Source organism: Alteromonas sp. 4NH20-0104, assembly GCF_057547795.1.
Genome location: NZ_BAAJLP010000026.1, coordinates 1 through 86,546 on the forward strand (window position 1 = coordinate 1; position 86,546 = coordinate 86,546).

The 86,546-nt window shown below is 50.0% G+C and carries 72 protein-coding genes, 1 other RNA gene and 1 pseudogene; 42 read left to right on the forward strand and 32 right to left on the reverse strand.

The window, feature by feature from the left end; all coding sequences use genetic code 11:
• Positions 1–120: 120 nt before the first annotated feature.
• From AC27IB_RS17050 to zapD, 5 genes and pseudogenes are all read right to left on the reverse strand, one after another.
• Entirely contained in the window at positions 121–564 is a 444-nt protein-coding gene (locus AC27IB_RS17050) for a methyl-accepting chemotaxis protein (protein WP_487122531.1), read from the reverse strand.
• 87 nt (positions 565–651) lie between these two features.
• Positions 652–1,425: pseudogene (locus AC27IB_RS17055) on the reverse strand (PAS domain-containing protein); the annotation flags it as partial.
• A 239-nt stretch (positions 1,426–1,664) separates the two neighbouring features.
• Entirely contained in the window at positions 1,665–2,528 is an 864-nt protein-coding gene (locus AC27IB_RS17060) for an aspartoacylase (RefSeq protein ID WP_296051874.1), read from the reverse strand.
• Positions 2,529–2,536: 8 nt separating this feature from the next.
• A complete protein-coding gene (gene yacG / locus AC27IB_RS17065) occupies positions 2,537–2,761 on the reverse strand; it encodes a DNA gyrase inhibitor YacG (protein WP_296051872.1) in 225 nt (74 codons plus the stop codon).
• Positions 2,762–2,763: 2 nt separating this feature from the next.
• A complete protein-coding gene (zapD, locus tag AC27IB_RS17070) occupies positions 2,764–3,519 on the reverse strand; it encodes a cell division protein ZapD (RefSeq protein ID WP_296051870.1) in 756 nt (251 codons plus the stop codon).
• Positions 3,520–3,780: 261 nt separating this feature from the next.
• On the opposite strand from zapD, the gene AC27IB_RS17075 reads away from it, so the two are divergent.
• The 3 genes from AC27IB_RS17075 to AC27IB_RS17085 are packed head-to-tail and all read left to right on the forward strand — an operon-like array spanning position 3,781 to position 4,874.
• Complete coding sequence (locus tag AC27IB_RS17075) at positions 3,781–4,086, forward strand: DUF883 domain-containing protein (RefSeq protein WP_487122425.1); 306 nt, start codon at positions 3,781–3,783, stop codon at positions 4,084–4,086.
• A gap of 13 nt (positions 4,087–4,099) precedes the next feature.
• Complete coding sequence (locus tag AC27IB_RS17080; protein WP_487122427.1) at positions 4,100–4,606, forward strand: hypothetical protein; 507 nt, start codon at positions 4,100–4,102, stop codon at positions 4,604–4,606.
• A gap of 1 nt (position 4,607) precedes the next feature.
• Complete coding sequence (locus AC27IB_RS17085) at positions 4,608–4,874, forward strand: hypothetical protein (protein WP_296051862.1); 267 nt, start codon at positions 4,608–4,610, stop codon at positions 4,872–4,874.
• Here AC27IB_RS17085 and coaE read toward each other — a convergent pair.
• The 6 genes from coaE to AC27IB_RS17115 all read right to left on the reverse strand — a co-directional run bounded on the left by coaE (position 4,871) and on the right by AC27IB_RS17115 (position 9,768).
• On the reverse strand, positions 4,871–5,491 hold the full coding sequence (gene coaE / locus AC27IB_RS17090) for a dephospho-CoA kinase (protein WP_487122429.1): 621 nt from the start codon (positions 5,489–5,491) through the stop codon (positions 4,871–4,873). The two genes, AC27IB_RS17085 and coaE, sit on opposite strands and share 4 nt — an antisense overlap.
• Before the next feature lies 1 nt (position 5,492).
• Positions 5,493–6,371: a prepilin peptidase gene (locus AC27IB_RS17095; protein WP_296051856.1), complete on the reverse strand. Its 879-nt coding sequence runs from the start codon at positions 6,369–6,371 to the stop codon at positions 5,493–5,495.
• Positions 6,372–6,426: 55 nt separating this feature from the next.
• Positions 6,427–7,644 (reverse strand): type II secretion system F family protein, encoded by a 1,218-nt coding sequence (locus AC27IB_RS17100; protein WP_296051855.1) that lies wholly within the window; start codon positions 7,642–7,644, stop codon positions 6,427–6,429.
• Positions 7,645–7,709: 65 nt separating this feature from the next.
• The gene (locus tag AC27IB_RS17105) at positions 7,710–8,144 is read right to left on the reverse strand and encodes a pilin (protein ID WP_296051853.1); all 435 of its coding nucleotides are present in this window, start codon (positions 8,142–8,144) and stop codon (positions 7,710–7,712) included.
• A gap of 230 nt (positions 8,145–8,374) precedes the next feature.
• Positions 8,375–9,235: a carboxylating nicotinate-nucleotide diphosphorylase gene (gene nadC / locus AC27IB_RS17110; protein ID WP_296051851.1), complete on the reverse strand. Its 861-nt coding sequence runs from the start codon at positions 9,233–9,235 to the stop codon at positions 8,375–8,377.
• A 14-nt stretch (positions 9,236–9,249) separates the two neighbouring features.
• Positions 9,250–9,768: a retropepsin-like aspartic protease family protein gene (locus tag AC27IB_RS17115; RefSeq protein ID WP_296051849.1), complete on the reverse strand. Its 519-nt coding sequence runs from the start codon at positions 9,766–9,768 to the stop codon at positions 9,250–9,252.
• Between the two features lie 75 nt (positions 9,769–9,843).
• Here AC27IB_RS17115 and ampD point away from each other — a divergent pair, with 75 nt between their 5' ends.
• The 7 genes from ampD to lpdA all read left to right on the forward strand — a co-directional run bounded on the left by ampD (position 9,844) and on the right by lpdA (position 20,889).
• Positions 9,844–10,398 carry a 1,6-anhydro-N-acetylmuramyl-L-alanine amidase AmpD gene (gene ampD, locus AC27IB_RS17120; RefSeq protein WP_487122433.1) on the forward strand — a complete coding sequence of 185 codons (555 nt, stop codon included), beginning with the start codon at positions 9,844–9,846 and terminating at the stop codon, positions 10,396–10,398.
• Positions 10,399–10,404: 6 nt separating this feature from the next.
• Complete coding sequence (gene ampE / locus AC27IB_RS17125) at positions 10,405–11,265, forward strand: beta-lactamase regulator AmpE (protein ID WP_487122435.1); 861 nt, start codon at positions 10,405–10,407, stop codon at positions 11,263–11,265.
• Between the two features lie 531 nt (positions 11,266–11,796).
• Positions 11,797–13,185, forward strand: a complete 1,389-nt coding sequence (ltrA, locus tag AC27IB_RS17130) for a group II intron reverse transcriptase/maturase (RefSeq protein WP_487122437.1) — start codon at positions 11,797–11,799, stop codon at positions 13,183–13,185.
• Between the two features lie 533 nt (positions 13,186–13,718).
• The gene (locus AC27IB_RS17135) at positions 13,719–14,471 is read left to right on the forward strand and encodes a GntR family transcriptional regulator (RefSeq protein ID WP_296052080.1); all 753 of its coding nucleotides are present in this window, start codon (positions 13,719–13,721) and stop codon (positions 14,469–14,471) included.
• A gap of 178 nt (positions 14,472–14,649) precedes the next feature.
• Positions 14,650–17,322, forward strand: a complete 2,673-nt coding sequence (aceE, locus tag AC27IB_RS17140) for a pyruvate dehydrogenase (acetyl-transferring), homodimeric type (RefSeq protein WP_296052078.1) — start codon at positions 14,650–14,652, stop codon at positions 17,320–17,322.
• 20 nt (positions 17,323–17,342) lie between these two features.
• Positions 17,343–19,337, forward strand: a complete 1,995-nt coding sequence (aceF, locus tag AC27IB_RS17145) for a pyruvate dehydrogenase complex dihydrolipoyllysine-residue acetyltransferase (protein ID WP_487122440.1) — start codon at positions 17,343–17,345, stop codon at positions 19,335–19,337.
• A 133-nt stretch (positions 19,338–19,470) separates the two neighbouring features.
• Positions 19,471–20,889, forward strand: coding sequence for a dihydrolipoyl dehydrogenase (lpdA, locus tag AC27IB_RS17150; RefSeq protein ID WP_487122442.1), 1,419 nt, complete (start codon positions 19,471–19,473; stop codon positions 20,887–20,889).
• 753 nt (positions 20,890–21,642) lie between these two features.
• Here lpdA and AC27IB_RS17155 read toward each other — a convergent pair.
• A complete protein-coding gene (locus tag AC27IB_RS17155) occupies positions 21,643–22,368 on the reverse strand; it encodes a hypothetical protein (protein WP_487122444.1) in 726 nt (241 codons plus the stop codon).
• Between the two features lie 198 nt (positions 22,369–22,566).
• Between AC27IB_RS17155 and AC27IB_RS17160 the strand changes: the two genes are divergently transcribed.
• The 5 genes from AC27IB_RS17160 to AC27IB_RS17180 all read left to right on the forward strand — a co-directional run bounded on the left by AC27IB_RS17160 (position 22,567) and on the right by AC27IB_RS17180 (position 26,223).
• The gene (locus AC27IB_RS17160; RefSeq protein ID WP_487122446.1) at positions 22,567–23,277 is read left to right on the forward strand and encodes an SIMPL domain-containing protein; all 711 of its coding nucleotides are present in this window, start codon (positions 22,567–22,569) and stop codon (positions 23,275–23,277) included.
• A 65-nt stretch (positions 23,278–23,342) separates the two neighbouring features.
• Positions 23,343–23,624 (forward strand): DUF1289 domain-containing protein, encoded by a 282-nt coding sequence (locus AC27IB_RS17165; RefSeq protein WP_296052063.1) that lies wholly within the window; start codon positions 23,343–23,345, stop codon positions 23,622–23,624.
• A 61-nt stretch (positions 23,625–23,685) separates the two neighbouring features.
• On the forward strand, positions 23,686–24,504 hold the full coding sequence (locus AC27IB_RS17170) for an HDOD domain-containing protein (RefSeq protein WP_296052061.1): 819 nt from the start codon (positions 23,686–23,688) through the stop codon (positions 24,502–24,504).
• Between the two features lie 42 nt (positions 24,505–24,546).
• Positions 24,547–25,359, forward strand: coding sequence for a DUF481 domain-containing protein (locus AC27IB_RS17175; RefSeq protein WP_487122449.1), 813 nt, complete (start codon positions 24,547–24,549; stop codon positions 25,357–25,359).
• 126 nt (positions 25,360–25,485) lie between these two features.
• Positions 25,486–26,223 carry a DUF481 domain-containing protein gene (locus AC27IB_RS17180; RefSeq protein WP_487122451.1) on the forward strand — a complete coding sequence of 246 codons (738 nt, stop codon included), beginning with the start codon at positions 25,486–25,488 and terminating at the stop codon, positions 26,221–26,223.
• Between the two features lie 2,040 nt (positions 26,224–28,263).
• Here the strand turns inward: AC27IB_RS17180 and serA are convergent.
• The 6 genes from serA to ssrS form a co-directional block, all read right to left on the reverse strand.
• The gene (gene serA / locus AC27IB_RS17185; protein ID WP_487122453.1) at positions 28,264–29,493 is read right to left on the reverse strand and encodes a phosphoglycerate dehydrogenase; all 1,230 of its coding nucleotides are present in this window, start codon (positions 29,491–29,493) and stop codon (positions 28,264–28,266) included.
• A gap of 191 nt (positions 29,494–29,684) precedes the next feature.
• A complete protein-coding gene (gene rpiA / locus AC27IB_RS17190; protein ID WP_296046494.1) occupies positions 29,685–30,338 on the reverse strand; it encodes a ribose-5-phosphate isomerase RpiA in 654 nt (217 codons plus the stop codon).
• Between the two features lie 130 nt (positions 30,339–30,468).
• Positions 30,469–31,062: a 5-formyltetrahydrofolate cyclo-ligase gene (locus AC27IB_RS17195; protein WP_487122454.1), complete on the reverse strand. Its 594-nt coding sequence runs from the start codon at positions 31,060–31,062 to the stop codon at positions 30,469–30,471.
• Positions 31,063–31,103: 41 nt separating this feature from the next.
• Positions 31,104–32,048, reverse strand: a complete 945-nt coding sequence (locus AC27IB_RS17200; protein ID WP_296046489.1) for a nucleoside hydrolase — start codon at positions 32,046–32,048, stop codon at positions 31,104–31,106.
• A gap of 33 nt (positions 32,049–32,081) precedes the next feature.
• Entirely contained in the window at positions 32,082–32,978 is an 897-nt protein-coding gene (locus AC27IB_RS17205) for a ribokinase (protein WP_487122456.1), read from the reverse strand.
• A gap of 21 nt (positions 32,979–32,999) precedes the next feature.
• Positions 33,000–33,181, reverse strand: a non-coding RNA gene (gene ssrS / locus AC27IB_RS17210) — 6S RNA.
• 256 nt (positions 33,182–33,437) lie between these two features.
• Between ssrS and AC27IB_RS17215 the strand changes: the two genes are divergently transcribed.
• From AC27IB_RS17215 to AC27IB_RS17240, 6 genes are all read left to right on the forward strand, one after another.
• Positions 33,438–33,998, forward strand: a complete 561-nt coding sequence (locus tag AC27IB_RS17215) for a UPF0149 family protein (RefSeq protein WP_296046486.1) — start codon at positions 33,438–33,440, stop codon at positions 33,996–33,998.
• Positions 33,998–35,311 (forward strand): Xaa-Pro aminopeptidase, encoded by a 1,314-nt coding sequence (pepP, locus tag AC27IB_RS17220; RefSeq protein ID WP_487122458.1) that lies wholly within the window; start codon positions 33,998–34,000, stop codon positions 35,309–35,311. The genes AC27IB_RS17215 and pepP overlap by 1 nt, the downstream gene beginning before the upstream one ends.
• 28 nt (positions 35,312–35,339) lie before the next feature.
• Positions 35,340–36,533 (forward strand): 2-octaprenyl-6-methoxyphenyl hydroxylase, encoded by a 1,194-nt coding sequence (ubiH, locus tag AC27IB_RS17225; RefSeq protein ID WP_487122460.1) that lies wholly within the window; start codon positions 35,340–35,342, stop codon positions 36,531–36,533.
• Positions 36,534–36,558: 25 nt separating this feature from the next.
• Positions 36,559–37,734 (forward strand): FAD-dependent monooxygenase, encoded by a 1,176-nt coding sequence (locus AC27IB_RS17230; protein WP_487122462.1) that lies wholly within the window; start codon positions 36,559–36,561, stop codon positions 37,732–37,734.
• Between the two features lie 123 nt (positions 37,735–37,857).
• Positions 37,858–39,213 carry a M24 family metallopeptidase gene (locus AC27IB_RS17235; RefSeq protein WP_487122464.1) on the forward strand — a complete coding sequence of 452 codons (1,356 nt, stop codon included), beginning with the start codon at positions 37,858–37,860 and terminating at the stop codon, positions 39,211–39,213.
• 23 nt (positions 39,214–39,236) lie between these two features.
• Entirely contained in the window at positions 39,237–40,514 is a 1,278-nt protein-coding gene (locus tag AC27IB_RS17240; RefSeq protein ID WP_487122466.1) for a M24 family metallopeptidase, read from the forward strand.
• Positions 40,515–40,559: 45 nt separating this feature from the next.
• Here AC27IB_RS17240 and AC27IB_RS17245 read toward each other — a convergent pair whose 3' ends face one another.
• The 3 genes from AC27IB_RS17245 to AC27IB_RS17255 form a co-directional block, all read right to left on the reverse strand.
• Positions 40,560–40,736 carry a hypothetical protein gene (locus tag AC27IB_RS17245; RefSeq protein ID WP_487122468.1) on the reverse strand — a complete coding sequence of 59 codons (177 nt, stop codon included), beginning with the start codon at positions 40,734–40,736 and terminating at the stop codon, positions 40,560–40,562.
• A gap of 97 nt (positions 40,737–40,833) precedes the next feature.
• Positions 40,834–43,629 (reverse strand): hybrid sensor histidine kinase/response regulator, encoded by a 2,796-nt coding sequence (locus AC27IB_RS17250; protein ID WP_487122470.1) that lies wholly within the window; start codon positions 43,627–43,629, stop codon positions 40,834–40,836.
• Positions 43,630–43,698: 69 nt separating this feature from the next.
• Positions 43,699–44,550, reverse strand: a complete 852-nt coding sequence (locus AC27IB_RS17255) for a LysR family transcriptional regulator (protein ID WP_296046501.1) — start codon at positions 44,548–44,550, stop codon at positions 43,699–43,701.
• A 139-nt stretch (positions 44,551–44,689) separates the two neighbouring features.
• Between AC27IB_RS17255 and gcvT the strand changes: the two genes are divergently transcribed.
• The 3 genes from gcvT (at position 44,690) to gcvP (ending at position 49,187) form a co-directional block, all read left to right on the forward strand.
• A complete protein-coding gene (gene gcvT / locus AC27IB_RS17260) occupies positions 44,690–45,784 on the forward strand; it encodes a glycine cleavage system aminomethyltransferase GcvT (RefSeq protein ID WP_296046471.1) in 1,095 nt (364 codons plus the stop codon).
• A 26-nt stretch (positions 45,785–45,810) separates the two neighbouring features.
• Positions 45,811–46,203: a glycine cleavage system protein GcvH gene (gene gcvH, locus AC27IB_RS17265; RefSeq protein ID WP_296046470.1), complete on the forward strand. Its 393-nt coding sequence runs from the start codon at positions 45,811–45,813 to the stop codon at positions 46,201–46,203.
• Between the two features lie 86 nt (positions 46,204–46,289).
• Positions 46,290–49,187 carry an aminomethyl-transferring glycine dehydrogenase gene (gene gcvP / locus AC27IB_RS17270; protein ID WP_487122473.1) on the forward strand — a complete coding sequence of 966 codons (2,898 nt, stop codon included), beginning with the start codon at positions 46,290–46,292 and terminating at the stop codon, positions 49,185–49,187.
• A 97-nt stretch (positions 49,188–49,284) separates the two neighbouring features.
• Here gcvP and AC27IB_RS17275 read toward each other — a convergent pair whose 3' ends face one another.
• Positions 49,285–49,959 carry a type 1 glutamine amidotransferase domain-containing protein gene (locus AC27IB_RS17275; RefSeq protein WP_487122475.1) on the reverse strand — a complete coding sequence of 225 codons (675 nt, stop codon included), beginning with the start codon at positions 49,957–49,959 and terminating at the stop codon, positions 49,285–49,287.
• Positions 49,960–50,080: 121 nt separating this feature from the next.
• Between AC27IB_RS17275 and AC27IB_RS17280 the strand changes: the two genes are divergently transcribed.
• The 3 genes from AC27IB_RS17280 to AC27IB_RS17290 all read left to right on the forward strand — a co-directional run bounded on the left by AC27IB_RS17280 (position 50,081) and on the right by AC27IB_RS17290 (position 54,654).
• Complete coding sequence (locus tag AC27IB_RS17280) at positions 50,081–50,974, forward strand: LysR family transcriptional regulator (protein WP_487122477.1); 894 nt, start codon at positions 50,081–50,083, stop codon at positions 50,972–50,974.
• A 162-nt stretch (positions 50,975–51,136) separates the two neighbouring features.
• A complete protein-coding gene (locus AC27IB_RS17285) occupies positions 51,137–52,312 on the forward strand; it encodes a PQQ-dependent sugar dehydrogenase (RefSeq protein WP_487122479.1) in 1,176 nt (391 codons plus the stop codon).
• Positions 52,313–52,935: 623 nt separating this feature from the next.
• Entirely contained in the window at positions 52,936–54,654 is a 1,719-nt protein-coding gene (locus AC27IB_RS17290) for a sensor domain-containing protein (RefSeq protein WP_487122481.1), read from the forward strand.
• A 13-nt stretch (positions 54,655–54,667) separates the two neighbouring features.
• On the opposite strand, the gene AC27IB_RS17295 is transcribed toward AC27IB_RS17290, so the two are convergent.
• Together AC27IB_RS17295 and AC27IB_RS17300 are read right to left on the reverse strand one after the other, a co-directional pair.
• Positions 54,668–55,639 (reverse strand): endonuclease/exonuclease/phosphatase family protein, encoded by a 972-nt coding sequence (locus tag AC27IB_RS17295; RefSeq protein ID WP_487122483.1) that lies wholly within the window; start codon positions 55,637–55,639, stop codon positions 54,668–54,670.
• 109 nt (positions 55,640–55,748) lie between these two features.
• Positions 55,749–56,750, reverse strand: a complete 1,002-nt coding sequence (locus AC27IB_RS17300; RefSeq protein ID WP_487122485.1) for a LacI family DNA-binding transcriptional regulator — start codon at positions 56,748–56,750, stop codon at positions 55,749–55,751.
• Positions 56,751–57,058: 308 nt separating this feature from the next.
• Here AC27IB_RS17300 and AC27IB_RS17305 point away from each other — a divergent pair, with 308 nt between their 5' ends.
• Positions 57,059–59,095: a glycoside hydrolase family 97 protein gene (locus AC27IB_RS17305; RefSeq protein WP_487122487.1), complete on the forward strand. Its 2,037-nt coding sequence runs from the start codon at positions 57,059–57,061 to the stop codon at positions 59,093–59,095.
• A 213-nt stretch (positions 59,096–59,308) separates the two neighbouring features.
• Here the strand turns inward: AC27IB_RS17305 and AC27IB_RS17310 are convergent, their stop codons facing one another.
• The 3 genes from AC27IB_RS17310 to AC27IB_RS17320 all read right to left on the reverse strand — a co-directional run bounded on the left by AC27IB_RS17310 (position 59,309) and on the right by AC27IB_RS17320 (position 64,841).
• Positions 59,309–60,811, reverse strand: coding sequence for a tryptophan halogenase family protein (locus tag AC27IB_RS17310; protein WP_487122489.1), 1,503 nt, complete (start codon positions 60,809–60,811; stop codon positions 59,309–59,311).
• Between the two features lie 13 nt (positions 60,812–60,824).
• A complete protein-coding gene (locus tag AC27IB_RS17315) occupies positions 60,825–62,300 on the reverse strand; it encodes a 2OG-Fe(II) oxygenase family protein (RefSeq protein ID WP_487122491.1) in 1,476 nt (491 codons plus the stop codon).
• A 75-nt stretch (positions 62,301–62,375) separates the two neighbouring features.
• Positions 62,376–64,841, reverse strand: coding sequence for a TonB-dependent receptor domain-containing protein (locus tag AC27IB_RS17320; protein WP_487122493.1), 2,466 nt, complete (start codon positions 64,839–64,841; stop codon positions 62,376–62,378).
• A gap of 436 nt (positions 64,842–65,277) precedes the next feature.
• Between AC27IB_RS17320 and AC27IB_RS17325 the strand changes: the two genes are divergently transcribed.
• The 5 genes from AC27IB_RS17325 to AC27IB_RS17345 all read left to right on the forward strand — a co-directional run bounded on the left by AC27IB_RS17325 (position 65,278) and on the right by AC27IB_RS17345 (position 74,396).
• Entirely contained in the window at positions 65,278–66,384 is a 1,107-nt protein-coding gene (locus tag AC27IB_RS17325) for an adenosylhomocysteinase (protein WP_487122495.1), read from the forward strand.
• 185 nt (positions 66,385–66,569) lie between these two features.
• On the forward strand, positions 66,570–67,571 hold the full coding sequence (locus AC27IB_RS17330; RefSeq protein ID WP_487122497.1) for a family 43 glycosylhydrolase: 1,002 nt from the start codon (positions 66,570–66,572) through the stop codon (positions 67,569–67,571).
• A gap of 240 nt (positions 67,572–67,811) precedes the next feature.
• Positions 67,812–70,136, forward strand: coding sequence for a hypothetical protein (locus AC27IB_RS17335; protein ID WP_487122499.1), 2,325 nt, complete (start codon positions 67,812–67,814; stop codon positions 70,134–70,136).
• A 30-nt stretch (positions 70,137–70,166) separates the two neighbouring features.
• On the forward strand, positions 70,167–72,149 hold the full coding sequence (locus AC27IB_RS17340) for a di-heme-cytochrome C peroxidase (protein ID WP_487122501.1): 1,983 nt from the start codon (positions 70,167–70,169) through the stop codon (positions 72,147–72,149).
• A 267-nt stretch (positions 72,150–72,416) separates the two neighbouring features.
• Complete coding sequence (locus AC27IB_RS17345; protein WP_487122503.1) at positions 72,417–74,396, forward strand: class I adenylate cyclase domain-containing protein; 1,980 nt, start codon at positions 72,417–72,419, stop codon at positions 74,394–74,396.
• Between the two features lie 77 nt (positions 74,397–74,473).
• Here AC27IB_RS17345 and AC27IB_RS17350 read toward each other — a convergent pair whose 3' ends face one another.
• Genes AC27IB_RS17350 through AC27IB_RS17365 form a run of 4 tightly spaced genes read right to left on the reverse strand, consistent with a single transcriptional unit; the run spans position 74,474 to position 78,107 of the window.
• A complete protein-coding gene (locus AC27IB_RS17350) occupies positions 74,474–75,262 on the reverse strand; it encodes an alpha/beta fold hydrolase (RefSeq protein ID WP_487122505.1) in 789 nt (262 codons plus the stop codon).
• Positions 75,263–75,271: 9 nt separating this feature from the next.
• Complete coding sequence (pcaF, locus tag AC27IB_RS17355) at positions 75,272–76,474, reverse strand: 3-oxoadipyl-CoA thiolase (RefSeq protein ID WP_487122507.1); 1,203 nt, start codon at positions 76,472–76,474, stop codon at positions 75,272–75,274.
• The gene (locus tag AC27IB_RS17360) at positions 76,474–77,295 is read right to left on the reverse strand and encodes a CoA-transferase subunit beta (protein ID WP_487122509.1); all 822 of its coding nucleotides are present in this window, start codon (positions 77,293–77,295) and stop codon (positions 76,474–76,476) included. Before AC27IB_RS17360 ends, pcaF begins: the two co-directional genes overlap by 1 nt.
• The gene (locus AC27IB_RS17365) at positions 77,292–78,107 is read right to left on the reverse strand and encodes a CoA transferase subunit A (protein WP_487122511.1); all 816 of its coding nucleotides are present in this window, start codon (positions 78,105–78,107) and stop codon (positions 77,292–77,294) included. The genes AC27IB_RS17360 and AC27IB_RS17365 overlap by 4 nt, the downstream gene beginning before the upstream one ends.
• A gap of 197 nt (positions 78,108–78,304) precedes the next feature.
• Between AC27IB_RS17365 and AC27IB_RS17370 the strand changes: the two genes are divergently transcribed.
• On the forward strand, positions 78,305–79,084 hold the full coding sequence (locus AC27IB_RS17370) for an IclR family transcriptional regulator domain-containing protein (RefSeq protein ID WP_487122513.1): 780 nt from the start codon (positions 78,305–78,307) through the stop codon (positions 79,082–79,084).
• Between the two features lie 65 nt (positions 79,085–79,149).
• Here AC27IB_RS17370 and AC27IB_RS17375 read toward each other — a convergent pair whose 3' ends face one another.
• The gene (locus AC27IB_RS17375; protein WP_487122515.1) at positions 79,150–80,058 is read right to left on the reverse strand and encodes a LysR family transcriptional regulator; all 909 of its coding nucleotides are present in this window, start codon (positions 80,056–80,058) and stop codon (positions 79,150–79,152) included.
• A gap of 105 nt (positions 80,059–80,163) precedes the next feature.
• Between AC27IB_RS17375 and AC27IB_RS17380 the strand changes: the two genes are divergently transcribed.
• The 8 genes from AC27IB_RS17380 to AC27IB_RS17415 all read left to right on the forward strand — a co-directional run.
• On the forward strand, positions 80,164–81,276 hold the full coding sequence (locus AC27IB_RS17380; protein WP_487122517.1) for a muconate/chloromuconate family cycloisomerase: 1,113 nt from the start codon (positions 80,164–80,166) through the stop codon (positions 81,274–81,276).
• 12 nt (positions 81,277–81,288) lie between these two features.
• Positions 81,289–81,567 (forward strand): muconolactone Delta-isomerase, encoded by a 279-nt coding sequence (gene catC, locus AC27IB_RS17385; protein ID WP_123326132.1) that lies wholly within the window; start codon positions 81,289–81,291, stop codon positions 81,565–81,567.
• A 49-nt stretch (positions 81,568–81,616) separates the two neighbouring features.
• Positions 81,617–82,555, forward strand: a complete 939-nt coding sequence (catA, locus tag AC27IB_RS17390) for a catechol 1,2-dioxygenase (RefSeq protein WP_487122519.1) — start codon at positions 81,617–81,619, stop codon at positions 82,553–82,555.
• Between the two features lie 26 nt (positions 82,556–82,581).
• The gene (locus tag AC27IB_RS17395) at positions 82,582–83,946 is read left to right on the forward strand and encodes an SRPBCC family protein (RefSeq protein WP_487122521.1); all 1,365 of its coding nucleotides are present in this window, start codon (positions 82,582–82,584) and stop codon (positions 83,944–83,946) included.
• A gap of 12 nt (positions 83,947–83,958) precedes the next feature.
• The gene (gene benB / locus AC27IB_RS17400; protein WP_487122523.1) at positions 83,959–84,441 is read left to right on the forward strand and encodes a benzoate 1,2-dioxygenase small subunit; all 483 of its coding nucleotides are present in this window, start codon (positions 83,959–83,961) and stop codon (positions 84,439–84,441) included.
• A gap of 16 nt (positions 84,442–84,457) precedes the next feature.
• Positions 84,458–85,480, forward strand: a complete 1,023-nt coding sequence (gene benC / locus AC27IB_RS17405; RefSeq protein ID WP_487122525.1) for a benzoate 1,2-dioxygenase electron transfer component BenC — start codon at positions 84,458–84,460, stop codon at positions 85,478–85,480.
• A complete protein-coding gene (locus tag AC27IB_RS17410) occupies positions 85,477–86,256 on the forward strand; it encodes a 1,6-dihydroxycyclohexa-2,4-diene-1-carboxylate dehydrogenase (protein ID WP_487122527.1) in 780 nt (259 codons plus the stop codon). Before benC ends, AC27IB_RS17410 begins: the two co-directional genes overlap by 4 nt.
• A 95-nt stretch (positions 86,257–86,351) precedes the next feature.
• Positions 86,352–86,546: benzoate/H(+) symporter BenE family transporter (locus AC27IB_RS17415; RefSeq protein ID WP_487122529.1), on the forward strand; the 195-nt coding region annotated here is incomplete at its 3' end.

Consider the following 86,546-nt stretch of genomic DNA (forward strand, 5'->3'; position numbering starts at 1 on the left):
TAAATGTTGGGCCGGGATGACGATAAATGTTGGGCCGGGATGGCGTTACATGTAGGGGCTGGATGACGGTAAAATTCAACCGGGATGACAGTAAATGTGGGCTGGGATTACTTACCCTCGTTATTTCAGCAGTGACGAGACGGATACCGACACGTTTACGGCCCCTTTGTGTATTTCGTCCATAACGTGCTGCACCTGGGTGATCTGTTCATTGGTTTCATCCACATTGAGGCGGACATTCTTCATTTGCTCAGACGCATTGCCCGACAGCTGTTTGTTCTCACTGACCACTGACTCGATTTCTACGGTAGACTCGCTGGTGCGACTGGCCAGTTGACGGACTTCATCGGCGACTACCGCGAACCCTCGCCCCTGATCGCCGGCCCGTGCTGCCTCAATGGCGGCATTGAGGGCAAGCAGATTGGTTTGCTCCGCAATAGAACGAATAGTTGAAACGATGGCCCCAATACTCGTTGACTGCTCAATAAGCTTTGCCATAAGTTCATTAGCGGTGTTTACCTGACTGCGGGCCGAGTCTGATGCCACCACCGATTTTTTCAGCATCTCATTGCCCTGTTCGGCTATCTGAGCAGTTTCTTCTGCCGTTGAAAATGCCAGTTCCGCTGCTTTGGTAATTAACTGTTTCTCTTCTACCTGTGCGGTTACATCGGCAGCAAATTTGATGACTTTGATCACCTTGCCGTCGGGGCCTAATATCGGGTTATAAGTTGCTTCCAGCCAGATGGGGGAGCCATTAGCGGTACGGCGCTCGAACAAGCCGGTCTGGTGTTCACCGTTGCCTAATCTTTTCCAGAAGTCTTTATGGCTATCCAGAAATTCCTGGGTACAAAACATAGAGTGGTGTTTACCCTTAACTTGCTCCAGTGAATACCCCATGGCGGCGAGGAAATTACGATTGGCTTTACGAACCTCTCCGCTTGGAGTGAATTCAATCACGGCGGTTGATTGGTCCAGGGAGTCGTTAACGGCCTTTAACGACATCATCTCATCCATTCTGGCGGTAACGTCGCAGGCAATCTTGAGTATCGAAGTTACCCGGTTGGTGGTATCGACAACCGGAATATAGGTGGCTTCCAGCCAGATGGATTCGCCATCGGCTTTGAGGCGCTCAAATGTACCTGTCTGGGGAATGCCGTCTCTAAGCTGTTGCCAAAATTTGTCGTAATCCTGGCCCTTTACGCTACTGGCAGTGCAGAACATACGGTGGTGCTGGCCCTGAATTTGCTGTAATGGATACCCCATTGCCTGACAAAATAACTCGTTGGCGTCGATAACTTCACCGTTTGGGGTGAATTGAATAGTTGCAACCGCGTTCCTTATTGATTGGATAAGGGAGTGGCCGGTATCGGCCTGCGCTTTTATCTTGCCAAGTTCAGCTTTATGCCGGGTAAGTGAAATAATCATCAATCAGCCTCATTACAAATTTATCAGGACGATGTATTTCTGCTTTAGCTTGCGGTTGAGATACATCTACAAAGCCTGTTATAACTGACCGGTGTTAGCGTTCAGCCATATTAGGGTGATACTGCAATAAGTATAGACGGAATCTCGAAATGTTTATTAAATGTTAATAAATAATAAATGTAGAAACCTGTCAGCAAAAGGGCGCCGACAGGTTTTGAATTAGTGGGTCAGGCTGATGACTAAAGCTGGGCTTTAGTGGCCGTAGCAAAGGCGACGTGTAATTTATGATAGGCCGCTTCGTTGATGAAGTGCGGGTAAATGGTTTCGCCTTGCCAGGCTTGTGGCTCGCCGTCGAAAGACAAAAATACGGGATCGCCTGTTGTAACCGGGGCAAAGTCATTGTCTTGCAGCGCCGGGTGGATCATGGCCTGCCGTTCACCGTCTTCATTTAACGGGAACGTGATGTTTTCAATAAAACGAAATACCTCACAAGGCGGTAATTCAGGCACAGATTGGCTGTTGTACACTTTAACAAAGTCAAGAATGGCCAGGGCCATTCGCTCGGTCAGGTCGTATACATCGGCGCGCAACACGCCCTGAGGCTGAGCGCCAACTTCAATCATGATGCCACGTTTTCCGATACTGCAAAGGTAAGCATGTTCTGCCGGCGGCTTCTCATCTTCCACCAGGATATTGGCTTCTGGCATTTGCTGCTTCACATAGCGTGCTAACTGCGTGTGAAACGCGTCGGCTTCAAGAATAATCAGGGTTGCCCCCATAGCGCTGGTGGTATTGTGAATATCAACCAGTAAGTCGATGTCAGATCCGCCTTTGGGCCCCCATTGCTGATTTAACGCATGGGCTAGCCGGGCTTCCTGACACTGTGGCTGGCTGGCCAATAGCGCTGGGGTGAACTGACGGTTAAGATCTTCCTCAAGAAAACGGACATTGGCATCAATGGCTGCCTGATTCGACAAATGGCAGTCAATGTTCAGGCTCTGGTAAGCAGCAGGCACACCGAATCGCTGCCAGTTTCTCACCAATTGAATGCCACTGGTTTCATTGCCGTGGGTACCGCCCACAAAAGTAATATTTGCTATCATCGAAGTCTCTAATGCTTAAAAAAGTCGCTGTGTTGTTCACTCAGCATGGCTTCAATATCTTCAGGATCCAGATTATGGATTTCTGCTTCCTGGGCCGGGCTGGAAATGACTTTTTCTTCGTCAGCCCATTCACCTAAATCAATCAACTGGCATTTTTTGCTACAAAACGGGCGGAATTCACTGTCTGATGACCATTCCACCGCTTGCTGACAGGTTGGACATTTTACTTTCACAATTAACACGCTGCTAAGTCAAATTGAACGGGTTTCTCGACCGCACCGGTGCGGCCTTCGGGTGGGGTATAGTACATAAAGCGGATAGCATAGCGATACTTATTTCCGCTCAGTGTTGGATAAAATTCTTCGTTAGTCTGGCATCGGATCCGGATAAGTTCGTTGCGATCATCGGCCACGCCCTGATAAAAACCATTGGCGGCTTCGATTACGCTGAACGCTGTTCGTTCACGCAGGAAAGACAGGGCAATGCTGATGGCTTCCTCAGTAAGCGCGAAGCACATGATCCACTGTTTTATGTCTTCCTGACGCTGCGCAATCGGGCGGTGGCACCAGTAATGTAAATTGGGTAAGTCGAAACTGCAGGTGCCGCCAGGAATCGCAAAGCGCTGGCGGATACTGGCCAGAAATTTATCATCACGCAGCACGGCACTGATCTTCTTACTAACCTTGAGCTTATCGCGTACATTAATAATGGTTTTAAGCGTTTGTTGCAGGGCTTCGTTATCAATATTCGGCAATTGCGACCAGTGCACCAGATTTTTCTCGTGAGCATCAAGGTCTTTAATGATGTCGGTACGAATGTCGATACGTTCAAACAAGTCCAATAGCGTAAATAGCTGTTCAAAGAAATACAGCGATAAACCATTATCAAGGCCTGAGGCACCCAGTTTTAGCTGCCCCATTAACTGTTCGATACGCAGATAGTTACGAACCTTTTCTTTCAGCGGGAATTCGTAGACTGTAGTGTTCGACATTCGTTTCCTCGTCAATTATTCGCATTAGCGTACCAGTCTGGCCTGTATTTTACCAATGCATTCGCCAGTGAAGGCGGTTATCTGGTCTCACCTACAGGAAGGAATTACATGACCGCTGCGCACATTTTACTTACAACTACCTATGCTCAGCAGATAGGAAATTAATAATACCTTAAAATCATAGGGTTAGCTTTATTTTCTAACCTGGAACAGCAGTTGCAACACTCTGGTGGCAGTACAATTAATTTTAAGGAGTGAATTATGGCTACATCAAAATCTACCGCAAATGGTGCAGATACTACAGGTCATCCTATGACTGATAAACTGCAAACATCACTGCATGAATCGCTGGATACGATTGCAGAAAAAGCGGCTTCTGCGGAACAAAGCTTGCGAGAGTCGGCTTCAGAATCTGCGGATAATCTGGCTGCTCGTCGTCGTTTAATGAAACAGAAGTGGTTGGGCTCATCAGTACGCAACTACGCTGTTGAAAATCCGGTAGCCGCAGCGGGTATTACATTCGCAGCCGGTATGCTGGTGGCCTCTTTGCTGAAAAAAAGCAAATAAACAGAGGTGATGGATGAGCACGTCATCTGTTAACGATACCGCAGCGCCCCGTCCGGACAGTGATTTGCCCGACGGGGCGTCGCCCCATCAGGAGCAAGCTGCTCAACCGCCCCCGCAGCCAGATATAACGCTGGACGAGGTAATCGGTGCGGTATCCGATCTCATTGAAGCTAAAAAATTACAATTTAGCGCCCAATGGGAAATGGTCGGAGCCGAGGCAAAATTGCTACGTCAATCTGTATTGGTTACGGCGCTCGCCACGTTGGCGACTTTCGCGTTTGGGTGTGTCTGCTGGTTGATCATTAATGCGGCCTCGGCGGTGTTGCTGGCAAAAGCCGGGTTACATGCTGCTTTGGTAGCCGGAATTCTGCTGTTGCTCAATGGGCTGTTAATGTTTATTGCCTGGCGAGTGGCCAAAGATGCCTTTAAACACATTTCTATTAACCCTTTGGTTGCTGCCGTGAAAGGTGAGCCCGAGGAACCCAACGCTAAAACACCGCAAGGCAAGCAGGGGAGTTAGCATGACCAATTTGTTTTTAAAACGCGCTATCGCGGAGCGCGACCAACGCGTTCATGAGTACCAGGAAATAAAACTGCTGGGTCAATATTGTCAGGAAGATGCCATCGCGGCCTCTAAACAGCTGCTGGCTACACCGCTGGGATTGCTAGGGAGCTTTTCTGCCGGTGCCTTCAAAGGCTGGCATAGTGACGACCCACACAAGGCACACCGACGCCGAAAAGCGTTGTGGCGTTTTGCCAGAATGTGGATGCAGCAGGCAATGCTCTAATCAGCGCCAGTCCGGGCCATTCGCAAATATTGTTGGTGCAACTGCTTTACCTGCGAAATAGTACTGGCCTTATCTTTACTGTTATCGATTACGTCATCCGCCTCGGCGAGCCGTGTTTCTCTGCTAACCTGCGCCGCCATAATGCCTTTTATTGCCGCCTCGCTGCTGCCATCCCGACTCAGTGCCCGGGTGAGCTGAACAGACTCAGGACAGTCTACCACCGCAATGCGGTCGACCATTTTTTGCATGCCGTTCTCAATCAACAGTGGCACCGCCAGCACGCCATATTCTGACTGAATGTTGCTGACAGCCTCGGCCATCGCCTGGCGGATCCGTGGGTGTAAGCACTGGTTAAGCCATTTTTTCTGTGCTTCGTTAGTGAATACTAACTCTCTTAAAGCGGCACGGTTCAGCTCGCCTTGCGGGGTAATGATCGTGTTTCCAAAATGAGCGGTGATGGCACTCAGCCCTTCGGAGCCCGGGGCTACTACTTCTCTGGCGACGATATCCGCGTCAACTATCTCAACGCCTAAACTGGCAAAGGTATCGGTTACCAGGGTTTTGCCTGAGCCTATGCCGCCGGTAATACCTACCAGATAACAACGATTATCCGACACGCTAGTAACCCAGTGCCCAGCTTAGATAGGCGGTTTTGATGGGTTCCTGATACAGCAGAGTTAGCCAGCCGGCTATGGCCAGGTAGGGTCCGAATGGAATGGCTAATTCTTTACCTTGTTTTTGCCGGATCATAATGATGATACCGAACACCGCGCCAACAAAGGAAGACAGCAAGATAATAATCAATAAGCCCTGCCAGCCGGTAAAGGCCCCCAGTGCTGCCAGTAATTTAAAGTCGCCATAGCCCATGCCTTCTTTACCGGTAAGCAGCTTAAATGCCCAGTAAATACTCCATAAACTCAGGTAACCGATAGTGGCACCTAAAATGGCGTCGGCAGGTGACACAAAAATTGAATTCAGGCTGGCTAACAGACCAATCCATAATAAGGGCAGGGTGAGTTGGTCGGGCAGGATCATTTTATCTATATCGATAAACGTCATGGCAACCAGTAACCAGGTTAATACAATGGCAATGAGAGCCTGAGAGGAGGGCCCGTAGTGCAGCGCTGCCCATAACGAGAGTAGTCCGGTCAGCAGTTCTACCGCCGGATAGCGAAATGAGATACCGGTTTTACAACCACTGCATTTACCCCCTAAAACCAAATAGCTGAGTACCGGAATGTTTTCCCAGGCACGAATACGGTGGCCACATTTGGGGCAGGTACTGTCGGGTTTAACTAAATCGAAGCGCTCAGTTTCAGTAGCAGGCTCATCGGGGTTGAAATAACTTTGATATTCCCGCTTCCAGTCACGCTCCATCATAATTGGCAGGCGATAGATAACCACATTTAAAAAGCTGCCCACCATCAGGCTGATAATGGCCGCCAGGGCATAAAAGAACCAGGGTGAGTGTAAACTGAGCTCAATGACAGATTGCATGCAGGGCGTAACCTATTATCAGAAAATGCAATTAAGAATAACAGCTTAGCTGACGTTAAACTACCATACCCATTTGGAAAATTGGCAGGTACATGGCAACAATCAGGCCGCCGATGACAACCCCGAGTACGGCCATAATCATGGGTTCCAGCAAGCTGGTTAAACCGTCGACCATGTCATCCACTTCGCCTTCGTAGATGGTGGCGATTTTGCTGAGCATTTCATCCACTGCGCCTGACTCCTCACCAATGGCGATCATTTGCGTCACCATATCCGGGAAAACGTTAGTACTGCGCATAGCCGCGTTCATCTGAATACCGCCTGCTACTTCCTTGCGGATAAATAAAATCGCGTCGCGATATACCGCGTTACCCGATGCCCCTGCGGCTGACTCTAAAGCGCCGATTAAGGGAACACCGGCAGCAAAGGTGGTGGCAAGCGTTCTTGTAAACCGAGCAATAGCGGCTTTACGCAAAATTTCGCCAATGACAGGGATTTTAAGGAGCTTAGCATCGAGGCTGTCACGGAAGTCTTTCGATTTGTGGTGATAAACCTTAAACAAATAGATAAAAACGCCCATTCCAGCCAGCAGAAAGACCCCGTAATCCTGCACGAATCGAGAGATCCCAAGTACAAACATGGTAAATGCCGGCAGCGCGGCCCCAAAACTGGAAAATATTTCTTCAAACTGCGGTACTACAAAGATCAACAATACTGCCGTTACAATAAAGGCCACTACCAATACCGCGATGGGATAAAACATGGCTTTTTTAATTTTGGATTTTAGTGCCTCGGCTTTTTCTTTGTAAACCGCTACACGGTCGAAGATAGTTTCCAGCGCTCCGGACTGTTCGCCGGTTTCAACTAAATCGCAATATAAATCGTCAAAGTGCTTTGGATGTTTACGCAAGGCATTAGAAAGAGGCGTACCGGCTTTTACATCGTCGCCAATCTGAATAAGTACTTTTCGCATAGAGGCTTTTGAGTGCCCGGCCCCCAACATGTCTATTGTTTGTATGAGGGTGACACCCGCTGCCAGCATGGTCGCTATTTGACGAGTAATAACCGAAATATCGGCAGGTGTGATTTTGTCGCCGCCGCGACCAAAAAGCGGTTTGGATAATTTTCTTACTTTTGTCGCCGATATCCCGCGGCGACGAAGCAGGTTTTTGGCTTCCTGAACAGACTTGGCACTGGTTTCACCTTTAATGGTTTGACCTTTAGCATTCTTGCCTTGCCAGGTATAGGTGGTTAACGCTTCTTGTTTGGCCATCGTTTTTCTCACTGTTCAGAAAGCAAAAAGCCCAGTGAAAACTGGGCTTTGAAGAAAATTCTTAATTAGCAGATTGACGCTGCGCCACAAGTACCTGATTCTGCCCAGGTGATTTGGCCGTTTGCAAAAGTACCTGTCAGAATGTAAGTCTCACCGGCTAAGCCACCACCAGTTACCGCAGTTGCAGTGATGGTACCAGCCGCTTCATCCCATACCAGAGAGTCAACGTTACCATATTGGTTGCTGTTTGTAGCGTTAATTGCTATTGGAACGCCGTTGCTGCCGTGTGCACAAGAGGCCAGAGCGCCTTCAGTTTGAGCACAGATTTCAATCGAAGTTTTCAGAGACTGAGTGGCACCTACCACTTCTGAGAATTTCGCTTTATTGGTGTAAGTCTGGTAAGCAGGTAATGCTACCGCTGCCAGAATACCGATGATGGCAACAACGATCATCAGTTCGATTAAGGTAAAGCCTTTGTTGTTCAGTTTGATATTTTTCATGGTCACATTCTCCGGGTCGCAAAACAATAAAATGTCAGCATTTAATAAAGTTAAGGTTGATACCTGAGGCGTCGTCACTTACGTCCCCGGTACTTGATTCTCAGTATAGAACCATCTAAGCATCTGACAAGTATTAGGAATTATACTCTAGTGTTGGAAACTGCTACCTATTTGTACAATCCGGCATACGTAAAGATGCGGAGCCAGGAAATTCAGGCAGTTAGCCGCTACTACAAGTTTATGCGTAGTGACAGATCAACCGCTTTGACATGCTTGGTAAGCGCTCCTGAAGAGATATAATCCACGCCTAATAAGGCCAGTGAAGATAATCTTTCAGCAGTAATATTACCCGACACCTCCAGTTTACACCGTTTTTGCGTGAGGCTAACTGCGCGTTGGATCTGTTCGTTAGTAAAATTGTCCAGCATCACTATATCGGCACCGGCATCAATTGCCTGTTGCAATTCCTCAAGACTTTCTACTTCCACTTCAACCGGTTTACCGGGCGCTTGTGCTTTCGCCGTGCTAATGGCCAGGGCAATCCCCCCACAGGCCATAATATGATTTTCCTTAATAAGGAATGCATCAAACAGCCCAATGCGGTGATTTTTACCGCCGCCACAGGCTACGGCATATTTTTGTGCCAGGCGCAGGCCTGGAATAGTTTTACGAGTGTCGAGAATGCGGGTGTCCGACTCGGCCAGCAGACTGGCATAAAAGGCGGTTTCGGTAGCGGTGCCCGAGAGTAACTGCAAAAAGTTAAGGGCGGTACGCTCAGCCGTTAACAGCGCTCTGGCCGACCCTTTGAGTGAAACCAAAACAGCGTCTGCCGCTATTTTATCACCGTCTTGTACCTGCCAGCTTTGTTCAATGCTGCTATCCACCAGGCTAAAGGCCAGTTGCGCCCAGGCAACTCCGCAAACCACACAGTCTTCACGGGTAATAATGGTAGCTGTTGCCTGATGAGCGGCAGGGATCAGATTGGCGGTGACGTCGGCACTGGCGTCTGGCGTGCCGCCGAGGTCTTCGGCTAGCGCCTGAATAACCTGGTCTTTAATGCTTTGTTGCGATGGCAATGATTGTTGACTCACGGTAATACTTCTTTTTATAGGGTACGGAGAATGAGGGTTTCCCCTCGTTGGGTGAATTCTAACTGTTTTAGGGCGCTCATACCCAGCAAAATCTGCTCGCTTTGCATGCCTGGGTTAATATTTGCCTCTACGTTTTGCAGTGCGATACCGCCTATGGTTAACGTGGCAATTTCGGTGAGCGTTATCTTAACTCTGCCATTTGCGGTAGAAGCCATGCCGCTTCGCCCCCTGGGCAGGTTAAATTCGTCGGCTAAATGCGCCGGAATGGAAACACTGGTGGCCCCGGTATCAATAAGAAAAACCGCCGGTTTACCATTAATAGTGCCACTCACTACGTAATGCCCCTGGCGATTTTGCTCCAGGCGTATCTCAACCTGCTCGCCGCGCATCACCGTAGCGGGCGCCTGATTGGGGTTGACCTGGTTGTCCAGTAAATCACCAAACACCAGAATCAACAGGCCGAATAAACAGGCCCATGCAAGTATAAGCATCCACTTGGCGGCCTTACTGGTGTCAGTCTGTTGTTGGGTCATAGCTTGCCTTTAGATTGTCAACCGGCGACTTCGCTGTCACACTATTCTAATGAATTACCTGAAAAATTCACTACTATGACTATTTCTTATCATTATAAAGACGCCGAAATAAAGGTATCCCCTTTTTTTGATGAGCGGCCGGACGAAAACAATGTGAGCGTGTTGGTGATCCACAATATCTCGTTGCCGCCAGGGCAATTCGGCACGCAAGGGATTGAACAATTGTTTACCGGTACGCTCGATCCAAAGGAACATCCTTTTTATGCCGAAATCGCTCACCTTCGCGTATCGGCCCATTGCGTTATTCGCCGCGATGGCAGGGTAGAGCAATATGTCCCTTTTAACAAAAGGGCCTGGCATGCGGGAGTTTCCAGTTTTCAGGGGCGCGAGAAGTGCAACGATTTTGCTATTGGTATTGAACTGGAGGGAACCGATGAGTTGCCATACACCACTGAACAGTATCAGGCACTGGAAGCGGTTAGTGAACAGATAATTTCGTTGTATCCGGGTATAACACTGGGCAGAATAGTGGGGCATAACGATATCGCACCTGGTCGAAAAACCGACCCGGGTGTAGCATTTAACTGGGCTGGCTATCGCCAGGCGCTTAGTAAATACATGAAAAGGTAAAACACCATGGTGTTAATCAGTTTGCTGTTGGTTTTGTCGCTGGAAAGGGCGCTGCGTAAACAGCCGGTGTGGCATATCGAAAATCATTTGGGCCAATACCTGCAATGGACGCAGGAACAAAACTGGATTGCTAAACAAAGCGTGCCTATTCAGTTGGTACTGCAAATTGCGTTACCGGTACTGATTACCTTTTTGATCAGTCAATGGCTGTTGGGCGGCTTTCTGAGTTTTGTGTTGCAGAGCATTATTTTGTTTCTATGCCTGGGCAGTGAGCCTCTGCGTAATACGTACCGGTCTTTTTTACAAGCGGCAGAGCGAGGCGATCTGGAAGCCTGCCACCTTTATACCCGGGAACTGGGTCACTGTACCTCGCTGGACGTGTCAGATGAGCCTACCGCTCAGGGGAAAAGTTTTGGCCAGCATTTATTGTGGCTCAACTATCAGCATTATGCTGCGGTGATTATTTTCTTTACCGTCTTTGGTGCTGCGGGCGCCATAGCCTATGTAACCAGTCGGGAATGCTTTCGTCTGTGGTGCGAAACGGATGATGAGCGCAAACAAGGGATGGCCACCTGGATGCACATTCTGGACTGGTTGCCAGTGCGTATAACGGCTTTTGGCTTGTTATTGGTGGGGCATTTTTCGCGGGCGCTGCCGGCTTGGCTCAGTTATCTGACTCACCCTTCGATTGCCGGCGAGAAGGTCTTAACAGAAGTGGCGGCGCAAGCCGAGGATGTAGACTTTACCGAATCTCAGCAGGCCGATCCCGCCTGTGAACCCAAAGCGTTAGTCACCCTGGCGAAACGTAATGTGATGCTGTTGTTATCACTTATAGCCGTGCTGACCTTACTTGGGCTGATTAACTGACATGACCCGCCGAGTCACCAAAGGGCTGCATTGACAGCCCTTTTTTATTATCGTGCGCCGGGCATGGCGCGTGGTGTTTCGACACCGTTTAACTCACTGTGGTGGTGAGTTGATGACTTGGAGGTGAAAGTCCTCTGCACACCCGGCAAGGGGAAGTGCTAGCCGAACGGCAAGGGTGTTCATCGTGAGGTGAAATCTGAAGGAAGCCGAAGGCAAAATGCTGGCCTGACGAACAGGAAGCGGTTTAGGCGTTGTTGCAGGGTAAGGTGGCGATTATCACTAAAGCCCAATACTTGCACGGAATGCAGCAACGTAAAGCCGACAGGTATAAGCAGGAAGGTCGCGCGCATTACCCCGGGAGGTCTGATGTTCTGCCTCTGATTTTTTTTTTTTTTTTTTTTACAGTGTGCTACTGACATCGAGAGGTGTTGGGATGGAATATCAGAAGTCAGCCGAGGCCGTAGTAGTGATATTAAACCGATAGCATGAAGGGCTGAACATAATTAACCGTGATTAGGACACTGTTACTCGATGTTGATTAATGATGCACAAGCGCAGAAGACTGCGGCCAGTGAGTGCGAAGACGGGCGGAACCTGTCGGGATACGCTACGGGTGCTGAAATTGACACGGCGGACAGTGGGCGAACGAAAGCGGAACTATCGGTGACGATGGAAGCCGTGACAGACCGAGCCAATATGATGCTGGCCTATCAGCGGGTGGTAGAGAATAAAGGCGCAGCGGGTGTTGATAACCTGAGCACGCTGGATTTAAAACCCTGGCTGAAACAGCATTGGCAAGGTGTGAAGGTCTCACTGGCAGCAGGCAGCTATCTGCCGCGGGCCATCCGTAAAGTGGATATCCCGAAACCGAACGGCGACGTCAGGACGTTAGGCGTACCAACGGTGGCAGACAGACTCATCCAGCAAGCGATAGCACAACGGCTGAGTCCGTTGGTGGAACCGCATTTCTCTCACTCCAGCTACGGATTCAGACCAAACCGCAATGCATGGCAAGCAGTGCAACAAGCACAGCAGCAAATACGTAGCGGAAAGCGATGGGTCGTAGACATGGATTTGGAGAAGTTCTTCGACCGGGTAGACCACGACATCTTAATGTCGAAACTGGCGAACCTGATAGAAGATAAACGGCTGTTGAAACTCATTCGCCGCTTCCTTGAAGCGGAAATGATGGACAATGGCCAGCGGGTCACACGAGACAAAGGCATGCCGCAAGGCGGTCCACTGTCACCACTGCTATCAAACATTCTGCTGGATAGCTTAGACAAGGAATTAGAGCGACGAGGCCATAGCTTCTGCCGCTATGCCGATGACTGCAATATTTACGTGAGCAGTCAGAAAGCAGGCGAGAGCCTACTGGCCGATATCACCGACTTCCTATCTAAAGAACTGAAGCTGCAAGTGAATGTCAACAAAAGCGCGGTAGCTCGGCCATGGGTACGCAAGTTCTTAGGCTATAGTTTTACCCGGCACAAAGAGAGCCGGGTGAAAATCGCTGCGCAAAGTGTGAATCGTTTCAAGGATAAAATCCGCGAAATGACCACAGGGCATTGCTCACGCTCAGTCAGTGACACGATAAACGCATTAGCACCAGTGCTTCGGGGTTGGATAAGCTACTTCCGACTGACAAAAGTTAAAGGCGTGCTGGAAGAACTGGATGGTTGGATGCGACGAAAACTCCGCTGCCTGTTATGGCGACAGTGGAAACGCGTATACACCCGGGTCAGAAACTTAATGAAGGCAGGACTTGACGAGAATCGGGCATGGTGGTCAGCGACCAACGAACGAGGAGCATGGTGGAATGCGGGGGCCAGCCACATGAATCAAGCCTTCAGGAAAGGGTGGTTCGACAAGATGGGATTGGTATCACTGCTGGATTGTCACCGACAGTTCCAGTGTTAATATGAACCGCCGTGGTACGGAACCGTATGCCCGGTGGTGTGAGAGGACGGGAGTTGTAAAACTCCCTCCTACTCGATTATTCCTTTAAAAATCTGATCGTTACCTACACCAGCGCGGTACAAATAAACATCAGTTGATGGTTATTTTAACAATCCGTGCGATTTTTCAGCGTTATTAGCCATTACCAAACAGGAATGGTGAGTTTTTATCACAGTTTTTAGGCGATTGGTAATAAAATGCTGCACTGCAAAACAACAGCTTACAAATTTGTAAATTATCCAATCTGTAATTAAATTACCGGAAAATACCGCGATTCGGGGCTGGTTGAACCAGTTTGGCCGGTCAAATTTTATGAATAATTTCAAAAGTTAAGTAGTTTGTTACAGAAACTTTATAAAACTTGGTCTATGTTTACTATTTACCTCCGTGATATTCTGCTCTACACTAATTAGATAGGTAAAATGGTAATACCAATTTTAATTGTTAACGCATCGCCGTTTACAAAGCAATGTTTCGGAGCCTGACTCATCACTATGCAAACCGGTCGCAAAAAGCTTGCTGACGTCATTACCGAGCAGCTCGAGTCTATGATTCTCGATGGCTCGTTACTGGCCGGGCAGCGCTTACCACCTGAGCGAGAGCTGGCAGAGCAGTTTCAGGTATCCCGCCCGTCTTTACGGGAGGCTATTGGTAATTTGCAGGCACGAGGTTTGGTGGAGCGTAAGCAGGGCGGTGGCACGTTTGTAAGTCGCCAGCTCAATTCCGCCATGACCGACCCATTAATGGCGCTAATCAGCGGCCGTCCCGAAACCCAATTTGATTTACTTGAATTCAGACATGCCCTGGAGGGGATGTCGGCCTATTACGCTGCATTGCGTGGCCAACCTGAAGATTACGCCGCGTTGCGCGAGGCGCTGGATCACATGCCAACGCCCAAACGCACTGAATGCAAACGTGACCAGGCTGAATGTCTGGGGCGGTTTTACGTCATTATGGCGCGTGCTTCGCACAACATGGTGTTACTCCACGTGATGAGCACCATGCAAACCATGCTGGTAGACAATATCGAACGCAACTTTGAGATGCTGGCACTGCATGCCAGTGACGAAGCGGTTGACAATATTGCCCAGCAACGCAAAGAGATTGTTGAAGCCATTGCAAGCCGGGATCCGGAAGCGGCCCGTCAGGCCTGTAATGCGCACCTTGCTTACATCGAAAAAACGTTGTTGGCAATTAATCAGCGAGACAGTCGAGTGCAGCGAGCGTTGCGCCGGTTGGAAATTTAAGAACACGTGTCGGCTTTGGCAGTTTAACGAGGTCGTCAGGTAAGTATTACAAAGCGATATGGCGCAGCAGTTTTGTTGCCATGTCAGACAATTTGTTAGGTATTTCATCCGCCATATGTGCCGACCAGCCATATAGAGTGTGGATGTATTTCTATATCAGTAACTATAGGATGGCACCATGAGTGATATGATGCACCAAGATGTTGACCCGCAGGAAACCCAGGAATGGCTGGAATCGTTAGAATCGGTTCTGGAGGAAGAAGGGGTAGAACGCGCGCACTTTTTGTTAGAGTCTCTTATTGAGAAAGCCCGCCGCAACGGTGCGCATTTGCCGTACGACGCTACCACTGCTTATATCAATACAATCCCGCCGGGGCAGGAACCGACCATGCCTGGCGACCAGACGGTTGAAGGTAGCATTCGTAATGCACTGCGCTGGAACGCGTTGATGATGGTATTACGGGCGTCTAAGAAAGACCTTGAATTAGGTGGTCATATCTCTAGCTTTGCGTCTTCTGCCATGCTGTACGATGTAGGCTTTAACCACTTCTTTAAAGCGCCAAACGACAAAGACGGTGGCGACTTTATTATGTATCAGGGCCACGTGGCGCCGGGTATCTACTCTCGTGCTTATATCGAAGGTCGTTTAACCGAAGAGCAATTAGACGGTTTCCGTCAGGAAGTAGACGGCAAAGGTCTGTCTTCTTATCCACACCCTAAATTAATGCCTGAATTCTGGCAGTTCCCAACGGTATCGATGGGTCTTGGCCCAATGCAGGCTATCTATCAGGCGCGCTTCTTAAAATACCTGACTAACCGTGGCTTAAAAGATTGTTCTGATCAACGCGTATGGTGTTTCTTAGGTGACGGTGAAATCGATGAGCCGGAAAGCTTGGGTGCCATTGGTCTGGCGTCTCGCGAAGGCCTGGACAACCTGACATTCGTGGTTAACTGTAACCTGCAGCGTCTGGATGGGCCGGTACGTGGTAACGGCAAAATCATTCAGGAACTGGAAGGTACCTTCCGCGGCGCAGGCTGGGAAGTAATCAAAGTTATCTGGGGTCGCTACTGGGATCCGCTGTTAGCCCGTGATACTACCGGCAAACTGCTACAGATCATGAACGAAACCGTAGACGGTGAATACCAGAACTTTAAAGCCAAAGGCGGCGCTTACACCCGTGAGCATTTCTTTGGTAAGTACCCTGAAGTAAAAGAAATGGTGTCAAACATGTCTGATGAAGACATCTGGCGCTTAAACCGTGGTGGTCACGATCCGGTTAAAGTTTACGCAGCGTATGATCGCGCCGTAAACACCAAAGGTCGCCCACAGGTTATCCTGGCCAAGACCGTTAAAGGTTATGGTATGGGTGCTGCTGGTGAAGGTAAAAACATTGCTCACCAGGTTAAGAAAATGGACATGGACGCGATTAAACACTATCGCGATCGTTTCAACATTCCGGTTTCAGACGAAGCTTTAGAAAAACTGCCGTACTACAAGTTTGACGAAGACAGCACAGAGATGAAATACCTGCGCGAACGTCGTGAAGCCCTGAAGGGTTACATGCCGCGTCGTCTGGCTAAGTCTACCGAAGAGTTACCAGCGCCTGCGCTTAAAGCGTTTGAAGCGGTAACCAAAGGCTCTGGTGATCGTGAAATCTCTACCACCATGGCATTTGTTCGTGTACTGACTGCACTGCTTAAAGACAAGCAGATTGGTAAGCGTATCGTACCAATTATCCCGGATGAGGCCCGTACCTTTGGTATGGAAGGTCTGTTCCGTCAGGTGGGTATTTACTCCTCACAAGGCCAGAAATACGAACCACAGGATTCTGATCAGGTCGCTTACTACCGTGAAGACCAGAAAGGTCAGGTACTGCAGGAAGGTATCAACGAGCTGGGCGCCATGGCGTCGTGGTTATCAGCGGGTACCTCTTACAGCACCAACGATCTGCCAATGGTACCGTTCTACATTTACTACTCCATGTTTGGTTTCCAGCGTGTGGGCGATTTAGCCTGGGCAGCCGGTGACAGCCAGACCCGTGGTTTCTTAGTTGGTGGTACAGCCGGTCGTACAACACTTAACGGTGAAGGTTTGCAGCACCAGGATGGCCACAGCCATACTCAGGCAGCGCTGATCCCTAACTGTGTAAGCTACGACCCAACTTACGGTTACGAAGTGGCAGTGATTGTTCAGGACGGTCTGCGCAGAATGCTCGAAGAGCAGGAAGACGTGTTCTATTACCTCACCGTAATGAACGAAAACTACAAGCAACCTGAAATGCCTAAAGGCGTTGAAGAAGGCATCATCAAAGGTATCTACAAGTTAGAAACCATTGGTCGCAGCAACAGCAAGAAGAAAGTAAAACTGCTGGGTTCAGGCACTATCCTGGAACAGGTGCGCGCCGCTGCTACCAAGCTGCATGATGACTACGGGGTAGCCGTTGAAGTGTACTCGGTACCTTCATTTAACGAGCTGGCTCGCGACGGTCAGGAGTGTGACCGTTTCAATATGTATCATCCGGATGCGGAGGCGAAAACGCCTTTCATCACTGAAGTACTGAGCGAAGGCTTTGATGGCCCGACTATCACTGCTACCGATTACATCAAGAACTACGGTGAACAGGTCCGTGCCTATGTGCCTGGTTCATACCGTGTACTGGGTACCGATGGCTTTGGTCGTTCAGACAGCCGCGCTAACCTGCGTCGTCACTTTGAAGTGGATGCAGAATACGTCACTTTTGCAGCCCTTTATGAGCTGTTTAAGCAAGGCGAGTTGGATGGCAAAACACTGAACAAAGCCATGCAGGATCTGGGTATCGACCCGGACAAAATTAACCCGCTGTTCGCATAAGCTCAGGGAGACTGCAAACGATGTCAGACATTAAAGACGTATTAGTACCGGATTTAGGCGAAGATGAAGTTGAAGTCATTGAACTGTGCGTATCGCCAGGCGATTCGGTTGAAGCCGAAGACGCCCTGGTAACAGTTGAAAGTGACAAAGCCAGCATGGACGTACCAGCCCCTTTTGCCGGCACGCTCAAAGAGCTGTGCGTAAAAGTAGGTGATAAAATCAGCCATAACGACTTGCTGGCCAAGCTGGAAGTAGCGGGTGAGGCTGCGGCCGAAGCGCCTGCTGAAGAAGCACCGGCACAGGAAGAAAAAGCTGAGGAAGCCCCTGCCGCCAAAGCGGAAGAGCCAGCGGCAGCGCCTGCTGAGCAAAGCAGCGGTGGTAGCGAAACTATTGAAGTGACCGTGCCAGACATTGGTGACGCTGCTGACGTAGACGTTATTGAAATTCTGGTAAGCGCTGGCGATAGCGTGGAAGCAGAAGACGGCTTAATTACCCTTGAAACCGACAAAGCTACCATGGACGTGCCGAGCCCTAAAGCTGGTAAAGTAGTGGAAGTGAAGGTAAAAGAAGGTGATAAAGTGAGCGAAGGCTCTCTGGTGCTGATCCTTGAAGTCGCCGGTTCTGGTGGTAGTGCTGCCCCTAAAGCCGATAGCACGCCTGCTCCGCAAGCCGCGGCAGAAGACTCTTCGGCGGAACCCGCCGGTGAAGAAGAGATTGAAGTCACTGTACCGGATATTGGTGATGCATCGGACGTTGATGTTATCGAAATCCTGGTTGCCGAAGGCGATACCGTGGCAGTGGAAGACGGCCTGATTACCCTTGAAACCGACAAAGCCACTATGGATGTCCCATCACCTAAAGCAGGTGTGGTCACCAAGTTACTGGTTAAGTCTGGCGACAAAGTGTCTAAAGGTGACAAGGTTTGTATGCTGAAAGTGGCAGGTAGCGCTAAACCTGCGCCTGCTAAGGCAGACAGTGCTGCTTCAGCGCCTAAAGCTGACAGCGCGCCGGCTGCTAGTAAGCCAGCAGAGCCTAAAAAAGCCCCTGTGCCGCATCATCCTTCAGCCGGTACCAAGCCTAAAACCGGTAAGGTTCATGCGTCACCATCGGTGCGTCGTTTAGCGCGCGAGTTTGGCGTAGATTTATCGGAAGTTCCTGGCAGTGGTCCTAAGAATCGTATTCTGAAAGAAGACGTTCAGGCTTATGTTAAGGAAGAGCTGTCTCGTCCACGCACCACAGCACCTGCTGCGGGAAGTGGTAACGGTGGTGGTCTGCAGGTACTGGCACAGCCGAAAGTCGATTTTGCCAAGTTTGGTGAGATTGAAGAGAAGCCGCTGACCCGTATTCAGAAGATTTCTGGCCCGAACCTGCACCGTAACTGGGTCACTATCCCGCATGTTACGCAGTTTGAAGAAGCCGACATTACCGATCTGGAAGCGTTCCGTAAGGAACAAAATGCGATTGCTGAAAAGCGCAAGCTGGGCGTAAAAATTACCCCGCTGGTGTTTATGATGAAAGCCGCAGCGGATGCGTTAAGAGCCTATCCAATCTTTAATACCTCTTTAGGTGAGTCAGGCGACACCCTGATCCAGAAGAAGTATATTCATATTGGTATTGCCGTAGACACTCCGGGAGGCCTGGTAGTACCGGTAGTGCGTGATGTTGATAAAAAAGGCATTTACGAGCTGTCAGAAGAGTTAATGCAAATCAGCATTAAAGCCCGCGACGGCAAGTTAAAAGCCGCTGATATGCAAGGTAGCTGTTTTACCATTTCAAGCCTGGGTGGCATTGGTGGTACCGCGTTTACGCCTATCGTAAATGCGCCGGATGTGGCTATCCTTGGCGTATCGAAATCTGACATGAAACCAAAGTGGAATGGTAAAGAGTTTATCCCTCGCCTGACGGTACCTTTATCGTTGTCATACGACCATCGTGTTATTGACGGCGCGGTCGCAGCAAGGTTTGCTGTACACTTGAAGTCAGTACTGGAAGATTTACGCCAGTTAATACTGTAAATCATTGTTCGCCCTGCCTAGTGCAGGGCGAATTGTAATCTGAATTAGAGAGTTTACCTTTACTGCTGTGATGCAGCTAGTTACAATTCAGACACTTACATTCGTATAGAAACAGGACAGATTTGAGGTCACGATGAGCGAAATTAAAACGCAGTTAGTGGTACTAGGCGCCGGCCCCGGCGGCTATTCAGCAGCCTTCCGCGCAGCTGATATGGGGATTGAAACAGTTCTGGTTGACGCCAGAGAAACCCTGGGTGGTGTGTGCTTGAACGTAGGATGTATTCCTTCTAAAGCGCTGCTGCACGTTGCTAAAGTGATGAAAGAAGCTAAGCACCTGGCCAGCCACGGCGTGTCGTTCGGCGAACCTGAAATCGATCTGGATAAAATCCGCGCTTACAAAGACGGCGTAGTAGGCCAGCTGACCAAAGGTCTGGCGGGCATGTCTAAAATGCGTAAAGTTAAGCACGTTCAGGGCTACGGTAAATTTACCGGTGCTAACACCCTGGAAGTGGAAGGCAAAGACGGTAAAACCACTATTTCTTTCGAAAACGCGATTATCGCCGCAGGTTCTGAGCCGGTATCACTGCCGTTCATCCCTGAAGATGACCGCGTAATTGACTCAACCGGCGCGCTGGAAATGAAAGACATTCCAGAGAAAATGCTGGTACTGGGCGGTGGTATCATCGGCCTGGAAATGGGTACAGTATACGAAGCGCTGGGTTCAAACATTGATGTGGTAGAGTTCCTCGACCAGTTAATCCCGGCTGCTGATAAAGACATCATGAAGGTCTTCATGAAGACCTACAAAGAAAAATTCAACATCATGCTGGAAACCAAAGTGACCGGCGTTGAAGCCAAAGACGATGGTCTGTATGTAAGCTTTGAAGGCAAGAACGCGCCTGCTGAGCCAGTCTGTTACGACAAAGTACTGGTAGCAGTTGGCCGTAAGCCAAACGGCGGTCTGGTTGCTGCAGATAAAGCCGGCGTTAAGGTTGACGAGCGTGGTTTCATTTCTGTTGATAAGCAGATGAAAACCAATGTTGGCCACATCTACGCCATTGGCGACCTGGTTGGTCAGCCTATGCTGGCGCACAAAGCGGTTCACGAAGGCCACGTGGCTGCCGAGAATATCGCTGGTAAGAAGCACTTCTTCGACCCACGTTGCATTCCTTCAGTAGCTTATACTGAGCCAGAAGTCGCTTGGGTTGGCTTAACCGAGAAAGAAGCCAAAGAACAGGGCGTAAGCTATGAAACCGCTACTTTCCCATGGGCAGCTTCTGGTCGTGCGATTGCTTCTGATGCAACCGACGGTATGACCAAGATGATTTTCGATAAAGACTCTGGCCGTGTTATCGGTGGTGCCATGATTGGTACTAACGCCGGTGAGATGCTGGGCGAAATTGGTCTGGCGATCGAAATGGGCGCAGATGCTGAAGACGTAGGTCTGACCATTCATGCTCACCCAACGCTGAACGAGTCTATCGGTCTGGCTTGTGAGATTTTCGAAGGTAGCATCACCGACCTGCCGAATCCTAAAGCTAAAAAACGCTAAAGCGTTTTTTTAGTCCCGGTTTCGCTCAGCGAAGACCGGGAAGACGGGAGGTTAAAAAAATCTCGTCATCCCGGCCTTCGAGCCGGGAGTTCCTAAAAAGGTTGTCTCACTGTAGACAACCTTTTTTGTTTGTCGACTAGACACCCCGATAACATGTTGGGAGGTCCCGGATATTTGCTGTGCAAATTCCGGGATGACGGGAGGTTAAAAAAATCTCGTCATCCCGGCCCCCGAGCCGGGAAGGTTAATAAAATCTCGTCATCCCGGCCTCCGAGCCGGGATCTCCTGAAAAGGTTGTCCCACTGTAGACAACCTTTTTTATTTGTCGAATAGACACCCCGATAACATGTTGGGACGTCCCGGATATTTGCTGGGCAAATTCCGGGAAGACGGGAGGTCAAAAAATCTCGTCATCCCGGCCTCCGAGCCGGGATCGCCTAAAAAGGTTGTCTCACTGTAGACAACCTTTTTTATTTGTCGACTAGACACCCCGATAACATGTTGGGAGGTCCCGGATATTTGCTGCGCACATTCCGGGAAGACGGGAGGTCAAAAAATCTCGTCATCCCAGCCCCCGAGCCGGGATAACGGGGAGGTTAAAACAATCTCGTCATCCCGGCCCCCGAGCCGGGATCCCCTAAAAAGGTTGTCTCACTGTAGACAACCTTTTTTATTTGTCGACTAGACACCCCGATAACACGTTGGGAGGTCCCGGATATTTGCTGTGCAAATTCCGGGATGAACAGGGGCTATCTAAATCCGTTGACTGCCTTTTGCCTGAGTGTATAACTCGTCTGCAATAGATTTGTAGTCTAAAAAGCCAACCAATTTGTCGTTGTTAACCAGGGGAATTGCCGAGTGGCCGGTGGCTAATAACCGTTGATATAGCTCTTCCAACGAAGGTTGGTTTGAAAAAACCTGGTCATCACTGATTAACTTTGGGAAATAGCGCCATTCGCCATTATTCAACCGGTCACCAAACCGGGCATAAACCGCTGAGCCGTTGGCCAACCCGGAAATGACGGCCTCGATGGCGATTGCTCCGACTAATTTGCCGTTGTTATAAAACGCTAAATATTTCACTTTTTCTGCGGCAATAGAAAGGTAATCGAGCATACCAGCGTCGTTATAATAACCGGCGTTTCCATCTACCACGAAGCTAATCACGGCTTGATCGCCCTGACGAATGTTATCGAGACTTCGGTTTAAATCTGAAATGGTGGATTTTCTGAATAGATCCAGCGGCGCGCCGCCTTTTACAATGTTTTGAAAGTTGTCTCCAACCTGTTCCAGAGGGTGCACTGCAGGTGTCGCAGTGAGGCTGATACCATCGGCGCCGGCTTCAAATTTTTCTACGCGGCTAAGAAAGTCAGCAACCTGTTGATTAAAAAACAGGGTCAGTACGGCCAGGATCAATATCGTGATTATGATACTGGTGAGATTAATCGGCTCGAATTTAATAAGCTTACTAAGTTGCATGTACCAATCGCCGTTAACCAGATAGTAGAGTGAATATCAGTATATGTGGTGGTTGAAAAATGTACAGTTGTTTAGCGTGGGATGTATCAGGCGGCTTGCATTGATATTGCCTTTATCAACCTGCGGATTGCCACGACTTCGCCACAAAGTTTGTCTATAGTGGCAATCATAGCGAGTGAATAAGTAAAGGATAATGAGATGGATAAGAGTGCGGCAGGTATACTAGCGTTTGGGATTTTCTTTGGGGCGGCGGCGCTCGGCGGCCTTGGCGGCAATGCGCTGATAACGGCAAAACAATGGGAACGCTCTGTTGTGGTGAAAGGGTTATCAGAGCGGGAGTATGTGGCTGATAAAGTGATCTGGCCACTGCAGTTTGTGGCAGCCGACAACGATCTCACATCCTTGTATAACACTATGTCGGCCAATAGCGAAAAAGTAAAAAACTACCTTATCTCACAAGGTATCGAGACCACCGAGATTACCGTTGGACTGCCTGAGGTAACCGATAAACTGGCCCAACGCTACGGCAGCAATGATGGTGTGAAGTTTCGATACAGCGGTACGCAAACCGTCACAGTTTATTCGGCGGATGTCATGAAAGTACGCAGCGTGCAGCAAAATCTGGCTGATTTGCTCGGTCAGGGCGTTGCCCTGAGCACCGAAAATTATAATGCCCGCACGGAGTTTATCTTCACACGCCTAAATGAAGTGAAGCCGGAAATGATTGAGGAAGCCACTATCAATGCCAGGGAGGTGGCCGAAAAATTTGCCAACGACTCCAACAGTCAGCTCGGTAAAATTAAACGCGCTAATCAGGGCCAGTTTTCTATCTTCGAGCGTGATAGTCAGCACCCGCACATCAAGCAAGTTCGGGTTGTCTCTACCATCGAATACACACTGACTGATTAAAAACTATACTTTACGCCGCGGAAGGCGTGCTAAGCTTATAATATTGATTATTAAATTCTGTAACCATGGCAGACGAACAGCAGCCGGCTCAGCTTGAGTTTTTTACGATTCCCAGTCCGTGTATTGGCGTTTGTCAAAGCGGACCAAAAGGGTATTGCCAGGGCTGCTTTCGCTCCCGCGAAGAGCGGCTATACTGGCTGCAGGTCGATGATGGTACGCGACGCGTAATACTGGATGCCTGTAACCGGCGCAAGCGTTATTATCAGCGTCGTAAGGCACAATCAAATAACCAATCCGATACACAGCCGCTGCAACAGGATTTGTTTGGCAATGAGCCAGACAAATAACGCAGCGGGGTTGTTACGCTCTGATATACTAAATTTATGATCGAGGAAAGGTCACAGGGTAATGAATCAATTTATTGAATATGCAACGCAATCCTTTACGTTACCGGACATTTGTTTGCGGTTACGTAACGTGCTGGACGATCCGCGTTCCGATATGGACGACATCGCGGCACTTATCAGCATCGATCCTTCTCTTACCGCCAAGTTACTTCGTCTGGCCAATAGCGCACTTTTTCGGTTTCCTGCGCAAATAGAGTCTATCAGCAAAGCGGTTAGCGTTATTGGTGGTGAGGCGCTGTATAATCTGGTGCTGGCGGAAACGGCGAATATTGCTTTTAAACATTTTGATAATCAGTGTCTGATTGTGGATAAGCACTGGGAGCAATCGGTGTTTACCGGCATGCTGGCAAAATACCTGGCAAAAGACATGAATGTGCGGGGAAGCGACCGCTTTTTCGTTATGGGGATTTTGCAAAACCTCAGTGAACTGGTTATCGCTAAGTGTGAACCTGTGAAATATCAACAATATGCAAAGGATGATTCGCCCGGGACTCCCTGGGATCGACAGGTTGCTCACTTCGGGTTTTTATTCAGTGAATGCAGTGGTTCAATTATGGAACAGTGGAAGCTGCCTATGCCGTTGTTTTATCCGGTTAAATTTGCCCACAATCGGGTTAAATTGGCTAGCGACTTAGACGTGTCTTTGTTAACCTGTGCCATACGGCTTTCAACGGCTCATTATCAGCGGGAACGGTATCCGGAGTTGGATATTATATCACCCGACATGGTCCGGTTGTTACCGCTAGACGATGAAGTGTTACAAAACGCCAAACTGTATGCCCAAAAAGAAACTAACAAGGTAGCAGTGTCCGTTTTGTAATTGCTCCTTAGGCAATAAAAACAAAACATAAAAACTGCTTCCATGTTACACCAAGCTTTAGCGAAGGCAGCGCCACTTGTTCTGGCGCTGTTTTGTATGTCGGTATCGGCCGCTGATAAAGATCTTATCAGTACGTTGTATCATGCCGACTTCGTCGAATACGACGAAGAACAAAAAAATAAGTTTACGCTTGACGGTGAGCTTGGGGTGATATTTGCCTCGGGAAATACCAACGCGACCTCAATAAAGAGCAGCCTGAAGTCTGAACACGAAACCAAACGGTTCTCTAATAACTATTGGGTGGAGTTTCTGTATAAGGAAACCGAAGTCAGCGTAGATGGCGGCGTGATTGATCAAACCACGGCGCAGCGACTCTATACCTATGCCCAGTCAGACTACAAACTCGGCCAGGAAAACCGCCGTTTATTTGTGTACGGCGACTACGAGGATGATCGCTTCAACGGCTATGATTACCGTTCATCCATAGCAGGTGGTTGGTCACAACTAATGTGGCAAAACGAAATCAGCGACTTCCGTTACAGTGTTGGGCCTGGTTACGCTTTTGCTAAATTCGACAACGGTGAACGGGCGGATCAGGTTGACGGGTTTATCGTCCGGGCGTCAGCTGAATATCACTACATTTGGCCCACCGGAGCGAAATTGCGTCAGTTTGTGTCGATGGAAGCGGGTGATGAAAACATCAAGTCGCGTACCGAAACATCCTTAAGCGCTAATTTATTTGAATCACTGGCCCTGAAGTTTTCGTTTATCATTCAGCACAACACGAGTCCGGTGAACGATGCGCAGTCATTAAACACCGAAACGGCGGTGACTATTGTCTATCGATTTTTCTAAATTTAGTCCTTGTGATGAATTGATTTTGCTCTGATATGCTTTAACATAGCGGTTTTTAGCCAATGGGCGACTCTTTTCCCCTCAGACTTGGCGAACAGGATTTAAATTTACTTAGGAACCCCCCGCATGAAAAAACTACTACTTGCCATCGCCGGTACCTGCGTTGCTGCCAGCGCTATTGCTCAGGATGAACCAAAGCCGTTTACAATGGATGGCGAGTTTGGTCTGATAATCACTACTGGTAACACCGAAACCTCTTCTGCCACTGCTGGCATTACCGCTCAGCAGGAGTTTGAAAACTGGAGTAACGATTATCAAATCGAAGGCCTCTATAAAGAGGAAACGGTTCTTCAGAATGGTGAAGAAGTAGAGCGCACGTCGGCACAGAAGTTTTTCGCCTCAGCGCAGGGAAACTACAAGTTAGAAAATCCTGATCACCGTTTGTTCGCATTCTCCTCGTATGAAGATGACCGCTTCAGTAACTTTGCGTATCAGGCAACAGTGGCCGGCGGTTGGTCACAAAAGATGTGGAAAACCGAGAAAACGGCATTAGAATACAGTATCGGTCCGGGTTATTCGTGGTCTGAAACTCAGGAAGGTGAAGACACCAGTAGCGTTATTGTTCGTGGTTCTGCGGCGTTTAAATGGTTTATCTCTGATACGGCTAAGTTTACCCAAACAGCGAGTACCGAGGTGGGTTCTGAGAACACCAAATCACGTGCTGAATCTGCACTGACTGCGACTATCAGCGGTTCTTTGTCGATGAAGTTTTCAGTACGTCTGGATCACAACAGCAACGTTGATGAAGGTGTTGAAAAGCTGGATACCGAAACAGCGGTTACCCTGGTTTATAACTTCTTTTAATCGTTGTTGTCATTCAGCGTTAACGCTGAGAAAAACTGCAAAGGCTGTCTTAAAGACAGCCTTTTTTGTTTGTGTTAAGCATTCTTTAGGTTGTTTTCGATTCTGAGATAATAGTAAAGAGATACCGGATAGCCGTGTTACGGCTTCCGGTATGACGGGGTTGGTAAGGGCCTTAGTACTGGCTTCAAACCTCCCGTCATAACTGGCTTCAAATTCACAGTCATCCTAGCCTCAAGCCTCCTGTAACCCGGCCCTCAAACTTATTGTCGTACCGCCTTCAAACTTCACGTCATCCGGCCTCCAACTTCCCGGCCTGCGAGCCGGGATCTCCCAAACAGGCTGGCTTACTCAAAACAACCGGCTTTTTTATTTGGTTCTTTGTATCGTGAAATACTGTCGCCGGTCAGAACCAGTAAAAGCGTAGAGGCATCATGGATGATGGCTCCGGTCAGGAGGGCAGGACGCCCTCTCTGACCGATAGGTTTTACCTGGCCGGCTACAGTATGTTTCTTCACGGTTAAAGAACTGGCAGGTTTCCAAAGGGGAGCCATCTCCCCTTTGGGTGCAGTCGGCACCCCGACAAGCAGCGGAGAAATGAAATTCAGTGCGGTACTACTGGTTCATAAAGGCTTCCGAGTACCTGTAAAGTCCACGATAACATGCAGGGAGATACCGGATAGCCGTGTTACGGCTTCCGGTATGACGGGTTGGTAAGGGCCTTAGTAATGGTTTCAACTCTCCTGTAACCCGGCACTCAAACTTACCGTCATAACGCCTTCAAACTTATCGTCATCCCGGCCTCCGAGCCGGGATCTCCCTAGCAGGCTGACTCAACTAATACCTCCTTTTTAATGCCAGGGTTATATCAGTACTTTGTCGGGTCGCCGACAGCGACCAGGGATGGCAGTGAGGCCACCCCTGGACCCCGCTCAGTTCTATGTTGCGAAACTGCATATTGTGAAACAAAAAGGGCAAACCTAACGAGCAGAGCGGGCGTCCTGCCCGCGCTGCCCTGGCTCGTCGTCCGTGACGAGCCTACGCTTTGCCGGAAACTTTTTGTCTCACAATAATTCGCAACAACAGAACCAGTAAAAAGCAGCAGTATCAACCTACAATACCGGCCTCAAGCCTCCTGTAATCCCCGGCCTCCAACTTACCGTCATCCGGCCCCCAACTTCCCGGCCTCCGAGCCGGGATCTCCCTAACAGGCTGATGTACTCAAAACAACCGGCTTTTTTATTTGGTTCTTTGTATCGTGAAATACTGTCGCCGGTCAGAACCAGTAAAAGCGAGAGCATCATGGATGATGGCTCCGGTCAGGAGGGCAGGACGCCCTCTCTGACCGATAGGTTTTACCTGGCCGGCTACAGTATGTTTCTTCACGGTTAAAGAACTGGAGGTTTCCAAAGGGGAGCCATCTCCCCTTTGGGTGCAGTCGGCACCCCGACAAGCAGCGGAGAAATGAAATTCAGTGCGGTACTACTGGTTCATAAAGGCTTCCGAGTACCTGTAAAGTCCACGATAACATGCAGGGAGATACCGGATAGCCGTGTTACGGCTTCCGGTATGACGGATTTGGTAAGGGCCTTAGTAATGGTTTCAAGCCCCCTGTAACCCCAGCTTCAAACTTACCGTCATCCCGGCCTGCGAGCCGGGTTCTCCTTAATAACCTGGCTACTTAAAAAGGTCTTATTGAGTGAGTAAAACTGTTGAGGAGATCCCGGATAGTTTCTTTGAAACTTCCGGGATGACGAGAGGAGGGAGCTTCCGGGATGACGAGAGGGGGGAACTTTCGGGATGACGAGAGGGGGGAACTTTCGGGATAACGAGAGGCGGGAGCTTCCGGGATGACGAGAGGGGGGAACTTCCGGGATGACGAGAGGGGAGCTTCCGGGATGATGAAAGGAGTGAACTTCCGGGATGACTTGGATAAGTGGAAACTCCAGCATATACAGGCTGTATTGATGACGTTGCAATACCTATAAAAAAGGCTGTCTTAATGAAGACAGCCTTTTGAGTATGCTAGTTGGTAAAGCCTGATTAGTGCAGTACGCGGGTCTTGATAGTTCCGCTAATTTGCATTAGCTCAGACAGAGCATCTTCGGCCTTATCTGCTTCCACGTCGATAACCACGTAACCAATGTCGGCGTTGGTTTGCAGGTACTGGGCTTCAATGTTGATGCTCTTGGCCGCAAATGCCTGGTTGATTTGGGTTAACACGCCCGGGCGGTTTTCGTGAATATGCAGTAAGCGAGAGCGTTTCACGTTTTCTGGCAGTGATACTTCAGGGAAGTTAACCGCAGACAGGGTAGAGCCATTGTCGCTGTACTTAGCTAGTTTACCGGCCACTTCTATGCCGATGTTTTGCTGTGCTTCCTGGGTGCTGCCGCCTACGTGTGGCGTGAGGATAACATTGTCGAACTGACGCAGTGGTGATTCAAACTCTTCGTTGTTCGACTTAGGCTCTACCGGGAATACGTCGATGGCTGCACCACCAATGTGACCCGAGGCCAGCGCTTCAGTTAACGCGTCGATATCGACTACGGTGCCGCGAGAGGCGTTAATTAAGATACCGCCTTTCTTCATTTTAGCCAGTTGCGCCTGACCAATCATATTCTTGGTTTCCGGAGTTTCCGGCACGTGCAGAGACACAACGTCTGACATGGCCAGCAAATCATCCATCGACTTCACCTGTTCGGAGTTACCCAGCACCAGTTTGTCTTCAATATCGAAAAACCGCACGCGCATGCCTAAGTGCTCAGCCAGAATAGACAGCTGGGTACCAATGTGGCCATAACCCACAATACCCAGTGTTTTACCCCGTGCTTCGTAAGAGCCTTCTGCGCTCTTGTCCCAGCCGCCGCGGTGGGCCTGTGCATTTTTTTGTGGTACCCGGCGCAATAATAGGATCAATTGACCAAGTACCAGTTCTGCTACAGAACGGGTGTTTGAGAAAGGCGCGTTGAATACCGGAATACCACGGGCCTGAGTAGCTTTCAGATCAACCTGATTGGTACCGATACAAAAACAACCCACGGCAACCAGTTTACTGGAGGCTTCAACGACGGCTTCGGAGATATGAGTACGAGAGCGAATGCCGACAAAGTGAACGTCTTTCATCTTTTCGATGAGTTCATCTTCGGGTAACGAGGTTTTCAAATACTCGATGTTGGTGTAACCATTAGACTGCAGGGTTTCCAGGGCGCTTTTATGCACACCTTCCAGCAGCAAGATCTTAATTTTATCTTTTGATAGTGAAAATTTGCTCATTACATCGCTCTCAGTCAGGGAATTTAAGAGACATCTGGACGTCTATACGGGTAAAGTACCATAAACTCCCTGGTAGAACAAAGCGCTTTGTTGCATCACTTTGGAATATCTAGGAACGTTTTTGTCGTTTTTAGTCATGTTGGGCCCCGGCACTTTTGCTAGGGCACATCCAGTATTGTCTGATGGGTTTATTACCGGGTTACTACACCGTCTTCAGTAGCAACCAATACAATGTCTGCACCACGTAAGGCAAAAATCCCGTTGGTAACCACTCCCGGAATATTATTAATGGCTTTTTCCATTTCTACCGGGTTGAGTATTTCCAGGTTATGCACGTCCAGGATCACGTTGCCATTATCGGTTACCACACCGTTGCGGTATACCGGATCGCCGCCCAGTTTTACCAGCTCGCGGGCCACATAAGAACGGGCCATGGGGATCACTTCGACCGGCAGCGGAAATGTGCCCAGTACGCCAACTTCCTTGCTGTTGTCCACAATGCATACAAAGGTTTTGGCTACAGCAGAAACAATCTTTTCCTGAGTCAGGGCCGCGCCACCGCCCTTGATCATGTGTTTGTGCTCGGTGACTTCGTCAGCGCCGTCTACGTAAATAGACAAGCTGTCGACCTCGTTAAGTTCAAACACGTCGATGCCCAGCGCTTTTAAGCGCTCGGTGGAAGCAACAGAGCTTGATACCGCGCCGGCGATTTGGTGCTTTATATCTGCCAGTGCGTCAATGAAATAGTTAACCGTTGAGCCCGTGCCCACGCCAATAATGGTGTCTGGCTCGACGTATTTTACTGCAGCGCGACCTACCGCCTGCTTTTTCGCGTTCTGATCCATGCTTATACCCGCTGAAAAAATGAGGCGGTATTTTAGCCGATATTCCCCCCCTTAGCATAGGGAATTATAGAAAGAGGCGGCCTGAAAACCTGAATATCACGCTAGGAAATGGGGTGGTGCAAGGGGCGGATTAATTGGTTTTGATAATTTGTGTGGGAGTAATAATCAGATCGAGAGGCACATCCCAGGGCTCAACGGGTAGCTCGTCAACCTGTTGGCAATCGTGGGCTACACCCACCAGTGTGGGGCGCTGTGCAAGGCGGTTGATATTGGCCAGCGTGCGGTCGTAAAAACCGCCGCCCATACCCAGGCGATTGCCCTGCGCATCAAATCCTACTAATGGCATCAGCAACAACTGGTGCTGATGAAGCAGGCGGATAGCGGTGCTGTTTAACGCGGGTTCGCTAATGCCGAAGCGATTGAATGTCATTTCAGTCAATGGCGTGAATGCCTGAAACAGCAGATGTTTGCCGGTAAAAGGGTGCAACACCGGCAGGGTGACAGACCCGGCTTGCTGACAGACGCTGATAGTGGGAGCTAAGTCGATTTCGCCATCATTGGCGAGGTAACCTGCTACCGTACTGTTTGGCAGCGTCAGGATCGATTGGATCTGCGTACTCAGTAAACTGGCCGCTTCCCGTTGCTGACGGTGACTCAAGACATTACGTCTGGCGCGCAGAGTTTGGCGTAATGCTTTGCGGGATAAGGGAAGAGTGTTGGTCATAAGCTCAATAAAAAGCCCTGTCAGCAGACAGGGCTTAATGTTTACAGTGCGTAAGTATCGATAAACAGTTGGAACAACTCATCGTGTTTTACGCTGGTGGCGGCCTGCACAAATTTTGCTTCGGTCCACAGCGGGCTGGCCGTGGTGCCAGGTACTGCTACTACCGTTTGGCCGCGGTTTAATTCGTCGGTCGAAATGCGAATGTTGCCCCGGGTAAATTCAAACAACTCCGGCTTCACCAAATGGGCGATGGGGAAGGCATCGTGAAAGAAACATACTTTTTCGTCGCGGTTTTGTGAGTAAAAGTCGATGTAGAATTGCGAGGCTTTTTGCATAAAGCCACCCATTACCGGATTCTTCTCAGCCAGAATGTCGACAAACTTCGGATCGGTTGGTGCAAACAGGGTAACGTCCAGACCAAACATTTTCACTTCCCAGTCAGCTGAGAAAACGACGTCTGCAGCATAAGCATCGTTCCAGATGTTGGCTTCGGCTACCGGGGTAACATTACCCGGAACAAAAGCGGCCCCACCCATGATGCTGATACCTTTAACCAGCTTGGGTAATTCCGGTTCCAGGCGCAGCGCCAGAGCGATATTGCCTAATGGGCCAATGGCAACCAGAGTGATTTCGCCGGGGTGCTTGCGGGCCATTTCAACAATGAATTCTGCTGAACTACGAGGGTCTAACTCGCGGGTTGAAGGCGGATAATCGATGTTTCCAAAGCCGTCATCACCATGCACAAAGTGCCCGTATCCTGACTCCGGGCCTACCCAGGGTAATGCAACACCTTTAGTTACCGGTATGTCTTGTCGACCTGCGATATCACACAGGGTCAGGGCGTTGCGGGCAGCCATGCTGACCGGAATGTTGCCATACACGGTGGTCAGCCCGACTACTTCAATTTCAGGGGACTGAAAGGCAAAAAATATCGCCATAGCATCGTCGATGCCCGGATCCGTATCGATAATAATTTTGTGCGTCATAATATTCTCTTTTAATGCTTTTTAATTTGCCGTTTACCCGGTGTGTTTCGCCAAAAAGCGATCGACTTCTTTGGCTTCGGGAATAGACTGCGCTGCGCCAGCACGGGTAACGGAAATGGCTGATGCCGCGCAGGCGCGTTTTAATGCCTGACGGGCATCCGCGTGCTGGCTGTAAGCCGCTAAAAAATAACCAATAAAGGTGTCGCCGGCGGCAGTGGTATCCACGGCATCCACCACAAAGGCGTCGACCTGAATGGTTTGTTGATTTTTGAGCATGATGACACCGGCTTTACCCAGTGTAATGATCACCTCAGCATGTGACCATTGGGTTTTATAGTGCTCAATGATAGCGTCGAGTTCCTGCTCGCCGGAAAGCTCAGCCGCTTCCACTTCGTTGACGATCAGCAGGTCAATGCATTCATGAGGCAGCGATTTAACCGACTCACTCATCGGGGCCGGGTTAAAGGCCACTTTAATGCCCTTTTCTTTAGCTTGCTGAAGGGTTTCTACCAGTCCACTGGTTTCATTCTGGGTTAATACCCAGTCTGACGGGCGGGTTTTGTCCAGCGCATGCATAATCTCTTTGTTGCCGATTTCCTGATTGGCGCCGCCAAACAGAACAATGGCATTTTCCCCTGACGGGGTGACCTGAATAATTGCGTGGCCCGAGGGCGCTTCGACACACTGTAAAAACTGGCAGTCGATGCCATGCTTTATCAGTGTTTGTTTAAATGAACTGTCTGACTGGTTTACCTTGCCGACATGGCGAACTTCTGCACCAGCTGCTGCCAGAGCGATAGACTGGTTGGCACCTTTGCCGCCTAGAAGTTGCTGGTAATGGGTTGATGCGATAGTTTCGCCGGGCTGCACGAAGTGGTCGACCTGGTAGACATGGTCAATATTTACCGATCCAAAGTTTATGATTGCCATTATTAATTCCGTCGATAAATGGCGTCTCCCAAAGTGCCGCTGTCTATTATTCGCCCTAGAACCGAAATGTTCAGGGCGGAAGCATCATTATTACCGTAGGCTTCTCGGTACGAGCCGAGCCTGCTCAATAGTAACAAGTCAACTTCCTTGGTAAATAGCATCGGCCAGGGACATGAATAGACTGGCAAACACCCCAGGAGACATTGTTGTTAGCGATTTCAAAGGAGTCAGTTTACGCCCTCTGCGTCGCTATGCAAGTCTGTGATGAATAACTTGCGAAAGGTGATCATAGTAGAATCGGCCGTGAACTGCCAGACACGATCCGTCATATGATATTCAAATGCTTACTTTGTACCCGCTTAGCTGTAATTTTAACCCGCTCCGGGTATTATAAACGGGAGTTTTGGATTTAAACCGGTGCATTTGTTAGCATTGGCCAAATTGTTTATGGAATGTCTTATGTCCACTGAGTTCGATTCTTTAACCCAATGCCTTGCCGATAACGAGATGGTTGTGGATGGCGCTGAAATCCATGGCATGATGTGCGGGATGTTATGTGGCGGTATGTCACTGAGTGAGCAGCAATGGCTGGTGATCCTGCAGGACACCATGAACCAGGGGCAGCCGCTGGCTGAACCGGTAGTCTCCCAGTTACAAAACCTGTTCAACGAAACCTGTCAGCAACTGGTTGATGGCCAGTTTGCTTTACGCCTGATGCTGCCCGACGATAGCCAGCCTATTAATGATCGCGGTCTTGCGTTGATCAACTGGGTTCAGGGATTTATGGCCGGTTTTGGTTTGTATCAGCAAAAGCTCAGTAATTGCTCGGATGACGTGCGCGAAGCGTTACAGGATTTCTCGGATATTGCCCGCATGGAAGAGCCCATGAACGATGACGAAGAGTCAGAACAGGCCCTGCATGAAGTGGTGGAGTATGTCCGCATTTCTGCGCTGCTGTGCTTTAACGAACTGGGTCAGTCTTTACTCGAAGACCAGCAAGATTCGCCTTCTGTCCATTAATGATTACCGTTAAACAGTTTCGCCAGCGCCAAACCCGCTTATTGCGTCAGCTGCCGCCAGCCAGTGTGCTGGTGCTGCCTTCGGCACAGCTGGTAACCCGTAGCCGTGATACCGAGTATGTGTTTCGCCAGAACAGTGATTTCTGGTATCTCACCGGCTTTAACGAGCCGGATGCCTGGTTATTACTGTCTAATCACGAACGCTATGCCGGCGAATATCGCGCCATAATATGCCAGCCTAAAGATCCACAGCTTGAGATCTGGCACGGCCGACGTTTGGGCCCGGAGCAGGCGGTTGAAACGTTTAAACTTGATGAAGCCTATTCAACAGAGGTGTTGCCTGAGGTACTAACCGAGTGGCTGGAAGGCCATCAACAGGTGTTCTTCCCACAAGGCGAGTTTGCCGCTGCCGATGAACGGGTGTTTGGCGCACTCGACACCCTGCGCAAAGCGCCAAAACAAAGCTTAGCCCCTATTGCACTGGTAGATTGTCGGCCGTTAATTCATGAAATGCGGCTGGTTAAATCCACCGACGAAATCACTGTGATGCGTGAGGCGGCAAAAATCTCCGCCCGTGCGCACTGCCGGGCTATGCAGTTTGCCTCGCCCGGCTGTTACGAATATCAGCTTGAAGCCGAATTGCATCATGAGTTTGCCATGGCCGGTGCCCGGCAACCTGCTTACGGCACGATAGTGGGCGGTGGTGAGAACGCCTGTATCCTGCATTACACCGAAAATAACCAGCAAATAGCTGATGGTTCCTTGATCCTGATCGATGCAGGGGCCGAATTTCACGGCTATGCTGCCGACATCACCCGTACGTTTCCGGTTAACGGCAAGTTTACTGCTGCGCAGGCCAGGGTGTATCAACTGGTGCTCGATGCGCAACTGGCCGCTTTGGCGCAGCTAAAAGCCGGGGTAACATTACCGGCCGTGACGGAAGTGGTGATTGAGGTTATTTGCCGCGGCTTGTGCGAATCAGGCTTATTAAAAGAAAGCCCGGAAGAGGCGTTGGCAAGCAAAAGCTGGCGACGCTTCTTTATGCATGGCCTGGGGCACTACCTGGGCCTCGACGTCCATGATGTTGGCGATTACCTGCAGGACGGCCAGCCCAGACCGCTGGCTGCTGGTATGGTGATTACCGTTGAGCCGGGCATATATATACCGGTAGAAGACGATATTCCCGAGCAATATCGCGGCATAGGGATCCGAATTGAGGATAATATCGTTATTACCGAGGATGGACACCAAATGTTAACCGGTGACGTCCCGAAAACTATTGCAGACATCGAAGCCTTAATGGCCGAGGGCTGATTGCCCGTAGAAGGATTAAACACAGTCAGTGGCAAAAAATAACCAGTCAGACATTGTTATTGTGGGTGGCGGAGCCGTGGGCTCTGCGTTGGCGCGTTTGCTGATCAGGCAAGGCCGCCACAGTGTTACCTTAATCGACGCCAATCAGTTTAGCCGGGATCCGCACAGCCATCAGGGGTTTGATGCCAGGGTAATTGCCCTGGCAAAACGCACCGAGCAGGCGCTCACGGAGCTGGGCATCGATCTGAACAAAGCCTTCGCGACGCCCATCGAACATATACTGGTTTCCGACCAGGGATTCATTGGCCAGACTCGCCTGCACGCCAGCGATTATCAGTCGCAAAGTTTTGGCCAGGTAGTGGGGATACAGGCACTTGGTCAGCAGCTTTTTCCCGCCGGGTTACCAGAACTCAGCGTGCTGGAAGGTGTAACGGTGGATGAAGTTAACCAGTCTGCCGATAGCATTGAGCTACAGCTCAGCAATGGCAGCACGTTAACCGCCGGTTTACTGGTGCTGGCCGATGGCGGGCGCTCTGAACTGGCGGATAAACTCAATTTCAAACGTAGCAGCGAAGACTACGGCCAGTCTGCGCTAATTGCCAACGTGCAATTAAGTGAGCCGCACAACGGCTGGGCTCACGAACGTTTTACGCCAAACGGGCCACTGGCCCTGCTGCCCTTTGCTGAAGATGACAGCAGTGACTACGCTAACTGTTACTCGTTAGTCTGGACCTTAAGCCACGACGAAGCAGAAGCCGCTCTGGCATGGCCTCAGGCACAATTTATCAGCCAGTTGCAGCAACAAATCGGCCACCGACATGGCGTGATTAACAAGGTGGGCAGCCGCCACAGTTACCCGTTGATGTTAAATCAGATCCGCGAATTTACCAGCCATCGTTGCGTGGTGGTTGGCAATGGCGCACAGGCGTTGCATCCCATTGCGGGGCAGGGCTTTAACCTGGGGCTCAGAGATGTACTGGAACTGGCCGGTATTCTTGCTAACGCTAACGACCCGGGTGCATTTTCGGTATTAAACCAATACCGGCAAAAACGAGTAAAGGATAAAGCCATTACTATCGGCTTAACCGATGGACTGGTGAGGCTGTTTTCTAACCGGCACGCACCGCTGGTGGTAGGCCGGAATGCCGGCTTACTGGCAATGGAATTCTGTGATGGGTTATCGCAGAAGTTTGTGCGCCAGACCATGGGTTTTGGGCAGTAATTCCGAACAATACAGGACACAAAATATGTATCAGGCGGACATCGCAATAGTCGGCGCAGGCATGGTGGGGCTGGCACTGGCCCGGTCTCTGAAAGAGGCCGATTTGTCGGTTATTCTGATCGATACCACTCCCATAGCCAAGCCTCTTTCAGAGCAGCCCGAACTGCGGGTGTCAGCGATTAACGCGGCGAATAAACAGGTGCTTGAGCAACTGGGTGTGTGGCAGCATCTCGACCAGCAACGCCTGAGTGCTTATACGCAGATGCAGGTTTGGGATCAGGATAGTTTTGGCCGGATCCAGTTCAGCAGTGAAGAAATGGGCACCTCTGAACTGGGGCATATCATTGAAAACCAGTCTCTGGTTAATGCATTACATCATCAGGTTAGTCAGCAGGCCAATGTGCAGATATTACCGTCGACCCACATTGCCAAAGTGTTAACCGGACAATCCGAAACCATGCTTATGCTCGACAGCGACGAAGTGGTGTCCTGCCGGTTGTTAGTGGGAGCCGATGGGGCTAATTCGGCTATTCGTAAATACGCCAACTTTCCGCTGACGTTTAAGGATTACGGTCATACCGCCATTGTGGCAACTATTAAAACCGCAGAGCCTCACGGTAAAGTGGCGCGCCAGGTGTTTACGCCAACCGGACCGCTGGCCTTATTACCCTTGAGCGATCCCAATTTATGCTCTATTGTCTGGTCGCAGAACAGTCAGCAAGCCGATGAGTTACTGGCGTTGTCTAACAGTGACTTCGCCAAAGCTCTGCAGGTTGCCATCGAAGGCGACGTGGGCGAAATCGCGGTTGAAAGTGCGCGCATGCACTTCCCGCTAACCATGCGCTATGCCCGCCAGTGGCTGAGCGATGGCTTAGTCATTATTGGTGATGCAGCACACACGATTCATCCGTTAGCCGGACAAGGCGCAAACCTTGGTTTACAGGATGCTTTTGCGTTGGCCGACAGCCTGCAAAAGCTGGCCGCCGAGCAGGCCGCTTTTCATCAGGCGCGTCAGTTAAGAGCCTTTGAACGGGCCCGCAAGAGTGAGGCGGTTAAGATGATTGCTGCTATGGAAAGCTTTAAACAACTGTTTGGTGGCAGCCATCCGCTCAAGAAGCTAATCCGCGGCGTGGGTATGTGCACGGCCGATGCTATCCCGTCGATAAAACAACGCTTTATTACTCAGGCAATGGGCTGGTAACACGCCAGTTGTAATACCGCCTTTAACGTCATCGCACGCCAGCTTATCGTGCTGGCGTTGCAACTCCGGCCAAGCGGGCATACAGTAGCTAAGTCTTTTTTCACTATCAGGAGCATACCCGGTATGCGAGTGTTGAATGTATTACTGCTACTGGGCGGTTTAGCCGTATTTAACAGTCAGGCGGCACCGGCCGACGAACTTCTCTCATTGCGCGAGCGCGCAAAAGTGCAGGATGCCTTGCTGGCAAAGCGGGTTAAGCAACTGTTACCACAGCTAATGACCCGCAGCGGTATTGATATGTGGCTGATGATTAGCCGCGAATATAACGAAGATCCGGTATTACGGACGTTTTTGCCGGCAGACTGGCTACAATCCGCCAGACGCACCACGGTATTAGTTATTGCTAAAGATAAACAGGGCAACGTACACACCCTGGCTGTTGCGCCGTATAAGGTGGGCAGTATGTTTGAGCGCGCGTGGGACAAAGCCGAACAGCCGGATCAGTGGCAGGCGTTAAATGCCATTATCAAGCGTTTTGACCCCCAGACTATTGGTGTGAACCAGTCTGAGATATGGGCCCATGCAGATGGCCTGACCGTAACCGACCGTACAAAATTAATGTCTGAACTGCCGTCAAAATATCAGTCGCGGGTGGTGTCTGCCGAAGCGCTGGCTGTGGGGTGGCTGGAAACCCGCATTGATGCCGAAATTGAGCAGTATAAAAAAATGGTGGCAGTGGCCCACCAGATTATAGCTGAAGGGTTCTCCGCTAAAACCATCACAGTGGGCAAAACAACCACTGACGATCTGGTGTGGTGGTTCAGAGAGCGGGTGGCAGAACTAAAACTGGCTACCTGGTTTCATCCTTCGGTATCGCTGCAGCGCAGCGATAATAAGCGTTTCGACCACGAAACCACATTTGACGATAACCACGCCGAGGTGATCCAGCCTGGCGATCTGTTGCATGTTGATTTTGGCATTACTTATCTTGGTTTAAATACCGATACACAACAACACGCCTATATTTTAATGCCGGGCGAGAATAGCGCCCCGGATTATCTGCACCAGGCGCTGCAAAAAGCCAATCAGTTGCAGGATATTTTTACCGGCGAATTCGCTGAGGGGCGGACCGGTAATGAGGTACTGGCCAGCAGTCTGGCAAAGGCAAAAGCGGCAGGTTTAAAGCCGACCATTTACACTCATCCGCTGGGCTATCATGGCCATGCGGCGGGCACTACACTGGGCATGTGGGACAAGCAGGGTGGTGTGCCGGGTGATGGTGATTATCCGCTGCACCTGAACACCGCCTACAGTATTGAGCTGAATAATGCGGTGATGGTGACCCCATGGGGTAAAGACATTCGCATCATGCTGGAAGAAGATGCATTTTTTGATGACACCGGCGTCTGGTATCTGGATGGACGGCAAACCCGTTTAATAGAGATCCCGTCGCGTTCGGTGTTTTCCCATCAGTTTTAACATCCAAACAAGAAGAACGAGATATGGATAAACGTACATTTTTAAAATTAACCGGTTTAAGCAGCGTGAGTTTGTTACTGGCCGGCAAGGCCAATGCCGCAGGACAGAATGACGAACTGGCATCACTGACTTCGCTGATAGGCGACTTGTCGCCCATATCGGTAGCTGAAAGAAAGAGCCGCATCGCCCGGGCACAATTACTAATGAGCGAGCTGAATATTGATGGCGTTGTGCTGGAGCCGGGGGCGGCGATGGTGTACTTCACCGGCATTCAATGGTGGCGCAGTGAAAGGCTGACAGGCGTGGTGATCCCCCGTGAGGGCGAAATTGGCGTGGTTTGCCCGTTTTTTGAGGAGCCCAGCATTCGTGAGTCGCTGGAAGTGGGTGACGATGTGCGGGTGTGGCAGGAGCATGAGAGCCCTTTTGCATTGGTTACCCAAATCCTTGCTGACCGGGGAATTAAAAAGGGCAGGATTGGATTTGAAAACAGCGTGCGGTTTTTTGTCTCTGATGGCATCCTGAGCGCCAATTCTCAACTGCAGGCGGTAAGTGCCGAACCGGTCACGCGCGGCTGCAGAATGATGAAATCTGCCCATGAACTGGCGCTAATGCACAAAGCCAACGAAATAACGCTAGCGGCCTATGGTTACGTGTATAAACGGCTGCGCAAGGGGATGTCTCAGACCGAAGTGAAAACCATGATGAATCAGACCATGGTGGCGCTCGGCGGCAGCCAGCCATGGAGCCTGGCATTGTTTAATGAAGCCAGCGCGTATCCTCATGGTACCCGTCAGCAACAAACTATCAACAATGGCTCTGTGGTGCTGATGGATTGTGGGTGTGCCGTGCATGGATATCAGTCGGACATCAGCCGTACTTTTATATTTGGTGAGCCTGCTAACAAGCAGGAGCAGGTGTGGCAAACCGTACGTAAAGGTCAGGACATTGCCTTTGCTGCAGCGCAATTAGGAAAGCCCGCCGGCAGTGTCGACGATGCCGTGCGTGAGTATTACACCTCAATAGGGTATGGACCTGACTATCGGTTACCAGGGCTCTCTCACCGCACCGGTCATGGGATTGGCATGGAAGGGCATGAAAGCGTGAATTTTGTAAAAGGTGAGAAGGCGGTGTTACAACCCGGGATGTGTTTTTCTAATGAACCGGGGATCTATATTCCCGGTGAATTTGGCGTACGACTGGAGGATTGCCTGTACATGACAGCAAAGGGACCAGCCTGGTTTACCTCACCACCCGTGTCGCCAGCAGAGCCGTTGGGTAAGCTCGAACCGTTACAAGCCTGATAGAAAGTGACTGGCGGCAAGGTGTCGCCAGTCACTGAGCCACGGTTAGATCATTGGTGTTACCTGTGGGTTAACTAACACGGGAATGTCTTTTTTATCAACCGGAATAAACACCGGGTCGGGCAGCGTGACTGGAGTTAGCACTGGTACCTGAATGATGCTGCCGCCGGTAACCTTGCTGAGTTGTTGTTGGCTAAGGGTAGTGATAGTTGATTTGCTCATGATTTTTCTCCGTAATTAAAAATAAACTGCCAGCTCATAGTAGTGCTTGTGCCGCACAATGAGAGCTGACAGGAAGGCCGGAAAAAAGCCAGTTTAGTCAGATCATGTAGTCGGGATTAAGTATCGAGGAAATAGTATCGATCAGCATTTTCTTGCGTAACGGCTTGGTGAGATAAGCGTCCATACCTGCCTGCAAGCATTCTTGTTTATCTTTTGATGAGGCGTTAGCCGTGCAGGCCACAATGGGGATGTTTTTGTATTGCTCGCCCGCTTCTCCGCATCGAATGGCATGGGTAGCGGCAAACCCGTCCATCACCGGCATACGGCAATCCATCAGCACCAGATCGATATCAGGGTGGGTTTTCAACAAGTCGATTGCCTGTTTACCATCTTCAGCAGAAAGCACCGAGAAGCCCGCATCCTGCAGCATGTAAAAAGCGACCTCGCGGTTTATAGGATTGTCCTCGGCTATCATGATTCGGCCCGTTTGCTGAGCCGGGATAGCAGACAAATCGACCCCTCTTTCAGGGCTGTCAGAGGAGCGCTCTAATAACGCAAGAAGCTCATTTCGTAATACCGGCTTGTGTAGCCTAAGGAAGTCATCTTCCTGCTCGGTAGAGTTTTGACTAATGTGGTGCCGTTCAACAAAAACAGCCTGATTAGCAGGGAGGAACTGGCCTGCACCGGCCTGTTTTTTATTCTTTTTCCACACGGTGTAATCTGCCTGCAGCGCCGCATCAACAATTAGCCAGTCCATATTCGGCGGCATCTTGTCAGTAAATTCGGCCAGCGAGTCGAGCGAGTCGACCAACACAAAGCGAACTTTCCAGGTGGCTAACTGTTTACACAACAACCGAGCCTGATTGTGCAATGCACTTAAAACAACCACCCCCCCTATGTTAGGTGAATGTTGCACCCGTACCGGCGCGAAGAGTGTTGCCGTTGCCGTAAATGTGCTGCCTTTATTTAGCTCACTGGTAACGCTCACTTTGCCTTTCATTAAATGTGTTAAACGCTGCACAATAGTCAGCCCGAGGCCAGTGCCTCCAAAGCGTCGGGTGGTCGATGAATCGGCCTGAGTGAAAGGTTGAAACAGCACTTCTTGCTGGGCGGGAGTCATGCCAAGCCCGGTATCTTCCACGACCATTTCCAGCAGGATCTGCTCGCTGTCCACAGGCAGGCCGCGCAGGCTCAGCCGCACTTCACCTTCGGCGGTAAATTTAATGGCATTTGAGAGTAAATTGGTTAGTACCTGCCCCAGTCGAACTTCATCCCCTGACATGCGGCTGAAGGGTAAATCGCTCAAATCGACCTCAAGCTGCACCGGTTTAGTGTTGAGGTGCGTTAATTGTTCCTCAACTATGCGCTGAATTAGCCGGTCCATTTCTATGGGCGCGCGCTCCAGCTCCATTTTTTGTGCCTCGATTTTAGAGAAGTCGAGAATATCATTGATAATGGTAAGCAATGCGCTTGCGCTGGTGCGGGCAAGCTCAAGACGTCGCTGTTGTTGCTCACTGCTGGCGTCCTGCAGCGCCAGTTGCAACATGCCCATGATACCGTTCATTGGAGTGCGGATCTCATGACTCATGGTGGCTAAAAATTCACTCTTCGCCTGATTAGCCTGTTCCGCTTCATTTTTTGCCAGTTGCATGGCCAGTTCACTGGCTTTAACGTTGGTAATGTCGGTGGCGACACCGAGAATAAACGACTGCCCGTGTGAATCTTCGAAACGAATTTTTTTGGTCCACAGGGTACGGATTTCACCATTGGGGAACTGGATTTGCTCTTCGTTTTCTGAACTGCCAGACGCAAAGGCAAGAATATCCATGCGTAAAAAACGGTTGGCTTCTTCCTTGTTGTATTCCTCGACCGTAGTATAACCTATGACCTTGTGGCGTTTATCCGGCGGATAAAGGGAAATAAATTTCTCATTGGCCATCACAATACGGTACTCGGTGTCTTTAACGAATAAATACACCGGCAGATGGTCGAACATCAACTGCTGAAAACTGGCTTTCTCTGCTAAGGCCAGTTCGATACGCTTTTTCTCATTGATATTGGTATGGGTGCCCGCCATTAATACCGCGTCGCCGCTGGCGTTATACTCGGTTACTTTGCCGCGCGCCAAAAACCAGATCCAGTCACCGCTTTTGTGCTTCATGCGACATTCAAAATCGTAGTAGGTGGCCTTACCCTGCAAACAATCCTGCAGCAAGGCGTTAGCTTGCTCGCGATCTTTAGGGTGCATGACGTTTAGCAGGGTATCTATCGACAGCGGGCCTAACTCGTTGAGCTCATAGCCCAGCATGTTGGCCCAGCGTGCATTCAGTTGCACTCGCTGGGTAGGGATTTCCCACTCCCAGGTACCGGCGCCGGTGGCTTCTACAATAAAGCCCAGCCGTTTTTTCTTGATTAGCCGGGCCTGCATAATACGCTGACGGGTAATATGCTCGCACAGGGTAGTAAGCATGGTCAGATAATGGTGCAATCGATTAAACAGCGCTTCGTCAGCAGATTTGCCTGACTTAAGCATTACGCAGAGGCTCAGTTCAATATTCAGCGGCTCACTGAATAACGTGATTGCTGCCAGTTCATCATGACCAGGCAGTGCAAAATCGAGGATACCCGCGGGACATTGCCACTGACTCTCGGCCCGAAACCGGGGCAGTAACGACTCAATAAAGTCAGTGTCCAGGGATTGCTTGGTAGTGAAGTAAAGTTGATTCCACAACGAGCGGGAATGACATAGCAGCATAGCGCCATCGAGATCCAGGTGATCGCTAAGCGTTTGAAATACAGGTGTAAGCTGGGCTGCTTCCTCTGCGGTCATGTCGCTGGTTAACAACGAATAATCATCGTCAACCAAATTGCTGTCTATGGGGGTACTTAGCATATCATCGTAAAACGGTGTCTTTGAGCAAAGTATAGTGCAAAGTAGCGATCCCCCAAGTTCTGGTGAAAATTATCGTTCTCTTAAGCGACGAGTAATAAAGTCAGCCAGTGTTCTGCTTACTACCGGGTGCTGGGTAGACTGAATAAACAGGCATACGTTGATCCCTCCCAGTGCCGGCAGATTTCGGTGTTTCAGTTCAATCAGATTCGCCGGCATACTGGAGCGCGCCAGCGCGGTGATGCCAAGACCTTGTTGAATAGCGGCCACCAGGCCGGATAAATCAGCATTGGTATAACTAATCTTCCAGGCCGTGGTTTGTTGTTTTAAGTGGGTTATTACGCGGCTGCGGTAAATACAGCCATCGGGCGCCAGCACCAGGGCGATGTTCTGGCTGATCAACGGGTGGGCAGGATCGCCGACCCACACTACTTCATCTTCCAATATCACATCACCATCGGTAGTTTGTTCCGGGTTGACCAGGGCCAGAATCATATCGAAGTCGTTACGCCTTGACGGCTGGAGGAGTTCACGGCTGAGTGCAGACGTGACTTCCAGCGAGACATCCGGATACCGTTTAGAGAATTCGCCAATCAAACCGGGAAGTAAGGTCGACGCAAATTCATTGGGAATTCCCAGGCGCATGCGCCCGCGCAAGGGCGTGGGGTCCAGACTGCGGAAAATACTGTCATTGAGTTCCAGCAATTCTTTAGCTTTAGGGTACAGCCAGTTGCCGTCTGAACTGGGCAGATGGCGCTGGCCCACTTTAGTAAACAGCTTTTTACCTAACTGCTCCTCAAGCTTTTTAATTTGCAGACTGATAGCAGGCTGGGATCGCCCCAGCCACTGACCCGCTTTGGCATAGCCGCCTTGTTCTATGACGCCCACAAAAGTGCGCAGATTATCGAGGGAGAGTTGCTTCATCATAAAGATTAGGAATTCTGATATTTAAGCTTATGTATATAAGCATTTTAAATGTATTCATAAGAATTTCCAATTTGTTGTGTTCGCCAGCCCTCCCTATACTTTTAACCATTGTCTTTACTTTGACGGGTTAGCCACCATGAGCAGCGCAACTACACAACGCACCGCGTTATACAACAAACACCTTGAATCAGGTGCCAAGATGGTCGATTTCCACGGCTGGGATATGCCATTGCATTATGGCTCTCAAATTGAAGAGCATCATATTGTGCGCCGGGCCGCTGGCATGTTTGACGTGTCGCATATGACCATTGTTGATGTCACTGGTGCTCAGGCCAAGGACTACTTGCGTTACTTGCTGGCCAACGATGTTGATAAGCTTAAAGAGAAAGGCAAAGCCTTATACAGCGGTATGCTGAACGAAGAAGGCGGCGTAGTAGACGATTTAATTGTTTATTACTTTGATGCCACCAACTATCGCATGGTAGTGAACTCCGCCACCCGTGAAAAAGACATGAACTGGTTAATGAAGCAAACCGAAGGCTTTGAGGTAACTGTTACCGAGCGCCCTGAGTTTGCCATGATTGCGGTGCAAGGACCTGAGGCCAAAGCGAAAGCTGCCGAGGTTTTCTCTAACGCTCAAAATGAAGCGGTAGAGGGTATGAAACCGTTTTACGGCGTGCAGGCCGAAGACCTGTTTATCGCGACTACCGGATACACCGGAGAAGCCGGCTACGAGATTATGGTGCCGGTAGAAAAGGCGCCTGAACTGTGGCAAAGCCTGCTTGATGCCGGTGTGAAGCCAAGCGGACTGGGCGCGCGTGACACCCTTCGATTAGAAGCGGGAATGAATTTATATGGTCAGGACATGGACGAAACCATTTCGCCACTGGAAGCGAATATGGGCTGGACTGTGACCTGGGAACCAGCTGAGCGTGATTTTGTGGGCCGTGCAGCGCTTGAAACCAAGCGTGAACAGGGTACCCAAAAACTGGTGGGTCTGGTAATGAAAGAGAAAGGCGTATTGCGCGCCGGCCTTAATGTAAAAACAGAAGAAGGCGAAGCGGGTGTGATTACCTCCGGTACCTTCTCACCAACCCTTGGGCATGCTATCGCCATGGCGCGTATCCCTGCGACAAATGGCACCACAGTAGAAGTGGAAATGCGCAAAAAGTGGGTTAAAGTAGAAGTGGTTAAGCCCAGTTTTGTCCGCAATGGAAAAAGTGTTTTATAACAATTTAACGAAGAGCAGGAATACACATGAGTACTATCCCAAATGATTTACGATACGCGGCGTCACACGAGTGGGTTCGCCCTGAAGGTGACGGAGTTTATACCATTGGTATCACTGAACACGCGCAGGATTTATTAGGTGATATGGTATTTGTTGATTTACCGGATGTGGGTGATCAGGTAAATGCCGGCGACGATGTTGCAGTAGCTGAATCGGTGAAAGCCGCTTCTGACGTATACACCCCAATCACAGGTGAAGTGCTGGCGGTAAACGAAGAGCTTGAAGACTCACCTGAACTGGTTAACTCAGACCCATTCGGTGACGGCTGGTTGTTCAGAATTAAAGCCGACGACGAATCAGAAATCGAAGAATTGCTGAATGCTGAAGGCTACGCTGCCAGCATCGAAGACGACGAATAAGTCTGACGTTACAATAATGATAATAAAGGGGCGGTTTTGGCCCCTTTGTTTATTCTTTTTACTCTATTGCAGATGCTTAACGAATTATGTCAAACGCTTCAATTTCACTGGCTCAGTTAGAGCAGAAAAACGCCTTTGTTGGCCGTCATATTGGCCCCAGCGAAGAAGAAATCCGTCAAATGCTGGACAAAGTGGGCGCCAGCTCATTAGACGACCTGATTAACCAGACCGTGCCAAACAGCATATGTCTGGATAAACCTATTGAAGCCGGCGAAGGCGCCACCGAAGTTGAAGCGCTGGCAGCCCTGAAAGCGACCGCCGCAAAGAATAAAATTAATCGCTCATTTATTGGTATGGGTTATTACGATACCCATGTACCAAATGTTATTTTACGTAACGTGCTGGAAAACCCAGGCTGGTATACCGCTTATACACCGTATCAGCCGGAAATTGCCCAGGGCCGTTTGGAAGCCATCCTTAACTTCCAGCAACTCACCATCGACCTGACCGGTTTAGAGCTGGCCTCAGCTTCGTTGCTGGATGAAGGTACCGCGGCGGCCGAAGCCATGGCGCTGGCTAAGCGTGTTTCTAAAAACAAAAAAGCTAACCTGTTCTTTGTGGCTGACGATGTGCACCCGCAAACGTTGGACGTGGTTGAAACCCGTGCTGAAATGTTTGGCTTTGGCATTATTACCGGCCCGGCAGAACAAGCCGCCGATCACGAAGTATTTGGTGCGTTACTGCAATACCCGGGAACCACTGGTGAAGTAAAAGACCTCACCGATATTATTGCTGCCGTGCAAGCCAAAAAAGGTATTGTTGCGGTGGCCACAGACCTGATGAGCCTGGCGCTGCTGAAATCGCCGGGTGAACTGGGGGCAGATGTTGCCTTAGGCAGTGCACAACGCTTTGGTGTGCCCATGGGCTACGGCGGTCCACACGCGGCCTTTTTTGCCACCCGTGATGCTTACAAACGTTCATTACCAGGCCGTATCATCGGCGTAAGTAAAGACACCCGTGGTCGTCAGGCACTGCGTATGGCGCTGCAAACCCGCGAGCAACATATCCGCCGCGAAAAAGCTAACTCAAACATCTGTACTGCCCAGGTATTACTGGCCAACATGGCCTCGTTTTACGCGGTTTATCATGGCCCTGAAGGCATTAAAACCATTGCCAGCCGCATTCACCGCTTAGCGGATATTCTGGCCGCCGGTTTAACCAAAAAAGGCCTGGCGCTTAAGCATTGCACGTACTTCGATACGCTGACCGTGCTGGTGGATGATAAAGCCAGCGTGACAGAAAAGGCCCTGACGCTGGGACTCAACCTGCGTACGGATCTTGATGGCGCGGTAGGTATTGCACTGGATGAAACCACCACTCGCGACGATATTCTGAACCTATTCAGCGTATTGATTGGTGACGATCACGGCTTGAGCATTGACGACCTCGATGCCCAGGTAACTACCCAGGGCAGCCAGTCTATTCCGGGCGATCTGGTACGTACCAGTGATTACCTGACCCACGAAGTGTTTAACAGCTATCACTCAGAAACCGAGATGCTGCGTTACATTAAGAGCCTCGAAGACAAAGACTTAGCGCTGAATCACTCGATGATCTCTCTGGGCTCATGCACCATGAAGCTCAACGCTACGGCTGAAATGATCCCGGTTACCTGGCCTGAATTTGGTCAGCTGCACCCGTTCGCGCCGCTGGATCAGGCTGCTGGTTACCAGGAGATGATCAGCGAGCTCAGCGACTGGTTAATCAGTATTACCGGTTACGATGCGCTCTCTATGCAACCTAACTCAGGTGCCCAGGGGGAGTATGCGGGCCTACTGGCTATTCAGCGCTATCACGAGAGCCGCGGTGAAGGGCACCGTAATGTGTGCCTGATCCCAAGCTCTGCCCACGGGACAAACCCGGCTTCGGCGCAAATGGTTAGCCTGAAAGTGGTGGTGATTGCCTGTGATAAGAACGGAAACGTAGACCTCAACGATCTGCGCGCTAAAGCCGAAGAAGTGGGTGAAAACCTCTCTTGTGCGATGATTACTTATCCGTCTACCCATGGCGTATACGAAGAAACCGTACGTGAAATTTGCGATATCGTGCATCAGTACGGTGGTCAGGTTTACATGGACGGCGCCAACATGAACGCCCAGGTAGGCATTACCGCGCCCGGCTTTATTGGCTCAGATGTATCGCACTTAAACCTGCACAAAACGTTCTGTATTCCGCATGGCGGTGGTGGCCCGGGTATGGGTCCTATTGGCGTAAAAGCGCATCTGGCGCCATTCCTGTCTAACCACACTGTGGTGGATATTGAAGGTGCGGATAAAGACTGTGGTGCCGTATCCGCCGCGCCATGGGGCAGTGCATCGATTCTGCCAATCAGCTACATGTACATCAAAATGATGGGCAGCGAAGGTTTACGCAAAGCCACCGAAGTGGCCATCCTGAACGCCAACTATGTGGCGCGTTCACTGGAAGGGCATTACCCGGTACTTTACAAAGGGCGTAACGGCCACGTAGCGCACGAATGTATTATCGACTTGCGTCCGCTTAAAGAAGCCTCAGGGGTGACCGAACTGGATATCGCCAAGCGCCTGAACGACTACGGTTTCCATGCGCCAACCATGAGCTTCCCGGTAGCCGGTACGCTGATGATTGAGCCAACCGAGTCAGAATCGAAGTTTGAGCTGGACCGTTTTGTAGAAGCCATGATCCACATCCGCGAAGAGATTGCCAAAGTGGAAAGCGGCGAATGGGATGCCACCGACAACCCACTGCACAACGCACCACATACACTGGCCGATATTTGCGATAACGACTGGAACCGTAGCTATGACCGCACCACGGCGGCGTACCCGGTACCTACCGTTGCCCGCAATAAGTTTTGGCCAAGTGTAAACCGTATCGACGACGTATACGGCGACCGTAACCTCATGTGTAGCTGCCCGCCGCTGGAAAGCTATATTGAGGAGTAGTGGACAGATAGTCTCTATCTTGTTACAAGAAAAATGGCGAGTCGGAGACTCGCCATTTTTGTATTGTTGTTATTAATAGATTGCACTTTAAGATGGCCTACGAGCCGAGTTGCTTGACCATAGCGCCAGCCACACTGTGAGCACTTGCCGGGTTCTGGCCGGTAATCACACGCTCGTCTTCTATTACGAAATCCTGCCACGGCTGCACTTTGCTGAATCGCGCCGCTTTGCGGGCCAGGGCTTCTTCCAGCAAAAAAGGAATATCGTTAACTGTGCCGTAGTCCACTTCTTCTTCACGTGTAAAGCTTGTGACTGATTTATTTGCCAGAAGCGCGTCGCCTGAGCTTAATGTAATGGGTAATAAAGCTGCAGGGCCGTGGCAAACCGCGCCAATTAATCCGCCTTTTTCGTAGTGAGTTGCCGCCAGTTTGGCAAACTCTTCATTGCTGGCTAAATCGCTCAGTAGGCCAAAACCACCGGGGTAAAATATGGCATCGTAATCGCCAATATTTACCTCTGAAACCGGTAGGCTGTTATTGGTACGGTTTTGAAAATCTTCGCTGGCTAGTACTTGTTGGTTAACCTTGTCGTCTTCAATGTCAGTACCGTAGATTGGCACTTTGCCGCCGGTGATTGAGGCAATGTCATAATCAAATCCATGCTGAGTAAACACGTGAAGTGCATGGGTTATCTCTGGTGAAAAAGTGCCGTTAGCCTGATCAGTGGTGCCTAGTGTGGCGTGATTGGTAACAGGGATAAGAATCTTTTTCATGATGCTCCTCTTAGATCGTTGCGTTGTTCATTTGCAATCACTATAAAACGTCCCTCATTGGATGTTAATATGCTAATTTTTGGAAATACTGTTGTTATATGGCAATAATAGAGGCAGAGCTTTGGATAGTTTTGAAGGGATCGTCGAATTTATAGCGGTAGCCGAGAGCAGAGGCTTTTCAGCCGCGGCTAAGCAGCTTGGCTGTAGCACCAGTCATGTGAGTCGTCAGTTGGCCAGACTGGAGGAGCGCCTGGGGTGTGTTTTACTCTCACGTACCACCCGCTTGGTGAGTTTGACTGACACTGGAGCGGTGTATTACCAGCAGGTTAAAGATCTGCTCACCGGCTTACAACAAGCTAATGAGCTGGTTAACCTTCAGCAAATAGCCCTTACTGGTACTTTGCGAGTGAGCGCGGCAGGCGGCTTTGCCGAACACTACGTAGCCCCGGCGCTGATGAGTTTTGCCCAGGCTCACCCCGAGCTAACTATTGATATGGACTTTAACAGTCGCATGGTTAACTTTGTTGAAGATGGCATTGATTTCGCTATTCGCTATGGTGAGCTCTCCGATTCGAGCCTGATCGCCCGCAAGCTGGTTAACCGACCGATGATGGCAGTGGCCGCCAATGATTACCTGCAACACTTTGGCGAGCCGAAACAGCCGGGCGATTTAAAAAACCATAGTTGTATAGTCACCAATAATGATACCTGGAAGTTCATCCATGATGGCGTACCGGAAAGTGTAAAAGTAAAAGGGCGCTGGCGAAGCAATAACGCCAATGCTGTACTGCAAGCCTGTGAGCAGGGGCTGGGCATAGCGTATATGCCCAAAAGTACGTTTACTGAAGCAGTTGAAGGGGGCCGCCTGATCCCGATACTACAACCTTATTGGGGGAGCGGCTCAAGTAGCTGGATTGTTTATCAGAACAGGCGTTTTATGCCACTACGTACCCGCATGGCCATTGATTATCTGGTGCAGTATTTTGACCATTGGCGCGAAGATGAGAATGTATAACAGAATTTAGCGTGACTCTGGTAGTAATCAACTCGCTGAATTGGCAACAAGTTGAGCTTATCCCTAATAAATCACGTAGGTACCCTGATGATTATGAATAGCGTGTCGCATAAGTATGTGACGAGTATTGCGCTAACAACGAATTAGGTAGGGAGCCTCATTATGCAAAAAATACCCGCGCGGAAAAAACTGCTGTTTTTTATGACGCTGATCACCACGTCCTTTGTGGCATCAGTTCAAAGCGCTTCGTCAGCAGAAATTGAAATGGAAGGTAGCGAAGGTACAACGCTTACTGGCCAGGTAATGGCATCCTTTGACCAGCCCTGGGCAATGACGTTTCTACCGGATGGCCACAGCCTGGTAACCGAAAAAGAAGGTGTCATCTGGCTGCTCGATAAAAATCAGCAAAAACGGTTTTCAGTTGATAACGTACCCAGCGTTACCGCCAGAGGGCAGGGCGGCCTTGGCGATGTGATTATTCATCCGGAGTTCGCCACTAATAATACCGTTTATGTGTCTTACGTAGAGCGCGACCCACAAGACGATGCGTTCAGCGGCGCTGTGATTGAGCGCGCCACGCTAAATATTACTAACAACAGCGCAAGTCTGGCAGACCGGGAGATTATCTGGCGCCAGTCACCGAAGGTGACCGGTAACGGGCACTATTCCCATCGTATGGTGTTCTCGCCCAACGGTTATTTGTTTATTACTTCTGGTGAAAGACAAAAGTTTACGCCAGCGCAAAATATGGCAATGAATCTGGGTAAAATCCTGCGCTTGAACGACGACGGCAGTGTGCCGGAAGATAATCCTTTTGTTGGCAATGGGGATGTTACCGGGCAAATCTGGACCCTTGGTCATCGTAATCCGTTGGGTATCGATTTTGATGCCGAGGGTAATCTGTGGGCCCATGAAATGGGGCCTCGTCATGGTGATGAGCTGAATAGTATTGAAAGAGGGCGCAACTATGGTTATCCCATGGTTTCACAGGGCGACCATTATTCGGGTACAAAAATTCCCAACCATGAAGATATTCCAATCTTTAAAGCGCCGGAAAAAGCCTGGGTGCCCGCTATCAGTCCGGCTGGGTTTATTATCTATAAAGGGACTATGTTTAGCGACTGGACCGGCAATGGCTTTATTGGCGGGCTGTCTTCCAAGGCCTTAGTACGGGTGACTTTTAATAAGGATGATAAAGGCGCCTGGGAAGTCGAAGAGGCAGAGCGTTATGAATGGGGGAAACGGGTGCGCGAAGTCGAACAGGACGATAAAGGCAACATTTATGTGCTGGAAGACAGAGAAGGTGGCCGCTTAATCAAACTTCAACATAACCATTAACCCATAACCAGCGGCTTCAATAGCAGCATGGCTTTAGCCATGCTGCTCATACCGCCTAACAAAAATGCACTGCTGACAGCGTGCACGACCATCTTGAATTATAACCACAGGCCAGCGGGTAAGAGAATTTAACCCCTTGTAGCTGCAAGCTTTTTGATACCTGTAGATAGGAAACAATACGCTTTATAAGTTGTTTATAGGGCAAACCGCTTGTATAAGCGAGCACAAAGTAAACTCACGGAATCACAATACTTTAAAATCAGTTTTAAAGCGTTGATGGCGATTGCCGATAATTGTCTTTACGCCGCTAAAGCGGCAGTAACAATACCTGGATTGACGTGGAGTCTGCGCTGGATGCGGTGCTATTAAAAACTGAGGCATCGTGAGCATGGATAGAAAGTTAACTGGATAAAGAGCAACTAGTTATTCGCCGCGAACGAGGACAGTTGGTGATAAGACGAAATAAGTAACCAGCGAGCTAATCAGTAAAAGCCGGCAGCGTTGAAAATAAGTATCGCTGCTATTTTATGCAGTGAATATTTAGAATTGAGCTAAACTTTCTATAAGTGTACGATTATGAAAGAAATTTACAAAACACTGCTTAGTGCTTGTATAGGAAGACAATGTTTTCAGATAAACGGGAAATGACAAACTTCGATAACTCCTATGATGCGGCAGAACTGAGATTTTTAGATCTTATCTGTTCACTTGCCAAAGTGTCTATTCAGGGGTACGACAAGCACAGAAAGGTCATCTACTGGAATGATTCGAGCGAAGAAATTTATGGGTTTCCTCGTGAAGAGGCCATCGGTAAAAAACTCGAAGAGCTGATTATTCCACCCCCCATGCGAAAAGAAGTGTTAACCCTGCACCAGCAATGGCTGGATGATGGGGTACCCATTCCCTCTGCTCAGTTACCGCTGCAACGCAAGGACGGCAGCATCGTGCACGTATTCTCTTCGCATGTCATGCTCAAAGCGCATACCGATTCGCCGGAGATGTTTTGTATCGACATTGATTTGAGTGAACAGCATGCGGCGCGTGAAAAGCTTGAACAAATGGCGTCTACCGATTTACTTACCGGGTTGCCCAATCGGCGTCATCTTGAAAGTACGTTACAGAACCGTATTGAACAGGCGCAGCAGACCGGTGACCAATTTGGGCTGCTGTTTCTTGATCTGGATATGTTTAAAGAGGTCAACGATACCCTGGGACACTCATGGGGCGATGAGTTATTACGTGCAGTGTCGCGGCGTTTACACGAGTGCCTTGATGGTAAAGGGCTCATTACCCGTTTTGGTGGTGATGAGTTCGTAGTGGTCAGTGATACGCTGGACGAAGCCGGGGCCAGCGAACTTGCTGGCAAGCTAACCGATTGCTTTCAGGATGCGTTTGAATTGAGTGGGGAAAATGTCCGAATTACCCTTAGCGTAGGAATTAGTTTGTATCCTCAGGACGGCGAAAAAGCCGGCGATTTGCTGAAAAATGCCGATCTGGCTATGTACGATGCGAAAGCCAAAGGGCGCAACCGTTATGAGTTTTTCAGCGCGTCCTTAGCGCAACAATTGCAGGAGCAACGGACTCTGGCAGCACAACTGCACGAGTCGTTAAATAACAACGAATTCGAATTGGTGTATCAGCCGCAGTTTGATTTAACCACGGGTAAAATAGCAGCGTGTGAAGCCTTATTGCGCTGGCGGCCCACTCAGGAAGTGGCCAGCGTATCCCCGGGCGTATTTATTCCCGTTGCGGAACGCACCGATTTGATTATTCACATCGGCCGTTGGGTTATGGAGGAAGCATGCCGGCAGGTCAAAGCATGGCGTGAAAAAGGCATTGAGATTCGGGTAGATATCAATGTATCCGGGCGCGAACTGGTTGAACCCGGCTATTTTGCAGTGCTTGATGACTGCCGTTTGCGTTATGGACTCGCCCCCCGGAATATTGGCATCGAACTCACCGAGAATATTCTTATTAAAGCGGGCAGTGATGCCCTGGAAGAACTTAAAAAGCAGCGTGAAAAAGGCGTTGAAATTTCGGTGGACGATTTTGGTGTGGGCTATTCATCACTGAGCTATTTAAAACATTTCCCGATAAGCCACCTTAAAATCGACCGCACATTCTTAAAAGATGCGCCTGAAAGTGCCTATGATGGGGCACTCATGGAAGCAATAGTAAATGTAGGCCACAAGCTGGACTTGTTGATTGTGGCCGAAGGCGTTGAAACCGAAGAGCAGTCCCGCTATTGTCAGGGCCTTAACGTCGAATACGCTCAGGGCTTTTTGTACGCCAAGCCCATGCCTGCCGATGAACTTGAAACCTTGTTACTGCCCGGTCAGTAACGTTGCATTAGTACTAGCGCTTTTTAGTCAGTTGTAACCGGGAAAACAGCGGGAAGTGATCCGAGCCATAGCCCGCTAGTCTTTCCACCTCAACCATTTCGAAATCCTTCGAGTGAAAAATGTGATCCAGCGGCCAGCGCACCAGCGGGTATTTGGCGTGAAAGGTATTATAAAAGCCGCGCCCAATACGCGGATCCTGGGCTTTGCTGAGCTTACGGAACCGTCTCGTACTGGGAGACCAGGCTACATCATTTAAGTCGCCGGAAACTATCACCGGGTCGTCATGCTCGGCCATTTCCTTACCTATTATGGCTAACTCAGTGTCCCTTGGCGCGGCAGACTCATTTTCGGTTGGGCTGGGTGGTTTGGGATGCAGAAAATAAACGGTTACCTGAGTGCCATTAATATCTATTTGTACTTCCATGGAAGGCACGTCGTCTTCTACCACATAGCGGATCTGTTCGCCTTTAAAAGGCAGCTTGCTGTATAAGTGCATGCCATATAGGTTTTCCAGCGGGCAGGCTAAGCGGTGCGGATACTCGGAGTGAATCGATGCCATGGCATTCTGCCAGTCGTGATTACTTTCCAGCAGGATCAGCATATCAGGCTGGTATTGCCCCACCAGGTTCTTCAACCCGTCGTAGTTATCGTTATACATATACACATTACTGGTAAGAATACTGAGCGTGCTGTTGTCATCCGCATGACTTACCTGTTTTACCTGTTTGGGCCACAGCACGGTATAGGGCAGGATCCAAATTGCCTGATAAATACCCGCAAGCGTCAGGGCTGTTATCATCATTGTTGCAGTGATCGGGTGATCCATCATTAGCAACGCCCAGCCAGTAATGCACGACAGAATTAAAACAAATAATTGTAAACGGGGAAACTCCCATACTCTGATAAGCCAGTGTTTACCGGGCAGGTGAGGTGCCAGAGTAGTAAACAGCATAAACAGGCTCGCGATGAGTAGCGTGATGTACATTGGTCGTCCTTGATCAGCAGGTCCTGCAGGTAAGATACCTGTATTCTTTAACTTTTAATACTTAACTGCCTTTTTCGATCAATTCAGGTGCTTACTTTTACTGGCCTGGCTATATTTTCTTTGTTGAATGTCTGGCCATAATGGTGGGAACAAATTTGTAGGAGCGATTTTCTGCTGGGGTTTTTTCCTGAGCAAGATCCAAAGCAATTGTCGCCGCGGTTGAAGCCATTAACTTAATGGGGTAGTGCATTGTGGTTAACTTAGGCCGACAGTACTGGGCTAAAATTACATCGTCAAAGCCCATTACCGAGACGTCATTCGGGACATCCATGTTGTGATCATAAAGCGTATTCATAACGCCGGAAGCCATAGCATCATTATAGGCAAGCACTGCCGTAAACTCAGTTTGTGAGGCGAGGAGTTCGCGCATGGCGATTTCGCCTCCCTGTTGGTTAGGGGAAGCAATTGCAATGTGGCTATCTGGCAGCGGGATATTATGCTCTTGTAAATAGTTTCTGATACCTTGGAGTCGATCCCGGGGATCTTCAATGTCGAAATCGCTGCTGATGATGGCAATCTTTCGATGCCCGAGTTTTACCACATGTTCTGCCATTTTATAGCCGCCAAGCACATTGTCGAGCCACACACAACGCTCACTGATTTCTTCTATATAACGGTTAATCAGCACAAAACCCGGTACAGTTCGTGCGATGTCGATCAAGGTTTCATTGTCCAGAAACTTGGAATGAACAATCATGGCTTTTACTCTGTGATCGAGCAGTGTTTCTATCGCGTCCCGCTCACTTTTTGCATTGGATGAGCCCGAACTCATCAACAACTGTGAGCTGGACTCTCTGGCGACAGTTTCAATGGCGTTGGCGTAGGTAGCAAAGAACGGATCCATTAATTCTGCCAGGACTAACCCAAGCGATGTACTTTTTTTATTCACCAGGGCCCGGGCATTAATATTAGGGCGATAGCCCATGTTCTTCATAACCCGTTTAACGTGTTCACGAGTTTTCAGGCCAACTTTGGGGCCATCATTAATGACACGGGAAACCGTTGCTGGGGAAACGTTTGCTGCTTTAGCTATATCTTTAATAGTTATCACTTTTTAACCTTAAATACTGCGCGATAGCTGGGTAAAGGAGTCTCCGTTTACCTGATATTAACAATTTGTTGTTCGCAGCATAGCACACAGGCTGCGAATTAATCGAAATCAAAATGATTTATCAATGCGCTTTTAGTCATAAGGAGGAGGTACCTTGGTCCTGGTTTTTGGGGGTTGTAAATGAATTTACCTAAAATTAACAATCCTTGTTGACATAGTAGGGAAAACGTTTTACCTTTGTCTTATCTTAATCGATTAACCTTCAGTGAAATTCTCACCTGAAGAGATTTATTAGAGGACAGTTGAACTTGAAATTATTCAACCCTATGAAAACCCTTGCGCCTTTCGCTTTAGTGGTGTCAAACCTTATTTGTGTTGAAACCGCTGTGGCGGGTGCTTTACATGAGCTTAAATCTCCTGATGGAGATATCACGGTAACCGTGAATACAGACAAAAAGGTGAGTTATTCCATTGATCTTGGCGGGCAACCCCTGCTTGCGCCTTCGGTTATTGATTTAGCTATTAAAAGTGAGTCTGCGCTTGGTTCCGGCGTTACCGTACAGGATGTCTCATACCAACAGCATTCACAGGTCCTGTTTCCTGAGGTCAGAGTGAAGTCTGAAAAGATAGTGGATGAGTATCAGGCCATGACCATTGCCTTTTCCAATGGCTATTCTGTTGAATTCAGAGCCTACGATAATGGCGTTGCCTATCGCTTTATTACGGAATTTGACCACCCCGTTACCGTGTTAAATGAAACGGCTGAATTTAATTTTTCTAAAACTGCGACGGTTTACTACCCGTTAGAAGAAAGCTTTTATTCGCACAATGAGCGAAGCTATATTCATCAGGCTATCGGCAGTATAGAGAAGACCGATTTAGGCAGTACGCCTACTCTGGTTGATGCAGGTATTGCGAAAGTCCTCATTACCGAGACCGGCTTACGTGACTATGCGGGACTGTGGTTACTGGGCGATGGTGAAGATGGCCTGCAAGCCACTTTCCCGCAACAACCCACCAAGGTAATTGATGGCGAAGCAGAGTGGATTGACCGCAACCAACCCGTTGTGGAACGAGCTGATTACATTGCTAAAACTGATGGCAAGCGAGCGTACCCGTGGCGGGTGCTGGCGATCGCTGAAAATGACGCGGAATTGCTGACCAATCAACTCACTTACCAGCTGGCTATTCCAAATAAAATCAACGACACCTCATGGATTAAGCCCGGAAAGGTGGCATGGGACTGGTACAATGCTAATAACCTCAAAGGCGTTGATTTTGAAGCAGGTTTAAATACCGAAACCTATAAGTTTTATGTGGATTTTGCCTCTCAGCACGGCATTGAATATGTCATTCTTGATGAGGGCTGGTACCCATTAGGCGACTTAATGGGCTCTGTGCCCGGGTTCGATGTGCCGGAAATTATTGCCTATGCCAAAGAACGCAATGTGGGCATTATTTTGTGGACGACCTGGCTCACTCTGGAACAGCAGTTTGATGAGGCTATGGACCGCTTTGCCGAATTAGGTGCGGTGGGCATTAAGCCTGACTTTTTCCAGCGTGACGATCAGGAAATGGTCAACTTCTATTGGAAAATTGCCGATGAAGCTGCCACGCGCCATCTGTTAGTGGATTTCCATGGCGCCTACAAGCCGGCTGGCCTGCGCAGAACTTACCCTAACGTTATCTCCCGTGAAGGCGTGAAGGGCCTGGAATGGAATAAGTGGAGCCTGGATAGCACTCCTGAGCACAACACTACGTTGCCATTTATTCGCATGGTGGCCGGGCCTATGGACTATACCCCGGGTGCCATGTCTAATGCTGTTGGACCAGCCGCTTACGAGCAAATTCAATACAGTGGTAAAGCCCCTGATCATGCTGACTTTACCATCCGCTTTAACCGCCCCATGAGTCAGACAACCCGGGTGCATCAGATGGCGATGTTCACCGTATTTGAAAGTCCGCTGCAAATGATGGCCGATAGCCCAAGCCAGTATCTCGACAACCCTGAATGTGCCGAATTTATAGCCAGTGTGCCCAGTGTGTGGGATGAGTCTATCGCGCTGAACGGTCAGGTTGGGGATTATGTGACTTTTGCCCGCCGCTCTGGTTCTGACTGGTATGTTGGCGCAATGACAGACGAAAATGCCCGTGAAATGACCATCGATTTGAAGTTTCTGCCTGCTGGCAAGTACGACATAGTGATCTTTCAGGATGGTATCAACGCTCACCACTTTGCTGAGGACTACAAGAAAGTCACTAAAACCGTTACTCACGACGACAGCCTGATGATGCAACTGGCACCAGGTGGTGGTTTTACTGCAAGGATTTCTCCGCGGAACTAGAGTGCCCCTCGTTCCGGGGAGTTTACATGGACGGTGCAAGATTCAAGGACGAATCATCTTTTCCCGACCAACCCGGCCTACTATGGTGGATTATTTCATCAGGGCCGGGTTAGTTTTTACTGCAATACAATGATTATCCGAATGGGATGAGTTCTACGAAAAAGGCCGCTTGATTACTCAGCGGCCTTTTTGCGTTAAGGGCGGCAGAAGTGGTTAGCTCCTTGTCATCTTGTTGATGTAATCGATATGACCAGGTGCTTGCCGGGCATACTGTTCCATTACCTGATTCAGTTTAGTCAGCCAGCCTGCATAATCAGCGTCGCTGTATTGCACCAGCGGGTCGGTTCGCAGGGGGAGGTTACCTTGTCCAATATGCACTGCCAGCCAGCTGGTATTGCCGAATAAATCCATTTCACCTTTGGTGATACGCCCATATTCTTTAAAGTGCGCTATTTTGGCCGCCAGTTCATCTGGTACATCCATATCCGCACAATATCGCCACATGTCAGTATCGCGGCGTTCCATTAGCTTATAATGCAGGATAATAAAGTCCCTGATCCGTTCAACTTCAGCAATAGCGATACGGTTGTACTCATCAATGCTGCGCGGGTTAAACGATTTGTCGGGGAATAAGGCCAGCAGTTTGGCAATGCCTGCCTGGATCAAGTGAATGCTGGTGGACTCCAGAGGCTCTATAAAGCCACTGGCCAGGCCGATGGCGACCACGTTTTTATTCCAGAAACGTTTACGCCGGCCGGTAACAAACTTGATCAATCTGGGGTCTGCCAGCAGGTCGCCGTCGAGGTTGTCGAGCAGTTGTTGCTGGGCCTTTTCCTCACTGATGAATGCGCTGGAGAATACATGGCCATTACCGACCCTGTTTTGTAATGGTATACGCCACTGCCATCCGGCTGTATGCGCCGTAGAGCGGGTATAGGGGATAGGCGTATTCCCTGCTGTTGGCACAGCCCAGGCCCGGTCACAGGGGAGCCATTCTGACCAGGTTTCGTAGCCGGTATGTAAAGCTTGTTCAATGAGTAACCCTCGGAAGCCGGAACAATCAATAAAAAACTCTCCCTCAATTACCTGATTATTCTCTAGGGCAACCGAGGTAATAAAACCTGTCTCCTTGTCTTTACTGACATGATTAATTTTGCCCTCTACCCGGGTTACCCCTCGTTTTTCGGCATACTCCCGCAGAAATTTGACATACAAGCCGGCATCAAAATGGTAAGCGTATTCAAAGGTAGAAAGTACATTCTTAGGATCGGGTGAGGGGTGAGTAAATTTGCCATTGCGCGCCAGATGCCAGGCCATGGCGTAGTCATCCAGAGATTTGGCTTGTCCCTGCTGGTGGGCGCTTACCCAGTAGTGATGCATAGAAACCGTATCGAACTGGCGGCCGTAGGTGCCAAAAGGGTGGAAGTAACGGGTACCATTCTGCCCCCAGTTGACGAATTCGATACCCAGTTTGAAGGTTCCGTTGGTTCGCTGTAAAAACTCGGCCTCACTGATCCCCAGTGTCTGATTGAACACCCGAATAGGCGGAATCGTCGCTTCGCCAACACCGACGATGCCAATTTCGTCGGACTCGATGAGGGAAATATCACAATTGCCTTTAAGCACATTGCTTAATGATGCTGCGGTCATCCATCCTGCAGAGCCGCCGCCCACTATTACGATTTTTTGAATAGATTGAGAGTAACTGTTTTTCATAACTTGTCTTCTTTTAACTGCCGGGCGATTGCACGTCGAAAGCAACGACCAGGCGCTCACCTTCATCAAAGGGAACTGTGGAGTGCCACATCGTGGAAGGAAACAGCACCACGTTACCCACAACAGGTTTAATTTTTAAAACAGGCGGTAAGTTAAGCTTTAACTCAGGTGGCGGTGTACCAAACTGGATAAAGCCTGCATCCGCAGCATTGGAAGAGCTTATTTCAGGAAGCTGTAAATGCAGTGCCGAACTAATCCACCCTTTGGGGTGAGTGTGGCTGACATTATATCCCTGACGGCGTAATTTTACCGACCAACTGCCAGAGAATTTAATCTTACCCTCAAGCGCCGCTGCTCTGGATTTACCTAGCAGTGGGTGAGTTGGCTCATTGTTTTGCGGTAGTTGCGCTACGTAGCTGCTGACAGTGCTTTTAAGCCTGTCGCGCAAGGTTCGTAAGATAGGCTCGTGGCGCAAAAACAGGTGCTGGTCGGTTTGTGTGCCGCCTCTGACCGACTGCTCTATAAATGGTGATTGTGAGGAATGTAATGTTTGCAGGCACTGCCTTAGTTCAGTGAGTTCGTCTTCGTTCAACTGTACAGGCATCGATTTAACCAGCTCATGATGATGCTCGAGCCACTCATAATAGGGGCTGCCAGACAGCCGCCAGATAAGAGACAAGTAAGGGATGAAGACCAGCGCTGAGGATTTTGCGACTCTGCGTATGGCGATCGCTTCCGCCATTTGAAACTGCTGCTGTTTTAGGAAATATCGTACCAGGGCAAGATCCAGTGCAGCATCATCTATATGCTGGCCTTGTTTTAACAACGCATTCAAGTTGTTTGTCTGGCCTGATTCAATTGCAAGAATAATACTGGCCATTGTGGCAAAACCGGCCAGGGACGACTGTTTACGCATGCTTTGAATGAGCTGCTGTGCAGTATCCCAGTCTTTGTGCTGCATTAATAAGTTGAAGTAGCTCTGATGAAGGGCGGCATGTTTGGGGTGCTCGCTAATGGCGTGTTCAAAGCTGTTCAAAAACGTTTCTGACTGCCCGTTAATGTATTGCAGTGTGGAGAGGAGTTTATGACCTTCCAGCCAGTCAGAGTGAACTTGCAGTTTGGCAAGCAGAAAGCGGTGTGCCTGCCCCGTCTCTCCTTGCGAAGCCATTGCCAGCGCATAGCCGTGCCAGGCTTTTTGTAAGGTGGGGGCGAGTCGGGTAATGTTACTGAAGGTGTCTGTTGCATTGAAACCGGCTAGCAGCTGACTTTGTGCCAGCGCTAATAAGGCGTCGGTATTTTCTGGCTGGTGGGTTAAAAACGCTTCAAATGCAGCGATTGATTCTGGTACCAGTTGCTCCTCGAATTGTAGCTGACCAAGCAGCAGGCACTCTGCCTCACTGGCCTGATTGCTCTCTAGCTTATTACTGAGCAGCGCTATTGCCTGGTGTGTTTGCCCTCCTGCGAGCAAAGATTTTACTGACCTGGTCAATTTTCCTCCCGCAGATCGAAAAAAGCAGGTGGCATTACGGCCACCTGCTTATCGACTATAGCGAATATTCTGGCATTAGAATAATAGTCTCACGGATGCGCTTACGTTTCTGCCTAACGCGGGTTGGGCAGATATCACACCGTTATCGGCATCCACTACACCACTTAAACCGCGTAACGCAAATTCATCGGTGAGGTTTTGCCCGATGATGGCAAACTCAAGGTTGGCCGTGGGACGATAAGCGATACTGCCGCCGAAGATAGGTTTGTTTTCGGTTTCAACACCGGCACCGTTGCGGTTTCCGTACTGACCTGACATATTCAGACCCACTCTGATTTGGTCTGAAATCTCATAGGAAGACGTTACGGCATAAGTCAGTTCCGGAATATCGTTAGCCGGACCCCAGCTTCCGCCGTTAGGCTTTTGTTCTGCATCGGTATAGGTGGCGTTAGCGATTACCGATAAGGCATCCCAGCGTAATGTGCCGTAAAACTCAAAGCCTACGGTGCGGTATTCGTTATCCAGAATACAGCCGCCGTTAGGACATGCCGGCGTTGAGGTGGGCTCATAGTTACTTTGGGTAAAGTCACCTTTAAGCAAGGTAAACTCAACGGTGTAGTCAGTTTCACCAAGGTCACCACGGTTCTTTACACCAATTTCATGCTGATTAACTTCATCCACAGCGGCCACTCGCCCGGCGCGGGTTAATGAACCATCGGGCTGAATTTTACCACTCACCGTTTGGCGGTCTGAATTGAAGCGGTTACCTTTTGAGGTGCGCACAAAGAAGCTGGTGTCTTCATTAAATTTGTACAAACCACCGAAGGTGTATGAGGTATAGCTTTCAGAATAGTCAGGATATTCTTCTTTACCATCTGCCATCAGGGTCGGGATTGGCACGCCGTCGATAACCGTGTCGAATGCTTCGCCACTCGATTGCACGGTATAACCTGACGCATCAATGGTATCGCGACGTACACTACCGTCGACAATAAACTCGTCGAATTCTAATTCCAGCGCGACATAAGGTGCTGTATTGGTGTATTCCAGGTCGTACACACGTGCACAACAATCACCCCAGTTGTCGTTAAATCCAGCCAGACCGTTCGCGGTTAACTGGTTTCCGGCGGCATCGAATAAATCCAACTGAGCTGGGTTGTCGCTGCCCGCTTCGCGGAAGTTGCGGTTAGTATGCCAGTCCATCGCGATTTTCTGGTTCATATAGAAATAGCCGGCACGGGCACTAAGCGTAGCGCCGTCGAGTGCAAACTCTTTGGATATTGTCAGGTCATTTACAAAGCTGCCAACGTCATTAATATCAGTACGAACATTGGTGTTGGTATCAATATAAGGCTTGTTGTACATCTCACCAGCCATCGGTCCGTTAGCATAACGTATAGCATCCACCACAGAGCCATTGACAGTAGATCCCATCACGTTCGATGTCATACCCGGGCCATGGAACGGTTCGGTAAAGGCACCGCTCATGTCGGTCCAGCGCATTTTGTTATCCACTATAATGTCATTTTCCATGACATAGTGAACTTCGTTGCCCAGTGCCAGTGCTTCGGTGGTAATACCTGACATATTGACCCGTTCAACCGCGCCTTCATTATTGACAATCAGAAAGCTCTGGTTGAGGGTGGAGAAGTTGGAAGCTGAGCGACCATCCATGCCCGGATAGGGTCTGACGTCAGAGATCTTGTTACCACTGACGTTGGCATAAGCCAGTGAGCCGGTATAGAAAGGCTCTTGTGTATCGGCAGCTTTCAGATAAAAACGCACGTAGCTCTCATCATCTTCAAGGTATTTGGTCAGGTTGGCTTTAAGTTGCATACTTTCAGAAGTATTGAAGCCGTCGTCCAGCGGGCCACGACCTGTTTTCATGTAGCCGCCAACGTGATAGATCACCGAATCTGAGGCTGAACCACCATAGCGAAAATCTACGCGTTTTTCGTCATAACCAATACCGGTAGAAAGGCCGACGTAGCCGCCTTCCACATCACCAATATGGGAAATATAGTTGATAATTGCCCCGGGCGCTTGTGAAGCGAAGGTTGCCGCGGTGCCACCACGAACAGATTCAACCCGAGCCGTTGAAGCATCAAATCGTGTCCAGTAGTCATTGTTACCAAACTGCATATCCCCAAATAAGACAGTAGGCAGACCATCTTCCTGAATTTGCACAAATGGTGAACCACCAGTTGCCACAGGTAATCCTCGAACCGCAATATTGGCGTTACCGCCTGGGCCGTTGCCGCCGTTTGCCTGGATACCAGGTATCAAACGGAATAACTCAACCTCTGAGTTGGGTTTAAAATTTTGAATCACTTCATCATCAATACTGGTTACCGCGATGGCCGACTCAATTTGTGAGCGTCCGCCTACCGTACCGGTTACTACGATGGTTTCAAAGGCATCCTCTTCAGGTGCTGTGGTTTCATCAGCCGCGACGGCGGAGAAACTTACACCAATCATTACTGAAGTAATGGCGGCGGCCAGTCTAGTCTTGGGAAATATTGGTTTTATTGATGTGGTCATTTACGTTTTCTCTCTGTAACAAACCCTAAGCCTCAAAAGTTGTCTGTGTGCCAGGGGAAACTTCGCAGGCAACTTTATTCGTAGCTTAATCGATTAAGCTTGGGTAAATATTAGTGAAAACGTTTTCCTTTGTAAAGTTTTTGTTATCGATTTTTACTAAATTAACGTTCTATTTTTGTGTTCGATATTTAACCGATTGTTTGTATTGGTAAAATTTTTTGATGTTGTTACAAGTTTGTGTCATTTCGATAAATTCATAACACGATTCTGGCAGTGTAAAATCGCGATGATTGTTACTGGTGGGAGGTTTTCTTCAACTTTTGGGTAAATGTGTTTCCCTTGTTTTTGGCAACCATAAAAATACTTTACGATTGACCTCTTGTTGCGTTATACCACTAACACTTACTATCTGAGTTTTCTTAAAGTTGTTGTCTCTATGTATCAAAATTTTCAAGCTGAACTGGCCTGGGCCACGCTCCATATGCCGCGCACTCGCGCTGCAATCAGTGCTTTACCCGATTTAAAGGGCGTAAAACTCGCCTGCAATATGCATCTGGATTTAAAAATGGCACCACTGGTGGCCGGTTTACTCGATGCGGGTTGTGAAGTGTTTCTGACTACCTGCAACCCCACTACCGTGCAGGATGATGTGGTGTCGCACCTGGTTAGCAAAGGCGCGGTCGCCCATGCCTGGCGTGATATGAGTGATAAGGACTGGTCTGACTCATTTGATAAGGCACTGGCCTGGGGACCAACCCATTTGTGCGAAATGGGCGCCGACCTGACTACACGCTTACACGAAGGTAATCTTCAACCAGATATCATTGCCGGCCTCGAAGCAACCGGCTCAGGGATTAACCGGTTGGGCAATGTTACACCCCGTTATCCCATTTTTAACTGGGATGACCTGCCGGTAAAAGAAGGGCTGCATAACCGCCACATGGTGGGGCTGAGCGCCTGGCAAACCTTTTTCCAAACCACGCATCTGACGTTGCACGAAAAGGTGGTTGTGGTGATTGGTTATGGCTTAGTGGGGCAGGGAGTCGCTGCTTCGGCCAAAGCCTTCGGCGCGCAGGTACAGGTTGCGGAACTGGATCCGGCGCGTGCGCTGCAGGCAAAATATGATGGCTGGCCGGTGGTCGATTTGAGTGAGGCGGTGAAAACGGCAGATGTAATTGCCACTGCCACCGGTGCTTATGGGGTAGTGAGTGCAACGCATCTTGATAATATGAAAGACGGAACCTTTATTTTAAACGTGGGCCATGTCGCGCAGGAAATCGATGTGCCCTACCTTAAACAGAATGCTTCTCACAGTGAGCCCATGCCCTATGTTAATGCTTACCAGCTGGGCAACAAAACACTGTTCTTACTGGCTGACGGTTCCATGTTTAACCTTACTGCCGGCTATGGCGACAGCTTGAATGCCTTTGATGTAACCCTAGCGGTAATGGCGGCTGGGATTGGCCACATCGTTGGCGAAGGAGCATCAGCAGAAAAAGGGCTGTATTTACTGCCTGAGGATGCCTGGAAGCGCGCGCTCTGATAACGCTGTTACCAGAAGGGGCAAACACCTCTTCTGGTTCTGATCTTTTTCTCGTTTATTCCTAAACCTATTTTCTGCCCCCGTCGGTAAAGCCAACCCTAGCGTTACCGGTAAAAAAAGTGTTATCTTTGGCGCTGAAATTCATTTGTATGACAAATGCCTGGATTTAACCTGAGAAAATAACGATGACAGCAAAAACAAATGACCCGTTAGTGGCCCAGCGTGCCGACCCTTTTGTGTACAAACACAGCGACGGTTTTTACTATTTTACCGGCTCAGTGCCCACTTACGATCGCATTGAGTTGAGAAAGTCTGAGACCATTGAAGGCTTACAGGACGCCGCAACATTTGATGTGTGGTTTAAACACGACAGTGGCCCTATGAGCCGCCATATCTGGGCGCCTGAGATACATTACCTCGATGGCAAATGGTATGTCTATTTTGCCGCCAGTCAGGAAGATGACATTTGGGCATTGCGGCCTTATGTACTTGAATGTCAGGGGCAGGACCCTCTCAACGACGAGTGGGTCGAATTAGGCATGATGCAAGCGGCCGATGGCGATGAAAAATCCTTTATCGACTTCTCCCTTGACGCAACTGTTTTTGAAAATAACGGCAAACGTTATTTTTGTTGGGCCGAGAAAACCGGCGGACAATTCGCCGCATCCAACTTGTACCTGGCTGAAATGGAATCGCCCATTAAGTTGAAGACTGTCCAGTTTATGTTAACTACGCCTGATTACGATTGGGAGCGGGTTGATTTCTGGGTAAACGAAGGCCCGGCCGTGTTAAAGCACAATGGTAAGATATTCATTGCTTTTTCGGCCAGTGCCACCGGCGCCTGCTACTGCATGGGCTATATGGAAGCCGATGAGAACGCCGATCTGCTGGATCGTAATTCGTGGACCAAAACCCGCATGCCGGTACTGCAAACCGATTACGACAAGAAAATCTTTGGCCCCGGCCATAACTGTTTCACCGTAGCCGAAGATGATGTCACGCCATTATGTGTTTATCATGCCCGGGATTATGAGCACGCCGTCGGCGACCCGTTGGTGGTGCCGAAAACCGATACCCGGCCGCTGGAAGAAATCAAACGGGATCCCTTGTACGATCCCAACCGTCACGCTCGTGTAATGGAAGTTAAGTTTGATGCCGCGGGTAAACCCGTGTTCGAACTATACTAAACCGCGCTATGCCCGCCGCTTTAGTCAGCGGCGGTCTTCTTTTTTACCTTCGATACAAGGTGGCTATCCAGCGGACATGTCTGCAAAGCGAAGGTAAGCTGACGGTCGGTGACAATTCCTCAAAAACGCTATACTCTTAAGCGATGTGATTAAATAAACGCCATGTTCTTCGGTTTCCTTTGACCGCTGATTGTTGTTGGTGACGGTTTCGGCTGATATCCGACAAACAAGGAAAGTGACATGGCTACCTCTGAAAACGGGCTCTCCAGCCCCCAAAGTACCTCATGGTCTGACTTTTACACCAGCGTTAAAGCCAGCGGCTTTCATTTTGTTTTTGTGGTGCTGATCTGGGCGTTTTTCTTCGGCGTCGGCCAAATCCAGGACATGATCCAGCAAACCAATGGGTATGGTGTGGATGAGTTTGGTTATTCACTGCTGTACGTCTTTGCCAGTGTGTATTTTTCGCTGGTGGTGTGGCTTACGCTCCGACTTATTTTTGATATCAAAAGCTATGAAGTACAGCAGGGCGTTTGCGTTTCACTGCTGAGGTATATTCTGCATAAACATGAGGCGAGCCGGCAACATTATTATGCCGGCCGCTGGGGGATTCAGTTGCCACGCTATTTGTCGGCTATGCCACCACTGGGGGCTATTGTCTATGCCGTGTCGAGCGCGTTCTGGTGGGTTGCGTTGTTGGCCGTGTTAAGTACTTCGTTGGTACTCCTCTTTTTAGTTAAACGGCCTAAAGATTCCCATGCCTTGAGCACCCAAAGGTGGTTCTGGATCCTGCTCGGGCTGTTTGCGGTGAGTGCCTTTGGCGCAATCTTTTTTCAGTCTGTGTTTATTACGTTGTTTAATGGTTTGAATCTCATTTGGTGGGGGCTGGCCAGCATGTTGTTTGGCTTTGTGCTCACCGCGTACTTTATGTTTGATACGCTTAATTATGCTATTCGCCGCTTTGCCATTCAGTGGCTGAAACACGCCTTCAGCAAACCTTATCCGGTGCTAATTCCGATTATTCTGATCCCCTTCGTGGCCGGAATATTGCCCACTTCCGATAATCATCAGGTGCGATTTATGGCAGCGCCCAAGGGCACATTATTGTACCCGGTAGAATCACTGACGGTAGCCTTTGACAACTTTAAAAACAGTGATGCCAGCAAAATTCAGTTTATCGATGAGGTGAATAAAATCACCTATGTGCCGGTGTTTCTGGTGGGGTCCCAGGGCGGCGGACTGCGCGCTTCCTACTGGACTGTGCTGGCGTTAAACCGTCTGGAAAAACTGTTGCCGGGATTCAGTAATAATCTGTTTCTATTAAGCGGGGCGTCGGGCGGTTCGGTGGGCAATGCTTTTTACTTTGCCAGTAAACAGGTGTCATCACCGGGGACTGACTGCATACTGGAAGATCTGGACCCGTCCCTCAGTGCCGATCTCTCAGGGGCTGCTGATACCTGCTTTTTGAGTAACGCGGTGGGTAAAGACTACCTGTCGTCAGTGGCCACCTCATTTATGTTTAATGATTTGCTGTATTCCTTTCTTCCTGCTCCTATACCGGTTTACAAAAAAGATCGCGCCACCTACCTGGAACAGTCTTTTGAAAAGGGATTTGCCGAGGTGTACGGTAAGGTGGATGATGGAACGGGCGAGGCAGTTTCGACTTTGGGTTTAGGCTATAAAAGCTTTTACGGTAACGGCCAGTGGACGCCGTTATTGCTGGGCACATCCACCATACAGGAAACCGGGTTAATGTCGGTTTATGCCCCGTTTCCGATTAAAGGCGAGGTCTTTAATAACAAACTTGATACCAACTTATTTATTAACTCAGCAAAGCCGAAAGAGTGGGTCACCAGCAACACGGAACCGCCTGTGTTGGATATGCGTTTAAGCACAGTCGCGGTTAATTCAGCAAGGTTTCCTTACGTTACCCCCACCGGCACTCTAAACGTCGAAGCGCCTCGCGCTGAGAAGTTTCATACTGCCGACGCCGGATACTTCGATAACTACGGTGCGGCCACCTTACTGGATGTAATGGAGGAGTTACTGCCGCCGGTTGATATTAATACCCAAGAATGGCAAACCGTCTATGTACCCATTCCGGTGATCCTCAAAAATGACATTCTTATAGATAAATACCGTCAGCATAATTCCCGCAGCGTATTTGATATTAGTGAGCCGAATATCTCGGCCGGAACCCGCAGCATTTTTGGCCATGAATTGCTTAGCCCAATTCAGGCCCTTATTGAAATCAGGGGAGGGCTGGCAAATACCAAGCTGGCTGAATTGATTGCCTACCAGAAGCGCCATCCTAACGTTCAGGCCATGCTGGGGCTGCTGCAAAGCGATTCCGTGCTGGTCTCCATGTTGCCGGAAAACTCGCCGCTGATTGCCGTTTATTACCAAAAACTCAAAGACGAACCCGGTACTACCACTATTGAGCCGCCGTTAGGGTGGTGGCTGTCAAAAGAATCCAAAGAAGATATGTTGTGCCAGATTTTACTGTTTCCGAAGCAGGAGTACCGCGGTGACAGCCCTATCTGTAAAGCGATCGAAAAGCGACTTTAACACCAGTTATTCACCAGAAGGAAAACGGGCATGTCAGGCAGCTCAATATTCAGATTTAAGTGGTCTCTAGGCACCATCATTATTGTGTCAATCGTTGTGTTGTACTTTGCTTTTAAAATCAGTAACGCCATCGATAGTATTAAATACGCGCTTACGCCGCCTGAATTACCTGCCTACCAATCGTTGGAGACGGAGTTCCTTAACCCTTCGGGCTGGCAGGATAAGTCGTCCGAGTGGTTTCATCACGCTTCTCAGGGCACGGCGACCATTCCGGTTCCTTACGCGTGGCTGATTGCCCTGGAAGCGCCTAAATCCAACCCCTGGTGGTTGTTTTTTGGTGAGGAGCCGTTGTTAACCGGCGAGTACCTGTTACGCCATGGTTTTATTGCACAGTCGCCCTCGGCGTATAACCCGGAAGGCCTGCCGGTTGGGATCGCCAAAACCGAGAGTATTTATTTTGCAGGCATTAACCGTAAAGCTACGGCAGCCGGCTTTACCTGTGCTGCCTGCCACACCGGCCAGTTAACTTATAACAATAAACGATACGTGATTGATGGGGCACCTGCTTCCACCGATTTGGGGTTATTTACCCGGTCTTTGGGTGCGGCGCTGGGCCAAACGGTGTTATCTGGCAAGGTCAATATTCTCAACGGCCGCTTTGACCGGTTTGCCCGCCGGGTTTTGGGCAGCAACGACAACATTGTTACGCGCAATCAGCTTAAAGACGACCTCAATGCCACTATTGCACTGTTGGCAAAAAGTAGCGACACCATTGAGGTAACTGAAGGCTTTACACGCCTGGATGCCTTAAACCGGATAGGAAATCAGGTTTTCAATAAGGATATGTCGCGACCCGCCAATTACTCTCCTATTAATGCTCCGGTTAATTATCCGCATATCTGGACTACCTCCTGGTTTAACTGGGTGCAGTATGATGGCTCTATTATGCAGCCTTTAATTCGAAATGCCGGCGAGGCGCTGGGTGTGAGTGCTTATGTTGATACTACCGGACCGAAAAACCAGCGTTTTGCATCGTCGGTGAACTACCAAAGCCTGGTGGAGATGGAAGACTGGCTCGGTGGCACCAACCCGAAACTTAATGGCAACCAGTTTAATGGCCTGCGGGCGCCAGACTGGCCCGATAGCTTTCCGGCAATCGACATCGCTCGGGCGCAACAAGGCGAAAAGCTCTATCAGCGACTGTGTCAGGGGTGTCACTTACCGTCCGTCGACTCGGCGGCTTTCTGGGAAGACCGCTACTGGCAACCCATCCGCTACCAGTATCTCAACACCGAAATGTCCACCCAGGCACCTTATCTGACGTTGCATATTATTCCGTTGCAGCACATTGGCACCGATCCCGCCCAGGCCAGGGTACTGGAAACACGTACTGTCGATACTACCGGCTTAAATCTGGCAACCGAGGTTTGTACGCCGGTACAGGTTACTGCTGACGGGCCTGCAAAATTAGCCTATGTGCCGTTAAACGACAGCGCAACGGCAAATTTCGGGTTGGCACTGGGCGCATTTGTTGAACGTACAAATCAGCAGTGGTTTAAACAAAGCTACATTTCTAAACCGCGGCAAAGGCAAATGGAGGGCGCACGGCCAAATTGTTTGCAAGTGGGGGCGGGCTATAAAGCAAGGCCGCTCAATGGTATCTGGGCCACGGCGCCTTTTCTGCATAATGGGGCAGTGGCTACTATTTACGATCTACTGAGTACCGAGCGTCCCGACTTTGTGATGTTGGGGGGACAGCAGTTTGATGCCGAGAAACTGGGTGTGTTACAAAGTGAGTTGGTGAGTAATTTTACCGCTAAGTTTGCAACGGTTGAGCACGCCATGACGCCCGATTATCAGCATGGCTACTTTTTGCTGGATACCCGGCAGAGCGGGAATAAACAGAGCGGCCACTGGTTTGCCGACAAGGCGTCTGGCAAGCAGGGAATAGTAGGGCCCGAGCTGCAAGAAGAACAAAAGTATGCGCTGATAGAGTATCTTAAAACGCTCTAGCGCAGCGGTGTTGAATAAACCCGGTTTTAATTGCATCTAATGCTGGGGGAAATGAGTATTAACCGGTACATTATGTGGCAAGCGTATTTCAACAACGTTTGATTTCGTTAAAGTGTCATGACGGTGAGGAGCAGCGGTTGTCTTTGTTGTAATCAGAGGAGTGTGATGGGTAACTATCAGGCTTTCCTGCACAATATTGACAGAGTCTTAGCAGACTGAAATAAAATGACTATCCTTTAACGAGTATTTAAGGATAAATGTGGTGCAATGAGTTCACAGCCATCGCTTACAATTCAGCAAAACCTGACAATTCGGTTGTTGCGGGTACTTCGTTATAACAAGGCCCGTATCGAGCGGGCGCAGGCGTTATTGCCGCCAGAGCGCCGGCCGTTATTTCATGTCATTCCCTTTTTACTGCACGTAAATCATCCTGACCTGCCCGGCTTTGTGGAGGCGGAAGCTGAGCTGTTCTTTGGCCTGAATAACTTTAGTTTTCGTGACGAAATAAAAGACGCGTTGTTTACTGTTTTTCCTCAGCATCAAGACTTATTTGACGACATCAAGTCTGTCTGGCCCCGCCAGCGAGCCATCGATGCACTGGTATTAATGGGTAGCATTGGCACCATTGCCCAATCGGAAAAATCTGACTTTGATTACTGGGTTTGCGTGGATGGCAATAAGCTGAGCGGTGCCTCGCTGGATGCCATGCAGCGCAAATTAAGTGCTGTTGAAGACTGGGCGATGAGCTGCTACGACATTGAAGTGCATTTTTTCCTGTCGGATATAGAAAAAGTCCGCAACAACGATTTTGGTGTGGCTGAAGGTGAAAGCGCAGGGTCGGCGCAGGCGGTGTTCTTAAAATCGGAGTTTTATACTACCAATATCGTGGTGGCCGGCAAGGCGCCTTTCTGGTGGTTAACGCCCGATGCCACCACTGAGCAGCAGTATTATTCGCTGTTGAACGCACTGGAGGAGGGCGGCTCGCCGGATCCCAACTGGTTTATGGATCTGGGCCATCTCGACAAGCTTGATATCAAGGAGTTGTTTGGTGCCGCCATCTGGCAGTTGGGTAAAGCCATAGATTCGCCTTTTAAGTCTGTATTGAAAATGGCCAAGCTGGAGGTTTTTCTGGAAAACCTGGAGCACGAACAGCCATTGTGTAATCTGCTGAAAAAACGGGTACACCATGGTGATGATGCGCCAGGCAATGTGGCCAATATCGACCCCTATGCACTGATGTTTGATCAGCTGTTGAGTCATTACCAGGCGGTCAATGAGCCGGAAACCGTGTTGCTGTTGCAGCAGTGCCTTTATATTAAGTGTAACTGTCAGCTCAGTCAGCCCGTGGCAGAGAGTGATATTACCTTTAAACGGCGCATTATTGCTGGCTTAGTAAAAGAATGGGGCTGGACCAAAAGTCAGATCCGCCATCTGGATAATTCCCATAACTGGACGCTTACCGAATTAGTGCAGTTGAGCCGTAAAATTCACCGCTTTTTAATTTACTGCTACCGGCGAATGTCGGCCCAGTTACAAATGGATAATCAGTCGGTGAGCCGGGAAGATATGGCTGTTCTTGGTCGTCGTCTCGACACCTTTTATTCCAAGAAAGAGCATAAGCTGGAGTTTTTACGCATCGGTTTTGATGACAAGGTTTTTTGCCCGGTCATTACCATTAAACAGCATCGTCGTAAAAATGGTCAGCAGGTCTGGGCAGCCTATTATGACGATCAGCTCGGCGTGCTGGGTAAGAACCAGGAAAAAGCCCGGATCAGCGTAGCTGAGTCGCCGGTCCGACTGATTTTATGGTGTGTTTGTAACCGGGTTATAGACATTAGCACCACGGTATTACTCGATTATGATACCGATCCGGTGACCGACAGTGACATCCATGCCCTGATTAAGCATTTTGGCAATATCTTTGGGCCGGTGCGGGTTAATGCCATTCCACGGGAAGCCCTGTTAAGCCCGATGCAAATCAAAGCCTGTATGGCGGTGGTTAATTTCACCTCGAGCCGGCTTAAACCCTCGGTTGAAGAGGTAACCGTGATTTACACTACTACCTGGGGCGAAACGTATGTGGTCCCGGGGAAAGACTCACTGGATAAACTGTGGTTTGAGTTACAGGAGTCCGTTCCCCGCCCGCCTTGCTACATTTTTGTGCCGGAAAGTTCGCAGCGCAAACGGATTTATCAGGCTTTCATCGATGCCGCAGAGCAGGACTTTGAGTTGCTCAACTACTGGTAGTTGCGAGTGCAAAAAAAAGCTTACCCGGGCTTTAGCAATGCTGCCCGGGCTCACATATCGCTTTTATCACTGCGAAGTTAATTAACGGAAGTCAGGTGATCACGCACCAACTGGGTAAATTCGCGACTCGACTCCAGCGAAGGCACATGGCCGGTTTGTTTAAGCTCGGCAACAGGTTTGTTGAGTGCTTTACCCAGTGCGATAAGATCTGAAGTTGGGGTTGCCACATCATCTTCACCGGCAACCAGTAGAACCGGAATGTCGGTAGCTGTCAGCGACTCGCTCATATCCTGTTCCCCCAACCATGCACATAACAATCCGTAGGAATGATCGTCGGTATTGGCTAGCAGGGACGCCCACTGAGACAGCAGGTTAGGGTAACGTTCTGTACTTTGTGGGCTGAACCAACGGGTTACCAGGCCCGGAGCCAGTGTGCTCAGGCTTTCCTGCATCACTTTAGCCTGGCGGTCCAGCCAGCCTTCCCGGCTACCAATTTTCATACCCGTGTTAGTTAACGTGGCGCTAAGCAGGCGCTCGCTGGCCGACGCTAATAGCTGCTGGCCTAACATGCCGCCAATGGAGGTTCCCACAAAATGAAAGGTAGATATGCCCAGCTCATCACAAAGCTGCAGCAGATCATCAACCAGTCGCGAGTCTTTAAGGCTGGTGGTGTCAGCACTGTATGGTTTGCTCCCACCGTGACCGGCTAAGTCAAAGCGCAGAATACTGAAATTGGTGGTCAGGTCGGGCACCAGGTAATCCCACACATGCATATTCATGCCCAGGGGATGGGCTAATACCACCGTGGGTTTGGTTGGATTGTCGATAAACTGGTAGTGAATACCTTGTTTCGTTGATACTGGCATAACGATGTCCTAAACCCGTTTTAAAAGTGTGGCGATGCCCTGACCCACGCCAATGCACATACTGCATAACGCGTAATCGGCAGATGACTGTTCAAACTGCAGCGCCGCCGTTTGCAGTAAGCGTGCACCAGACATGCCCAGCGGATGGCCCAGAGCGATAGCGCCGCCGTTGGGGTTTACGCGACTGTCATCAGCGCTCAGTCCCAGCTCCTGCATACAACCAAGCGCTTGTGCGGCAAACGCTTCGTTTAGTTCTATTATGCCGATATCGTCAAGGCTTAGCTGCTGTTTAGCAAGTAATTTCTGCACTGCCGGTACCGGGCCAATGCCCATTACCGACGGTTCAACTCCGGCGGTGGCCATGCCTTTGATTTGCGCAACAGGCACCAGATTGTAGCGTTTCACCGCGCTTTCACTGGCGACCAGCATCGCCGCCGCACCATCGTTGATGCCCGAGGCATTCCCCGCGGTCACACTACCATTTTCCCGGAAGGGCGCTTTCAGTTTTGCCAGCGCTTCCAGCGTGGTTTGCGGGCGCAGGTGTTCATCTTTATCGATGATTACCGGATCGCCTTTTCGTGGCTGATAGCTTACCGGCGCGATTTCTTTAGCAAAACGCCCGGATTCCTGAGCGGCGGCGGCTTTTTGCTGTGACTGACTGGCAAACACATCCTGGGCCTCACGACTGATACCATAACGTTCTGCCACATTCTCTGCGGTTTCAGGCATCGTCTCGGTACCATATTGGTTTTTTAGTGCCGGGTTAATGAAGCGCCAGCCCATGGTGGTATCTTCCAGCTTCTGGCTGCGATCGTACGGCCCGCTGGATTTACCCATGACAAAAGGCGCCCGGGACATGGATTCAACACCACCGGCTAAAATCAGATCGGCATCGCCCGTCACAATACTGCGATAAGCCAGGCCTACGGCATCCATGCCGGAACCGCACAGGCGGTTAATGGTTGTGGCTGGTACCGAATGGGGCAGTCCGGCCAGCAGTGTAGCCATTCTGGCTACGTTACGGTTATCCTCACCGGCCTGGTTGGCACAACCAAAAAAGGCATCATCAATGGCGTCAGCAGGCAGGTCCGGGCACTGTACCAGTACCGCCTTAATAACCTGGGCTAACAGATCATCGGGTCGAATCGGTGCCAGTGCGCCGCCATAGCGACCAATTGCTGAACGTCTTGGATGACAAAGATATACATTCATTACGCGCTCTCCGTTTTATTGTGAGCTTCGGCGGTAACCCGTTTAAGTTCCCGCAATACTTCAATTTCTCGTTGGCCCGGCAGATCGGTAGTTTGCAAGGTATCGGCAAAACGTACGTCCCAGCCGGTTGCCTCGGTGACCTGTTCTCTGGTTACGCCAGGATGCAAACTCACCACAATCAGCTCGTTGGTTTCAGGCTCCGGGCGCAGAATACATAAGTCAGTGATCACCATAACCGGCCCTTTGCCGATGGTGTTTCTGCCTCGTCGCGCCTGGCCATCACGGCCAAAGCCCAGCGTGGTGACAAAGTCCACGTCTTTCACAAAGGTTCGTACCGAATGTTTAAGGGTGACAATCACCTCTTTTGCATTGGTCGATATTTCCGGTGCGCCACCGCCACCCGGCAAGCGTACTTTCGGATTAGCATAACTGTGCGCGCCGTCGGCACCGTCGGCCGGGTGATTCGCTGCGATAACAGTGGTATTGAGGTTGGCGTAACGGTCAATTTGCGCCGTGCCTAAAAAGCCAACATCAATATGGCCACCTTGCAGCCAGTAACGAAACATTTCCGGCACAGAAACGGTGGTTAAGGCCGATTCACACAGCTCACCGTCACCAATGGATAAAGGCAGTACGCGGGGTTTGGTTTCAATTGTGCCTGACTCGTAAATTAAGGTGATGTCCGGTGCGTGGGTCAGCCGCGCCAGGTTGGCCGCCTCGCTGGGCAGGCCAATGCCAACAAAGCAGGTCGAGCCGTTATGCAGCGCACGGGCGGCGGTAATGGTCATCATTTCAGCGGCGCTATATTGCTCTGTACTCATAGTGCGTCTCCGTTAAATATTTGTTCATCCAGCCATTTGTTAAAGCTTTCGCGGCTACGGCTAATGCCGTCCCACTCTTTGTAATAGCTGTTATTGCGCGGATAGTAGCCCTGGGCATAAGACGGGGATGCGCCGCCGGGAACGGTGGCAATGGCATCGACTGACCAGGCAGGCAGAACGCAGCTGTTCGGGCTGGCGCCTAGGTCATCAACAATTTCTTCAACGGTGACAATGCAGTGGCGGGAAGACAGCGCTACTTCTTTTTGTACGCCAACAATACCTTCCAGCAGCACGTTGCCAGCTTTGTCGGCTTTTTGCGCATGGATGATGCCGATATCCGGCTTGATGGCCGGTACTGCCGCGAGCTCTTCGCCGGTGAACGGGCAAAAAATTGCTTTAATGTTCGGGTTGACGTCTTTTAAGTCGCTGCCGACATAACCACGAAATACCGCCATGGGCAGGCCTGAAGCGCCGGCCTCGTAGGCGTTAGCCATTGCTGCATGGCTGTGCTCCTCAATCTCAAGAGGACGGGGGTAGCTGTGTTCAATGGCATCGCGAACACGGTGCAACGAGCCCACACCCGGGTTGCCGCCCCAGGAAAATACCAGCTTACTGACACATCCTGCGCCAACCAGCTGATCGTAAATCAGATCCGGGGTCATGCGGATAAGGGTCAGATTGCGGCGTTGCTGACGAATGATCTCGTGGCCTGCAACAAAAGGGATTAAATGAGTAAAGCCTTCAAGTGCAATGGTATGCCCGTCGCGCACACCATCTGCAATGGCTTGTGAAAGAGTAGTAAAAACTGCCATAATAAAAGTTCGCTATACGAATTAAAATTCACAATGCAAACAAAATAAATGATCTGTTCCGTGCTGGTCAAGAATAAATTGTTAAAAAAATGCGCAGCGCGGGGGCTTTTTCCGATTATGTGGCTGAAAAAAATAGAGAACTGGTACTTAACAGCGGAATAAGAAATAATTGCGCAGACAAAAATGAGAATGACACCATGAGTGATGACAAAATCCTCCCTGATCACAGGGATTATATAAGCGCCCTGGCAACCGGACTGGAAGTACTGGCGGCTTTCGACGCCGAGCATCAGCAGATGACACTGACCCAGGTTGCCGAGCGGATGAACATCGACCGCGCCAAGGCGCGTCGCTTTCTACTCACGCTGCATGCCCTGGGCTTTATCCGCCGCGACGGCAGGGTGTTTGCGCTCACTCCTAAAGTACTGACGCTGGGGCAGGCGTATACCGCCAGCAATAACTATCTGGCCGTGGTGGAGCATTACCTGAAAGACATCACGCTGAGTCTTGGCGAGTCTGCGTCGCTGGGAAAACTCGACGGCCAGTACGTGGTTTATGTTGCCCGTTCGCCAGCCTCACACCGGCTGATGTCAATTAACATCACCACCGGCACTCGCTTGCCTGCGCCTTATACCTCCATGGGACGGGTACTGGCGGCCTGGCTCGACAGTGCGGAGCAAAAAGTCTGGCTCAGTGAAGCACAGCTGACAGCCCATACCCGCCGCAGTGTTACCACCCCTGAAGCACTCAAAGAGGTGTTAGATGTCACTCGCGAGCAGGGCTACAACATTGTTGATCAGGAACTGGAAGAGGGACTGCGCTCAGTAGCGGTGCCGGTGTTCAGCGGCAAGGACGGTTTGATTGGGGCAATGAACGTGAGTACCAATGCCTCGCGGGTCAGTCTTGAAACCCTGACTAACGAGTGCTTACCGGTATTGCAGCAGGCGGCACAGAATATTCGCGCCGATACCCGCTAAGTAAATTTATACACAATAACAAACACTCGCCCGGCTACTCTGTGTACCGGGCAGACCCTGTGATATCAGGGGTATTTTCCATCGATGCGGTTTTGCACTAACTCATTCACAATGGTCATGGCGGCGGTCATCATTTCATCTGATGCCTCGGCCCGCTGACTGCAGATCACCGGGCTGGTAATGCCTTCTTCTTCTAAAGAAACAAACGCAACGCCGTCGCGATTCATTCGCTTTACCTGCTCCGGCACCAGGGTAAAGCCCATTTCTGAGGCAACCAGGCCGAGCGCGGTCTGAATATCATTTACCTGTTGAGCAACCTTTACTTTTAGTCCCCGGCTGGTGAACAGATCGCGGCAGATATTGGCAAAGGTCGGCGGCGGGCCTGCCGGATAAAGTATCAGTGGCAGCTCGGCAAGTTGCGCCATCGACAACCTTGAGCCGGCCAGAGGATGATTGATAGGTAAAGCCGCCAGCATAGGCTCACGAAACAGTAACGTTTGCGTAACATCCTCATCGGCACTGGGCATTAGCACCCGGCCAAAACCGATGTCCAGTCTGCCAGCCTTTAGCGCCTCTACCTGCTCGCCGGTTTTCAGTTCGTGCAGTTCAACCTCGGCCCGGGTGGTTTGTCGCAGCCGTCTGATCAGCAGCGGTAACTGACCATAAAATACCGACGGCACGAAGCCAATTCGAAACAGGCGTTTCTCGCCGGTATGAATACGCTGGGTTTCCTCAATGCTTGATTCTAACTTTTCGAGTATTAGTTGGGCCTGCTTCCAAAAGTGTTCACCTGCCTTGGTGAGCGTGATCCCGCGAGCCTGGCGCTCAAATAAATCAACGCCCATTTCCTCTTCTAACTGCTTGATCTGCCTTGTTAATGGCGGTTGGGCCATAAACAGTTTCTCGGCTGCACGAGTCATATTTTTTGCTTCTGCAACGGCACAGAAGTAACGCAGGTGTCGTAACTCCACCATACCTCCCGGGTATCAGTCCCAACTAAATCAATATTGGTTGTTAATAAAAAATGCAGGTAGGTTTACATCCAGATATTTTATGGCAACACAAATTTAACAAGCGAAATGATAACACAAATTCAAACTTACATCGTCGATATTCCAACGATACGACCGCACAAGTTGTCGATGACTTCCATGGCTGTGCAATCCATGGTGATTGTCCGCATCACCGACAGCGAAGGCCGTCAGGGCATTGGCGAAGGCACCACCATTGGTGGTTTGGCTTACGGGCCCGAGAGCCCGGAAAGTATCAAAACCAACATCGACAGTTACTTCGCGCCTTACCTTAAAGGTAAGTCTGCCGACAATTCCAGAGCGCTGATGAACCAGTTGAATACGCTGTTTCGTGGCAATGGTCTGGCTAAATCGGCGGTGCAAACTGCGCTGCTCGATTTACGCGGTCAGCAACTTGGCGTACCGGTTTCAAGCCTGCTCGGCGGTGCCTGTCATGACCACTTACCGTGCTTGTGGGTGCTGGCGTCGGGTAATACCGACAAAGACATTTACGAAGCCAAGAAGATGATTGCTGAGCGTCGCCACAACATTTTCAAACTCAAAATTGGCTCGCGCAGTGTGGGTGACGATGTCGCTCACGTTGCCGCCATCAAAGCCGCTTTAGGTGACTCGGTCAGTATCCGTGTAGATGTCAATCAGGCGTGGACAGAGTCGCAAGCTGCGCTGGGGATGGCAGCACTGCAGGAAGCCGGTATCGATTGGGTAGAACAGCCTACGCCGGCAAAAGATTACGCCAGCCTGGTAAGACTGGCGAACAAATTCAATATTGGCGTGATGGCTGATGAATCGGTAGCCGACAGCGCCGATTGCTTCGATTTGGCAGCCCGCGGCTTCACCGGTTCGGTGGCGCTGAAAATAGGCAAAGCCGGTGGCTTATTTGGTGCGCTGGATGCGGCGGCAGTGTGTTCTGCAGCGGGTGTAGGACTGTACGGCGGCACCTTACTTGAAGGCACCATTGGTACCGTAGCCGCGCTGCATGCGTGGTCGACCCTGCCAGTCATCGAAGCCAGCACAGAAATGTTCGGCCCGTTATTACAGCGCGACGACATTGTAAAAACTCCTCTTAATTATCATGAATTTGGCGTTGATATTCCTGTCACTCCGGGGCTCGGAGTGGAGCTTGACGAAGACAAGCTGCGCGAATACGCCCGCAAAAACTAATAAGGATTAAGCATGCTATTTAAAGTTGAAATGACCGTAAACCCGCCGTCTCACCTGAGCGAAGAGGAATTCAACGCGATCAAACTCAAGGAAAAAAACTATGCAGAGGAACTGCAGCGCGAAGGGATTTGGGTACACCTTTGGCGGGTTGCCGGCTTATACGCAAATGTCAGCATTTTTGAGGTGCGAGATAACCAGCATCTGCACGATGTGCTGATGGCGTTACCGCTGTACCCCTACATGAACGTTTCGGTGACACCGCTGTGTCAGCATCCGTCATCAATTAAATAAACAATAACAGGCAAGCAATACCGCAGCCGGTAGTTCGGAGATAACGACTATGACTAAAACTAATACCTTAAACACCGATCACGTACAAAAACTGCTCGAACGAGCAGCTGGTTTAGACAAAGAAGGTGGCAACCCACGGGCTAAACAGATAATGCACCGGTTCTTAACCGATGTGTACCGCATGATTGAAGATCTTGATATTACTCAGGAAGAGTTTTGGCAAGGCGTTAATTATCTTAACGAACTGGGCGCTAACGGCGAAGCTGTGTTACTGGCACCGGGTCTGGGCTTCGACCATTTCCTGGATGTTCGTGAAGACGCTAAAGACGCGGCAGCCGGCGAACTGGGCGGCACACCTCGTACCATCGAAGGGCCGCTGTACGTTGAAGGCGCACCGTTAACCGAAGGCGAAGCGCGCATGGACGACGGTCAGTCACCAGGTCAGGAAATGTGGCTGCACGGTCAGGTACTTGATGAAAACGGCCAACCGGTAGCGGGCGCCATCGTGGATATCTGGCATGCCGATGTCAAAGGAGCGTACTCCCATTTTGACCCGTCGCAGAGCGAGTTCAATCTGCGCCGCCGGATCAGCACCGACGCTGAAGGCCGCTATCGTGCCAAGAGTATCGTTCCCAGCGGTTACGGCTGTCCTCCGGGCGGTTCTACCATGAAAGTGCTGGAGTCACTGGGGCGTCACGGCAACCGTCCTGCCCATATCCATTACTTTGTGTCGAAGCCGGGCTTTAAACACCTGACGACCCAAATCAACCTGGCCGGTGATGAATACACCTACGACGATTTTGCCTTTGCCACCCGCGACGAGCTGGTAGTGGAAGCTACTACAGTGGCCGACAGTGAGAACATAAAAGCGTTGGGCTTTAGCGACAACTACCTGGACGTGGAATTCAACATTTCACTGGTAGCGACCAGCGACGATGACAGGCAATCCAAGCACGCTCGTGCCCGTGCAGCAGCGGAGCAGGCTTAAGCCTGCTCGCATTCAGGGGAATCAATATGACAAAGTTAGATCAACTGGAGCAGCGCTTACGCGGTGCTGTTGAAGTCGACGAGGCCAAAGGCCACTACCGTTGCGATCGGAGTATTTTTACCGATCAGGAGCTGTTTGATTTAGAGCTCAAACATATCTTTGAAGGCAACTGGGTATTTCTGGCCCACGAGAGTCAGATCCCACAAGTGGGCGACTATTTTACCACCAGTATCGGTCGTCAGCCGGTGGTCATCACCCGCAATAAAGACGGTGAGCTGAACGCTATCCTGAATACCTGCTCTCACCGTGGGGCTACCTTGTGTCGCCGTAAACGTGGTAACAAAACCTCGTTTACCTGCCCGTTCCACGGCTGGACATTTAATAACTCAGGTAAATTACTCAAAGCCCGCGACCAGAAAAAAGGCGGCTATCCGGAAACCTTTAACACCGACGGTTCCCATGATCTGAAACACGTAGCGCGTTTTGAGTCGTACCGTGGTTTCCTGTTTGGCAGCTTAAATGCCGACGTCTTACCGCTGGAAACTTACCTGGGCGAAACCACCAAAGTCATCGATAACATTGTTGACCAGGATCCGGAAGGTATCGAAGTACTGCGCGGTACTTCCTCTTACACCTATGAGGGTAACTGGAAACTGACTGCCGAAAATGGTGCCGATGGCTACCACGTAGGCACGGTTCACTGGAACTACCTGTCGACCATGAGCCACCGTAATTATGACGAAGGTGGAACTGAAGCGGTTGATGCCAAAAGCTGGTCTGGCGAAGGTGGCTTTTACTCCTTTGAGAATGGCCACATGATGCTTTGGACACGCCTGACTAACCCGTCGGCTCGTCCGGTATTCAGTGAGTTTGAGCGACTGATTGGTGAAGTGGGTGAAGCCCGCGCCGACACCATTGTGAACCAGACCCGTAACCTGTGTCTGTATCCCAATGTGTATATCATGGATCAGTTCTCCACTCAGATCCGGGTATTGCGACCTATCTCGGTAAACAAAACCGAAGTGACGATTTACTGCTTTGCACCTAAGAGCGAATCGGCCGAAAACCGCCAGAAGCGTCTGCGTCAGTACGAAGACTTCTTTAATGTGTCGGGCATGGGGACGCCAGACGACCTTGAAGAGTTCCGTGGTTGTCAGCAGGGCTACGAAGCCCGCGCGATGCGCTGGAACGATATGAGCCGTGGCGCTGCGCATTGGCTGAATGGCCCTGATAAGTATGCTGAATCGGTTGGCATGGACACCGTGGCTAGCGGGATTAAGCCGGAAGATGAAGGTCTGTATGTGCATCACCATCAGCATTGGGTAAACGAAATGCTGTCTGCCATTGAGCAGGAAAAAGCCAATCAGATCCCCGTTGTGCAGAAAGACTAAGAGGCAGTAATCATGACTTATCAGGAAATACAGGCATTTATTTTTCGTGAAGCGCGTTTGCTCGACGATCGTCAATGGGATGAGTGGTTAAGCTGTTATCACCCTAAGTGTGAATACTGGATGCCAGCCTGGGATGACGACGATCAGCTGACCGCTGATCCGCATAAAGAGATCTCGCTGATCTACTATCCGAATCGCAATGGTCTGGAAGATCGGGTGTATCGCATTAAGACAGAGCGCTCCGGTGCAAGTATGCCAGAGCCACGAACTACCCATCAGAACTCGAACCTGGAGATCTTAAGTCACCAGGGCGATGTGATGGAAATTCGCTACAACTTTAATACCCTGAGCCATCGTTATCGCGAGACCTCGCAGTTTTTTGGTACCGCGCACTGTACGCTGGATGTAAGCGGTGAATCACCGGTAATCACGCGCAAGAAAATCGTTCTGAACAACGATTACATCAATCAGGTTATCGACGTTTATCACCTGTAAAGGCGGGAGTATTACTATGTCTTTTAAAGTCGCACTTAATTTTGAAGACGGGGTTACCCGGGTCATCGATTGCAACGATGGCGAGACCGTACTGGATGCCGCTTACCGGCATCAGGTGAAGTTGCCAATGGATTGCTCCGATGGCGTTTGCGGCACGTGCAAAGGCACGTGTCGGCAGGGCAAGTATGACCTGGGCGATGAGTATATCGACGAGGCGCTGACCGACGATGAAGCTGAAGACGGCATTATTCTGACCTGTCAGATGTTGCCGGAGTCGGATGTGGTGGTCAATATCCCGGCGGCGTCTTCGCTGTGTGCATCCGGCCCGCAGGCTATCACCAGCACCGTTACTGGTGTCCAGGCACTGTCGGATACCACCATTGAGCTGAATGTGAAGCTGTCTGAACCCCTGGCGTTTTTGCCAGGGCAGTACATAAACCTTGGCTTCCCGGGCGATAACGACTCGCGCGCTTACTCGTTCAGCTCGTTACCAGGCAGTGCTGAGGCAAGCTTTCTGATCCGCAATGTACCGGGCGGCAAAATGAGCAGCTACCTGAGTAATACTGCGGTTGAAGGTGACGAACTGCCGGTGACCGGTCCCCTAGGCAGCTTTTATCTGCGCGCGGTTGAACGGCCGGTACTGATGCTGGCCGGTGGTACCGGTCTGGCGCCCATCTTATCTATGCTGGAATACATGCAGGCCGAGGGTCTTCAGCAGCCGGTATTTTTACTGTACGGCGTAACTAATGTCAGCGATCTGGTCAAACTGGATGCGCTGGAAGCCTTTGCCGAGACCATACCGCAGTTCAGCTATGCTACGGTTGTGGTAAACAGCGAAAGCGGCCATGAACGTCAGGGCTTCGTGACTGACCACATGGATGCAGTGCCCTTTGCCCTGGTCGAAGCGGATACTTATTTATGTGGTCCGCCGCCGATGGTGGATGCCGTACGTCAGTATTTTAAAGACTCAGGCACCGAGCCGCATTCATTTCACTATGAAAAATTTAATCCCAGCACGCCGAAAGAGGAAGCGGCATGAGTCATCGTTTTGATGATCAGGTGCTGGTGGTTACCGGCGCAGGTCAGGGGATTGGCCTGCGCGTGGCACAGCGCGCGGCTAGCGAGGGTGCTAAACTGGCGCTGGTCGACCGGGCAGAGCATATCCACGATATCGCCGCCGAGCTGGTGAAATCCGGCTGTGACGCCATTGCTATTAACGCAGATCTGGAAACCTACGAGGGTGCAGTAAATGCCATGGATGCCGCGCTGCAGCATTTTGGCCGCATAGATAAGCTAATCAATAATGTGGGCGGGACTATCTGGGCAAAACCTTATGCGCACTACGAGCCGCAGGAAATTGAAAAGGAAGTGCGTCGTTCGCTATTCCCAACCCTGTGGTGTTGCCGGGCGGCTCTGCCCGCGATGCTGGAGGGCGGCAGTGGCGCAATCGTCAATGTGTCTTCAGTGGCAACCCGTGGTGTCAATCGTGTACCTTATGCGGCGGCCAAAGGCGGCGTGAATGCTTTAACGGTGTCGCTGGCGTTTGAGTACGCTGAATATAACATTCGCGTGAATGCTACGGCGCCCGGCGGTACAGAAGCGCCGCAGCGCATTGTACCGCGCAACGAAAGCAGCCAGTCGGACGAAGAGAAGGTGTGGTATCAGCAAATTGTTGACCAAACCAAAGACACCAGTTTTATGGGCCGTTACGGCACACTGGATGAACAGGCTTCGGCTATTTTGTATCTGGCCAGTGATGAGGCGAGCTATATTACTGGTACGATCCTGCCTGTGGCGGGAGGCGATTGCGGCTAGTGGCCGTGAGCTGTCTTCGATTTTTTACATAACCTAAAATGCTGCGGATAAATCATGCTCTCTGGTTTCCGCAGCATTTTTTTGGGGGTCTTAATATGCAACCAACACGCTACCGAATCTCCCTGCCTGGTATGGGGGACTGGTCACTGTCTGCGGCCGTGGCCGGTATACTGGCTTCGACCATGGGCTATGCCGGGCCGTTAGTGATCTTGTTTCAGGTTGCCGATGCGGCCGGGTTAAGCGATGCGGTGCTGATCTCCTGGATTTGGGGCATGTCGATTGCCAGCGGT

What these genes read in the sequence shown, in the direction of transcription:
- benB (WP_487122523.1), top strand. Translation starts at nt 83,959, where the DNA reads ATGACTTATCAGGAAATACAGGCATTTATTTTTCGTGAAGCGCGTTTG.
- AC27IB_RS17285 (WP_487122479.1), top strand. Translation starts at nt 51,137, where the DNA reads ATGCAAAAAATACCCGCGCGGAAAAAACTGCTGTTTTTTATGACGCTG.
- ampE (WP_487122435.1), top strand. Translation starts at nt 10,405, where the DNA reads ATGGTGTTAATCAGTTTGCTGTTGGTTTTGTCGCTGGAAAGGGCGCTG.
- AC27IB_RS17240 (WP_487122466.1), top strand. Translation starts at nt 39,237, where the DNA reads ATGGATAAACGTACATTTTTAAAATTAACCGGTTTAAGCAGCGTGAGT.
- AC27IB_RS17335 (WP_487122499.1), top strand. Translation starts at nt 67,812, where the DNA reads ATGGCTACCTCTGAAAACGGGCTCTCCAGCCCCCAAAGTACCTCATGG.
- AC27IB_RS17085 (WP_296051862.1), top strand. Translation starts at nt 4,608, where the DNA reads ATGACCAATTTGTTTTTAAAACGCGCTATCGCGGAGCGCGACCAACGC.
- AC27IB_RS17235 (WP_487122464.1), top strand. Translation starts at nt 37,858, where the DNA reads ATGCGAGTGTTGAATGTATTACTGCTACTGGGCGGTTTAGCCGTATTT.
- gcvH (WP_296046470.1), top strand. Translation starts at nt 45,811, where the DNA reads ATGAGTACTATCCCAAATGATTTACGATACGCGGCGTCACACGAGTGG.
- AC27IB_RS17080 (WP_487122427.1), top strand. Translation starts at nt 4,100, where the DNA reads ATGAGCACGTCATCTGTTAACGATACCGCAGCGCCCCGTCCGGACAGT.
- AC27IB_RS17250 (WP_487122470.1), bottom strand. Translation starts at nt 43,629, where the DNA reads ATGCTAAGTACCCCCATAGACAGCAATTTGGTTGACGATGATTATTCG.
- catC (WP_123326132.1), top strand. Translation starts at nt 81,289, where the DNA reads ATGCTATTTAAAGTTGAAATGACCGTAAACCCGCCGTCTCACCTGAGC.
- AC27IB_RS17290 (WP_487122481.1), top strand. Translation starts at nt 52,936, where the DNA reads ATGTTTTCAGATAAACGGGAAATGACAAACTTCGATAACTCCTATGAT.
- AC27IB_RS17310 (WP_487122489.1), bottom strand. Translation starts at nt 60,811, where the DNA reads ATGAAAAACAGTTACTCTCAATCTATTCAAAAAATCGTAATAGTGGGC.
- rpiA (WP_296046494.1), bottom strand. Translation starts at nt 30,338, where the DNA reads ATGGATCAGAACGCGAAAAAGCAGGCGGTAGGTCGCGCTGCAGTAAAA.
- AC27IB_RS17360 (WP_487122509.1), bottom strand. Translation starts at nt 77,295, where the DNA reads ATGAGTACAGAGCAATATAGCGCCGCTGAAATGATGACCATTACCGCC.
- AC27IB_RS17060 (WP_296051874.1), bottom strand. Translation starts at nt 2,528, where the DNA reads ATGATAGCAAATATTACTTTTGTGGGCGGTACCCACGGCAATGAAACC.
- AC27IB_RS17215 (WP_296046486.1), top strand. Translation starts at nt 33,438, where the DNA reads ATGTCCACTGAGTTCGATTCTTTAACCCAATGCCTTGCCGATAACGAG.
- AC27IB_RS17135 (WP_296052080.1), top strand. Translation starts at nt 13,719, where the DNA reads ATGCAAACCGGTCGCAAAAAGCTTGCTGACGTCATTACCGAGCAGCTC.
- AC27IB_RS17330 (WP_487122497.1), top strand. Translation starts at nt 66,570, where the DNA reads ATGACAGCAAAAACAAATGACCCGTTAGTGGCCCAGCGTGCCGACCCT.
- ltrA (WP_487122437.1), top strand. Translation starts at nt 11,797, where the DNA reads ATGTTGATTAATGATGCACAAGCGCAGAAGACTGCGGCCAGTGAGTGC.
- serA (WP_487122453.1), bottom strand. Translation starts at nt 29,493, where the DNA reads ATGAGCAAATTTTCACTATCAAAAGATAAAATTAAGATCTTGCTGCTG.
- AC27IB_RS17175 (WP_487122449.1), top strand. Translation starts at nt 24,547, where the DNA reads ATGTTACACCAAGCTTTAGCGAAGGCAGCGCCACTTGTTCTGGCGCTG.
- AC27IB_RS17195 (WP_487122454.1), bottom strand. Translation starts at nt 31,062, where the DNA reads ATGACCAACACTCTTCCCTTATCCCGCAAAGCATTACGCCAAACTCTG.
- AC27IB_RS17205 (WP_487122456.1), bottom strand. Translation starts at nt 32,978, where the DNA reads ATGGCAATCATAAACTTTGGATCGGTAAATATTGACCATGTCTACCAG.
- benC (WP_487122525.1), top strand. Translation starts at nt 84,458, where the DNA reads ATGTCTTTTAAAGTCGCACTTAATTTTGAAGACGGGGTTACCCGGGTC.
- AC27IB_RS17115 (WP_296051849.1), bottom strand. Translation starts at nt 9,768, where the DNA reads ATGACCCAACAACAGACTGACACCAGTAAGGCCGCCAAGTGGATGCTT.
- AC27IB_RS17155 (WP_487122444.1), bottom strand. Translation starts at nt 22,368, where the DNA reads ATGCAACTTAGTAAGCTTATTAAATTCGAGCCGATTAATCTCACCAGT.
- AC27IB_RS17410 (WP_487122527.1), top strand. Translation starts at nt 85,477, where the DNA reads ATGAGTCATCGTTTTGATGATCAGGTGCTGGTGGTTACCGGCGCAGGT.
- AC27IB_RS17375 (WP_487122515.1), bottom strand. Translation starts at nt 80,058, where the DNA reads ATGGTGGAGTTACGACACCTGCGTTACTTCTGTGCCGTTGCAGAAGCA.
- zapD (WP_296051870.1), bottom strand. Translation starts at nt 3,519, where the DNA reads ATGTCGAACACTACAGTCTACGAATTCCCGCTGAAAGAAAAGGTTCGT.
- AC27IB_RS17350 (WP_487122505.1), bottom strand. Translation starts at nt 75,262, where the DNA reads ATGCCAGTATCAACGAAACAAGGTATTCACTACCAGTTTATCGACAAT.
- AC27IB_RS17295 (WP_487122483.1), bottom strand. Translation starts at nt 55,639, where the DNA reads ATGTACATCACGCTACTCATCGCGAGCCTGTTTATGCTGTTTACTACT.
- AC27IB_RS17340 (WP_487122501.1), top strand. Translation starts at nt 70,167, where the DNA reads ATGTCAGGCAGCTCAATATTCAGATTTAAGTGGTCTCTAGGCACCATC.
- AC27IB_RS17345 (WP_487122503.1), top strand. Translation starts at nt 72,417, where the DNA reads ATGAGTTCACAGCCATCGCTTACAATTCAGCAAAACCTGACAATTCGG.
- AC27IB_RS17180 (WP_487122451.1), top strand. Translation starts at nt 25,486, where the DNA reads ATGAAAAAACTACTACTTGCCATCGCCGGTACCTGCGTTGCTGCCAGC.
- aceF (WP_487122440.1), top strand. Translation starts at nt 17,343, where the DNA reads ATGTCAGACATTAAAGACGTATTAGTACCGGATTTAGGCGAAGATGAA.
- AC27IB_RS17075 (WP_487122425.1), top strand. Translation starts at nt 3,781, where the DNA reads ATGGCTACATCAAAATCTACCGCAAATGGTGCAGATACTACAGGTCAT.
- pcaF (WP_487122507.1), bottom strand. Translation starts at nt 76,474, where the DNA reads ATGAATGTATATCTTTGTCATCCAAGACGTTCAGCAATTGGTCGCTAT.
- AC27IB_RS17105 (WP_296051853.1), bottom strand. Translation starts at nt 8,144, where the DNA reads ATGAAAAATATCAAACTGAACAACAAAGGCTTTACCTTAATCGAACTG.
- AC27IB_RS17255 (WP_296046501.1), bottom strand. Translation starts at nt 44,550, where the DNA reads ATGAAGCAACTCTCCCTCGATAATCTGCGCACTTTTGTGGGCGTCATA.
- AC27IB_RS17100 (WP_296051855.1), bottom strand. Translation starts at nt 7,644, where the DNA reads ATGGCCAAACAAGAAGCGTTAACCACCTATACCTGGCAAGGCAAGAAT.
- AC27IB_RS17370 (WP_487122513.1), top strand. Translation starts at nt 78,305, where the DNA reads ATGAGTGATGACAAAATCCTCCCTGATCACAGGGATTATATAAGCGCC.
- AC27IB_RS17380 (WP_487122517.1), top strand. Translation starts at nt 80,164, where the DNA reads ATGATAACACAAATTCAAACTTACATCGTCGATATTCCAACGATACGA.
- gcvP (WP_487122473.1), top strand. Translation starts at nt 46,290, where the DNA reads ATGTCAAACGCTTCAATTTCACTGGCTCAGTTAGAGCAGAAAAACGCC.
- AC27IB_RS17165 (WP_296052063.1), top strand. Translation starts at nt 23,343, where the DNA reads ATGGCAGACGAACAGCAGCCGGCTCAGCTTGAGTTTTTTACGATTCCC.
- AC27IB_RS17245 (WP_487122468.1), bottom strand. Translation starts at nt 40,736, where the DNA reads ATGAGCAAATCAACTATCACTACCCTTAGCCAACAACAACTCAGCAAG.
- AC27IB_RS17275 (WP_487122475.1), bottom strand. Translation starts at nt 49,959, where the DNA reads ATGAAAAAGATTCTTATCCCTGTTACCAATCACGCCACACTAGGCACC.
- AC27IB_RS17200 (WP_296046489.1), bottom strand. Translation starts at nt 32,048, where the DNA reads ATGACGCACAAAATTATTATCGATACGGATCCGGGCATCGACGATGCT.
- AC27IB_RS17230 (WP_487122462.1), top strand. Translation starts at nt 36,559, where the DNA reads ATGTATCAGGCGGACATCGCAATAGTCGGCGCAGGCATGGTGGGGCTG.
- catA (WP_487122519.1), top strand. Translation starts at nt 81,617, where the DNA reads ATGACTAAAACTAATACCTTAAACACCGATCACGTACAAAAACTGCTC.
- lpdA (WP_487122442.1), top strand. Translation starts at nt 19,471, where the DNA reads ATGAGCGAAATTAAAACGCAGTTAGTGGTACTAGGCGCCGGCCCCGGC.
- aceE (WP_296052078.1), top strand. Translation starts at nt 14,650, where the DNA reads ATGAGTGATATGATGCACCAAGATGTTGACCCGCAGGAAACCCAGGAA.
- AC27IB_RS17050 (WP_487122531.1), bottom strand. Translation starts at nt 564, where the DNA reads ATGCTGAAAAAATCGGTGGTGGCATCAGACTCGGCCCGCAGTCAGGTA.
- AC27IB_RS17095 (WP_296051856.1), bottom strand. Translation starts at nt 6,371, where the DNA reads ATGCAATCTGTCATTGAGCTCAGTTTACACTCACCCTGGTTCTTTTAT.
- pepP (WP_487122458.1), top strand. Translation starts at nt 33,998, where the DNA reads ATGATTACCGTTAAACAGTTTCGCCAGCGCCAAACCCGCTTATTGCGT.
- AC27IB_RS17395 (WP_487122521.1), top strand. Translation starts at nt 82,582, where the DNA reads ATGACAAAGTTAGATCAACTGGAGCAGCGCTTACGCGGTGCTGTTGAA.
- ampD (WP_487122433.1), top strand. Translation starts at nt 9,844, where the DNA reads ATGACTATTTCTTATCATTATAAAGACGCCGAAATAAAGGTATCCCCT.
- AC27IB_RS17170 (WP_296052061.1), top strand. Translation starts at nt 23,686, where the DNA reads ATGAATCAATTTATTGAATATGCAACGCAATCCTTTACGTTACCGGAC.
- AC27IB_RS17325 (WP_487122495.1), top strand. Translation starts at nt 65,278, where the DNA reads ATGTATCAAAATTTTCAAGCTGAACTGGCCTGGGCCACGCTCCATATG.
- AC27IB_RS17160 (WP_487122446.1), top strand. Translation starts at nt 22,567, where the DNA reads ATGGATAAGAGTGCGGCAGGTATACTAGCGTTTGGGATTTTCTTTGGG.
- gcvT (WP_296046471.1), top strand. Translation starts at nt 44,690, where the DNA reads ATGAGCAGCGCAACTACACAACGCACCGCGTTATACAACAAACACCTT.
- AC27IB_RS17320 (WP_487122493.1), bottom strand. Translation starts at nt 64,841, where the DNA reads ATGACCACATCAATAAAACCAATATTTCCCAAGACTAGACTGGCCGCC.
- AC27IB_RS17365 (WP_487122511.1), bottom strand. Translation starts at nt 78,107, where the DNA reads ATGGCAGTTTTTACTACTCTTTCACAAGCCATTGCAGATGGTGTGCGC.